83 protein-coding genes, 1 pseudogene and 1 riboswitch (2 of these 85 cut by a window edge) are annotated in these 115,343 nt (G+C 55.3%); of the genes and pseudogenes, 42 read left to right on the top strand and 42 right to left on the bottom strand.

Annotated features, from left to right (window positions below; all coding sequences use genetic code 11):
* The 5 genes from FGI04_RS03785 to trhP form a co-directional block, all read left to right on the top strand.
* Positions 1-160: the end of an MFS transporter gene (locus FGI04_RS03785; RefSeq protein WP_342700246.1), read on the top strand. The gene continues 1,244 nt to the left of window position 1, outside the view; the window shows 160 of its 1,404 coding nt (coding positions 1,245-1,404); the start codon falls outside the window, past its left edge; the stop codon is at positions 158-160.
* A gap of 8 nt (positions 161-168) precedes the next feature.
* Entirely contained in the window at positions 169-1,527 is a 1,359-nt protein-coding gene (baeS, locus tag FGI04_RS03780) for an envelope stress sensor histidine kinase BaeS (protein ID WP_342700428.1), read from the top strand.
* 13 nt (positions 1,528-1,540) lie between these two features.
* On the top strand, positions 1,541-2,272 hold the full coding sequence (gene baeR, locus FGI04_RS03775; RefSeq protein ID WP_038905196.1) for an envelope stress response regulator BaeR: 732 nt from the start codon (positions 1,541-1,543) through the stop codon (positions 2,270-2,272).
* Positions 2,273-2,398: 126 nt separating this feature from the next.
* Entirely contained in the window at positions 2,399-3,361 is a 963-nt protein-coding gene (locus tag FGI04_RS03770) for a glutathione S-transferase family protein (protein WP_407336291.1), read from the top strand.
* A 184-nt stretch (positions 3,362-3,545) separates the two neighbouring features.
* The gene (trhP, locus tag FGI04_RS03765) at positions 3,546-4,922 is read left to right on the top strand and encodes a prephenate-dependent tRNA uridine(34) hydroxylase TrhP (protein ID WP_016943321.1); all 1,377 of its coding nucleotides are present in this window, start codon (positions 3,546-3,548) and stop codon (positions 4,920-4,922) included.
* Positions 4,923-5,107: 185 nt separating this feature from the next.
* Here the strand turns inward: trhP and psiE are convergent, their stop codons facing one another.
* The 9 genes from psiE to FGI04_RS03720 form a co-directional block, all read right to left on the bottom strand.
* Positions 5,108-5,515: a phosphate-starvation-inducible protein PsiE gene (gene psiE, locus FGI04_RS03760; RefSeq protein WP_038905199.1), complete on the bottom strand. Its 408-nt coding sequence runs from the start codon at positions 5,513-5,515 to the stop codon at positions 5,108-5,110.
* A 197-nt stretch (positions 5,516-5,712) separates the two neighbouring features.
* Positions 5,713-6,516 (bottom strand): bifunctional hydroxymethylpyrimidine kinase/phosphomethylpyrimidine kinase, encoded by an 804-nt coding sequence (gene thiD, locus FGI04_RS03755; RefSeq protein WP_407336290.1) that lies wholly within the window; start codon positions 6,514-6,516, stop codon positions 5,713-5,715.
* The gene (thiM, locus tag FGI04_RS03750; RefSeq protein ID WP_342700243.1) at positions 6,513-7,307 is read right to left on the bottom strand and encodes a hydroxyethylthiazole kinase; all 795 of its coding nucleotides are present in this window, start codon (positions 7,305-7,307) and stop codon (positions 6,513-6,515) included. The genes thiD and thiM overlap by 4 nt, the downstream gene beginning before the upstream one ends.
* A gap of 34 nt (positions 7,308-7,341) precedes the next feature.
* Positions 7,342-7,441, bottom strand: a riboswitch (TPP riboswitch).
* Positions 7,442-7,543: 102 nt separating this feature from the next.
* Positions 7,544-8,725: a MalY/PatB family protein gene (locus tag FGI04_RS03745; protein ID WP_342700242.1), complete on the bottom strand. Its 1,182-nt coding sequence runs from the start codon at positions 8,723-8,725 to the stop codon at positions 7,544-7,546.
* A 49-nt stretch (positions 8,726-8,774) separates the two neighbouring features.
* Positions 8,775-10,028 carry an MFS transporter gene (locus FGI04_RS03740; protein ID WP_407337385.1) on the bottom strand — a complete coding sequence of 418 codons (1,254 nt, stop codon included), beginning with the start codon at positions 10,026-10,028 and terminating at the stop codon, positions 8,775-8,777.
* Positions 10,028-11,551, bottom strand: a complete 1,524-nt coding sequence (locus tag FGI04_RS03735; RefSeq protein WP_407273835.1) for a Gfo/Idh/MocA family oxidoreductase — start codon at positions 11,549-11,551, stop codon at positions 10,028-10,030. Before FGI04_RS03735 ends, FGI04_RS03740 begins: the two co-directional genes overlap by 1 nt.
* 16 nt (positions 11,552-11,567) lie before the next feature.
* Positions 11,568-13,274 (bottom strand): carbamoyltransferase C-terminal domain-containing protein, encoded by a 1,707-nt coding sequence (locus tag FGI04_RS03730; RefSeq protein WP_407336289.1) that lies wholly within the window; start codon positions 13,272-13,274, stop codon positions 11,568-11,570.
* Positions 13,275-13,288: 14 nt separating this feature from the next.
* Positions 13,289-14,110 carry a class I SAM-dependent methyltransferase gene (locus FGI04_RS03725; RefSeq protein ID WP_407273837.1) on the bottom strand — a complete coding sequence of 274 codons (822 nt, stop codon included), beginning with the start codon at positions 14,108-14,110 and terminating at the stop codon, positions 13,289-13,291.
* A 744-nt stretch (positions 14,111-14,854) separates the two neighbouring features.
* Complete coding sequence (locus FGI04_RS03720; RefSeq protein ID WP_342700238.1) at positions 14,855-15,751, bottom strand: LysR family transcriptional regulator; 897 nt, start codon at positions 15,749-15,751, stop codon at positions 14,855-14,857.
* Positions 15,752-15,837: 86 nt separating this feature from the next.
* On the opposite strand from FGI04_RS03720, the gene FGI04_RS03715 reads away from it, so the two are divergent.
* Positions 15,838-16,620, top strand: coding sequence for an NAD(P)H-dependent oxidoreductase (locus FGI04_RS03715; protein WP_342700237.1), 783 nt, complete (start codon positions 15,838-15,840; stop codon positions 16,618-16,620).
* On the opposite strand, the gene FGI04_RS03710 is transcribed toward FGI04_RS03715, so the two are convergent.
* Positions 16,602-17,498 (bottom strand): LysR substrate-binding domain-containing protein, encoded by an 897-nt coding sequence (locus FGI04_RS03710; protein WP_342700236.1) that lies wholly within the window; start codon positions 17,496-17,498, stop codon positions 16,602-16,604. The two genes, FGI04_RS03715 and FGI04_RS03710, sit on opposite strands and share 19 nt — an antisense overlap.
* A gap of 108 nt (positions 17,499-17,606) precedes the next feature.
* Here FGI04_RS03710 and FGI04_RS03705 point away from each other — a divergent pair, with 108 nt between their 5' ends.
* Genes FGI04_RS03705 through FGI04_RS03695 form a run of 3 tightly spaced genes read left to right on the top strand, consistent with a single transcriptional unit; the run spans position 17,607 to position 18,829 of the window.
* The gene (locus tag FGI04_RS03705; RefSeq protein WP_038905210.1) at positions 17,607-17,912 is read left to right on the top strand and encodes a carboxymuconolactone decarboxylase family protein; all 306 of its coding nucleotides are present in this window, start codon (positions 17,607-17,609) and stop codon (positions 17,910-17,912) included.
* A gap of 3 nt (positions 17,913-17,915) precedes the next feature.
* The gene (locus tag FGI04_RS03700; RefSeq protein ID WP_023640443.1) at positions 17,916-18,302 is read left to right on the top strand and encodes a tautomerase family protein; all 387 of its coding nucleotides are present in this window, start codon (positions 17,916-17,918) and stop codon (positions 18,300-18,302) included.
* Complete coding sequence (locus tag FGI04_RS03695) at positions 18,299-18,829, top strand: DUF4865 family protein (protein ID WP_407273838.1); 531 nt, start codon at positions 18,299-18,301, stop codon at positions 18,827-18,829. The genes FGI04_RS03700 and FGI04_RS03695 overlap by 4 nt, the downstream gene beginning before the upstream one ends.
* Before the next feature lie 59 nt (positions 18,830-18,888).
* Here the strand turns inward: FGI04_RS03695 and FGI04_RS03690 are convergent, their stop codons facing one another.
* Together FGI04_RS03690 and FGI04_RS03685 are read right to left on the bottom strand one after the other, a co-directional pair.
* Positions 18,889-19,281, bottom strand: a complete 393-nt coding sequence (locus tag FGI04_RS03690; RefSeq protein ID WP_342700234.1) for a VOC family protein — start codon at positions 19,279-19,281, stop codon at positions 18,889-18,891.
* 243 nt (positions 19,282-19,524) lie between these two features.
* Complete coding sequence (locus FGI04_RS03685) at positions 19,525-20,304, bottom strand: DUF3750 domain-containing protein (protein WP_342700233.1); 780 nt, start codon at positions 20,302-20,304, stop codon at positions 19,525-19,527.
* Between the two features lie 123 nt (positions 20,305-20,427).
* Between FGI04_RS03685 and FGI04_RS03680 the strand changes: the two genes are divergently transcribed.
* The 21 genes and pseudogenes from FGI04_RS03680 (at position 20,428) to FGI04_RS03580 (ending at position 71,871) form a co-directional block, all read left to right on the top strand.
* Positions 20,428-21,618, top strand: a complete 1,191-nt coding sequence (locus tag FGI04_RS03680) for an MFS transporter (protein WP_407273839.1) — start codon at positions 20,428-20,430, stop codon at positions 21,616-21,618.
* Positions 21,619-22,032: 414 nt separating this feature from the next.
* A complete protein-coding gene (locus FGI04_RS03675) occupies positions 22,033-23,157 on the top strand; it encodes an FIST N-terminal domain-containing protein (protein WP_407273840.1) in 1,125 nt (374 codons plus the stop codon).
* Positions 23,150-24,265 (top strand): sensor histidine kinase, encoded by a 1,116-nt coding sequence (locus FGI04_RS03670; protein WP_407336288.1) that lies wholly within the window; start codon positions 23,150-23,152, stop codon positions 24,263-24,265. The genes FGI04_RS03675 and FGI04_RS03670 overlap by 8 nt, the downstream gene beginning before the upstream one ends.
* The gene (locus tag FGI04_RS03665) at positions 24,256-25,353 is read left to right on the top strand and encodes an HDOD domain-containing protein (protein WP_342700229.1); all 1,098 of its coding nucleotides are present in this window, start codon (positions 24,256-24,258) and stop codon (positions 25,351-25,353) included. The genes FGI04_RS03670 and FGI04_RS03665 overlap by 10 nt, the downstream gene beginning before the upstream one ends.
* On the top strand, positions 25,346-26,485 hold the full coding sequence (locus FGI04_RS03660; protein ID WP_342700228.1) for a response regulator: 1,140 nt from the start codon (positions 25,346-25,348) through the stop codon (positions 26,483-26,485). Before FGI04_RS03665 ends, FGI04_RS03660 begins: the two co-directional genes overlap by 8 nt.
* 172 nt (positions 26,486-26,657) lie before the next feature.
* Positions 26,658-27,404, top strand: coding sequence for a MerR family transcriptional regulator (locus FGI04_RS03655; RefSeq protein ID WP_342700227.1), 747 nt, complete (start codon positions 26,658-26,660; stop codon positions 27,402-27,404).
* Positions 27,405-27,670: 266 nt separating this feature from the next.
* Positions 27,671-28,129, top strand: a complete 459-nt coding sequence (locus tag FGI04_RS03650; protein WP_342700226.1) for a nuclear transport factor 2 family protein — start codon at positions 27,671-27,673, stop codon at positions 28,127-28,129.
* Complete coding sequence (locus FGI04_RS03645; RefSeq protein ID WP_407336287.1) at positions 28,126-28,845, top strand: SDR family NAD(P)-dependent oxidoreductase; 720 nt, start codon at positions 28,126-28,128, stop codon at positions 28,843-28,845. Before FGI04_RS03650 ends, FGI04_RS03645 begins: the two co-directional genes overlap by 4 nt.
* On the top strand, positions 28,842-30,104 hold the full coding sequence (locus tag FGI04_RS03640) for an NAD(P)/FAD-dependent oxidoreductase (protein ID WP_407336286.1): 1,263 nt from the start codon (positions 28,842-28,844) through the stop codon (positions 30,102-30,104). The genes FGI04_RS03645 and FGI04_RS03640 overlap by 4 nt, the downstream gene beginning before the upstream one ends.
* Positions 30,097-30,855, top strand: a complete 759-nt coding sequence (locus FGI04_RS03635) for a DUF1365 domain-containing protein (protein WP_407336285.1) — start codon at positions 30,097-30,099, stop codon at positions 30,853-30,855. Before FGI04_RS03640 ends, FGI04_RS03635 begins: the two co-directional genes overlap by 8 nt.
* Complete coding sequence (locus FGI04_RS03630; RefSeq protein WP_407336284.1) at positions 30,852-32,078, top strand: SAM-dependent methyltransferase; 1,227 nt, start codon at positions 30,852-30,854, stop codon at positions 32,076-32,078. The genes FGI04_RS03635 and FGI04_RS03630 overlap by 4 nt, the downstream gene beginning before the upstream one ends.
* Positions 32,079-32,112: 34 nt before the next feature.
* Positions 32,113-32,646 (top strand): chalcone isomerase family protein, encoded by a 534-nt coding sequence (locus FGI04_RS03625; protein ID WP_342700221.1) that lies wholly within the window; start codon positions 32,113-32,115, stop codon positions 32,644-32,646.
* Positions 32,643-33,176 carry a DUF3833 domain-containing protein gene (locus tag FGI04_RS03620; RefSeq protein ID WP_342700220.1) on the top strand — a complete coding sequence of 178 codons (534 nt, stop codon included), beginning with the start codon at positions 32,643-32,645 and terminating at the stop codon, positions 33,174-33,176. Before FGI04_RS03625 ends, FGI04_RS03620 begins: the two co-directional genes overlap by 4 nt.
* Positions 33,177-33,244: 68 nt before the next feature.
* Positions 33,245-34,204, top strand: coding sequence for a YbgA family protein (locus FGI04_RS03615; protein ID WP_342700426.1), 960 nt, complete (start codon positions 33,245-33,247; stop codon positions 34,202-34,204).
* A 140-nt stretch (positions 34,205-34,344) separates the two neighbouring features.
* Positions 34,345-34,980 carry a carbonic anhydrase gene (locus tag FGI04_RS03610; protein ID WP_012885684.1) on the top strand — a complete coding sequence of 212 codons (636 nt, stop codon included), beginning with the start codon at positions 34,345-34,347 and terminating at the stop codon, positions 34,978-34,980.
* 502 nt (positions 34,981-35,482) lie between these two features.
* On the top strand, positions 35,483-37,357 hold the full coding sequence (locus FGI04_RS03605) for an autotransporter domain-containing protein (RefSeq protein WP_434964879.1): 1,875 nt from the start codon (positions 35,483-35,485) through the stop codon (positions 37,355-37,357).
* A 445-nt stretch (positions 37,358-37,802) separates the two neighbouring features.
* Complete coding sequence (locus FGI04_RS03600; RefSeq protein ID WP_407336283.1) at positions 37,803-38,177, top strand: hypothetical protein; 375 nt, start codon at positions 37,803-37,805, stop codon at positions 38,175-38,177.
* A 101-nt stretch (positions 38,178-38,278) separates the two neighbouring features.
* Positions 38,279-38,527 (top strand): annotated as a pseudogene (locus FGI04_RS03595) (hypothetical protein); the annotation flags it as partial.
* A 143-nt stretch (positions 38,528-38,670) separates the two neighbouring features.
* Positions 38,671-39,057, top strand: a complete 387-nt coding sequence (locus tag FGI04_RS03590) for an acyl-CoA thioesterase (RefSeq protein ID WP_407336282.1) — start codon at positions 38,671-38,673, stop codon at positions 39,055-39,057.
* A 463-nt stretch (positions 39,058-39,520) separates the two neighbouring features.
* A complete protein-coding gene (locus FGI04_RS03585; RefSeq protein WP_434964878.1) occupies positions 39,521-70,123 on the top strand; it encodes a non-ribosomal peptide synthase/polyketide synthase in 30,603 nt (10,200 codons plus the stop codon).
* Positions 70,124-70,206: 83 nt separating this feature from the next.
* Positions 70,207-71,871 carry a cyclic peptide export ABC transporter gene (locus tag FGI04_RS03580; RefSeq protein WP_407336279.1) on the top strand — a complete coding sequence of 555 codons (1,665 nt, stop codon included), beginning with the start codon at positions 70,207-70,209 and terminating at the stop codon, positions 71,869-71,871.
* Positions 71,872-72,129: 258 nt separating this feature from the next.
* On the opposite strand, the gene FGI04_RS03575 is transcribed toward FGI04_RS03580, so the two are convergent.
* Complete coding sequence (locus FGI04_RS03575) at positions 72,130-72,732, bottom strand: TetR/AcrR family transcriptional regulator (RefSeq protein WP_407336277.1); 603 nt, start codon at positions 72,730-72,732, stop codon at positions 72,130-72,132.
* A 333-nt stretch (positions 72,733-73,065) separates the two neighbouring features.
* Between FGI04_RS03575 and FGI04_RS03570 the strand changes: the two genes are divergently transcribed.
* Positions 73,066-73,944 carry an aldo/keto reductase family oxidoreductase gene (locus FGI04_RS03570; RefSeq protein WP_407336276.1) on the top strand — a complete coding sequence of 293 codons (879 nt, stop codon included), beginning with the start codon at positions 73,066-73,068 and terminating at the stop codon, positions 73,942-73,944.
* A 157-nt stretch (positions 73,945-74,101) separates the two neighbouring features.
* On the opposite strand, the gene guaA is transcribed toward FGI04_RS03570, so the two are convergent.
* Positions 74,102-75,679, bottom strand: a complete 1,578-nt coding sequence (guaA, locus tag FGI04_RS03565) for a glutamine-hydrolyzing GMP synthase (RefSeq protein ID WP_342700211.1) — start codon at positions 75,677-75,679, stop codon at positions 74,102-74,104.
* An 86-nt stretch (positions 75,680-75,765) separates the two neighbouring features.
* Entirely contained in the window at positions 75,766-77,229 is a 1,464-nt protein-coding gene (guaB, locus tag FGI04_RS03560; protein WP_019845942.1) for an IMP dehydrogenase, read from the bottom strand.
* A gap of 172 nt (positions 77,230-77,401) precedes the next feature.
* Here guaB and xseA point away from each other — a divergent pair, with 172 nt between their 5' ends.
* The 3 genes from xseA (at position 77,402) to FGI04_RS03545 (ending at position 80,275) form a co-directional block, all read left to right on the top strand.
* On the top strand, positions 77,402-78,790 hold the full coding sequence (gene xseA, locus FGI04_RS03555; RefSeq protein ID WP_407336275.1) for an exodeoxyribonuclease VII large subunit: 1,389 nt from the start codon (positions 77,402-77,404) through the stop codon (positions 78,788-78,790).
* 86 nt (positions 78,791-78,876) lie between these two features.
* Positions 78,877-79,926, top strand: coding sequence for a M4 family metallopeptidase (locus FGI04_RS03550; protein ID WP_342700209.1), 1,050 nt, complete (start codon positions 78,877-78,879; stop codon positions 79,924-79,926).
* On the top strand, positions 79,907-80,275 hold the full coding sequence (locus FGI04_RS03545) for a protealysin inhibitor emfourin (RefSeq protein WP_342700208.1): 369 nt from the start codon (positions 79,907-79,909) through the stop codon (positions 80,273-80,275). Before FGI04_RS03550 ends, FGI04_RS03545 begins: the two co-directional genes overlap by 20 nt.
* Positions 80,276-80,286: 11 nt before the next feature.
* Here the strand turns inward: FGI04_RS03545 and FGI04_RS03540 are convergent, their stop codons facing one another.
* The 10 genes from FGI04_RS03540 to ndk all read right to left on the bottom strand — a co-directional run bounded on the left by FGI04_RS03540 (position 80,287) and on the right by ndk (position 90,444).
* Positions 80,287-80,544 (bottom strand): zinc ribbon domain-containing protein, encoded by a 258-nt coding sequence (locus FGI04_RS03540; protein ID WP_407273877.1) that lies wholly within the window; start codon positions 80,542-80,544, stop codon positions 80,287-80,289.
* 82 nt (positions 80,545-80,626) lie between these two features.
* Positions 80,627-82,126: a ribosome biogenesis GTPase Der gene (gene der / locus FGI04_RS03535; RefSeq protein ID WP_407336274.1), complete on the bottom strand. Its 1,500-nt coding sequence runs from the start codon at positions 82,124-82,126 to the stop codon at positions 80,627-80,629.
* 141 nt (positions 82,127-82,267) lie between these two features.
* Positions 82,268-83,449 (bottom strand): outer membrane protein assembly factor BamB, encoded by a 1,182-nt coding sequence (gene bamB, locus FGI04_RS03530; RefSeq protein ID WP_407339977.1) that lies wholly within the window; start codon positions 83,447-83,449, stop codon positions 82,268-82,270.
* A gap of 10 nt (positions 83,450-83,459) precedes the next feature.
* A complete protein-coding gene (locus FGI04_RS03525; protein ID WP_407273880.1) occupies positions 83,460-84,080 on the bottom strand; it encodes a YfgM family protein in 621 nt (206 codons plus the stop codon).
* 13 nt (positions 84,081-84,093) lie between these two features.
* Positions 84,094-85,368 carry a histidine--tRNA ligase gene (gene hisS, locus FGI04_RS03520; RefSeq protein ID WP_407336272.1) on the bottom strand — a complete coding sequence of 425 codons (1,275 nt, stop codon included), beginning with the start codon at positions 85,366-85,368 and terminating at the stop codon, positions 84,094-84,096.
* A gap of 156 nt (positions 85,369-85,524) precedes the next feature.
* Complete coding sequence (ispG, locus tag FGI04_RS03515; RefSeq protein ID WP_407336271.1) at positions 85,525-86,646, bottom strand: flavodoxin-dependent (E)-4-hydroxy-3-methylbut-2-enyl-diphosphate synthase; 1,122 nt, start codon at positions 86,644-86,646, stop codon at positions 85,525-85,527.
* A 36-nt stretch (positions 86,647-86,682) separates the two neighbouring features.
* Complete coding sequence (gene rodZ / locus FGI04_RS03510; RefSeq protein ID WP_407336270.1) at positions 86,683-87,717, bottom strand: cytoskeleton protein RodZ; 1,035 nt, start codon at positions 87,715-87,717, stop codon at positions 86,683-86,685.
* A complete protein-coding gene (gene pilW / locus FGI04_RS03505) occupies positions 87,707-88,462 on the bottom strand; it encodes a type IV pilus biogenesis/stability protein PilW (RefSeq protein WP_407336269.1) in 756 nt (251 codons plus the stop codon). The genes rodZ and pilW overlap by 11 nt, the downstream gene beginning before the upstream one ends.
* A gap of 198 nt (positions 88,463-88,660) precedes the next feature.
* The gene (gene rlmN, locus FGI04_RS03500; protein ID WP_342700200.1) at positions 88,661-89,839 is read right to left on the bottom strand and encodes a dual-specificity RNA methyltransferase RlmN; all 1,179 of its coding nucleotides are present in this window, start codon (positions 89,837-89,839) and stop codon (positions 88,661-88,663) included.
* Between the two features lie 176 nt (positions 89,840-90,015).
* Positions 90,016-90,444 carry a nucleoside-diphosphate kinase gene (gene ndk / locus FGI04_RS03495; RefSeq protein WP_012885704.1) on the bottom strand — a complete coding sequence of 143 codons (429 nt, stop codon included), beginning with the start codon at positions 90,442-90,444 and terminating at the stop codon, positions 90,016-90,018.
* Positions 90,445-90,935: 491 nt separating this feature from the next.
* On the opposite strand from ndk, the gene sseA reads away from it, so the two are divergent.
* Complete coding sequence (gene sseA, locus FGI04_RS03490; protein ID WP_407336268.1) at positions 90,936-91,790, top strand: 3-mercaptopyruvate sulfurtransferase; 855 nt, start codon at positions 90,936-90,938, stop codon at positions 91,788-91,790.
* Positions 91,791-91,905: 115 nt separating this feature from the next.
* Here sseA and sseB read toward each other — a convergent pair whose 3' ends face one another.
* The 11 genes from sseB to trmJ all read right to left on the bottom strand — a co-directional run bounded on the left by sseB (position 91,906) and on the right by trmJ (position 100,745).
* Positions 91,906-92,700 (bottom strand): enhanced serine sensitivity protein SseB, encoded by a 795-nt coding sequence (sseB, locus tag FGI04_RS03485; protein WP_407336267.1) that lies wholly within the window; start codon positions 92,698-92,700, stop codon positions 91,906-91,908.
* A gap of 94 nt (positions 92,701-92,794) precedes the next feature.
* Positions 92,795-94,090, bottom strand: coding sequence for an aminopeptidase PepB (gene pepB, locus FGI04_RS03480; RefSeq protein WP_407336266.1), 1,296 nt, complete (start codon positions 94,088-94,090; stop codon positions 92,795-92,797).
* 100 nt (positions 94,091-94,190) lie between these two features.
* Positions 94,191-94,391: a Fe-S cluster assembly protein IscX gene (gene iscX, locus FGI04_RS03475; protein WP_012885708.1), complete on the bottom strand. Its 201-nt coding sequence runs from the start codon at positions 94,389-94,391 to the stop codon at positions 94,191-94,193.
* 11 nt (positions 94,392-94,402) lie between these two features.
* Complete coding sequence (gene fdx / locus FGI04_RS03470; RefSeq protein ID WP_012885709.1) at positions 94,403-94,738, bottom strand: ISC system 2Fe-2S type ferredoxin; 336 nt, start codon at positions 94,736-94,738, stop codon at positions 94,403-94,405.
* Between the two features lies 1 nt (position 94,739).
* The gene (gene hscA / locus FGI04_RS03465; RefSeq protein ID WP_342700195.1) at positions 94,740-96,590 is read right to left on the bottom strand and encodes a Fe-S protein assembly chaperone HscA; all 1,851 of its coding nucleotides are present in this window, start codon (positions 96,588-96,590) and stop codon (positions 94,740-94,742) included.
* A 74-nt stretch (positions 96,591-96,664) separates the two neighbouring features.
* The gene (gene hscB, locus FGI04_RS03460) at positions 96,665-97,183 is read right to left on the bottom strand and encodes a co-chaperone HscB (protein WP_342700194.1); all 519 of its coding nucleotides are present in this window, start codon (positions 97,181-97,183) and stop codon (positions 96,665-96,667) included.
* Between the two features lie 104 nt (positions 97,184-97,287).
* Entirely contained in the window at positions 97,288-97,611 is a 324-nt protein-coding gene (iscA, locus tag FGI04_RS03455; RefSeq protein WP_012885712.1) for an iron-sulfur cluster assembly protein IscA, read from the bottom strand.
* 25 nt (positions 97,612-97,636) lie between these two features.
* Entirely contained in the window at positions 97,637-98,023 is a 387-nt protein-coding gene (gene iscU, locus FGI04_RS03450; protein WP_342700193.1) for a Fe-S cluster assembly scaffold IscU, read from the bottom strand.
* A 24-nt stretch (positions 98,024-98,047) separates the two neighbouring features.
* Positions 98,048-99,262 carry a cysteine desulfurase gene (gene iscS, locus FGI04_RS03445; protein WP_226092678.1) on the bottom strand — a complete coding sequence of 405 codons (1,215 nt, stop codon included), beginning with the start codon at positions 99,260-99,262 and terminating at the stop codon, positions 98,048-98,050.
* Between the two features lie 58 nt (positions 99,263-99,320).
* Positions 99,321-99,815, bottom strand: coding sequence for a Fe-S cluster assembly transcriptional regulator IscR (gene iscR / locus FGI04_RS03440; protein WP_016941830.1), 495 nt, complete (start codon positions 99,813-99,815; stop codon positions 99,321-99,323).
* Positions 99,816-99,998: 183 nt separating this feature from the next.
* Entirely contained in the window at positions 99,999-100,745 is a 747-nt protein-coding gene (gene trmJ, locus FGI04_RS03435) for a tRNA (cytosine(32)/uridine(32)-2'-O)-methyltransferase TrmJ (RefSeq protein ID WP_407273884.1), read from the bottom strand.
* Positions 100,746-100,872: 127 nt separating this feature from the next.
* Here trmJ and suhB point away from each other — a divergent pair, with 127 nt between their 5' ends.
* The 4 genes from suhB (at position 100,873) to FGI04_RS03415 (ending at position 104,861) form a co-directional block, all read left to right on the top strand.
* Positions 100,873-101,676, top strand: coding sequence for an inositol-1-monophosphatase (gene suhB, locus FGI04_RS03430; RefSeq protein ID WP_029456396.1), 804 nt, complete (start codon positions 100,873-100,875; stop codon positions 101,674-101,676).
* A 186-nt stretch (positions 101,677-101,862) separates the two neighbouring features.
* On the top strand, positions 101,863-102,987 hold the full coding sequence (locus tag FGI04_RS03425) for an ABC transporter substrate-binding protein (RefSeq protein WP_342700191.1): 1,125 nt from the start codon (positions 101,863-101,865) through the stop codon (positions 102,985-102,987).
* A gap of 102 nt (positions 102,988-103,089) precedes the next feature.
* Complete coding sequence (locus FGI04_RS03420; RefSeq protein ID WP_407274778.1) at positions 103,090-104,073, top strand: FecCD family ABC transporter permease; 984 nt, start codon at positions 103,090-103,092, stop codon at positions 104,071-104,073.
* Positions 104,070-104,861, top strand: a complete 792-nt coding sequence (locus FGI04_RS03415; protein WP_407273885.1) for an ABC transporter ATP-binding protein — start codon at positions 104,070-104,072, stop codon at positions 104,859-104,861. Before FGI04_RS03420 ends, FGI04_RS03415 begins: the two co-directional genes overlap by 4 nt.
* A 272-nt stretch (positions 104,862-105,133) precedes the next feature.
* Here FGI04_RS03415 and FGI04_RS03410 read toward each other — a convergent pair whose 3' ends face one another.
* The 4 genes from FGI04_RS03410 to glyA all read right to left on the bottom strand — a co-directional run bounded on the left by FGI04_RS03410 (position 105,134) and on the right by glyA (position 109,404).
* Positions 105,134-106,171: a nickel/cobalt transporter gene (locus tag FGI04_RS03410; protein ID WP_342700190.1), complete on the bottom strand. Its 1,038-nt coding sequence runs from the start codon at positions 106,169-106,171 to the stop codon at positions 105,134-105,136.
* Positions 106,162-106,824 carry a DUF1007 family protein gene (locus FGI04_RS03405; protein WP_038905255.1) on the bottom strand — a complete coding sequence of 221 codons (663 nt, stop codon included), beginning with the start codon at positions 106,822-106,824 and terminating at the stop codon, positions 106,162-106,164. The genes FGI04_RS03410 and FGI04_RS03405 overlap by 10 nt, the downstream gene beginning before the upstream one ends.
* Positions 106,825-106,866: 42 nt before the next feature.
* The gene (locus tag FGI04_RS03400) at positions 106,867-108,015 is read right to left on the bottom strand and encodes a 3-phenylpropionate MFS transporter (protein WP_407336265.1); all 1,149 of its coding nucleotides are present in this window, start codon (positions 108,013-108,015) and stop codon (positions 106,867-106,869) included.
* Between the two features lie 135 nt (positions 108,016-108,150).
* The gene (glyA, locus tag FGI04_RS03395; RefSeq protein WP_012885725.1) at positions 108,151-109,404 is read right to left on the bottom strand and encodes a serine hydroxymethyltransferase; all 1,254 of its coding nucleotides are present in this window, start codon (positions 109,402-109,404) and stop codon (positions 108,151-108,153) included.
* Between the two features lie 330 nt (positions 109,405-109,734).
* On the opposite strand from glyA, the gene hmpA reads away from it, so the two are divergent.
* The 3 genes from hmpA (at position 109,735) to pelE2 (ending at position 114,270) form a co-directional block, all read left to right on the top strand.
* Positions 109,735-110,922 (top strand): NO-inducible flavohemoprotein, encoded by a 1,188-nt coding sequence (gene hmpA, locus FGI04_RS03390; protein ID WP_407336264.1) that lies wholly within the window; start codon positions 109,735-109,737, stop codon positions 110,920-110,922.
* Between the two features lie 494 nt (positions 110,923-111,416).
* The gene (gene pelA / locus FGI04_RS03385) at positions 111,417-112,598 is read left to right on the top strand and encodes a pectate lyase PelA (RefSeq protein ID WP_342700187.1); all 1,182 of its coding nucleotides are present in this window, start codon (positions 111,417-111,419) and stop codon (positions 112,596-112,598) included.
* Positions 112,599-113,052: 454 nt separating this feature from the next.
* Positions 113,053-114,270 (top strand): pectate lyase PelE2, encoded by a 1,218-nt coding sequence (gene pelE2 / locus FGI04_RS03380; RefSeq protein ID WP_342700186.1) that lies wholly within the window; start codon positions 113,053-113,055, stop codon positions 114,268-114,270.
* A gap of 339 nt (positions 114,271-114,609) precedes the next feature.
* On the opposite strand, the gene FGI04_RS03375 is transcribed toward pelE2, so the two are convergent.
* Entirely contained in the window at positions 114,610-115,230 is a 621-nt protein-coding gene (locus tag FGI04_RS03375) for a tail fiber assembly protein (RefSeq protein WP_407336263.1), read from the bottom strand.
* On the bottom strand, positions 115,230-115,343 hold the 3' portion of the coding sequence (locus tag FGI04_RS03370) for a phage tail protein (RefSeq protein ID WP_407336262.1). Its footprint extends 1,158 nt past the window's final position; the window shows 114 of its 1,272 coding nt (coding positions 1,159-1,272); its start codon lies beyond the right edge, outside the window; it ends in the stop codon at positions 115,230-115,232. The genes FGI04_RS03375 and FGI04_RS03370 overlap by 1 nt, the downstream gene beginning before the upstream one ends.

The following is a 115,343-nucleotide window of genomic DNA, read 5'->3' as shown; positions in this document are numbered from 1 at the left end:
TTTCGCCAATCAGCATCTGGTGAGTGGTACGCCGCAAACCCATACCGTCTTCCTTTATACCTATCTGTGCATGGTGGCGGTGATGGCATTCCCGGCGCTGATTTTCAACCGGGTGCCGCCCGATACCGTTCAGCAGGCGACGCTGACGCGTCCCTCATGAGGTGAATGATGAGATTCGGCATTACCGCCAGACTGTTTCTGGCCATTTTTTCCACCTGTATGCTGGTGCTGATCATCATGCACTTCGGTGTCCGACTCAGCTTTGAGAAAGGGTTTATCGACTACATCCGCCGTGGTAATGAACAACGGGTGGTACAGATTCGTGGCTGGCTGGAAGATCAGTACCAGCAGTACGGCAATTGGGATTTTCTGCACAACAATGAACGCGGTATTTTCCCGATGCTGCGCGCGATGGAGCAGAATAACGACGAGGCCATGCAGGCCTGGCGTACCCGATTTTGGGTCACGGATGAGAACCGTCGTCGCCTGATAGGCCCACCGATCCCGATGCCCGCGGGCAGCACCTGGCAGCCGTTAATGTCGAAAAAGCGTATCGTTGGCTGGCTGGTCGCCGCCCCGGTAGAAGGGCTGACCCGTAGTGCCGACATCAATTTCGATCGCCAGCAACAACGCACCAGTTGGCTGATCGTCGCGTTTACCACGCTGTTGGCAGCCGTGGTGACCTGGATGATGTCTCGCGGATTGCTGTCGCCAGTCAAACGGCTGGTCAATGGCATTCACCAACTGGCCGGCGGCGATTTCAGTACCCGGGTTACCGCCAGTGGGCGCGACGAGCTGGACAGGCTGGCGCAAGATTTTAACCAGTTGGCCTCGGCGCTGGAGAAAAACGAGCAGTCACGCCGGGCGTTTATGGCCGATATTTCCCATGAATTACGCACACCACTGGCGGTGTTGCGTGGTGAACTGGAAGCCTTACAGGATGGCGTTCGGCGGCCCGATACCGCGGCGTTTGGCTCATTGCAGGCCGAAGTTGCACTGCTGACCAAGCTGGTCGACGATCTTCACCAATTGTCGTTATCCGACCTGGGCGCGCTGGCTTACCGTAAATCGGCCATTAACGTCAGCATGCTGCTTCAGGTGTCGGTGGCAGCGTTCAGAGAGCGCTTTCAACACAAAGGTATTCAACTGACCACTCACTTTCATCCCGAAGCGGTGGTGTTTGGCGACCCGGACCGCCTGAACCAGTTGTTCAACAACCTGATGGAAAATAGCCTGCGTTACACGGACGATGGCGGGCAACTGGAAGTCGAAACCGAACTCCGTCCGCAGCGGCTGATTATTCACTGGCGCGACAGTGCCCCCGGTATCAGCGACGAACAACTGGCGTTGATCTTCGAGCGTTTCTACCGTGCGGAAAGTTCACGCAACCGTGCCAGCGGTGGCTCCGGGCTGGGGTTGGCCATTTGCGCCAATATCGTTGAGGCGCACGATGGACGCCTGTATGCTGAGCATTCAGCGCTCGGCGGCGTACAAATCACTGTCGAGCTTCCGTTGCACCTATCCTGATACAGGAACCGACATGACCGCATCCTCTTCTGCAACGGTGGGTGATGAAAACCTGCCAGTGCTGATCGTTGAAGATGAGCCCAAACTGGCCCAGTTACTGGTGGATTACCTGCAGGCATCAGGTTACCGCACCCACTGGCTGACACAGGGAGAAGACGTCGAACCCTGGGTGCGTGAACACCCCTGCCAGCTTATTCTGTTAGACCTGATGCTACCGGGCCGCGACGGCCTGACACTCTGCCGTGCCATTCGCGGTTTTTCCAATGTGCCGATCATTATGGTGACCGCGCGTACCGAAGAAATTGACCGGCTGCTGGGGCTGGAAATCGGTGCCGACGATTATATCTGTAAGCCCTACAGCCCGCGTGAAGTGGTCGCCCGGGTGAAAACCCTGTTGCGCCGCTGTCGCTGGCAACATGAACCGTTACCGAATGATGTCTTACCCGCATTGCTGATTGACCAGAATCGTTATCAGGCCAGTTACCTCGGGCGTCATCTGGAACTGACGCCCGCCGAATTCCGACTGCTGAAAACCCTCTCTGCCGAACCGGGACGTGTTTTTTCACGCGAACAGTTACTCGATCACCTGTACGACGATTACCGGGTGGTAACTGACCGTACCATCGACAGCCATATCAAGAATCTGCGCCGTAAGCTGGAAATGTTTGACCGGGAAACCTCGTTCATTCGCACGGTTTATGGCATTGGTTACCGCTGGGAAGCCGCCGCCAGTCAGGAAATATAGACGCCTTCGCCCACCGGCGGTACGCAGTCAAAGAAACTGTCTGACTCGGTTAAAAATTTGCAATTTTCTATTGGCTCGTGGCTGCTAGCATAATCACATACAAAAATGATGATAATGAGGGTAAGCATGTCGGGATTAGTCAATGGCAAGTGGGTCGATAGCGATGTAGCGGCCGAAGAAATCAAAGGTGGGGCTTTCCATCGCCAGGAAACCCGATTCCGTGCCACCGAGCTGGTACCGGAGGCGGGACGATATCAGTTATTTGTCTCGTATCTTTGCCCGTGGGCCTCCCGCACGACGATTTACCGTAACCTGAAAGATCTCGGCAATGTGATTACCTTGTCGGTTGCAGACCCTTGTATTGGCGAGCAGGGTTGGGAGTTTAGTACTCCGCAGGATGCTGGCGAACAGGTCGCGCCGGTGCGCTACCTGCACCAGCTTTACACCGCCAGTGACGCGCATTACACCGGGAAAGTCTCGGTTCCCGTACTGTGGGACCGCAAAGAAGGCCGTATCGTCAATAACGAGTCGTCGGAAATCATCCGCCTGCTTAACCATGACTTTAACGATTTGACCGGTAACCGTCTCGATTTTTACCCAACGGATCTGCGGGCGGAAATCGACCACTGGAACAGCCTGATTTACGACAACATCAATAACGGCGTGTATAAGACTGGCTTTGCTAAAACACAAGCACACTACGATCAGGCGGTAACGAGCCTGTTTGCAGCACTGGATACTGTGGAAGCGCACCTGGCGCATCACCGCTATCTGGTGGGCGACACCCTGACCGAAGCGGACTGGCGGCTGTTTGTGACGCTGGTGCGTTTTGATGCGGCTTACCACGGTGCCTTCAAGTGCAACATCCGTCGGCTGGAGGATTACCCGCACCTTTCAGGCTATCTGCGCGAGCTGTATCAATGGCCGGGCGTCAAAGACACCGTCAGGCTGGACGACATCAAAGCCGGTTACTACAGCATTCGCTGGCTCAACCCGACCGGTATTATTGCAAAAGGGCCGCACGTGGACTTCGAACGCCCGCACCAGCGTGAGTTGATTGGCCCCTCAGCCGGTATTCGCTCCCTCTAATCTTCATTCACGGCCAGGAAACGCTGGCCGTGAAGCATCATGCCCATCAGTAGAGCAACAGCTCAATAGACGCACTTTCTGTAAGCCGACTACTGATTTTTCCCGCCGTTGGCGTTAGAATCTGCCGCCTTTACTGTTCCCGCCCGGGAACAGCCTGACCTGTGATCAGACTTGAGAAACCACCATGTTTAAACCGGAATTACTCTCTCCGGCCGGTACGCTGAAAAATATGCGTTACGCCTTTGCTTATGGCGCTGATGCAATTTATGCCGGCCAGCCTCGCTACAGCCTGCGTGTGCGCAATAACGAATTCAACCACCAGACGCTGGCGCAAGCCATCAATGAAGCCCATGCGCTGGGTAAGAAGTTTTATGTGGTGGTTAACATTGCGCCACATAACGCCAAACTGAAAACCTTCTTGCGTGACCTGCAACCGGTGGTCGACATGAACCCGGATGCGTTGATCATGTCTGATCCAGGGTTGATCATGCTGGTACGGGAAAATTTCCCCCAGATGCCGATTCATCTGTCGGTACAGGCCAACGCGGTCAACTGGGCGACGGTGAAGTTCTGGCAGCAGATGGGGTTGAGCCGGGTGATTTTGTCACGCGAACTGTCGCTGGAAGAGATTGAGGAAATCCGCCACCAGGTGCCGGAGATGGAGCTGGAAGTGTTCGTTCACGGCGCACTCTGTATGGCCTATTCCGGCCGCTGCCTGCTGTCTGGCTACATCAATAAGCGCGACCCGAATCAGGGCACCTGTACCAATGCCTGCCGCTGGGAATACAACGTGCAGGAAGGTAAAGAAGACGCGGTGGGCAACATCGTACATATCCACGAGCCGATTGCGGTCACCCAGATAGACAGCGCTCAGCCGCAACCCACGCTAGGCATCGGTGCACCGACCGATAAAGTCTTCATGCTGGAAGAAAAACAGCGACCGGGCGAATACATGAGCGCGTTTGAAGACGAGCACGGCACCTACATCATGAACTCACGCGACCTGCGCGCCATTCAGCACGTAGAACGCCTGACCAACATGCAAGTCGCCTCGCTGAAAATCGAAGGCCGCACCAAGTCGTTCTATTACTGTGCCCGTACCGCACAGGTGTACCGCCGCGCTATCGACGATGCTGTCGCCGGTAAGCCGTTTGACCCAACGTTGCTGCAAACGCTGGAAGGCCTCGCGCACCGTGGTTACACCGAAGGCTTCCTGCGCCGCCACGTTCATGAGGATTACCAGAATTACGACTACGGTTACTCGGTATCTGACCAGCAGCAGTTTGTCGGGGAGTTCACCGGCGAGCGACGCGACGGTCTGGCGGAAGTGGCGGTCAAGAACAAATTCTCTCGTGGCGACAGCGTAGAGATGATGACGCCGGGCGGCAACGTCCAGTTCACTATTGATACCCTGCTCAATAAAAAAGGTCAGGCTGTCGAGGTGGCACCGGGTGACGGCCACACCGTGTATCTGCCAGTGCCGGACGATATCGACCTGGAATACGCGTTACTGCTGCGCAACCTGTCGGGGACAACCACCCGTAACCCGCATGCAAAATAGCAAAAAAGTGACACAATCGCGCCAATTGTGACATTTTTTAGAATCAGATCACATCAATGGCACTGGTGACTGGTTATTATTGCAGCGCTGAGAAAATACAAAACGAAAAATAAGCGTAGTAATGCTACTAGGAACCACCTCCTTGGCCAGCTCAATCTCCCTTGAGCTGGCTTTTTCTTTGCGCGCTATTCACGCTTGAGGCGTGGACTATTCACCAGATAGAGCGTAATCACCAAAATCAGGATCGCCCCGGCATAAGTGAAGGTATCCGCCGGATTTTTATGGTCGACAATAATCAGCCGTACAATCGCGGTGATACCAATGTAGATGAAATAGCGCAGCGGGAAGTGATAGCCGGAGAGAAAATACTTCACGATCAACGCCAGAAACTCAAAGTAGAGGAAATAAATCACCAGGCTTTCGATCAGCATATACGACGACTCTTTTTCATTGCTGACCAGCAGTACCGTCGCCAAATGCCAGGTTTCCTTAGCCAGGAAAACCACCAGAATCGCCGCCAGCACCAGCAGGCCGAAATTGAGTATCGTCTGTAATCCTCTGGCAATCATGATCGCACGCGCAGACCCCGCCATAAGCCTCTCCTCAACGCTAGATTCAGAGAAAATACGCCCCAAAAAAAACAGCCCCTGAAGACCTGGGGGACGTCAGTGTCGCCATCTGGCAATAACCTGACGGAGATCACAAAATTACCGGGTCATCAGCGAACTGTCTATGCAATATTTTTTACTACTTATCTGATTTTCTTATCGCTTTGATCAGGCAGCCATCGTCACCACCAGCGGTGAAAATGGTGCACCGGACCGATGCCGTGGCCGACTTCCAGCGAGTCGGCCTGTTCCAGTGCGCCTTGCAGGTAGGCCCGCGCAGCAGACAGAGTGTCGAACCAGTTATCATGACGCGGTCGTAACGCTGCCAGCGCCGCCGACAGCGTACAACCGGTGCCGTGCGTATGCCGGGTGTGCACGCGCGGCGTACTTAACCGAACGGGTTCGGCATGTGGCATGAACAACCAGTCCGGACTTTCCTGGTCACTCAGGTGCCCGCCTTTCATCAGCACCGCCTGACACCCCATCGCCAATAGCGCTTCGCCTTGCTGGCGCATCCCGTGTTCATCGTCGGCAGGCGCGCACTGTAGCAACGCCGCCGCTTCAGGCAGGTTAGGCGTGATCAACGATACCCGCGGCAACAGCAACTGACGCACCGCTTCCACCGCCTCCGCCGCCAGTAGCGGATCACCGCTTTTGGCCAGCATCACCGTATCCAGCACCACATAGGGCACCGGGTAACGTAACAGCCGGTCTGCCACCGTTTCCACAATATCCGTCTGTGCCAGCATGCCGATTTTCGCGCTGTCAATGCGGACATCGCTCAGCACAGAATCCAGTTGGGCTGCGACAAACGTCGGTTCAATGCGGTAAACCGACTGCACACCACGGGTATTTTGTGCCACCAGTGCAGTAATCACACTGGTGCCATACGCCCCCAGTGCCGAGAAGGTTTTCAGGTCAGCCTGAATACCGGCACCACCGCTCGGGTCAGTACCGGCGATCGTCAGCGCGTTGATACATTTCATACCAGCGCCTCCCGCTTCAGGGTATAGAGCGCATCCAGAAACGCGGGAATAAAACTCCCCGGCCCCCGAGCCTGCGCCGCCGCCAGTTGCCCGCAATGAGACATCACCGCACAGGCAGCGGCCACATGACCGAGGCGGTCACCTTCCAGCGCACAGAAACCCGCGACCACCGCCGACAGCGCACACCCGGTGCCAACCACCCGGGTCATCAGCGGGTCGCCGCCGGGTATCGCCAGCACCCGATCGCCGTCAGTCACGTAGTCCACCTCGCCGGTGACCACCACGCAGGTGGCCCAGCGCTGTGCCAGTGCTATAGCGCAAGGCAAGGCGGCCAGCACATCATTGCCGCTGTCCACGCCACGTCCTGCGGACTGTTCGCCCGCCAGCGCCATTACTTCGGAGGCATTACCGCGGATAGCCGTTGGCTTCATCGCCAGTAATTCAACGGCAAATTCAGTGCGAAAACGCAGGCCACCGACCGCGACCGGGTCCAGCACCCACGGTGTACCGACGTTGATGGCGCTGGTTACCGCGGCGCGCATCGCCTGCGCACGGTCAGCCTCAAGCGTCCCCAGATTAATCAGTAACCCATCGGCCAACGCACTAAACTGCGCCGCTTCACCGGCATCGACTACCATCGCGGGCGAAGCGCCTAACGCCAGCAACACATTGGCGGTAAACCCTTGCACCACCTCATTGGTGAGACAATGCACCAGCGGTGCGCGCAAACGGAAAGCATCGAGAGAATCCGCGACGGACGCGGCAGGGAAAAGTACAGGTCGAGCGTTCATAAACCTCCCAACCGGCGTGAAAGAAGGCGGTACCGGTGGGATACCGTGACTTCCCTACGCTGGCATTATCCAGTTCAGGTAATACGGGTATTTCTCAGCCCGCTTTTCATAAAGGGGCACCCCGAGTCAACGAACGCTATTATTGGGAGTATTGAGCAAAAAGGTCAATGGCAGGATGCCCGTCGGCAACATTGCCCCCTCTTCAACAGGTTGTTCTGGCTGTAACATGCCAGTCTTTACTGCGCCCTGAACGTATCGGTTATCCTTGCCAGCGCAGAACGCAACAGCTCACGCCGACAGGCAAAATTAATCCGGGCAAACCCAGCGTAGGCCGGGCCAAATTTCGCGCCATCATCCAGCCACACCCCAGCCTGTTTGAGCAACGTTGGCTGTAAATCCTCCGGTGCAATACCACTGCACCGAAAATCCAGCCAGCCAAGATAGAGCGCATCCGCATCAAACAGTCGAACGCTGACATCAGCAGTGAGACTCGCCTGCAACAACGTCCGGTTAGCGCGTAAATAATCCAGTAATGCGGCTAACCACGGCCCACCATGCCGGTAAGCCGCTTCACAGGCCGCCAGCCCTAACATATTCGGTATATGTAACGAGCAACGCGCATAACTGCGTTTAAGCCCGTCACGTATTGCCTTGTTGGGAATAAACAGATTTGACGTCTGCAATCCCGCCAGATTAAAGGTTTTACTCGGCGAAGTGCAGGTAATGCTGTTGTCGGCAAATTCATCGTTAATACTGGCAAATGGCTGATGCCGTGCCGCTGGATTAACAATCAAATCCTGGTGAATTTCATCAGCAATCACCATCACACCATGACGCTGGCAAATATCGCCCATTGCCAGTAATTCATCCCGACGCCAGACATGCCCGGTCGGATTATGCGGATTACAGAGAAAAAATAGCCGCGTCGTCGGCGTAATCGCCTGTTCAAATGCGTCAGGATCGAACGCATACCCTGATGCAATTTCAGTAAGCGGTGCCGTCACCACCTGGCGATCGTTCATTGTCACACTGTGATAAAACGGCCCATAAACCGGCGGTTGAATTAATACCCCATCCCCCGGCTGAGTGAATGTCTGCACAATCATGCTCAGGCTATTCACCACACCAGGGCTTTGCATAATCCAGTCTTCCTGGATTTTCCAGCCATGATGATCTGACTGCCATTGAATAATTGCATCAAATAGCGTGTCACTGGCGCGTGTGTAGCCAAAAACCCCTTTATTAATAGCATCATGCAATGCCTGCCGCACTTCATCAGGACATGTAAAATCCATGTCTGCAATCCACAACGGCAACGGTGCCAGTGAGGTGGAGTGCGGCAGATAGGGGGACGGATGCTCCCATTTCAATAAATGGGAATGCGAAAAATCGATAACCTCATCAAAACGGCAAGCCATGTAGTACGTCCCTATGCCATTTCTATAACGACGATAACGTCTGTAGCGATCAGTCAGAATTCGGTGAAGACTTTTCAAACACCGCAAGCTTGGGTTGATGCCGTCCGGCTCGGGTCAGCCGATAAACCTGTAATTGCACTAACAACGCGACAGCCAACAGAAAATAGGCGGCGATCATCGGCAACCAATCGTCACGCCAATGGTTCATGACAGCCCAGGCAACCAATGAAGAGAACGACATCTGTATCGCAGCCATGAGAGCGGAAGCCTGCCCGGCAAGCGACTTGAACGCAGACAAGGCTATCGACGCTCCGGTCGCAATCAGTACAGCAAACCCCAGGCTCCCCAGCGTAGCCGAAATCAGATAAGGCCAGACTGACACCGTCAATACCTGCATCGTCAGAATAAAACCGGCCATTGCCAGTAATATCAACACCGCACCGCCATACAAAATCGCCGTTTCTTTCACCCGGCCCAGCAACCGGGCGGTCAGCAGGCTACCCGTGGTGATGGCCAGGGCATTAACAGCAAAATAGTAGCCAAACTGATCTACCGGGATATGCAGCGTTTCTATCAATACTCGAGGCGAACTGGAAAAGAAAATCAGTTGGGTAGCGAAGCCAAAACTGGCGGCAAAACACCCCAACCGAAATTCAGGATGCCGGAACACGGTGATATACCCGGAAAACACGTTCAACGGTGCAGCCGGAGAATGCGCCCCCTCGGAGACGCTGGCGCATACTGCTGGCAGCGGCTTCCATAAGACCAACATTCCGCACAGTAAGGCGAAGAAACCTAACGCATAGAAACTGGAACGCCAGCCGTAATGCACAATCAGTATTCCCCCTATCACCGGTGCCAATACCGGTACCAGACTGATCACACCGTTAAGCAGGCTGAACACTTTCCCGATGGCTGCCCCTTGAAAGCGCAGCGGCACACTGGCCGATGCGGCAACGGCCATCGCTCCGGCCCCACACCCTTGCACCAATCGTAGTGCGATAACCTCTGAAATGGTGCTGGTCAGGTATACGCCCAGCGTACTTAGCGAGTAAACCACGCAACCGGCCAATAAGACACGCTGTGCACCCAAGCGGTCGACTAACGGACCAAAGAAAAGCTGACTGAGGCTCAAACACAGCACAAACCCGCTGATGATCCATTGTGTCATCCCCGGCATACTGCCTAGCTCATGGGACATCGACGGTACGCCGGGAAGGCAGATATCCAACCCTAACGGAGCCGCGACCACCAATGGAAACAGGCCCGCTACCCGCCCCATATGCTCTTTTCCAATCCTCATCACAGTATGAATGCCTCTGGCTGCAGAGCCGGTTCCCGGCTTTTCAGACAACGATTAATCAATGGATTAAGCCGGTGATAACGATGGCTGATAGACTGATAAATCGCCGATGTCAGCGCCGCTCCCACCTCATGTTTACTAAAATCAGATACCATATCGCCCGCGGCAATCTCGCCCCGCATGCCCGCAATAAATTCATAGAAGGCTTTGGCTTTAGATTTCCCTCTCAATCCTTTTCGTCCGCCTTCCATCGCAATAATGTCGTCAATATCGAACACTTCCACATGTTTCCCGCCAAGCATTTTATCATTGCGGAAAATATAGATTTCCAAATGCTCTTTCGTACCGATGCGATGTCTTTCTTCTGACGTCTCGTCAGGTAAAGCATCCGACTTATAGGAATGGAAATGGATCGACTGGAATGGCCCTTGCTGAAATATATGCGATTCATGGGAAACACGGCCATTACCTTTATACAGGTCTCTACCTGCTGCCGTTACCCAATTTCTCTGCGAGTAGCCATTATGACACAGGTTAATCGATACCGCTGTCAGCGTTCTATCACCGCATTTAAAACAGATATTACTGCTGCAATCCACTTCGCCAAATGTTCCTAGCAACAGCCCTAACTGGTTTTCATCATAATGGTTAGCTTCGTCGAAACGGCGTCGCCCAAACAGAGCACGATAGTCATCAAGCGCCAATTGGCTAAGCACATCATCTGGCCTAATCGCCATCGAAAAGACATCAATATTATCGAACTGTTTGCCTTCGCCAAAACCAGATTCGAGGACAAAAGGTACAATATCGAAATAGTGATAACCACTATGCGAGCATTTCCCGTATCCCTGATGGTAAGGGTGATAATGCTGTTCTACTATTTCTGTCGGCATACGCCACTGGCCGTCTGAGTGGAAGGTTTGCACATTAGTGACCGGGCAATGGGTTTGAGCAAAGCACTCGGCAATATATCGTTTAATCAGATTAAACGACGTCTGATAACGTCGTTGGGCCATAAGCGAAAACACCTGACGAGGATTATCACGCCGCTTTTTTTGATACAGCGTATTTAGCGCGTAATAATCTTCCGCAATCTGTATCGATTTCTCAATTGAGGTTGAAATACCTTCATAAGATGAAATCGGTTTATCCATTAAAATAGACAAACCTGATGCCAATGCCCAGCGAGCATAAGCCATATGGGCAAGCGGCTCGGTGGCGATAATCACACCATTGATTGCATACCTGTCCACCACATCATTGAGTTTCTTTATGACATCGGCGCTCAATTCAGCCTGACTATTATCACTATCATTAAAGTAAATAACTTCAGGCCGTAATTGTTTTCCTGCAAGATAAGCCTCTATCCCTGGCCTGGCCGAAATAAAATCCACTGCAGCACATAGATTTAATGTTGGGTCCTCACAGGATATTTCAAGCAAAGGGTAATAAATTCTCTTGGCATGAGGACCAAATCCGATCAGCAACAAATTGACAACTTTATTATTCGTCAACATCGTCATCGCTTACCTCCTTGCGTTAAAGGCTCTGTTTCTTTTCCAGCAAATAACTACCGATAAACAGAGCATCCATACCGATGGCGCTCCTGAAACACTCAATTGCATCATCCGGTGATTCAACAATAGGCATTCCCGCGAGATTAAAACTGGTATTGAGTACTACCGGTATGCCGGTCAGGCTCTCCAGTGTCTTAATCAACTGGTAGAATTTTTTATTCGACGCAACAGAAACGGTTTGTAATCTGGCTGTGCCATCGACATGAATACAGGCAGGCATATCCACTTTAGCCTGCGTTTTCACCGGAGCCACCTTCATCATATAAGGAACAGGCGATAGCATATCAAAATACTTATCAGCAGCCTCCTCCAATACCACGGGGGCATAAGGGCGGAACCATTCACGCAGTTTTATTTGGCTATTGAGGATTTCTTTTGTCCAGCTATTGGTTGGTGAAGCGAGAATACTACGGTTTCCAAGCGCACGAGGCCCGAACTCGCTGCGATCCTGGAACCAACCGATAATTTTCCCTTCGGCAATAAAGCGGGCGGCTAATTGCTCTGGCTGGCTGACACGCTGAATACTGAATTCATTCTCACAGGCACGTAAGCTGCCTGTAATGTCCTCTTCAGTATAAACCGGCCCCAGATAAGCAGAACTGTCAAACTTAGGCACCCGATGATCTTTTTTCCAGAAGTACTCCGCGGCGGCACCTAACGCCAACCCGGCATCTCCCGGAGACGGCGGCACATATACTGTAATTCCTAATTCTTCTTCCAATTTTCGATTCATCACCGAATTCATGGCCACGCCGCCCGCCACACACAACGCATCGATATGATGTTGCTCAAGCAGTGCTTTCGCTCGACGAATGATTGATTTTTGTAGTTGATCCTGAGCCCAGGCAGCCAAATGCATATCAAACGGACGAATCACGTCCCCTTTGCGGCGACGTTCTGGAATATCACGCCCTTGCTTTTTAAACCAACGCTTAAGATCCTTAGTGCAATCATCAGAATAAGGCTCATCTCTCAGAGCAGAGACTTCACCCTGCGGTGTTTCAATAAACGGCGAATAGTCTGCAAAAATCGTTGGATTACCGAAAGAGGCCAACCCCATGGTTTTGCCTGACTCACGATAACTATCAAAGCCCAAATAGCAGGTAATATCGCCATAAAACCGGCCATATCCCTGATCACAAGGCTGTGTATTATCCTGGGCGAGAAGTATCAGATCATTATTTTCGTACAGATAATAACTGACCTGCTCCGCCGCATTATTTTCCAGCACATCAGCGTCCACTCGTTCACCAATAATATTTCCGGTGTGATCGGCAACAACGACCAGGGCACGCTGAATATCAGTCTGGCTAACCGCACTTAACGCATGAGCTGAATGATGCGACGTCACAGCATGAATGCGCTCCACTCCGGGAAACAGGGAATCAATCTCTTGTTTAAGTTTGCCATCAAGCCCAGCCTTGCCATTCATTGGCTGTCCAAAACTCACCACCGAGACAGCGGAAATATCACTCAATGTCAGTTTATTACGCTGCAGTATTTCCCTCACCGCACAAGTGACATGACCATCGTATTTTTTTCTGGAAACCCGTTCTTCTGCGATTGCGGTTATCACTTTATCTCGGGTAGCCAGTACTACATTGCCATCGTAGGTTACGGTTCCGTCGGCCAGTATCGGGAGATTAACTGCTAAAATTAACTCTTGCATAACCATCCTTTTTTCTAAAATTTTCTTGCCCGTAGAAAAAACGTCAGTGGAATTGATGAAAAACCATTACTGAAACGCCACCAACCATCTTCATGCAGTGATAATTGTGAGAATGCTTTATAAAAGCTCTTATCAAATTCCTGAAAGGCTGTAATACACAACCCTTTGTTAGTCAGGCTGGTAATAATTTCAGACAGACTATGAAACCAGACATATTGCTCCTGATTTTCTATCTGATGATATTCATTGGCATACGAATATTTATAATTCGCTTTTACAGGTGCATCCGTTCGGGTAGCATTGAATAATGTACTACCATCAAATGGTGAATTATCCTGGAGGGGGTTACTGAACATTTTCGCAATCGGATGCTCATCAATCAACAATAACTCGCCACCAGGTTTTAGATGAGAAGCAATAGTACTCGCCCACAAATCCAGATGCTGGAGCCAGACCAAAACGCCGTAGGAGGTAAAGATAATATCGAACTCACCGAGCGCTAACGTGGATATATCATAGACACTGGCACAGTAAAATTGGGTATTAAGACCAAATTTATTCTTTATCGAATTAGCGGTATCAATAGCGTCAGAAGAGTAATCAATCGCACTGACCTCTGCACCCATTATCTCAAGAGCAAAGCTATCCAGCCCAATATGGCATTGTAAATGCAGTACTCTTTTACCTCGCAGGTCACCTAGTTCAGATAACTCAATATCTTTAAGTTGATATCGGCACGGGTCATAATTATTAACATCATAATCTGATTGGCCAGAATGAATGCGTGCCAGCTCATTCCAGAACTGGATATTTTTACTATCATAAAAACTTTTCAAATGAAATTCCTTTCATCCACCTCACATCAGTCGTATTGATACCGGCAAAATTTACCCCTAACACCGCAGATGCTCACTTTCCGTATCATACAACCCGTTATCATTCCCCTTTAAAAAAACAGCTACATTTCTCTTCTCAAGAAACCCTTGAGTAAAATAACGAAAAAACAGAATAGCAAAACACTACAAATTAAAGAATTTCAAAAAATAATAATTTACAGAATCACAGGTGTCAACAAGAGTTATTTACAGAAACAAGCTACTAATTACAACGATCACAATTATAATAGAGACTATATTAAAAATAAGACTCACTTAAAGGAAGTTTATTTAACCAATTCAATTACAACTAGCGAATTAAATTTACAATAGACCATCACTGTTCACCACCAATTAATCAGGCAGGGTGAGATCAATAATTAGAATATTCCTACGGCATTCCCCTCTATCCATCACTTATATCTAAACTAATTCCAGTTACAGGAAGTGAATTATTAGAATGATGACCTGTCAATGGCGGGAAAACCCTAAATAGTTTCACCTAATATCGCTACGCTTTAGCCAGCCCATGTTTATTGCCGGGAAATGGGCTGACTGACACCATAAATGATCTCCACCCAATACCAGCACCAGGCTAAATCAGAGATCCGAACAAAGGTAAGAGATCAACCCCCGTAAACTGCAAAGAGTGCGTGGAGCTAAAACCGCTCCACTTACATCACCACTTTGTACCTGAACAGGTATTCATAACGCCGCCTGGGCGATCAATCCCCTCAGCCATTGATGTGCCTGATCGCGATGCCAGCGTTCATGCCAGTACATCGCCATCTCAAATCCCGGAAGCTCGATGGGTGCTGTCGCAACCTGTAGACCGGTCTGACCGCGTAGCAACCGGGATGGCAGCATAGCTACAAGGTCGGTAGTGGTCAGTACGGACATCATGAACAGAAAATGCGGCACTGATAGCACCACTTTTCGTGTTAACCCTCTCTCCATCAGTGCGACATCGGTTGTACCGTGAAAACCACCGCCATCCGGCGACACTATCACATGCTCTAACTGACTGAACTGTTCCAGCGTTAATGGGTCACATAGATGCGGGTGCCCAACCCTGCCAGCCAATACATAGTGTTCACGAAAGAGCACACGCCTGCGCATCGCCGGGTGCGCCATGTCACTGGTATGCAACGCCAGGTCGATATCGCCTTGTTCCATTCGCTGCAACATGGCGGACGGCGGTGTCTCCAGAATCGCCAGCCGGGTATGCGGTGCGTCCTGACGCAGTTGGTTCATGACCGGCAGCAGAATCGTCGACTCACCATAATCGAACGCCGATATCCGCCAGGTATTTTCGGCAGTCTTCGGATTAAACGGCGCGGAAGGCGCAATAGCCTGCTCAAGAGACTCCAGCGCCAGCCGCAATGGCTCCCGTAATGCATCCGCTCTGGCGGTGGGTGTCATTCCTCTGGCACCGGGCAACAGTAACGGATCATCAAAAATAGCTCGCAATCGCGCCAGTTGTACGCTCACCGACGGTTGGGACAGGTTAAGTCGTCGCGCTGCACGGGTGACATTGTGTTCTTCCAACAGTGCATCCAGCGTCAGCAGCAGGTTCAGATCCAACCGTCTGATATTATTCATGGCTATACCCAATATAGTTAACATTCATTTTAACTATATCAGACCGCCTCCTATGCTGTGCTTGCGCCAATAAAGGAGACTCAATAATGAAAGTATTACTGGTTTATGCTCATCCGGAGCCCCGTTCACTCAACGGTTCACTGAAAAATGTCATCGTTAGCCATCTGGAAAACACCGGGCATCAGGTTCAGGTGTCCGACCTGTATGCCATGCGCTGGAAAACGACGCTGGACGCCGATGACAACACCGATCCCCACACTAATGCGCCTTTCCATCCATCGCTGGATTCGCAGCGCGCTTTCTCACAAGGAACACAGTCGCCGGATATCGCCGCCGAGCAGGATAAATTACGTTGGGCCGACACCGTCATCCTGCAATTTCCACTGTGGTGGTTCACCATGCCCGCGATTATGAAAGGCTGGATAGACCGGGTATACGCCTATGGTTTTGCCTACGGTGTCGGGGAACACTCGCAGACACATTGGGGAGATCGCTATGGCGAAGGGATGATGGCAGGCAAACGCGCCATGTTGCTGGTCACCACCGGAGGGTGGGAATCACACTATGGACCTCGCGGCATCAACGGGCCTATTGATGATGTGCTGTTTCCCATCCAGCACGGCATATTGTACTACCCCGGTTTTGAGGTGATGCCACCCTTTGTGGTCTACCACACCAGCCGTATGGATGAAGCCCGCTACCAACACACCTGCGATGCGTTGAAGCAGCGTCTCGACACCCTGTGGCATGACGCACCCATTCGTTTTCGGCGGCAAAACGCCGGGGACTACACCATCCCGGCGCTGACGCTAAAACCGGAGATTCAGCCGGATGGCAACGGCTTTGTGATTCATACGGATAATACCTGAGGCAACTGGTGCGATAGCTCTTCCTCGAGCAATTGTTTCAAACGCGCCGTGGCATCAGGCAGGCTGGCGGGTGCCTGCAACAGGGCAACGCCTATTTCGGGCAATGGCGGCAATCGGTTATGGGTCACCGCCGTGAGAGACGACGGCATGCCTATCGCAGAGCGTACCGTAACGCCCAGTCCCGCATTAACCGCCGCCCAGATGCCGCTAAGACTGCGGCTGACAAACACCACCCGCCAGGGGATACCGGCCTTATCCAGTGCGTCGGTTCCCCGTCGGCGCATCAGGCATGGCGCTTCAAACATCACCAGTGGCAGCGGCCGTCCAGTCTCCAGATAGTCGGCTATCTCAAACGATGGATGACGAATCCAGCGCATCGGCAGATGCGCCAGTGCGGCAATACCTGGCATACTCTCCTCATCAAGCCAGCTTAACGCCAAATCGAGCTGTTGCTGGCTTATCGCCTCACACAGCTCACGGTTGCGGGCAATACGGGCGCTGATCTGCACTCCCGGATAAGCGCGGGCGAAACGGCCGAGCACATCCGGCATCAGACTTTCACCAAAATCTTCCTGCATACCGAACCGCACTTCCCCTTCAACACGCGCTCCGCGCACGGCATGCATGGCCTCGTCATTGACCGCCAGAATGCGATGGGCGTAATTCAACAAAATCTCGCCGCTATCTGTGAGCTTCAGGTGACGCCCATCCTTACGCAGCAGGGTGGCATCACATTGCTGCTCCAGCTTTTTCAGATGCGCGCTGACCGCGGATGTTGAACGGCTAAGCTGCTGCGCGGCCAGCGCAAAGCTGCCTAACTCCACCCCGACGACAAAACTGCGCAGAGCATCCAGATCCAACGTGACGAGTCTTCTCATGTTTTTAATCCCGTTTTTCAGGACGATCAATGCCAAATATTTCGATTTTAAAAACCATAGCACAAAGACACAATCCCTTCATCGCCATGAACACCACAGGAGAATGCTATGTCACAACCACTTACCCGCGAAACACTGCAACATGTCGCCCCGAAACTGGCACAACTCAGCAACGATGTCTTGTTTGACGATATCTGGCAACGACCGAACCTTTCTGCACGCGACCGCAGCCTGATTACCGTTGCTGCACTGATAGCGTTGAACCGCCCGAACCAGTTGTCCTGGCACCTTGACTTCGCCAGCCGCAATGGCTTGCAACATGATGAACTGGTGGAAGCCATCACGCATCTGGCGTTTTATGCAGGCTGGCCTGCCGCTGTCTCGGCGCTGGAATGCCTGTCACAGGAGGGATAAAACATGCCGTTTACCCGCATTATCGTTCAGGCCGGGCGTCCTACGCATGAACTGCACCAGATTGCCGACCTGTTTCATCAGGCGTTGGTAGAAGAATTTGACGTTCCCGCCGATGACCGCTTCCAGGTTATCGAAGAACGACCCGCCGGGATGTTGCATTACGCATCGCATTACCAGGCGGGTACGCGCTCCGAACGTTATACGCTCTTTCACATTACGGCGGGCAAACCACGCAGCCGCGAGCAAAAACGCGGTTTTTACCGGCGATTACAGCAGTTGCTGCACACGCAACTCGCACTGCCACCCGATGATGTGATGGTCGTTATCCAGTTCACTACGCCGGACGACTGGAGTTTCAGCCGTGGCGTCATGTATCAACAGGAGGCATGATGATCGTCATGCAATACAGTTTTGTCCTGCCAGCGGACTACGATATGGAAACGATCGAACAACGCATTGCCAGGAATGGTGCCAGGCTGGACGGGTTTGCCGGATTACTGTTTAAAGCCTATCTGTACGCAAAACGTCACGATCCGGATATTCCTTCGGTTGCCAACCTGTACGCACCGCTTTATGTGTGGAAACACAGTCAGGGGATGGCGGCGTTTCTGCAAAGTCCCGGTTTTGCCGCCCTGACGCGAGACTTTGGCTGGCCGCATATCGATTGTTGGCTGGCGGGCAAAATACCGCAACCCAGCGAGGTGAAAGCGGGGGCTATCGCCCAGCGAGTCATCACACCGATTCCGCCTTATAGCCACCTGGCGGACTGGCTGAGTGGCGACACGCAAGCGATGATGACAGCATGGGATGTCAGCCACTGGCGTCAGTTGCAGATGGATTTTTTGCCGTTGCCCGCGGCTGCCACCACGGCGAATGACAGCACACAGCGCTACCGTATCGGTTACGTTGCCTGCTGAGGACATCGCTACATCAGCAAGGTACAGCCACCGGTGGGGTACAGCGCTGCTCCGCCGTTTCACACGGCATGGTGATAGACCGCTTCGATGTTGTAGCCATCCGGATCACGCACAAAAGCAGCATAATAATCAGGATGATATTGAGCACGCACGCCCGGCTGGCCATTATCCACCCCGCCCGCCGCTACCGCAGCGGCAAAAAAGGCATCGACCTCGGCTCGTGATTCGGCACTGAAAGCAAAATGCGTTGTCGGTGGTGATGACAGCTCACCTTGAAAAATCCAAAATTCACCACCCGGATCGGAAGACTCCCCGTATCCCATCAACACGCCGAAGCTCACGGCAAATTTCATGTCTTTGACCTGCTCATAACCGAGTGGCTTTAACGCCTGTTCATAAAACTGACGGCTACGCCGTAGATCAGACACCGGAATACTCAAATGATCCAGCATACTTCCTCCCTCTGGCGATTGAATTCTGTGGTTTTTCGCTCCCGTTCGCATCCGGCACGACACGGAAGTACCAACATAATCGCGTTAATAGCGAGAAAAGATGATCCAGATCTAGAAACAACCGCTTATTTATTCATTAAAAGTGATTTTTTATTGAATCATTACCGACATGACATCACCGCCACAGCCCCTTTCGCCGTTGCCAGAGAACAGTAACCTGCGCAGATGTGGCGGCGTCAGCGTTCACCGTTCATACGTTGTCGCTTTGTCGTACCCCAGGCGGCCGATAAACGGCAAGCGCAAGGCTGGCGGGTTGAAATCCACGCCCAGATTGGCACTTAATATATTGATTTCAATGCCCTCCTCCGCACCTACCGTCAGACCCAATATACCCAGTAACGATACCTGTACCCCCCTTCCCGACGGCGGTAATCCAACCGGGTGTGTCAACGCGCGGAAATCCTTACCGATGGCATTGGCTGGCAGATCCAGTTTCAGTTCGGGGACTTCGCGGCCGATATGCGCCATGAAGGTATTGCTATTCGGGCCGGGCCAGGCGTGATAAGTATGCGGCCAGGGGTAGCTGCTAATTGCCGCTTCTATTTTCGGGATCATCGCGGCGGCTCCCACCCCACGATGTTCAACCAGTAGCCGCGGCATTGAACCGAACCAAAACCCGTCAGGCACGGAATCGTTACGACGTACGACATCATCGCCACCCCAGCCGATCACTTCATAACGCTGGTAACGGGTTTCACCGGCTTTTTTAACGATGATCCAGGGGTGAACCGCCACCAGGCCGCGCCAGCCGTAAGTGGGTGCGGCATAGACCTGTACGATGGCAACACGGCTCAACGCCACAGGATCCGGCGCGATACCGGCAGAATCACGCCGTGCAGTCCAAACCCCTTGGCTGGAGAAACGCGCCTTCTCTTCGCTCCATGAAACTTGTGCCAGACTGCGCCCAAACGACAACACCACAATGGCGATAAAAACGAAACCCAATACTTTGAGATAATTCATCGATGCGGTTTTCTCCAGAAACAGGCGGGCAAGTGCACGGGCAAGAGTGCAATGATCATGGCAATAACGATCATTGCGGTAACATAGAGTGCCAGGCACCAATAACCAAGAGAAAAATCATTGATGAATACTGAGATAGCGTTATCCGTCAGCCAGCAAAATAGCAATATTCTCCGCCTTGCCACCGCTCAGGCGCTGGCGGGTGCCAACTCAGTTGTGTTTTATACGACGGGTGCGATTGTCGGCAATGCCATTGCCCCTGACAGCACGCTGGCTACACTGCCGATAACGGTGTTTGTTTTGGGGATGGCGGCGTGCATTTTGCCGTTCGGTGCGCTGGCTAAAAAGCAGGGTCGAAAAGCCGTGTTTATGGCAGGGACAGGAGCAGGCATCGCCACGGGGCTGACTGCCGCGTTGGCTGTCGTCATTGGCTCTTTTTTGCTGTTTTGTCTGGCTGCATTTATGGGCGGAGCCTATGCCGCGGTAGCGCTCTCGTTTCGTTTTGCAGCGACAGATGGCGTGGCGAAAGAGCGGCGCTCGCGTGCCCTTTCTCTGGTCATGGGCGGCGGTGTGCTGGCTGGTGTTATCGGCCCGATGCTGGTTACCAGCACAATGAATTTCTGGCCTCCTCATACCTTTGCCATCACCTTCATCGCACAGGCGCTGGTTGCTGCCGTATCCGCACTGGTGCTGCTTGGCGTCACCTCAGCCGAACCGGTAGCGCAAACCCAAGCCGGTGGCCGCCCTCTGCGTGAGATTGTTCGTCAGCCCGGTTTTTCCCGCACGGTATTTAGCGGTGCCGTTTCTTATATGGTAATGAATTTTCTGATGACGGCAGCGCCGCTTTCCATGCACATGCACGGCATTTCCCAACACGCTTCGAATCTGGGTATCCAATGGCATGTGATTGCCATGTACGCGCCAGGCTTTTTTACCGGCAAACTGATCCACCACTTCGGTGCCAGACGTATTGGCGCAGCGGGTTTATTTATCACCGGGTTGTCAGTCATGGCAGGGTTGGCCGGAACAGACGTCATGCATTACTGGCTTTCACTGATTTTACTGGGCATTGGCTGGAACTTTGGTTTTACCGGCGCGTCGGCGAAAATCATCGACTATCACCGCCCGGAGGAAAAAACGCAGGTGCAGTCGTTTAACGATTTCATCGTCTTTGGCGTCATGATCGTCGGGTCCTTCTCCTCCGGCGCATTACTGAATCTTTTTGGCTGGAATGCCGTACTGTGGGGGTCGCTGGTGCCGGTGATAGCGGCATTTCTGGCATCAGTGATGACAAGCAGAGCCAAAGCGGCCTGACCCAAACCGCTTTAGTCATCCCCAGAGATTCGTGCGTGGTACCTGCACGGCGTTGCTCAGATGCCAATCACATTCTGTTCAGAGATAATAATCATTTGTCATTTTCGATACCGTGAATAAACGCATTGGATTTGCCACAGCCGACAGTCCTTGCATTTACGAAATCCTTTCATCCACCTGTTCATAGGGCGTTTTCTTACTACCAGTACGCTCTGGGAGGCGACAGCATAGCAATGGCAGGCGTAGCCCTGCTCATTTTCATAAATAAGATAAAATTCTATATATTTGCTATTTGCACTACCACCGCCTACCCTCTCTAAAAAGGGATAAGGGACAGAAGGATACTGACAGAGGATAACCAAAGAAGGCAGGAACGCAGGCGAAGGTTTCTGCTTAATACAAGGAGAACTCGTCATGAATTTCCAACCCAAATATGCCAGTAGCGAATTGCCGAATCCGGTCGAGGCTGTCGCCGAGTTTGCCAGCCAGATTGGCCACGAAGGCATTGATACCGTGATTTTTTTCTGTTCTCCAGACTACGACCTGGACGTTTTGGGCCGGGAGCTGAAGAACACATTCTCCTGTCCCTGTATAGGCTGTACATCCTCTGGTCAGATTGGCACCAAAGGCTTCCAGCACTCCGGGCTGTTGGGTCTCGGATTGGGTGGAGGCTTTCGTACCCGTTTTTTCATGATTCACCCGTTGGTCAATTACACCCCGGTAATAGCCGATATTGCTGAAGCTATTCGCCTTGATACGGAAGCCAGGCCGAACCTACATCGCTTCGGCCTGCTGCTGGTAGACGGTCTTTCTATGGTTGAAGAGCGCCTGACGGCAAATCTCTACCAGCAGATCGGCAACGTTCCTATCATCGGTGGTTCCGCTGGCGATGACCTGCGTTTTGAAAGGACGCACGTCTATGATGGAAATGGACGATTCATTTCCGACGCAGCAATCTTCGCCGTTATCGAGACCCGCGCACCCGTCACCACCTTTAAGGTCCAGCACTTCGAACCCAGCGAGGTGGAACTCGTCATCACCGAGGCCGACCCGGAGAAGCGACTCATCCTTGAGATAAACGGCGAACCTGCCGCTCAGGTTTACGCGGAGGCCTTGGGACTCACGGTGAACGAATTGACACCAACTGTCTTTTCCCGCAACCCACTGGTGCTTTCTTTCGGCGATGAGCCCTACGTCCGCTCCATCCAGAAGTGGAACGAAGACCTCTCTCTCACGTGTTACTGCGCCATCGAAGAAGGGCTGATCATCGCCATCGGCAAAGCGGAGGACCCAGTCCAAACCTTCAAAGCGGCTTTTGACAAGGTCCACGAGACCATCCCTGATCCTGCGGTCATCATCGGTTGTGACTGTATCCTGCGTCGACTCCAGTTCGAACAGGAAGGGCTTGACCAGCAGATTGGCGACGTCATGATGCAAAACCGGGTAGTGGGTTTTTCCACTTACGGTGAGCAATACAACGGATTGCACGTGAACCAGACATTCACGGGCATCGCCATCGGAGGACAAGACGTTGACTGAAGAAACATTTTCCGAAACGTCCACCATGGGGCTGTCCGTCGACGAATACGAACGCAAGCTCGCCGCCCGGGACAAGACCATCGATGTCCTCAAGCGCCGTATCGCACAAGAGGTCCGGCACAGTCACGCAACACCGTTTGCTATCCTGGAGCAGAATGTGGGCCTGGAGAAGGTGGTCGCCCGCAAAACCCTGGAATTGGAGAACGAACGACAAGAGTTAGAAAAAACCCTGACCGAGTTGCGCTTCACCCAGGCCCAGTTGTTGCAGGCGCAAAAGATGGAGTCGATAGGCCAACTCGCCGCCGGCATCGCCCACGAAATCAACACGCCAACCCAATACGTCTGTGACAATGTGGGGTTCGTTAAGACTGCCACCATTTCCCTGCTCAGCTTGTTGGACTCCGCTCTGGCTCTGGCCGAGACGGCGCGAGAAAAAATGGCTGAAGACCCCACGGTGGTGGCATTCGACGCGGCCCTCAGGCGCACTAAAGTGGAGTTCCTGCGCCGCCAGATCCCAAGCGCTTTAGACGAATCACTGGAGGGACTGGGTCATATAGCCAAGATAGTAGCCGCCATGAAGGAGTTCTCCCATCCGTCTCATAACGAGAAGGAAATGGTAGACGTGCGCGAGATCATCAACACGACGGTAACCGTCGCCCGCAATGAATGGAAATACGTGGCGGAACTTGAGACACACTTCGAGGACGACTTGCCGCAACTGCCGTGTCTGCGCGACATGATTAGTCAGGCCATTCTCAATCTGGTAGTGAACGCTGCCCACGCCATCGCAGATACCATCCAGGAAGGCGTCAAAGAGAAAGGCCATATCATCGTATCAGCAGCACGAAATGGCGAGCATATGGAGATCCGAATTAAAGACGATGGCAGCGGTATTCCAGCCGGGATCCGCAGCCGCATCTTCGATCCCTTCTTCACGACCAAAGCCGTAGGCAAAGGCACAGGCCAGGGTCTCGCCATTGTCTATTCGACCGTGGTAGACAAACATGATGGGCAGATCCGCTGCGAGTCGCAAGAGGGTGTGGGCACAGCGTTCATCCTGCAACTGCCCCTTCACTGCCACAAAGAGGATTGCCCTGCATGCAAGTGATGTTCGTCGATGACGAAAGTCGGGTGCTCTCCGGTATTGAACGGGCCCTCATGATGCAAGACACCGACTGGGAATGTCGTTTCGCCAATAGTGGACAAGAAGCGCTTGCGATGCTGGAGGAAAAACCGGCTGACGTGGTGGTATCCGACATGCGCATGCCCTTCATGGATGGCGCAGAACTGCTCTCTCAGGTACGCAACCGCTGGCCAGGCACAATACGTATCATCCTGTCTGGCTACTCCGAACCTGAAGCCACCTTGCGCATGCTGGACGTGGCCCATCGCTTTGTTCCCAAACCCTGCGACAGCACGGTGCTATTGGCAATGGTAGGCAACGCCCTGGCCCTGCGCGACCGGTTTCAGGACCTGGCACTGGTCGAGATAGTGGGCCGCACCAGTCAACTACCTGCAGCGCCCAACGTGTTCACCGAAATATGCCGCCTCCTTACCAACCCTGACAGCGATACACGGCAGATAACCGAGCTTCTGGGCCGTGATCCGGCCTTGAGCGCCAAGATTATGCAGCTTGCTAACTCGGCCTATTTCTCCAGAGGCGGTCAAATTAATGATATCGGCAACGCCATTACCCACCTGGGCTTGGATCAGGTGAAGCTGCTCGTCCTGTCTTCTCAGGTCCCGGCAGATGCGAAGACGGCCCCTTATGTAGACCAGCTACAACAGCGCGCCTTGCTCGCCGCCACCCTGGCCGCCCGCATTTCCGGCCACCAGGGACCAGAAGCGACCGCCGCCTTACTCGCCAACATTGCGCTGCTGATCCCCGAACTGAGAAAGCCCGACTATCAAGACACCACAACTCGCGGCAATACCTGCGTACAGGCTGCGGTAAGCGCGTATCTGTTGGCGTTGTGGGGGTTACCCATGGATATCGTGGAGGCTGTGGCATGTCACCAGCAGCCATCCCGTTTCGCGAATAACGCCTTCGGCGTGGCTGGTACCGTGCATGTCGCGGTCGCTCTTGCCAATAACAGCGACCTCGATCTGGACTATCTAGAACAAACTGGCGTGCTAAACAACCTGCCCTTGTGGCAGAAGATGCTCGCCCACACGCAGGAAACTCTCAATGACTGAAACTGCCTTACCCCGGGTGCTGTGCGTAGACGATGAACCCAATGTCCTCGCCGCGATGGAACGCAACCTCTTTGGCGAATTCGATGTAGTAGTGGCTCACAGTGGTGAAGCCGGCCTGGACGCCGTTCGCTGGGGCAAGCGTTTTGCCGTGATCATGTCCGACATGCGTATGCCTGGCATGGACGGTGCCACTTTCCTGTCCAAAGCACGGGAAATCTCCCCCGACAGCGTGCGCATTCTTCTCACCGGGCAGGCTGATGTGGAATCCTCCATCGCGGCCATCAACAAAGGGGCTATCTTCCGCTACCTCTGCAAACCTTGCCCCAAGGAGGATCTGGTTTCAACGCTTAACGACGCCGTCAGCCAGTACCGCCTAATCTGCGCGGAAAAAGAATTATTGGAAACCACCCTTACCGCCTCGGTCAAAACGCTGACCGACGTACTCGCTATGGTTGCTCCATGGGCTTTCCAGCGGGCAGCCTTCGCCCAGTCTTGTGTCCGCCACGCGCTGCCCAAGCTAGAGTGGCCCGATGGCTGGATATACACCATTGCCGCCTCATTGAGCCAAATCGGCTGCGTTGGTATCCCCGCCGACATCGTCCAGGCCGATGCAGCTCAGCGCGAACTATCGGAGGACGAGAAAAAACTCCTTCTGGAACACCCGGATGTCGCCGGTCGTCTGGTAGAACACATTCCCCGCCTTGAGCTGGTAGCCGAGATTATCCGCCACCAGGCCAAGACGGCCCCGTCCACCGCACCCACAGAGGTTATCCGCGGCGCTCACCTCTTGCGTGCCGCTCTCGAGCTGGAACGCCACGCAGCCCGGGGACTGGGTCTGGAACACCCAGGGGAAATTCTGCGCGCGGTAAAGCCGCCGATCCCCGAGTACATCATCAAAACCCTGACTAATTTCCGCGCTAACGTGGCTGGCGTTCGCTCTGCACGCATTAGCGAATTGAAGCCCGGCTGGGTGGTGGATGAAGACATCCGGACCACCAACGACTTAATGGTGCTCACCAAAGGCCATGAACTTACTGACACCGCGATTTCCGCTCTTCAGCGTCTCCTCGCTGTCAACGCCGTCAAAGAGCCGATACGGGTACGTGGTGTTCCGGACACAGAGCCGTTGTGAGTCTGGGTATGTGTTCGTCTGTACAGCTTACCCTGAGAAAGCGCCGCTATGGCGCTTTCTGGTTTATGCGCCCAGTTACCCTTGGTTTACAAACTGCACGCCTACCCAGCTTCATTCAGCGCTAAAATATTCGTAATATATCAAACAAAATAGTTTTCAGCGGATGCCCTTTATGTCCTACTCCATCGGCGAATTTGCCAGACTTTGCGGTATTAACGCCACGACGCTCAGGGCATGGCAGAGTCGCTACGGTCTGCTCAAGCCGCTGCGCACCGAAGGTGGACATCGGTTATATAGCGATGCGGATGTCCAACAAGCGCTGAAAATCCTCGACTGGGTAAAAAAGGGGGTTCCGGTCAGCCAGGTCAAACCGTTGCTGGAACGCCCACAAGCGCAGCGAAGCAATAACTGGGCGACCTTGCAGGAAACCATGCTCCTGCGCCTTAAAGAAGGCCGCATCGAATCGCTGCGCCAGCTTATCTACGACACAGGCCGCGAATACCCCAGGCCGGAAATGGTCAATGAAGTGCTACGCCCGCTACGACGCCAGGTATCGGCCAATACCCCCGCTATGATGACGCTGCGCGAAATACTCGATGGCCTGATTATTTCCTACACGTCGTTTTGCCTCGAAGGTGACAGAAAAGCACCTGGCGACAATTACCTGATTGGCGGCTGGCAATTGACCGACCCGTGCGAAATCTGGCTGGAAGCGCTAAAACGTACCGGACAGGGTCACCGCATTCATGTCCTGCCGCTCTCTCCTGCCATGCCTGCGCCGGAAATTTTCCCGGACAGACAATGGTTGCTGGTCACTAGCGGGACGCTCACCGTGGCGCGAAAAAAGCAAATCGACAAGTGGCGTGAACACGTGGCGTCACTGGAGATTATTTTATTACAGGCCACCTCCGTCGCGTAAACGCTGTCTTACCTCTGCTGAAAATCCCTGCCGCATTCGTCTACCGCCAACGTTTCACGGTTAACGATTCACGTGGACAGGGTATCCCCCGACAAGCCATCTCTCATTACCTATCAAAATCATCGGTTCTGATGAAAATTTAATTCATTGATTTTCAATGACTATAAAAATTAATTTAGAAAAAACTTAGACAAGAATTTAAGTTTGTGTAAGTTTTATCTCTATACCACGTTGATTCAGGATTGCCCACGACAAGGGTAACGCGCATGAGCACACTACAACCTGTATTCGATGAGTTTGCTGACTTTTATGCCTCGCTGGCTACCCAACCTCTGGAGAGGCTGTCTGCGCTCTATCACCCGGATGCGGTACTGACCGACCCGTTTGGGCAGCATCAAGGGCTACCGGCCATCCAGCGCTATTTCTCGTACCTGCTGGAACATACCCGCTACTGTTATTTCATCGTTGACGCCCCGATCTTCGACACCCGCCGCTTCGCCGTGAGCTGGACGATGCACTGGTCACACCCGCGTATCGCAGGTGGAAACATGCTGTCTTTGGCAGGCTGCTCCCTCATCGAGGTACAACATCAACACAATCATCAACAACAAGCCCGTATCACATATCAGCGTGATTACTACGACGCCGGAGAAATGCTCTACGAACATCTTCCGGTACTGGGGTGGGCGCTTCGCCACGTGAAGAAGAAGGTTCGCCCATCATGACCACCGTACTTATTACCGGTGCCAGTTCAGGCATTGGCGAAGCGCTGGCGAAATCCTGGGCCGACGAGGGTCACGTTGTTATTGCCTGCGGCAGGGATATCGAGCGCCTGAACGCACTGCGTCAGTACAGTCCGCATATCACCGTTCGTCAATTTGATATGACAGATAGCCAGGCCTGCCATGCGGCACTGGCCGACTGCCGCATCAGTCTGGCCGTGCTCTGCGCCGGTACCTGTGAATATATCGACCACGGCGTTATCGACCCGGAACGGGTATCACGGGTTATGAATACCAATTTCATCGGCCCAATCAATTGCCTGTCAGCCTTGCAGGGGCAACTGGCCCCCGGTAGCCGTGTGGTGCTGGTCAGCTCTATGGCGCACTGGCTCCCCTTTCCGCGGGCAGAGGCATATGGCGCATCGAAAGCGGCGCTGAGCTGGTTTGCTGAAAGCCTGCGGTTGGACTGGGAGCCCAAAGGCATCGCCGTCACCGTCGTTTCACCAGGCTTTGTCGATACCCCGCTTACCCGTAAGAACGATTTTTCGATGCCCGGCCTCGTCACCGTTGAACAGGCAGTAACGGCGATACGACGCGGCATTACGGCAGGGAAATCACATATCGCCTTTCCAGCCGGGTTTGGCGCACTACTGCGTCTGCTGTCGTGGCTCCCCGGTATCGCTCAACGCGCACTGTTGCGCAGGATGATAAGACCATGAAAATCGCTATTATCGGCAGTGGCATCGCCGGGTTGACCTGCGCATGGCGGCTGGCCGGGCACCATGACGTCATCATGCTGGAGGCCGGCCCTACCCCCGGTGGTCACACCGCCACAGTGGATGTCACCACACCCTCTGGTACCTATGCCATCGATACCGGTTTCATCGTCTATAACGATCGTACCTACCCGCGCTTTATGGGGCTATTGAGCGAACTGGGTATCAGCGGACAGAAAACGGAGATGAGCTTTTCGGTGCATAACCCAGCGAGTGGGCTTGAGTATAACGGCCACTCACTGAGCTCACTGTTTGCGCAGCGCAGTAACCTGGTTAACCCCCGATTTTGGGAGCTGTTAAAAGACATCGTCCGGTTTAATCGTCTGGCGAAACAGGCGGTGACGCAACCGGTCGGCGACGACGAAACACTGCACACCTTCTTGTCACGCCACAAATTTAACGCCTTTTTCGCCCGCCACTATATTTTGCCGATGGGGGCGGCGATCTGGTCCTCTTCCTTGCAGGAGATGCGCCGTTTTCCACTCGCCCTGTTTTTGCGCTTTTTTGAAAACCACGGGCTGCTGGATATTACACAGCGCCCTCAGTGGTACGTGGTGCCCGGCGGCTCGCGGGAATACGTTCGCGCCCTGCTCAACCAGTTGGAAAACCGCTTCACGCTTTGCGTCAACTCGCCGGTGCAACGCGTCGTACGCCACGACCAGGGGGTGGATATCTGCCTGGCGGACAACACCATGACCGTCGATCAGGTGATTTTCGCCTGCCACTCCGGGCAGGCACTCGCCCTGCTTGATGAAGCCAGCCACGCAGAGACGGAGATTCTGGGGGATATCGGCTGGCAACGTAACGAGGTGGTACTGCACAGCGATAAACGCTGGCTACCGGTGCGGCCTGCAGCCTGGGCCAGTTGGAACTATCGCCTGCCTCACGACGATCAGGCCAGCGCCTGTGTCACCTATAACATGAATATTTTACAAGGGTTGCCGGAAGGCAGCCCCTTGTTCTGCGTCACCCTCAATCCTGACGCCCCGATTGATGAACGCGATGTCTGGCAGCGCTTTGTCTATGAGCACCCACGGTTTACGCCGAAAAGCTGGCGGGCGCAGTCACGACGCGCCGAAATCAACGGCCAGCGACGTAGCTGGTTTTGCGGGGCTTACTGGTACAACGGGTTCCACGAAGATGGGGTACGCAGCGCGCTGGATGTGGTTAAGGGCATCGCCGATGGGAGGAACGATGAATAGCTGTCTCTATCGCGGCGTGTTGCGCCACCGACGTTGGCAGCCGCGCGTACATCAGTTTTGTTATGACGTCTTTCTGGCGTATCTGGATCTCGACGACCTGGATAATCTGTCGTCGTTAGGCATCCGCCGTAATCAATTTGCCACCGTCGCCTTTTACGACAGCGACTACCCGCTGGGTACGCCGCTCAAAGAAAACGCCCTGAATCGGCTGGCGGCACTGACCGGTGAACACCCTGACGGCAAAGTGATGCTATTAACCCAGTTGCGCTATCTGGGCTTTCATTTTAACCCGGTGAACTTTTATTACTGCTTTGACGCCAGCGAAACCCTGCGCTGGATTCTGGCTGAAGTGCGCAACACGCCGTGGAATGAACGGCACTATTACGCGGTTAACGCGCAAGAGACCCGCCCCATCGCCAAAGCGTTTCACGTTTCTCCGTTCAACCCGATGGAGATGGTCTATCACTGGCGGTTCAACTGCCCCGGTAAAACGCTGCATATGCATATCGAAAATCATCAAGCCGTGGATGAAAACCAGCAGGATGAAAAACAGCGAGATGAAAAAGTATTCGATGCCACGCTGACGCTATCGCGTAAGCCATTAACCCCCCTGCACTTGCGCCAGATGCAAATTAGCATCCCCGTCATGACACTGAAGACCGTGGTGGCGATTTACTGGCAGGCGCTGTTGTTGTGGCTCAAACGTGTGCCGATTTATAACCACCCCACCAGCAGGAGTGAACGCTCATGACTGACCCCGTTTTTGCGCTTGAGTCCGATGTGCCGCGCACAGCAACGATTCGCTTTGCACGCTGGCTGTTGTTCCGCCTGTTGGCGGGTATACAGCAAGGTTCGCTGACCCTCCACGACGGCAACCAGAGCATCCATTTTGGCGATACCACCTCGCCCCTGCGTGCCGAGGTCAACATCCTTTCACCCGGTATTTACGCACGCCTGCTGACCGGCGGTAGCATCGCGGCGGCGGAGTCCTGGATGGAGGGTGAGTGGGAAACCGATCAGCTCACCGAACTACTGCAGATCATGGCTGCGAATGCCGGGGTGCTGAGTCGGCTGGAAAATGGCTTTCGTATTCTGGGCCAACCCTTTCAGCGACTATGGCACTGGACGCGTCGCAATCATCGCCAGCAGGCACGCGAGAACATCGCCGCCCATTACGATCTCGGCAATATGTTTTACCAGCAGTTTCTTGATGAGGGACTGCTCTATTCCAGCGCGTTATTCACCCCCGACACGCCGGACCTCGCCAGTGCGCAGCAAGCCAAAATGCGGCGTTTGTGCGAAGAGCTTACACTGACGCCGGACGATCACCTGCTTGAAATCGGCACCGGCTGGGGGGCGCTGGCGGAGTTCGCGGCACGTCATTACGGCTGCCGGGTCACGACCACCACGCTCTCTCAGGAGCAGTATCACTATGCGCTAGCTCGTATCGCCCAGGCAGGCCTGCAAGACCGGGTGACAGTGCTGTTGTGCGACTACCGCGATCTCACCGGTCAGTTCGACAAACTGGTGTCAGTCGAAATGATTGAAGCGGTCGGCAAAGCGTTTCTACCACAGTTTTTCAAGACGTGTCAGGCACGCCTGCGTCCAGGTGGGAAAATGGCGATTCAGGCCATCACCATTCAGGATCAGCGCTATCACGATTACAGCAAAAGCGTTGATTTCATTCAGCGCTACATTTTCCCCGGCGGCTTTTTACCCAGCGTCACCGCCATCAGTTCCCTGATGACGCGTCATACCGATTTTGTACTGCGTAACCTGTTCGATATGGGGCCGCACTACGCCCAAACGCTGGCACACTGGCGACAGCGCTTCCTGCTGGCCTGGCCGGAGATAGAACGGCTGGGGTTCGACACCCGGTTTCGTCGCATGTGGTTGTACTACTTCGGCTACTGCGAAGCTGGATTTAACGCGCGCACCATCAGCGTGGTGCAATTGACCGCCGAGCGGGTGTGACATGCAGGCGCTACGGATAAGCAGGGAGGCAACGATGAAACAGCGCGTGCCCTTGCTGGCCTTGTTGGTTGCCGCGCTGTATCTCACCTCAGCACAGGCCGCCGACTGGGCGCACTGGCGCAACGTTGGCGACGCGACGCTGCGCTTCGGGCCGTTTGCGGTATATCACTCGCAGTTGCGTACACCAGATGGACGCCACAGCGGACTGCAACAGGATCAGGCGCTGATTATTACCTATCAGCGGCGTATCGACAGTGAAACACTGGTCGATGCCACACGTGAACAGTGGCAGACGCTGGGAATTCTGGACAGAGAACCGCAGAGCGAAGCGTGGCTGCACATGCTGGCGCAGTTATGGCCCAGTGTAGATGAAGGGTCACAACTGGCTTTTGTGACCAGCAACCGGCAAGGGCAATTCTGGTATCGCCCCTCATCGTCGCAGAGCCAGTTTATGCCACTGGGCCCGGTTCAATCAGCCGCTTTTAGCGTGTGTTTTCTGTCTATCTGGCTGAGCCCACAGACCCACTATCCCGCATTACGCCAGCAATTACTTGGGGGTGAACGATGAAACGCTTTTTGCTCTTCGTATTGACGATGACGATGCTGCTCACGGGTTGTAGCACAGACATCACCGACTACCGCAGCCAACAGCCACGCTTCGATCTCTTCCACTATTTTCAGGGCCAGACGCAAGCCTGGGGGATGGTACAGGACCGTCACGGTAAACAACTACGCCGCTTTCACGTCGCCATTCGTGGCGATGTCGCGGGCGATACGCTGACACTCAACGAACACTTTGTCTATGACGACGGCGAACGCCAGCAACGCGTCTGGCATATCCGCCGGATGGGCGATGATAGGTATGAAGGCACTGCCGGAGACATTGAAGGGGTTGCCTACGGTCAGGCATCAGGCAATGCCTTTCACTGGCAGTACAGCATGAACGTCAAGGCAGACGGCGCAATCTGGCTGCTCAACTTTGATGACTGGATGTTCCAGCAAGACGACAGCCACCTGTTCAATAAAACAGAAATGACGAAATTCGGCCTCACCGCAGGCTACGTCACCCTGTTTTTCAGTAAAGGGGCAACGCCATGAACAATCACCCAGAAAACAATCACGCCATTAACAACCATGCCACTAACAACCATACCATAACAGGCAGCATCGACAGCAAACCCGTTCTGGGTATTAGCGGCTGTCTGACTGGCTCAGCGGTACGCTTTGACGGCGGGCATAAACGGCTGCGTTTCGTGATGGATGAACTGTCGCCGTGGATAGCGTTCAGGCCCGTCTGCCCGGAAATGTCTATCGGCCTGCCGGTTCCTCGTCCGGCGCTGCGCCTTATTCAGACTGCCAGCGGTGATATCCGCATGCGCATGAGCCATGACACCCAGCAAGACATGACAGAAAAAATGCACGACTTCACCGCCCGGTATTTGCCCACGCTCGGGAATCTTGCCGGGTTCATCGTCTGTGCCAAATCCCCCAGTTGCGGCATGGAACGGGTAAGACTCTACGATGAGCAAGGCCACCGTGGCCGTAAAGCAGGCGTCGGGTTATTCACCGCCGCCCTGATGAAAGCCTACCCCTGGCTTCCTGTCGAGGAAGATGGCCGCTTGCACGACCCGGTATTGCGCGAGAACTTCGTCGAGTGTTTGTTTGCGCTGCATGAGCTTAACCAACTGCGTGCCGGTGGATTAACCCGCCACAACCTGCTGGCATTCCACAGCCGCTACAAACTCCAGCTGCTGGCGCACCATCAGGCTGGCTACCGCGAGATAGGCCCTTTTGTCGCCCGCCTTCACGAATGGGACGACCTTGATGCGTTTTTCATTGCCTACCGTTACAAACTGATGGCGATCCTCAGGCAACCCGCTTCGCGTAAAAACCATACTAACGTGCTGATGCATATCCAGGGCTACTTCCGTAAACAGCTCAACAATCGCCAGCGCGCAGAGCTGCGCGAGGTGATTATCGGTTATCGGGCTGGACGCCTGCCCATTCTCGCGCCGATTACACTGCTGAAGCACTATCTGGCGGAACACCCCGACAGTTACCTGTTGACACAAAACTATTTCGACCCCTACCCGCAAGATTTGGGATTGCGTTTAGCGGTTGCATGATTATCAATTAAGAAGAAGGTCCCTGGTCGTTAATACATAGCGGCCAGGAAACGAGTCAGGTTGCACTATCGACAACACCTGCAATTTAGAACCTGACGAGTATATGATGTCGTGATCACTGCCAAAAAAGAGAACGTGCTATGCAACATATCATTGAGGGTTTCCTCAGCTTTCAAAAAGATATATTTCCTCAACGCAAGGAACTCTTCCGCAGTCTGGCATCCAGCCAGAATCCTAAAGCGCTGTTCATTTCCTGCTCCGACAGCCGTCTGGTACCAGAACTGGTCACCCAGCAGGAACCCGGACAGCTGTTCGTTATCCGTAATGCCGGCAACATCGTGCCTTCTTTCGGTCCGGAACCCGGTGGGGTTTCCGCTACGATTGAGTATGCGGTTGTCGCGCTGGGTGTTACCGATATCGTCATCTGTGGTCATTCCAACTGTGGAGCGATGAAAGCCATCGCCTCCTGCCAGTGCCTTGACCCAATGCCGGCCGTGGCACACTGGTTACGTTATTCGGACGCCGCGAAAGCGGTGGTGGAGAAAAAAACCTGGGATAATGAAACCGATAAAGTGAATGCGATGGTGGAAGAAAACGTTATCGCACAGTTGAATAACATCAAAACCCACCCTTCCGTCGCTGTCGGACTGCGTGACAACGCATTGCGCCTGCATGGATGGGTATACGACATTGAGAGCGGGGTCATTCGCGCGCTGGATAAAAATAGCAAGACGTTCGTTTCGCTGGCTGAAAACCCGCACGTTTATTTCGAATAACCCTTCTGGTAGTCAGTAAACTAGCCCTGCGGCCTACCGGCGCAGGGCATGAATCGCCCCGCTGTCCTCTTCCTCATATTCATCCATAAAAAAATACAAAATCAAAAACACCGAAATATAATCACCCATATCGAAAAAATCCGTTTTAAATAATCGCACCCGCCAACAAACCTTCCTTTACTACCAATTCAATTGTTTCATGAAACATATAAAAACGAGACAGATATATAAAACAACATCATAGGAAGAATAGCACAACGATAGGATATATCTCATATATCACCACTGACATACCACTGTCATTACGACATTCAATGATACCCACAACATTAAAAAAATACCCATAAAAAAAATAGAACAAATCCGTAGCACTTGTTATTGCATTTTATTTTATAAAAAAGTGAGCAGCATTATTTTTACTCATTATATCCACTAACACCACTATCTCCACTAACACGATAGTTATCAGCATTTCCATGCCAATACCAGGAGCATCACGTATATGTCACTGTATCGAAAAGTCTTCAATAAGGATTATGCAGCCAATGCCATCATGCCCGGTCACCCTTGGTCTGTCATTCGTCGCAGGATTATCCCCCTCCTGGCGCTACTCTTCGTTTATACCCTGGCTGTGGAAGCAGAACCGTTCAATAGTGTGGTGGTTTTTGGTGATAGCCTGAGTGACGCGGGGAACCTCTCTCAGGCGTTAGGGCTTGGTGTTTCCCGATTTACGACTAACCCCGGTGAAAATACAGCGATGTATGTTGCCGATGGTCTGGGCCTGTCTACGACCGACTCCACCTCGGGTGGAAATAACTATGCCTGGGGCGGCGCGGGTATTCTCAATAATTATTCGCTGGGTGTTCTTTTCTCACCGACTATTCAGTCTCAGGTTGACAGTTATCTGAAAAATAACCAGGCCAGCGCATCAACACTTTATCAAATGTGGGGCGGTTCCAATGATATCTATGCCATTTATGAATCAGCCCCTTCAACGGCCACGTCGGAAATTATCCCGGTCGCTAACGCTGAACTGTCACTGCTGAATAATCTGTATGAAGCCGGTGGGCGATATGTCGTGGTGTATAACCTTCCCAATCTTGGCGCGACCCCCGATGGTGTCAGTCACAACCTGCAAAATAAATATCGTGAAGTTGTTAATCAATATAACCAGACATTAAATGCCGGACTTGCCACATTAAGCCAGCGGGGGCTCAATATCATCCCAGTCAATACCTATGCCATTCTCGCTGAAATCATGGCCAACCCGTCAGCCTATGGCATTATCAACACCAGTAGTGGCGCGTGTAATACGCTCTCCTCCCTTATCTGTGAACCTGGCGATTACGCCAGTGGTACGGAAAATACCTATCTTTTTGCTGATACGGTCCATCCCACTACCGGGGGCTACAAGATGCTGGCCAGTATCGTACTCTCTGAAATTGCAGCACCCGGTAAAATTTCACTACTGAGTAAAGGTCCACTCGCCGCCACTGCGTCCCAGTACCGTTTATTGCACAATGAAATTCTGGCTGATACCGATGCCAGTGAAACGCGGGTATTGGTGAGTGGCGATGACAATCATGCCGGATCAAGCAATACCCCCCAGTCCAGCACAGGGAATAATCGCTTTATCTCTCTCGGCGGTGACGTGAAATGGAGCGAGAATCTTAACACTGGCGTAGTGGTAACCCAGTCTCACCAACGCACGAACGGTGATGACGCGGGCTACACACTGTATGACAGCAGCCTCGCACTTTACGGAGTTTATCATCAGGAGCACGCCTGGCTGAGTGCATTTGCCAACACCGGGCGTTCCAGCTTCGATAATGCTTATCGCACCCTTCATATTGGCCCGGCTAATCGTCAGGAGTCTGGCTCAGTAGACGGGTATCATGTTGGCGGTGGTATTGACGGTGGCTGGTGGTTCAATCTGGGCCCCGTCAAAACCGGCCCCTTTGCCCGTCTTGAGCGTCAGTTCGTTAAGGTCGACGGCTACAGTGAACGCGGTGATGACAGCTCCGCCATGTGGTTTTCATCACAACGTCGTCAATCTCTGGTTTCCAGCCTTGGCTGGCGAGTGCAGGCGTTATGGAACCTGTCTGGTTTAGGAATCAGCCCTTTTGTAGACGTGGCCTGGAATCACGATTATATGGCACATCCCCCGCAGATAACGGCCGGGCTGAACACCATGAACGGTGCTTTCACGATGCCAGGTGCGGCTTCAGAGAAAAACTGGGGCATGGCCAATGCCGGGGTCGCGGTCGATATCACCTCCCATTGGCATACCTGGTTGCAGTATTCCAGCCAGTTTGGCGGTAACACCCGAAAAGAGGACTACGGCGTCAGTGCCGGTCTGGCGTATGCGTTCAAATAAGGCTCCAGCCCGACGCGCTCCTCCTCACACAAAAGAGAGCGACATCACAAAAAACACGGTCGCAGCGCTCCACAATTCGCCTTTTTGCAGAACAAATGCAAAATCTGCGCAATTTTTTGCTCACTTTCCAGCATAAATCCCTGTTTGCGCAATGGATGCCGTTTTTTCGGGAAGTCTGCGCAACTTTTTGCTCAAGTTTGACTTAGGGAAAATGACGATATCATTTTTCCCTTTAAAAACCATTTTGGTGAAACTGGACGAGGTTACATGGCGTGTTTTGCTGAACACCAAAAAAGATTCAATGGAATGGGTATCAAAACCTATCCTAAACATTTGGCAACAGTTGAAGGGAAGGCTGCTGCCAAGGCTTTAGAACTCCGTTACATTACTACATATGAACGAATTTTTGGCCATATGCCACCTTATAACCCGGTGTATCATTAATATGAATTTCTCTATTGCTGTTGTCTCAAAAAATAGAGCTTATACAAAAGCATATAGGCGAGTAATGGTTGATATCCAGCCATTGATAGAAGCATTGGAAAATGCTGACATGAAGTGCCCTATCGGTGATTCAATATTAATTATGGCTAGTGATAAATGTGTTCTTAAACCTTACGAGTTAGTTGAAATACCGAATAAAGAAGCACTCTTTCAATATGCTGTAGGAATCAAAGAGTATATAAGTGATGACGAGCTGAAAAATGATTTATTTCTAATACTAAGGGGTGTCGTGAAAAAAGTTCCCTTTGCAATCCCTGATCATGAACAATATGAGAATATTTTTCGAGAGTGGGAGTCAAAATTTATTTTATTATAAAAAATAAAGCTGGAAACGATCCCAACAATCCTTCCGGCTTTTTATTTGCCGCCGCTTAGTGACGGTGATTTATCTCCTGTTACCCATGCCTAACCTGATGCGGGGCGGGCAAACCGGTGGACACCCTCGCCCGCTTCCACTACACCCGCACCGGCCTGCCGCAGGAGGCAGGCCGCCTCACCGAGTGGCAGTCTGGCAGACTGGTTCAGCACGATGACACCCATTACCAGTACGACAAGGCCGGACGGCTTATCCGTAAACAAGTGGTGCAGCCGGGCTACCGCCCGCAGGTGTGGCAGTACCGCTGGGACAGTCGCAACCAGCTGCGGGTGGTGGATACCCCGAACGGCACCCTGTGCTGGCAATGCACAGCACTGGCCCAATCACATCCCTGCTTTTATTATTCGATACACTTTCTCATTTCTTCGACAGCAGAAGTGATGTATATCAACGGGACTATCACCGTAACCATCAAATCAGGATGAGATAAGACATGTTTTCAAAATACTATGACGTTGAAGATAGCCATCTCGATTTTCAGGGCGTCGTCGATGGCCTCTATTACCCATTCTATATGGAATGGACACGCCACGCGTTCATGAAAGAATCGTTGGGTATTGATATTGAAGAGGAGTTTAAACAAGGGAAAGTCTACATGGTACTTGAGTATTCCCTGCGTTTTCGTAAAAGCCTGCAAAAAGGTGATCGGTTAGAGGTTACCTGCCAGTTAGAAAAAAATGAGAAGCGTAACCGCGTCAACTTCGTGCAACACATTAAGGTTGATGGCATCACGTATGCAGAAGCCACATTTGTCGCGACCTGCCTGAGTAACGGCCGCCCCTCCATGCCTGAAGCCGTAACCAATGCGCTAACGCTGTAATAGCGCCTGTTGCCTCCTTCACCAAAACGGGTGTATGAGGAGGCGATAGTCCATGCGCGACGATTTTCGAAATCACGGTCATGGTTAGAACAGGGTCACAAAAAATAAATTAACTACTAACGGCGAAGTAATAACCCACTAAATAATTAAAATAACCACATAACTTCTTACTTATTTTCTAATCCAAACCACTTGTTACAAAACATCTGAAAACAATTTTACTTCACTTGGAAACAGCTTGAGTTAATTAAATGAATTTAAATATTTCATATACAGATGAGCAATCAATCCTAATCATTCCGTCATATTTAATAAACCTACGTTGTATTTAATAATGGGATTGTTAGTATGCAACACGAGCGTTACCGCTTTTTGTTTTGATTGAAGTTCCTGCACCCTCATCAAAACAGGTAACTCTGGATTTTTCAAAAGGATGTGTCAGATTAAACAGGGACTAATTCATATGAGTAATAACAAAAAGCGTCGCCCATCAAACTCCCCCTCCTCGTTTCCATTATCAACCGCTCAGCAAGGCATCTGGCTGGCACAGGAAGTCAATCAGGATGCCCAACCTAGTGTATTCAAGGTTTCCAAATATACTGATATTGGTGGTCAGGTAGATGCCAATATATTGAAGGTGGCTATTGCTCAGGCAATTGAAGAGACCGAATCGTTCCGATCAGTCATTGATGTCTCGGGCCCCACACCGGTGCAGAGGGTGTTAGAAGCACCACGCTGGGCGTTTCCCACACTGGATTTCAGTACCGAACAGTACCCTGAGCAATGTGCCATCCAATGGATGCGGGAAAACCTGAACCAGCCTTTTGATATTGAGCAGGGGCCGCTTTTTTCATTTGCCCTGCTGCGCATCGCGCCTAAACGGTTTTTCTTTTATCAGTGCGCTCACCATGTGGTGATCGATGGTTACAGTGGAACCCTGATGACACGCCGTATTGCCGACATCTACTCAGCCCTGATGCAGGGACAGCCGGTGTCAGAGCACACCTTCGGCGGCATTCAGGATTTGATGACGCTGGAGCAGGATTACCACACATCCAGTCACTTTGAGCGTGACCGCCAATACTGGCTGACGTTGATGCAAAACGCCCCGGCGCCAGTCAGCCTGACCAATCAGCAGGCGCGTTGCGCTGATATTGTCAGACGAGTGCGGGCCATGAACCCTCAGGAAAGCCAGCGCGTTCGTGACCTCGCCCGCCAACACGATGCCAGCCTTGCGCAGTTATTGACCGCCCTAACCGCCATTTATCTGCACCGGATGACCGGCCAGAACGACCTGGTCATGGGGCTGCCGGTCACGGCGAGAATGACCCGTCAGCATCGAAGCCTGGCAGGCATGTCGTCCAATATCGTCCCGATGCGCTTAACCCTGTCAGCCGACCTGACCCTGAGCGAGTGCCTGCAACAGGTGAAAGGCCGCTTAAGCAGTGCGCTGCGCCACCAACGCTACCGGGGCGAACAGTTAAGAACCGACCTCGGCCTGGCGACAGAGAACCGGACATTTTATGCCACCGCGTTCAACTTCCTGCCGCTGTCAGGTGAGGTGACGTTCGACGGCCTGAACACCGCCGAGCACAATCTGGCCTTCGGCCCGGTGGACAACCTTTCCGTCACCGTCTCCGACCTCGGTGAGCATGGTCTTGAATTTTACCTGGACGCCAACGCGGCCTTGTACAGCAGCGCTGATCTGGACAGCCATCTCCAGCGTCTGCTCTGTTTTATCGCTGAGGCCGACCAGCATCAGGAGCAGCCTGTCGGCGAGCGAGAGCTGTTTGTTCCCGGCGAGCGAGCCCGCATTCTGGAACAGTGGAATGCTGCGCAGCTCGCCGGTCCTGTCAGCGACTATATCCACCTGCCGTTTGAAGCGCAGGCACGTCAACAGCCAGACGCGATAGCGTTGTCACTTAACGGTAAGACGCTCAGCTATGGTGAGCTGAACCGCCAGGCCAACCAACTGGCATGGTGGCTGCACCAACAGGGTGTGGGGCCGGACAGCCGGGTCGGTGTCGCGCTGGAGCGCAGTCATGAACTGGTTATCGCCCTGCTGGCAACCTTGAAAGCCGGGGGCGCTTACGTGCCTCTGGACCCGGATTATCCGGAGGAGCGGCTGTCCTACATGATCAATGACAGCCAGCCTGCGGTGCTGATCACCAGTCAGTCTGTCCGCGCCCGGGTCAGCCTCCTGTCTGCGCAGCCCAGCGCGATTCACCTGATCGAGCTGGATGGCGAAACCACACCGTGGCAGCAATGCCCGACAGGCAATATCAACCCGAGCGACATCGGCCTGAAGCCTCATCATCTGGCGTATGTTATCTACACCTCCGGCTCGACCGGTCAGCCCAAAGGCGTGATGAATGAGCACCGGGGCGTGGTCAACCGTCTGGCCTGGATGATTGAAGACTACGCCTTCAACGCACAAGACATCATTCTGCAAAAAACCCCCTTCAGTTTTGATGTCTCGGTGTGGGAGTTTTTCTGTCCGTTATGGGTCGGTGCAACCCTGCTGCTGGCTAAACCGGAGGGCCATAAAGACCCGTATTATCTGAGCACACTGATTGAACAGGCACGGGTGACCATCGCTCACTTTGTCCCGCCGATGTTGAGTCACTTTCTCAGTGTGCTGGAACCCGGTCAGTGCCCCAGTCTGCGAGCGATATTCTGTAGCGGGGAAGCCCTGCCTGCCGCCACCATCAGGCAGACGAGCAAGTATTTGCCCCACACGGAACTGCACAACCTCTATGGGCCGACGGAAGCCGCCGTGGACGTCACCGGCTGGGCTTGCGCCTATGACACCGACAGCGTGCTGGTCTCCATCGGTCGGCCCAAAGCCAATGTCCGCATGTATATTCTCGACCCGCAAGGGCGCCCGGTTCCTGTCGGGGTGGTGGGTGAACTCCATATTGGCGGGATACAGGTTGCGCGCGGCTACCTGAACCGGCCAGAACTGAGTGCCGAACGTTTCATTCCCGACCCGTTTTCATCTACACCCGGCGCACGCCTGTATAAGACAGGTGATCTGGGGCGCTGGCACGCCGATGGCACCATTGACTATCTTGGCCGTAACGACTTTCAGGTCAAGATCCGCGGTTTTCGCATCGAGCTGGGTGAAATTGAGTCCTGCGCACGCCACTGTGCCGGTGTCACGGACGTCATCGTCATGGCCCGAGCGGATCAACACAATCAGCCACGGCTGATTGCCTGGTTTACCGGTCATGCCGGGGTAACCGGGCTGCATGCACATCTTGCCGCTCAGTTACCGGTTCACATGTTGCCGGGCGCGTATATTCACCTTGAAACTCTGCCGCTGACGCCAAATGGTAAGGTCGATCGCAAGGCCCTGCCGGAACCCACCGAGCACGATGTGGTGCGCACCGAATACGAAGCCCCACAGGGTGAGCGCGAACAGCTTTTGGCTACCCTCTGGCAGGATCTGCTCGGTATCGACCACGTCGGTCGTCAGGATCATTTCTTCGCACTGGGCGGCCATTCCCTGCTGGCGATTACCTTGCTCGAACGTTTGCGCCGGGCCGGTTATACGCTCTCTGTCAGTCAGTTGTTCAAACAGCCAACACTGGCCGCTCTCGCCGCCACACTGACCCAAACCATCACGACCGACGCCGTACCGGCTACACTAATCCCCCTGCATGCTGAACAGATCACCCCGGCCATGCTACCGCTGGTGGAACTGACGCAGGCGCAGATCGATACCGTAGTGGCGACCGTGCCGGGCGGTGCCCGTAATGTGCAGGATATCTACCCGCTAGCACCGCTCCAGACCGGTATTCTGTTCCACCACCTGCTGCAACCGGTGGGGGATGCCTATATCACCCGCTCCATCCTGAGCTTTGAGACGCAAGCCGGGCTGGATCATTTCATTGCCGCCTTACAGGCGGTGATCCAGCGCCACGATATTCTGCGCACGGCGGTCGTCTGGGAAGGGCTGGATGACGCCGTGCAGGTGGTCTGGCGCGAGGCGCTGATGCCGGTGGAAACGCTGGTTATCCAGTCCGACGATGTCATCGGGGCGTTGCACCAAAAATTCGATCCGACGCGTTTATCCATGAACCTTGCTCAGGCACCGATGATCCAGGGGTATCAGGTCGCCGACCCGGCCAATAACCGCTGGCTGTTGTGCCTGCTGCACCACCATTTGTGTATGGACCACACCACGCTGGAACTGCTGCTGGAAGAGGTGCAGGCGCACCTTGAAGGCAAGGCCGACCAGTTACCCACTCCGCTGCCGTTCCGGCAGTTTGTCGCCCTCGCCCGTCAACAAACGGCTATACCGGCACAACAATCGGCGCAGCAGGACTATTTCCGGGCACAACTCGGGGATATTGACGCGCCCTGTGCGCCGTTTGGGCTGCTCGATATTCAGGGTGACGGTCAGGACGTCGGGCGCATTGAAGAATGTCATTTACTGCTTGAAAGCGAACTGGCGCAACGGCTGCGGGCGCAGTCACAACACCGTGGCGTCACCGTAGCCAGCCTGTTCCATCTGGCGTGGGGCCGCGTGGTGCAGGCCACCACCGGGCAGGATAACGTCGTGTTCGGCACCGTGCTGTTTGGCCGTATGGCCGGTGGTGAAGGCGCTGACCGGGTGCTGGGCATGTTCCTGAACACCCTGCCGTTACGCCTGTCGCTGGGTCAGGTGAGTGTCGAACAGGCACTGCGCCAGACGCACGACAGCCTGGCCGACCTGCTGAACGTCGAGCACGCCTCGCTGGCTGAAATTCAGCAATACAGTGGCGTTGATGCACAAAGCCCACTGTTCACCAGCCTGCTCAACTACCGTTACGACGGCGGCAGTCAGCAACTGGACACCACAGAACGGCCCGGCATCACGGGGATGCACATCCTGTTCAGTCAGGAGCGTACCCACTACCCGGTTAATATCTCGGTCAATGACCACCATGGTGTGGGCTTCAGTCTGGATGTTCAGGTCGACCAGCGTATTGGCGCAGCACGCGCCGGTCAGATGATGCTGGCGGCGCTGGCAGAACTGGCTAATGCATTAGAACAAACACCAGAGCAGCCCGTACCAGCGCTGAATATCCTGCCAGATGCGGAACGCCAGCAGGTGCTGTACGGTTTTAATAACACCGCGGCGGACTTCCCGGCGGATCAGTGCATCCATGAACGGTTTGAGCAGCAGGCCGCGCGCTCGCCGGATGCCATCGCCGTGGTCTTCGAAGGGCAGTCACTGAGCTATCGCGAACTGAATGAACAGGCCAACCAACTGGCGCACTGGCTGATTGAATTGGGTGTCAAACCGGATAATCGTGTGGCGATTGCACTGGAGCGCCGCCCTGAGCTTATCGTGGCACTGCTGGCGACCCTGAAAGCCGGTGGGGCCTATGTGCCGATTGACCCGGGTTATGCCTCACAACGATTGAGTGACATGCTGGCCGACAGTGCACCGGTAGCGCTGATTACCACCCGCACGGTACGCACTGCACTCATCACGCAGACCACCGCTGAGCTGGCGGTTGTCGAACTGGACAGTGACGCCCAGCCGTGGGCCACCTGCCCGACTGACAATATCGCACCGGCGACCCTCGGCCTGACACCGCGTCATCTGGCCTATGTCATCTACACCTCCGGCTCCACCGGGCGGCCCAAGGGTGTCATGATCGAACATCGCAGCCTGATGAACTACCTGTTCTGGAGCCTACAAACCTACCCGAACACCGCCGGTGACCGCATCCCGATGAACTCATCCATCGGTTTTGATGCCACCATTACCAGTGTATTTGTACCGATTCTGGTCGGTAAGACGCTGTATATCGTCGATAGTCAGGATGAAATCACATCGCTGTACCATGCGCTGGTGTCCGGCGAGCCGTTCAGCTTTATCAAGCTGACGCCCTCCTATCTGGATGCATTAAGCCGTCTGCTGATCAGTGATCCGAACGGTATCGACATCGCCACGCTGCCCGGTTTGCAGCAATTCATTCTCGGCGGGGAAGCCGTGCTGGAGCGCCATGTGAGTTTCTGGCGACAGCACCGGCCCGATGTGCGCATAGTGAACGAATACGGCCCGACCGAGACTGTGGTGGGGTGTTGTATGCATACACTGAGCGATCTGTGCAGCACCGGTGCGGTGCCGATCGGTCGTCCGATCGCCAATACCCGGATGTATATTCTGGATGAACACCGTCAGCCGGTGCCGGTTGGGGTAGTCGGTGAAATCTATATCGGTGGGATGGGGGTGGCACGCGGCTACCTGAACCGCCCCGACCTGACAGCGGAGCGTTTTCTGGATGACCCGTTTGTTCACGAGCCGGGGGCACGGATGTACCGCGCCGGAGACCTTGCACGCTGGAATGCTGACGGCACCCTTGACTACCTCGGCCGTAACGACTTTCAGGTCAAAATTCGCGGCTTTCGTATTGAACCTGGCGAAGTTGAATCGGCGTTGCAGTCATGCGACGGGATTAGTGATGCGGTGGTCATCGCCCAACGCACCGATACCGGCGATCACCGTCTGGTGGCCTATTACACACTCTCGGATACATCCATTTCAGATGCATCCGTTTCCATTGAGGCACTGAAACAGCAGCTCGCGCGCCGTCTGCCCGATTTTATGGTGCCGTCAGCCTACGTGCTGCTTGCCCAGATACCGCTGACCCGGCATGGCAAGGTGGACCGCAACGCCCTGCCCGCGCCGGATGACAGCGCTTTTGTCCGTACTCACTACGAGGCACCGCAAAACGCAACCGAACAGGCGATTGCCACGATATGGCAGAACCTGCTGGGGATTGAACGTATCGGGCGGCAGGATCACTTCTTCGAGCTCGGCGGCCACTCCCTGCTGGCGATTAAACTGATCGAACGCCTGCGCCGGGCGGGGTATACGCTCGCCGTCAGCGAGCTGTTCAGGCAGCCGACGCTGGCCGCACTGGCCGCCACACTGACAGCCAGCACCACCGCCGACAGCGTACCAGCCAATCTGCTCCCCCTGCAGTGTGAACAGATCACCCCGGCCATGCTGCCGCTGGTGGCATTAACGCAGGCGCAGATCGATGCCGTGCTGGCGACCGTACCGGGCGGTGCCCGTAATGTGCAGGATATCTACCCGCTGGCACCACTCCAGACCGGCATTCTGTTCCACCATCTGCTGCAACCGGTAGGGGATGCCTATATCACGCGCTCCATCCTCAGCTTTGAGGAAAAGGACGGGCTGGATCATTTTATTGCCGCCTTGCAGGCAGTCATCCAGCGTCACGACATTCTGCGCACAGCGGTCGTCTGGGAGGGGCTGGACGAGGCCGTTCAGGTGGTCTGGCGCGAAGCGCTGATGCCGGTGGAAACGCTGGTTATCCAATCCGACGATGTCGCCGATGCCCTGCAACAGCGTTTTACCCCGGCGCAGTTGCAGATGAATATCGCTCAGGCACCGATGATCCAGAGTTATCAGGTCGCCGACCCGGTGAATAACCGCTGGCTGCTGTGCCTGCTGCACCACCACCTGTGCATGGACCACACCACACTGGAGCTATTGCTCGAAGAGGTTCAGGCACACCTTGAAGGCAAGGCCGACCAGTTACCGGCCCCGCTGCCGTTCCGGCAGTTTGTCGCCCTCGCCCGTCAGCAGACGGATGCGCAGGCACAGCAGGACTATTTCCGGGCACAGCTCGGGGATATTGACGAACCCTGCGCCCCGTTCGGGCTGCACGATGTTCAGGGCAGCGGGCAGCACATCGACGAACACCATCTGCCACTGTCAGACGCCCTGGGGCAACGGCTGCGGACGCAGTCACAACGGCACGGTGTCACCGTAGCCAGCCTGTTCCATCTCGCCTGGGGTCGCGTGGTGCAGGCCACCACCGGGCAGGACAACGTCGTGTTCGGCACGGTGCTGTTTGGCCGTATGGCCGGAGGTGAAGGCGCAGACCGGGTGCTGGGCATGTTCCTGAACACCCTGCCGTTGCGCCTGTCGCTGGCGCAGGTGAGTGTCGAACAGGCGCTGCGCCAGACACACGATAGCCTGGCCGGGTTGCTGCGTTTTGAACACGCCTCGCTGGCTGAAATTCAGCAATGCAGCGGCGTTGATGCCCAAAGTCCACTGTTCACCAGCCTGCTCAATTACCGCTACGATGGCGGCAGTCAGCAACTGGATGCCACGCAGCGCTCTGGCATCGACGGTATGCACATTCTGTTCAGTCAGGAACGCTCCAATTACCCGGTCGACCTTTCGGTCAATGACCACGGCGGCAAACACTTTAGCCTTGATGTTCAGGTCGACCCGCGCATCGGTGCCGAACGGGTTGGTCAGATGCTCCTGACGACGTTGAACGCGCTGATCGACGCGCTGGAACAAACCCCGACGCAGGCAATCAACACGCTGCCCGTGCTGCCGGAAGCGGAACGACAGCGGGTGCTGTACGATTTCAATGCAACCCATACCGCATTCCCGTCAGGTCTGTGTGTGCATGAGTTGTTTGAGCAGCAAGTCGAACAGCAACCGGATGCCACGGCGGTGGTCTTCAACGAGCAGTCATTGAGTTACGGTGAACTGAACCGTCGAGCGAATCAACTGGCGCATCGGTTGGTTGAACTGGGTGTCCGGCCGGATAATCGCGTAGCGATTGCCCTGGAGCGCAGCCCTGAACTGATCGTGGCACTGCTGGCAACGTTAAAAGCGGGCGGAGCCTACGTGCCGCTGGATATCACCTACCCGCCAGAGCGTTTAGGTTACATGCTGGCCGACAGTGAACCGGTGGCGCTGATCACGACATCCACCCTGCGCGCACAGCTGACCTGCCTGTCTGCGGACACGGCGACACCACACGCCGTGATTGAACTGGAGCAGGCGTCGCCGCGTCAGATTGTCTACCCAACCGATAATATTCCCCCGGCGCGACTGGGTCTGACACCAGCGCATCTGGCCTATGTGATTTATACCTCCGGCTCGACCGGAAAACCGAAAGGTGTGATGATCGAGCATCGTCATGTCGCGCATCTGGCGATGTCTCAGGCGCAGTATTGTGCGCTGACCCGACACGACCGCGTGGTTCAGTTTGCCAATATCGGCTTTGACTATTCCGTGGCCGATATTTTCGGTTCGCTATGCTGCGGTGCCACGCTGGTGCTGCGCACCGATGACTGGATAGGCAGCATGGAGGCCTTCTGGCAGTACTGCCGTGCGTACCGCATCACCTACGCGGATATCCCCACCCAGTTCTGGAAACAACTGTGTCACGCCGGATTAGCGCTGCCTGAAACATTACGAATTGTCTGCACCGGAGGTGAAGCCGCGCCAGAAGCAGCGGTACAGAGCTGGTTTGAGAACTACCCTGAAGGCCCGGCGCTGCTCAACTTCTACGGCCCGACGGAAGCAACGGTGAATACGACCGCCCTGCGCTTTCAACCGCAGGATACGGCGGAGATCTCCATCGGTCGGCCGCTGGCCAATATGGCAATCTACATTCTTGACGCAGCCGGACAACCGGTACCGGTCGGTGTCGAAGGGGAACTCTATATCGGCGGCGTACAAGTGGCGCGAGGCTACCTGAACAAGCCAGAATTGAGTGCCGAACGTTTCCTGGTCGACCCGTTCTCAACCGAGCCGAACGCGCGCATGTACCGCACCGGTGATCTGGGCCGCTGGTATGCCGATGGCCGCATCGATTATCTGGGCCGTAACGATGATCAGGTCAAGATCCGCGGTTTCCGGGTCGAGCTCGGTGAAATCGAAACCTGCCTGCGGGCGGACTCTGATGTGAGCGACACCGTCGTCATGATCCGCCGCGGCGCTCAGGGTGAACAGCGTCTGATCGCCTGGTATGTTGGCAACGCTACCGCTGAAACACTGCGTGCGCATGTGACGGCGCACCTGCCTGCGTATATGGTGCCGTCGGCCTATGTGCAGCTCAGCGCACTGCCGCTGACGCCGAACGGCAAGGTCGATCGCAAAGCCTTACCCGACCCAGATGACAACGCCTTTGCCCGCACCAACTACGAGGCACCGCAAACTGCAACCGAACAGGCGATTGCCACGATATGGCAGAACCTGCTGGGGATTGAACGTATCGGTCGGCAGGATCACTTCTTCGAACTCGGCGGCCATTCCCTGCTGGCGATTAAACTGGCTGAACGCCTGCGCCGGGTGGGGTATACACTCTCGGTCAGTGAACTGTTCAGACAGCCAACACTGGCCGCACTGGCGACTACGTTGACCGCCACCACCACGACCGACGCCATACCGGACAATCTGATCCCCCTGCAGTGTGAACAGATCACCCCGGCCATGCTGCCGCTGGTTGCATTAACGCAGGCGCAGATCGATGCCGTGGTGGCGACCGTGCCGGGCGGTGCACGTAATGTGCAGGACATTTACCCGCTGGCGCCGCTACAGACCGGTATTCTGTTCCACCATCTGCTGACCCCCGTCGGCGATGCCTATATCTCTCCACTGATGTTGAGTTTCAGCGATAAAAACCGACTGACCGAATTCCTCAGCGCCTTGCAAGCGGTGATCCAGCGTCACGACATTCTGCGCACGGCGATCGTCTGGGAAGGCCTGGATGAAGCCGTGCAGGTGGTCTGGCGCGAGGCCGTGATGCCGGTAGAAACGCTGGTTATCGAGTCTGACGATGTCATCGGCGCGCTACACCAAAAATTCGATCCAACCCGGTTATCCATGAACATTGCTCAGGCACCGATGATTCAAGCCTGGCAGGCTGCCGACCCGGCCAATAACCGCTGGCTGCTGTGCCTGCTGCACCACCACCTGTGCATGGACCACACCACGCTGGAACTGCTGCTCGAAGAGGTGCAGGCACACCTGCAGGGCCGCGCCGACCAGTTACCGGCCCCGCTGCCGTTCCGGCAGTTTGTCGCCCTCGCCCGTCAGCAGACGGATGCGCAGGCACAGCAGGACTATTTCCAGGCACAGCTCGGGGATATTGACGAACCCTGTGCCCCGTTCGGGCGGCTCGATGTTCAGGGCAGCGGGCAGCACATCGACGAACACCATCTGCCACTGTCAGACGCCCTGGGGCAACGGCTGCGGACACTGTCACAACAGCGCGGCATCAGCGTCACCAGCCTGTTCCATCTGGCCTGGGGCCGTGTGGTGCAGGCCACCACCGGGCAGGATAACGTCGTGTTCGGCACCGTGCTGTTTGGCCGTATGGCCGGTGGTGAGGGCGCTGACCGGGTGCTGGGCATGTTCCTGAACACCCTGCCGTTACGCCTGTCGCTGGCGCAGGTGAGTGTCGAACAGGCGCTGCGCCAGACGCACGACAGCCTGGCCGGACTGCTGCGTTTTGAGCATGCCTCGCTGGCCGACGTCCAGCAATGCAGCGGCATTGACGCACACAGCCCGCTATTTACCAGCCTGCTCAACTACCGCTATAACGGCGGCAGCGAACAGACGGAGGTACAGACAGAACTGGATGGCATCGGCGTGCTGTTCAGTCAAGAGCGCACCAACTACCCGGTCAACGTATCGGTGAACGATCAGGGTGCGGCGGGCTTCAGCCTCGATATTCAGGTTGCAGAGGGTATCGGTGCGGCACGTGTCGGCGAAATGATGCGCCTCACCCTGACGGCACTGGCTGACGCACTGGCACAGGCACCGACGCAACCGGTACATGCCCTGACGGTACTGCCGGACGCCGAACGCCAGCAGGTGCTGCACGGCTTTAATGACACGGCGGCAGACTTCCCGGCGGACATCTGCATCCATCAACTGTTTGAGCAGCAGGCCGCCCGGCAGCCAGATGCCGTCGCCGTGGTCTTCGAAAACGCATCGCTGAGCTATGGCGAGCTGAACCGCCGTGCCAACCGGCTGGCGCACTGGCTGACTGAACAGGGTGTCAGGCCGGATGACCGGGTGGCGATGGCGCTGGCGCGTGGTGTCGACCTGGTGGTGGCACTGCTGGCGACGCTGAAAGCCGGTGGGGCCTATGTCCCGCTCGACCCGGCCTATCCGCCGGAGCGCCTGCAGTACATGCTGGCTGACAGCGCACCGGTGGTGCTGATTACCACCACCGAGCTGAACGCCCGAATGGCAGCCGACTGCCCGGTGATTGCGCTGGATACCCCGGCCCAGCCGTGGTCAGCCTACCCAACCGACAATATCGCCCCGGCGTCGGTGGGCCTGACGCCGCATCATCTGTCCTATATCATCTATACCTCCGGCTCCACCGGGCTGCCGAAAGGGGTACAGGTCGAGCACGGCAGCGTGGTCAACCTGTGGGCCGGGCTGGAACAGGCAGTGTATGGTTCCGCCGACCTGCAACGCGTCAGCCTCAATGCCTCACCGTCCTTTGATGCCTCGGTGCAGCAGCTGGTGCAGCTGGCCTCGGGCCGCACGCTGGTGATTGTACCCGACGCGATACGCCAGAACGGTGAACAGTTGCGCGAGTGGATGACGCAGCAGGCGCTGGATGTCTTAGACTGCACACCGTCACAGCTGGCGCTGCTGATGGCCGCCGGGCCGTTACCACCATCACTGCGCACGGTCCTGCTCGGCGGCGAAGCCATCGGTGCCGCGCAGTGGCAGGCGCTGGCCTCGCTGGAAGGCATCACATTCCATAACGTCTACGGCCCGACCGAATGTACCGTGGACAGTACCCATACGCGCATCACCGGGCAAACCGCCCGGCCACATATCGGCCGACCGATGGCCAACCGGCGGGTTTACCTGCTGGATGCGAACCGCCAGCCGGTGCCGCTGGGTGTTGCCGGTGAAATCTATATCGGTGGCGTCGGTGTGGCGCGTGGTTACCTGAACCGCCCCGACCTTACCGCCGAACGCTTCCTGACCGATCCGTTCTCAACAGTGCCGAATGCGCGAATGTACAAGACAGGCGATGTGGGCCGCTGGCATGCCGACGGCACCATCGACTATCTGGGTCGTAATGACGATCAGGTCAAGATCCGTGGCTTTCGTATTGAACCCGGTGAAATCGCCGCCGTGCTGACTACCTGCGCCGGCGTCACCGATGCCGTGGTGACGGTCAGTCCCGATCAGCAACTGCTGGCCTACTACATTAGCGATAACACTATTAGCAATAACACTGAAATTAGCGATGACAGTGAAGCCACGACGGAGGCACTAAAAGCGCAACTGGCACAACGCCTGCCGGGTTATATGGTGCCATCAGCCTACGTGCGGCTGGCACAGATCCCGCTGACACAAAACGGCAAGGTGGACCGCAAGGCCCTGCCCGCCCCGGACGACAGCGCCTTTGTCCGTACCACCTACCAAGCCCCGCAGGGCGAGGCCGAACAGGTGCTGGCCGCCATCTGGCAGCGCCTGCTCGGCATTGAGCGCGTCGGGCGTCAGGACCATTTCTTCGAGCTCGGCGGCCATTCCCTGCTGGCGGTGCGGCTGGTCTCCCATATCCGCTCCACACTTAACCGTGAACTGCCGCTGGCACAGCTGTTTGCCCACCCGACGCTGCAGGCACTGGCCGCGGTACTACACGAAGCGGCCCCGCAGACCCTGTCGGCCATCACACCGCTGCCCGATGAGGTCACCCCGCCGCTGTCACTGGCTCAGCAGCGCCTCTGGTTCCTGACCCAGCTTGACCCGGCTGCCAGCGCCGCCTATGTGATTCAGGGCGCGGTGCAGTTGCACGGTGCGCTGAACGTCTCGGCACTGACCCGGGCGCTGGACCGCATCATGGCCCGTCATGCCCCCCTGCGCACCCGCTTTGAGCCGGTAGAGGGCGACGCGGTTCAGGTCATCGAGCCCACCGGTCTGCGCCCGTTCCCGCTGGCGATAATCACCGTGGCACCCGGCGATGACCTGCCGGTCTTCACCCCGGTGTTTGACCTGCGTACCGGCCCGCTGGTGCAGGGGCAGATGCTCCGTGTCGATACGCAGACCCACCTGCTGCGGCTGGCACTGCACCACCTCATTGCCGATGGCTGGTCGATTGGCCTGTTTATCAGCGAACTCAGCACCCTGTACGCCGCCTTTAACGCCGGTCAGCCCGACCCGCTGCCAGCCCTGCACATCCGTTACGGCGATTACGCCGCCTGGCAGCGCCAGCACCTGCAGGGCGAGGTCCTGCAGCGTCAGCAACAGTACTGGGTCGACCACCTTCGCGGCGCGCCGGACTGCCTGACGCTGCCCGCCGACCACCCGCGCCCGCCAACACAGCGTTACGACGGTGCCACTGTCGCGTTTACGCTGGAGCGCGAGCTGGCCGACGCCCTGTACGCGCTGGGCCGCCGTCACGGCACCACGCTGTTCATGACCCTGCTGGCAGGCTGGGCCGCCCTGCTGGGCCGCCTCGCCGGGCAGGACGATGTCGTTATCGGCACCCCGGTTGCCGGGCGTACCCGCACCGAGCTGGAGGGGCTGATTGGCATGTTCGTCAATACCCAGCCGCTGCGCATCGATTTGTCCGGGCCAGTCGATACCGCCACCCTGCTGGCCCGGGTCCGGGAAACCGTGATTGCCGCACAGGCCCATCAGGACCTGCCGTTCGAGCAGATTGTCGAAGCCGTCGCCCCTGCCCGCAGTCTGGCCTACAGCCCGCTCTTCCAGGTGGTGTTCGGTGTCCAGAACACCCCGCCTGCCACGCTGGCGCTGGACGGGCTGACGCTGACGCCGCTGACACCGGACCACGACACCGCCCAGTTTGACCTGAGTCTCGACATCACCGAGAGCGACAGCGGCCTGAGCGGCCAGCTGAACTACGCCACCGCACTGTTTGAAGCCCACACCATCCGGCGCTTCCTGACCTACTGGCAGACCCTGCTGCGCGCCATGGTGGCTGACCGCCATCAGCCAGTGGCGCAGATAGCGCTGTTGCCGGACGCCGAACGTCAGCAGGTGCTGCACGGCTTTAATGACACGGCGGCAGACTTCCCGGCAGATATCTGTATCCATCAGCTGTTTGAACAGCAGGCCGCACATTCACCGGATGCCGTCGCCGTGGTCTTTGATGGCGAATCGCTGAGCTATGGCGAACTGAACCGCCGGGCGAATCAGCTGGCACACTGGCTGACTGAACAGGGTGTCAGGCCGGATGACCGGGTGGCGATTGCGCTGGCGCGCGGTGTCGAGCTGGTGGTGGCGTTGCTGGCGACGCTGAAAGCCGGTGGGGCCTATGTCCCGCTCGACCCGGCCTACTCGACAGCGCGCCTGCAGTACATGCTGGCCGACAGCGCACCGACAGTGTTAATCACCACCACCGCGCTCCGCTCAACCATCTCGACTGACGTCACGGTGATTGCGCTGGATACGCCGGTACAACCGTGGGCCACCTGCCCGGCCAACAACATCAGCCCGGCGGTGGTGGGCCTGACGCCGCATCATCTGGCCTATATCATCTATACCTCCGGCTCCACCGGGCTGCCGAAAGGGGTACAGGTCGAACACGGCAGCGTGGTCAACCTGTGGACCGGGCTGGAACAGGCGGTTTACCATGACGCCGACCTGCAACGTATCAGCCTCAACGCCTCACCGTCCTTTGATGCCTCGGTGCAGCAGCTGGTGCAACTGGCCTCGGGCCGCACGCTGGTGATTGTACCCGACGCGATACGCCAGAACGGTGAACTGCTGCGCGAGTGGATGACACAGCAGGCGCTGGAGGTCTTTGACTGCACACCGTCACAACTGGCGCTGCTGATGGCCGCCGGGCCGTTACCGGCCTCATTGCGCACGGTCCTGCTCGGCGGCGAAGCCATCGGTACCGCCCAGTGGCAGGCACTGGCCTCGCTGGAAGGTATCACATGCCATAACGTCTACGGCCCGACCGAATGTACCGTGGACAGCACCCATACGCGCATCACCGGGCAAACAACCCGGCCACATATCGGCCGACCGATGGCCAACCGTCGGGTTTACCTGCTGGATGCGAACCGCCAGCCGGTGCCGCTGGGTGTTGCCGGTGAAATCTATATCGGTGGCGTCGGTGTGGCGCGTGGTTACCTGAACCGCCCCGAGCTCACTGCCGAGCGCTTCCTGGCCGATCCGTTCTCGACCGCGCCGAATGCGCGGATGTATCGCACCGGCGATCTGGGCCGCTGGCATGCCGACGGCACTATCGACTATCTGGGCCGTAATGACGAGCAGGTCAAGATCCGTGGCTTCCGTATTGAACCCGGTGAGGTTGAGTCGGCAGTGCAGGGCTGCACCGGTGTACGCGAGGCGGTGGTGGTGGCACAGCGCACCGCAACCGGCGATCAGCGACTGGTGGCCTATTACACCCTGTCGGATGAAGTACTCACCGTTGAGGCGCTGAAAGCACAGCTGGCGCAGCGCCTGCCTGCGCCCATGGTGCCCTCGGCCTACGTACAACTGGCGCAGATCCCGCTGACGCAAAACGGCAAGGTGGACCGCAAGGCGCTGCCCGCCCCGGATGACAGCGCCTTTGTCCGCACCCGCTACGAGGCCCCGCAGGGCGAAACCGAACAGCGACTCGCGCAACTCTGGCAAGACCTGCTGGGGATTGAGCGCGTCGGTCGGCAGGATCACTTCTTCGAACTCGGTGGTCATTCGCTGCTGGTGGTACGCCTGATTGCCGCACTGCAGAGTCAGGGGTTGAATATCCCAGTGCGGGCGGTATTTGAGCACACCAGTCTGGCGGAGCTTGCCACGACGATTGAACGTTTTGAACAGGCAACGGTGCCGGAAAACCGGATCACCGCCGACAGTCGGCGTATTACACCCGCTATGCTGCCGCTACTTGAACTGACGCAGGAGAACATTGACGGGATTGTGTCCAGCGTTCCCGGTGGCGTCCGCCAGATTCAGGATATCTACCCGCTGACCCCGTTACAGGAAGGGGTGCTGTATCACTACCTGCTGGCAGAGTCGCATGATCCTTACCTGAACAGTTCACTGCTGGCATTTGCAACACAACAACGACTGGAGGCGTTTATCGCCTCGCTAAACCGCGTGATTGCCCGTCACGATATTCTGCGCACGGCTGTGCGCTGGGAAGGCTTGCCGCAACCGGTACAGGTGGTGTTACGGCGTGCCGAACTGACGGCAACGCCGGTGCACCTGAATCCGGCAGCGGGCGACGCTGCCGATCAACTGCTCGGCATGAAACCGGGGCGTCTGGATCTGCGTCAGGCACCGCTGTTCAACCTGCTGATGGCAAACGATGAAGCCAATGACCGCTGGCTGTTGTGCCTGCAACATCATCACCTGTGTCTGGATCACACCACGCTGGATATTCTGCTTAACGAAATACACGCGGACGAACGCGGTGAACTGGAGCAACTGCCCGCCTCGACGCCTTTCCGTAATCACGTCGCACAGGTGCGCGCCAGAGCCGCCACCACTGACGATAAAGCGTTTTTCCATCAGCAACTGGCGGACGTGGAAGCTCCCACCCTCCCCGGCGGCCTGACCGAACTGGTCGATATGGATGAAGCTATCCTGCCGCTGCCGGACACACTGGCCGGGCGCATTCGTCGGCAGGCACAACACGAGGGCATCAGTGCCGCCAGTCTGTTCCATCTGGCCTGGGGGCAGGTTATCGGTGCGCTGTCCGGTCGTGATGATGTGGTCTTCGGCACCGTTCTGCTGGGTCGGCTGCAAGACGGTAGTGAGCAGGCGCTGGGACTGTTCATTAACACTCTGCCGCTACGACTGACGCTGGCCGATGTCACCGTCCGGGCCGCACTGGAGCAGACGCACCGACGCCTGACCGACTTGCTGGCCCATGAACATGCCTCGCTGGCCCTGGCGCAGCAATGCAGTGGCGTTGCCGCATCGCAACCCCTGTTCAGCGCATTGCTGAACTATCGCCATGATGTCACGCAGGCAAACGACAACATCGTCGATGACCCGTGGCACGGCATCACACTCCTGAAGGCGGAAGAACGCACCAATTATCCGCTTACGCTATCCGTGGATGATGCGCTTAACGCCGGTTTCTCACTCAAGGTTCAGGCCGATCGCCGCCTGGGCGGTGAACGGATCGGACAGATGATGCAGCACGAGCTGGCGCAACTGATCGATGCGCTGGAGCGGTCACCTGAACAGCCATTGCACCGGTTGTCCGTTCTGCCGGACGCTGAACGGCATCAGGTGCTAACGGGATTTAATCGCACTCAAACGGCTTACCCGACCGGGATCTGTGTTCATGAACGTATCGAGCAGCAGGCGGCACAGCATCCGGAACGGATTGCGCTGGTCTTTGCAGACCAGTCGCTAAGCTATGGCGAACTGAACCGTCGCGCCAACCAACTGGCGCACCATCTGCGTGAGCTGGGCATCGGTGCCGATGATCGGGTGGCTATCTGTACTGAACGCCACCCGGAGATGATCGTCTGCGTGCTGGCCACACTGAAAGCCGGGGCCGCTTGCGTGCCGCTGGACCCAGAATACCCCTCCGCACGTCTGGCGTTTATGCTCAAAGACAGCGCCCCCGGCGTTATTCTGGTCGATCAGCACGGACAGGCGGTGTTAGACAACCTGACCGGTACAGCAACAGTGCTGCATCTGACACGGGATGCCGAACACTGGGCAACACACCCCAGCGATAACCCGTCCCGCAAAGAAATCGGCCTGACACCGGATAATCTGGCCTATGTCATCTACACCTCCGGCTCCACCGGCCAGCCCAAGGGGGTGGCTATGCCGCATGCGCCGCTGGTCAATCTGCTGCACTGGCAGGCCAGAGAGCAGGCAGCCATGACCACACTGCAATTTGCCTCCTTCGGTTTTGATGTCGCCTTTCAGGAAATCCTCAGCGCCCTGACCGGCGGCGGCAAACTGGTGATGATCGCCAGTGAAGATCGCTTACAAATGGACCGGCTGCTGAACGTTATCGGGAAGCATGCCATCGAGCGCGTCTTTTTGCCGGTCGCCGCGTTGCAGACACTGGCCGTGACCTGCGCACAAACGCAGCAGGGATTGCCGGTAAAAGAAATCATCACCGCTGGCGAACGGCTGCTGATAAGCAATGAAATCCGCGCCCTGTGCCAACGCTCCGGCCCTATCCGCCTGCACAACCAATACGGCCCGGCAGAAACCCACGTGGTGACGGAGTATCAATGTTCCGGCAACGCCGCTGACTGGCCGCGCCTGCCGCCGATTGGCTACCCGATAGACAATAGCCGCCTCTATATTCTGGATGCGCATCAGCAGCCGGTACCGTTGGGTATTGCCGGTGAAATCTATATCGGTGGCGTCGGTGTGGCACGCGGTTACCTGAACCGCCCCGACCTGACCGCCGAACGCTTCCTCGACGATCCGTTTGTAACCGAACCGAATGCACGGATGTATCGCACCGGTGATCTGGGTCGCTGGCTGGCCGACGGTGGCATTGAGTATCTGGGTCGTAATGATTTTCAGGTCAAAATCCGCGGTTTCCGTATTGAACCCGGTGAGGTTGAATCGGTACTGCAGGACTGCACCGGTGTACGCGAGGCGGTGGTGGTGGCACAGCGCACCGCAACGGGTGATCACCGACTGGTGGCCTATTACACCCTGTCGAATGAAGCACTCACCGTTGAGGCACTGAAACAGGAACTGGCGCAACGTCTGCCGGGTTATATGGTGCCATCAGCCTACGTGCGGCTGGACCGGATCCCACTGACACCCAACGGCAAGGTGGACCGCAAGGCCCTGCCTGCCCCGGATGACAGCGCCTTTGTCCGCACCACCTACGAAGCCCCGCAGGGCGAGACCGAACAGGCGCTGGCCGCCATCTGGCAGCGCCTGCTCGGCATTGAGCGCGTCGGGCGGCAGGACCACTTCTTCGAGCTCGGCGGCCATTCCCTGCTGGCGGTGCGGCTGGTCTCCCATATCCGCTCCACACTTAACCGTGAACTGCCGCTGGCACAGCTGTTTGCCCACCCGACACTGCAGGCACTGGCTGCGGTACTGCACGAAGCGGCCCCGCAGACCCTGTCGGCCATCACACCGCTGCCCGATGAGCTCACCCCGCCGCTGTCACTGGCCCAGCAGCGCCTCTGGTTCCTGACCCAGCTCGACCCGGCCGCCAGCGCCGCCTATGTGATTCAGGGCGCGGTGCAGTTGCAGGGTGCGCTGAACGTCTCCGCACTGACCCGGGCGCTGGACCGCATCATGGCCCGTCATGCCCCCCTGCGCACCCGCTTTGAGCCGGTAGAGGGCGACGCGGTTCAGGTCATCGAGCCCACCGGTCTGCGCCCGTTCCCGCTGGCGATAATCACCGTGGCACCCGGCGATGACCTGCCGGTCTTCACCCCGGTGTTTGACCTGCGTACCGGCCCGCTGGTGCAGGGGCAGATGCTCCGTGTCGATACGCAGACCCACCTGCTGCGACTGGCACTGCACCACCTCATTGCCGATGGCTGGTCGATTGGCCTGTTTATCAGCGAACTCAGCACCCTGTACGCCGCCTTTAACGCCGGTCAGCCCGACCCGCTGCCAGCCCTGCACATCCGTTACGGCGATTACGCCGCCTGGCAGCGCCAGCACCTGCAGGGCGAGGTCCTGCAGCGTCAGCAACAGTACTGGGTCGACCACCTTCGCGGCGCGCCGGACTGCCTGACGCTGCCCGCCGACCACCCGCGCCCGCCAACACAGCGTTACGACGGTGCCACTGTCGCGTTTACGCTGGAGCGCGAGCTGGCCGACGCCCTGTACGCGCTGGGCCGTCGTCACGGCACCACGCTGTTCATGACCCTGCTGGCAGGCTGGGCCGCCCTGCTGGGCCGCCTCGCCGGGCAGGACGATGTCGTTATCGGCACCCCGGTTGCCGGGCGTACCCGCACCGAGCTGGAGGGGCTGATTGGCATGTTCGTCAATACCCAGCCGCTGCGCATCGATTTGTCCGGGCCAGTCGATACCGCCACCCTGCTGGCCCGGGTCCGGGAAACCGTGATTGCCGCACAGGCCCATCAGGACCTGCCGTTCGAGCAGATTGTCGAAGCCGTCGCCCCTGCCCGCAGTCTGGCCTACAGCCCGCTCTTCCAGGTGGTGTTCGGTGTCCAGAACACCCCGCCTGCCACGCTGGCGCTGGACGGGCTGACGCTGACGCCGCTGACACCGGACCACGACACCGCCCAGTTTGACCTGAGTCTCGACATCACCGAGAGCGACAGCGGCCTGAGCGGCCAGCTGAACTACGCCACCGCACTGTTTGAAGCCCACACCATCCGGCGCTTCCTGACCTACTGGCAGACCCTGCTGCGCGCCATGGTGGCTGACCGCCATCAGCCAGTGGCGCAGATAGCGCTGTTGCCGGACGCCGAACGTCAGCAGGTGCTGCACGGCTTTAATGACACGGCGGCAGACTTCCCGGCAGATATCTGTATCCATCAGCTGTTTGAACAGCAGGCCGCACATTCACCGGATGCCGTCGCCGTGGTCTTTGATGGCGAATCGCTGAGCTATGGCGAACTGAACCGCCGGGCGAATCAGCTGGCACACTGGCTGACTGAACAGGGTGTCAGGCCGGATGACCGGGTGGCGATTGCGCTGGCGCGCGGTGTCGAGCTGGTGGTGGCGTTGCTGGCGACGCTGAAAGCCGGTGGGGCCTATGTCCCGCTCGACCCGGCCTACCCGACAGCGCGCCTGCAGTACATGCTGGCCGACAGCGCACCGACAGTGTTAATCACCACCACCGCGCTCCGCTCAACCATCTCGACTGACGTCACGGTGATTGCGCTGGATACGCCGGTACAACCGTGGGCCACCTGCCCGGCCAACAACATCAGCCCGGCGGTGGTGGGCCTGACGCCGCATCATCTGGCCTATATCATCTATACCTCCGGCTCCACCGGGCTGCCGAAAGGGGTACAGGTCGAACACGGCAGCGTGGTCAACCTGTGGACCGGGCTGGAACAGGCGGTTTACCATGACGCCGACCTGCAACGTATCAGCCTCAACGCCTCACCGTCCTTTGATGCCTCGGTGCAGCAGCTGGTGCAACTGGCCTCGGGCCGCACGCTGGTGATTGTACCCGACGCGATACGCCAGAACGGTGAACTGCTGCGCGAGTGGATGACACAGCAGGCGCTGGAGGTCTTTGACTGCACACCGTCACAACTGGCGCTGCTGATGGCCGCCGGGCCGTTACCGGCCTCATTGCGTACGGTCCTGCTTGGCGGTGAAGCCATCGGTGCCGCCCAGTGGCAGCTGCTGGCCTCGCTGGAAGGCATCACATGCCATAACGTCTACGGCCCGACCGAATGTACCGTGGACAGCACCCATACACGCATCACCGGACAAACCGCACGGCCGCATATCGGACGCCCGATGGCCAACCGTCGGGTTTACCTGCTGGATGCGAATCACCAGCCGGTGCCGCTGGGTGTTGCCGGTGAAATCTATATCGGTGGCATCGGTGTGGCGCGTGGTTACCTGAACCGCCCCGAGCTCACTGCCGAGCGCTTCCTGGCCGATCCGTTCTCGACTGCACCGAATGCGCGGATGTATCGCACCGGCGATCTGGGCCGCTGGCATGCCGACGGCACCCTTGATTACCTCGGTCGTAATGACGAGCAGGTCAAGATCCGTGGCTTCCGTATTGAACCCGGTGAGGTTGAGTCGGCAGTGCAGGGCTGCACCGGTGTACGCGAGGCGGTGGTGGTGGCACAGCGCACCGCAACCGGCGATCAGCGACTGGTGGCCTATTACACCCTGTCGGATGAAGCACTCACCGTTGAGGCGCTGAAAGCACAGCTGGCGCAGCGCCTGCCCGCGCCTATGGTGCCGTCAGCCTACGTGCAACTGGCGCAGATCCCGCTGACGCAAAACGGCAAGGTGGACCGCAAGGCGCTGCCGGCACCGGATGACAGCGCCTTTGTCCGCACCCGCTACGAGGCCCCGCAGGGCGAGACCGAACAGATGCTCGCACAACTCTGGCAGGACCTGCTGGGCATTGAACGCGTCGGGCGGCAGGATCACTTCTTCGAGCTCGGTGGTCATTCACTGATGGCGATTAAACTGATCGAACGCTTACGACAGGCGGGGTATACGCTCGCCGTCAGCGACCTGTTCAGACAGCCAACACTGGCCGCACTGGCCGCTACGCTGACGGGCAGCGACACCACCATGACAGTACCGACCAACCTGATCCATGCCGACAGCACCCACATCACCCCGGCCATGCTGCCGCTGATTACCCTGACGCAGGCACAGATCGATACCGTGGTGGCGACCGTGCCGGGCGGTGTGCGCAATGTGCAGGATATCTACCCGCTGGCACCGTTACAGAACGGCATTCTGTTCCACCATCTGTTGCAGCCGGTGGGGGATGCGTATATCACCCACTCCATCCTGAGCTTTGCCGAAAAAGACGAGTTGGATCATTTCATTGCCGCCTTGCAGGCGGTGATCCAGCGTCACGATATTCTGCGCACGGCGATCGTCTGGGAAGGGCTGGACGAGGCCGTGCAGGTAGTCTGGCGCGAAGCCCTAATGCCGGTGGAAACGCTGGTTATTCAGTCCGACGATGTCGCCGATGCCCTGCAACAGCGCTTTACCCCGGCGCAGTTGCAGATGAACATCACTCAGGCACCGATGATCCAGGGGTATCAGGCTGCCGACCCGGTGAATAACCGCTGGCTGCTGTGCCTGCTGCATCACCACCTGTGCATGGACCACACCACACTGGAGCTACTGCTCGAAGAGGTGCAGGCACACCTGCAGGGCCGCGCCGACCAGTTACCGGCCCCGCTGCCGTTCCGGCAGTTTGTCGCCCTCGCCCGTCAGCAGACGGATGCGCAGGCACAGCAGGACTATTTCCGGGCACAGCTCGGGGATATTGACGAGCCCTGTGCCCCGTTCGGGCTGCTCGATGTTCAGGGCAGCGGTCAGCACATGGATGAACACCATCTGCCGCTGTCAGATACACTGGGACAACGGCTGCGGACACTGTCACAACAGCGTGGCATCAGCGTCACCAGCCTGTTCCATCTGGCCTGGGGCCGTGTGGTGCAGGCCACTACCGGGCAGGACAATGTCGTTTTCGGCACGGTGCTGTTTGGCCGTATGGCCGGTGGTGAAGGTGCTGACCGGGTGCTGGGCATGTTCCTGAACACCCTGCCGTTACGCCTGTCGCTGGGTCAGGTGAGTGTCGAACAGGCACTGCGCCAGACGCACGACAGCCTGGCCGGACTGCTGGCCCATGAGCACGCCTCATTGGCTGAAATTCAACAATATAGCGGTGTCGGTACCCAGAGTCCGCTGTTCACCAGCCTGCTCAACTACCGCTATAACGGCGGCAATGAACAGACGGAGGTACAGACAGAGCTGGATGGCGTCGACGTCCTGTTCAGTCAGGAGCGCACCAACTACCCGGTCAACGTATCGGTGAACGATCAGGGTACGGCGGGCTTCAGTCTCGATATTCAGGTCGCCGCGGGTATCGGTGCAGCACGTGTCGGTGAGATGATGCGCCTCACCCTGACGGCGCTGGCCGACGCACTGGCACAGTCCCCAGCGCAACCGGTGCATCGCCTGACGGTACTGCCGGACGCCGAACGCCAGCAGGTACTGCTCGGCTTTAATGACACGGCGGCAGACTTCCCGGCAGATATCTGTATCCATCAGTTGTTCGAACAGCAGGCCGCCCGGCAGCCGGACGCCGTCGCTGTGGTCTTTGACGGCGAATCACTGCGCTATGGCGAGCTGAACCACCGTGCCAATCAGCTGGCGTACTGGCTGATTGAACAGGGTGTCAGGCCGGATGACCGGGTGGCGATTGCACTGGAGCGCAGCATCGACCTGGTGGTGGCACTGCTGGCGACGCTGAAAGCCGGTGGGGCTTATGTCCCGCTCGACCCGGCCTACCCAACGGAGCGCCTGCAGTACATGCTGGCCGACAGCGCACCGGTGGTGCTGATCACCACCACCGTGCTGAACGCCCGAATGACGGCCGACTGCCCGGTGATTGCGCTGGATACCCCGGAACAACCGTGGGCCACCTGCCCGGCTGACAATATCAACCCGGCAGCGGTGGGCCTGACGCCCCGCCATCTGGCCTATGTGATTTACACCTCCGGCTCCACCGGGCAACCCAAAGGGGTGCTGGTCGAGCACCGGGGCCTGTGTAATCTGTCACAGGCACAAATCCGCCTGTTTAACGCAGGGGCAGGCAGCCGTGTACTCCAGTTCAGCTCCCTCAGTTTCGATGCCAGTCTGTTCGATATCGTGATGGCATTGTGCTCTGGGGCAGCGCTGTACCTGCCTCGGGGCCGACTGCTGGGTGAGACTCTGACACAGTTTATGCAGCAACAGCGTATCAGCCATGCCACACTGCCACCGGCGGCACTCTCCAGCCTCAACCCGGCACAGGCGCTGCCAGATCTGGCCGTGCTGGTGACCGCCGGGGACGCCATCAGCCGTGAAGCGATTGCGCCCTGGTGTGCTGGCCGGGCAGTCTACAACGCCTATGGCCCGACCGAAGCCACCATCTGGGCCAGCACCTTTGCCCTGCATCAACCTTATGCCGGTCAGCCACCGATCGGCTACCCGGTTGAAAACACCAAAATCTATCTGCTGGACGGTCACGGTCAGTTGGTACCCGTCGGTGTCACCGGTGAGATTTATATCGGCGGCGTCGGCGTCGCGCGCGGCTATCTGAACCGCCCCGATCTGACGACTGAGCGTTTTCTGGATGATCCGTTTGCTCACGAGCCGGGTACACGGATGTACCGCACCGGCGATCTGGGCCGCTGGCAGACTGACGGGACACTGGAATACCTGGGCCGTAACGACAGTCAGGTCAAGATCCGCGGTTTTCGTATTGAGCCGGGTGAAATCGAGTCCTGCGCACTCGGATGCACTGACGTCACCGAAGCGGTGGTGTTAGCGCGAGCGGATCATAACGGCCAACCACGGCTGATCGTCTGGTATGTCGGTGACACTGAGACGCAAACACTGCGCCGCCATCTCGCTGAGCGGCTGCCTGCCCATATGGTACCGGCGGCCTGTGTACAGATGCTCGCACTGCCGCTGACGCCGAACGGTAAAGTCGATCGCAACGCCTTACCGGCCCCGGATGACAGCGCCTTTGTCCACACCGACTACGAGGCACCGCAAACCGCAACCGAACAGACGATTGCCACGATATGGCAGGACCTGCTGGGCATTGAGCACGTCGGGCGGCAGGATCACTTCTTCGAACTCGGTGGTCATTCGCTGCTGGCGATTAAGCTTATCGAACGCCTGCGCCGGGCGGGGTATACGCTCGCCGTCAGCGAGTTGTTCAGGCAACCGACGCTGGCTGCACTGGCGACCACGCTGACGGGCAGTGAAACAACCGCGAACGTTCCGGCCAACCGGATTCACCCGGATTGCGAGCAGATCACCCCGGAGATGCTGCCTTTGGTGGCTCTGACGCAGACGCAGATCGATGCCGTGGTGGCCACCGTACCGGGGGGAGCCCGTAATGTGCAGGATATTTACCCGCTGGCACCACTCCAGACCGGCATTCTGTTCCACCATCTGCTGCAGCCGGTGGGCGATGCCTATATCACCCGCTCCATCCTGAGCTTTAAGGAAAAGGACGGGCTGGATCATTTCATTGCCGCCTTGCAGGCCGTCATTCAGCGTCACGACATTCTGCGTACCGGCATCGTCTGGGAAGGGCTGGACGAGGCCGTGCAGGTAGTCTGGCGCGAAGCCCTAATGCCGGTGGAAACGCTGGTTATCCAGTCCGACGATGTCGCCGACGCCCTGCAACAGCGCTTTACCCCGGCGCAGTTGCAGATGAATGTCGCGCAGGCACCGATGATCCAGGCCTGGCAAGCCGCCGACCCGGCCAATGACCACTGGCTGCTGTGCCTGCTGCACCACCATTTGTGCATGGACCACACCACGCTGGAGCTGCTGCTCGAAGAGGTGCAGGCGCACCTGCTGGGCCGCGCCGACCAGCTACCCGCCCCGCTGCCGTTCCGGCAGTTTGTCGCCCTCGCCCGTCAGCAGACGGCTATACCTGCACAACAATCGGCACAGCAGGACTATTTCCGGGCACAACTCGGGGATATTGACGAACCCTGCGCCCCGTTCGGGCTGCTGGATAGCCAGGGTAATGGCCAACACATCGACGAACATCATCTGGTACTGTCAGACACTCTGGGGCAACGGCTGCGAACACTGTCACAACAGCGCGGCATCAGCGTCACCAGCCTGTTCCATCTCGCCTGGGGCCGTGTGGTGCAGGCCACTACCGGGCAGGATAACGTCGTGTTCGGCACGGTGCTGTTTGGGCGTATGGCCGGTGGTGACGGCGCTGACCGGGTACTGGGCATGTTCCTGAACACCCTGCCGTTGCGCCTGTCGCTGGCGCAGGTCAGTGTAGAACAGGCACTGCGCCAGACGCACGACAGTCTGGCCGGGTTGCTGCGTTTTGAACACGCCGCGCTGGCCGACGTCCAGCAATGCAGCGGCGTCAGTGCCCAGAGCCCGCTGTTCACCAGCCTGCTCAACTACCGCTATAACGGCGGCAGCGAGCAGACGGCGGTACAAACAGAGCTGGATGGCATCGACGTGCTGTTCAGTCAGGAGCGCACCAACTACCCGGTCAACGTATCGGTGAACGATCAGGGTGCGGCGGGCTTCAGCCTCGATATTCAGGTCGCCACGGGTATCGGTGCGGCGCGTGTCGGCGAAATGATGCAGGTCACCCTGACGGCGCTGGCCGACGCACTGGCGCAGGCACCAACGCAACCGGTGCATGCCCTGACGGTGCTGCCGGACGCCGAACGTCAGCAGGTACTGTACGGCTTCAATGACATTGAGACCCACTTCCCGGCGGATATCTGCATTCATCAATGGTTTGAGCAACAGGCCGCCCGGCAGCCGGATACGGTTGCCGTGGTCTTTGACGGCGAATCACTGCGCTATAGCGAACTAAACCACCGTGCCAATCAGCTGGCGCACTGGCTGATTGAACAGGGTGTCAGGCCGGATCAGCGTGTGGCGATAGCGCTGGAGCGCAGCATCGAGCTGGTGGTGGCGCTGCTGGCAACGCTAAAAGCCGGTGGGGCCTATGTCCCGCTCGACCCGAGCTATCCGGAAGAACGGTTGCACTATATTCTGCGTGACAGTGAGCCGGTCGCGTTGATCACCACCACCACGCTGCGTGCCAGCGTGCCGACTGACAGCCCGGTGATTGAGCTGGATGATCCAGCGCAGCCGTGGGCTACCTGCTCTGCTGATAATATCAACCCGGCGGTAGTGGACCTGACGCCCCGTCATCTGGCCTATGTCATCTACACCTCCGGCTCCACCGGGCTGCCGAAAGGCGTGCTGGTGGAACATCACCATGTCGTGCGGCTGTTGCGTGCTTCGCAACCGCTGTTCCAGTTCGGTGCCGGGGATGTCTGGACACTGTTCCACTCCTACGCCTTTGACTTTTCCGTCTGGGAAATCTGGGGGGCGCTGCTCAATGGGGGTCGTCTGGTGGTGGTGCCGTATCTGGTCAGCCGTTCGCCGCAGGCCTTCTATCAGTTGCTTTGTGAGCAAGAAGTCACGGTTCTCAACCAGACGCCGAGCGCGTTCCGGCAGTTGATGGCGGCGCAGGCCGACAACGCCAGGCACCACGCATTGCGCTATGTGATTTTTGGCGGCGAAGCGCTGAATCCATCGAGTCTGGCACCGTGGTATGCACGAGCAACCAATCACCGCACACAGCTCATCAATATGTATGGCATTACCGAAACCACGGTACACGTCACCTGGCAGCCGTTGCAGCCAGCGGATGTTGCGTCCACAGCCAGCCCGATCGGACGTCGTCTGCCGGATTTACGCACCTACCTGCTGGATGCGCAGCAACAGCCGGTGCCCATCGGGGTGATCGGCGAGCTGTATGTCGCCGGGGCCGGTGTCGCGCGCGGTTACCTGAACCGACCAGAACTGACCGCAGAACGGTTCCTCGACGATCCGTTCACGGCAGAAACCGGTGCACGAATGTACCGCTCTGGCGATCTGGCTCGCTGGAATGCCGACGGCACCCTCGACTATCTGGGCCGTAACGATCACCAGGTCAAAATACGCGGTTTCCGTATTGAGCTCGGTGAGATCGAAGCAGCGGTACGTAGTCACGCGCAGGTCACGGATGCTGTGGTGCTGGCACGCCCCGGTCAGGATGGTGAGCCGCGTCTGGTGGCCTGGTATGTCGGCGACGCTGACGTGCAGGCACTACGTGATCACATCGCCGGGCAGTTGCCTGCTTACATGACCCCGGCGGTCTATGTGTCTGTTGACGCCCTGCCGCTGACGGCCAATGGCAAGATTGACCAAAAAGCCCTGCCGGAACCGGATGACAGCGCCTTTATCCACCAGACCTTTGAAGCCCCACGTAGTGCCATGGAGCAGATGCTGGCAGAGCTGTGGCAAACGCTGCTGGGGGTTGAGCGTGTTGGTCGTCAGGATCACTTCTTTGAACTCGGTGGCCATTCATTACTGGCGGTGAAACTGGTGAGTGAAATACACAGGCGTGGACTCACGCTTTCCCTGTCCACCCTGTTTGAATCCCCTCGCCTGTTTGAACTGGCAGCCGCGCTCGACACAGCAGAAACGCAGCGCAAGGCCTGGGTAGCGTTGCGTTCATCCGGATCGCAACGCCCTTTGTTCATAGTGCCAGAGGCAACCGGCGAACTGCTTTATGGCCCGCAACTGGTGGCAGCGATTGATGCGGATATTCCGGTGTACGGTCTGCTGGGGCCGGATCGCCATTTGCCGAGCTTCACAACGTTGCAGGGGGCGGCTGCCCGTTATGTCGGCATTATCCGCGAAGTACAACCGCAGGGGCCTTATCGCCTGCTGGGCTGGTCGCTGGGCGGCACGCTGGCGTATGAAATTGCCGCACAGTTGATCGGACTGAACCAGTCGATTGAATTCCTGGGGCTGCTGGATACCTGGGCTTTACCGCCGGTCGAATCGGTATCGCATACGGCAGAGACGCTGGAGCAGATGAGTCAGGCGCTGATTCAGGATGTCCTGACGCTGCGGGGTGAGCCGCTGCCAACCGCGGCGCTGGCAACCTGTCGGCAATGGCAGGATTACCATGCACTGGCCTGCCAACGGGGCGTCATCCCCTCTGACTGGACGCCGACGTATTTCTGCCGCTGGCTGCAACACCGTCAGGATCTGTTGAATGCCGAGTACCGGCCACAGCCACTGCCAGTTCAGGTTGACCTGCTGGCTGCACATGACAGTCTGGCACGGGCAGAGCCGTACCTGCACTGGGACCACATCTTACCGCCGTCCTCGATCCGGGTGACCCCGGTGCCCGGTGATCACATGAGCCTGTTTACCGAAGCCCATGTCGGTACGGTCGGTCAGCAGATATCCCAGGCGATTCAAGCCCGCAGGCTGCCAGAACCGACAACCGTGCCACAGACTCAGACGCCGGTGATAACGTTACAGGCAGGCCGACAGGCCGGGCCCGTGCTGGTCTGCATTCCCGGTGCCGGTGATAACGTCATGAGTTTTATGGCGCTGACTGCCGTCATGCCGGATGACTGGCAGGTATGGGGCCTGCAACCGCAGGGTTTGCTGGAAGGCACCACACCCCACAGTTCAGTCGAGGCTGCCGCCCAGTATTATTTGGAGGCGCTGAAGGCGCAGCCGCTCAACGGGCCACTCCATCTGCTGGGTCATTCGTTCGGCGGCTGGAGTGCACTGGAGCTGGCGCGACGGCTGGAGCAGGAGGGCACGCCGGTGGCATCGCTGACGCTGGTGGACTCCAGAGCGCCTCAGGCAGCGAAAGAGTACCCGGACCTGCAGGTATGCATGCGGCTGATTGCACTGTTTGAAATGCAAGGTACCGCACTGGCACTGACGGAGCCTGAGCTGGCGACATTGACGCAACCGCTGCGGCTGATGTGTCTGCATCAGCGCCTGGTCGAGTGCGGTGTGATGTCGGCCAGTAGCCGGGTACAGGATCTGACGGCCATCTTCCGGGTTTTTGCCGCCAACCTGCGCACCGGATACCAGCCGACGTCGCTGCCGGAGGTCACGCCGTCACTGATCCTGGCCGAGGACGCAGACGTCGACCGGATGACCGGCTGGCAGACTCTGATCCCGGCAATACAGCTTCAGCGCGGCTCCGGTAACCATGTCCAGTTGCTGAAAATGCCACACGTGACGTTTATTGCCGACTGGGTACAGCGGAAATAAGCCATCGTACTGTCGTTAATCCCCCGCCGGTTATCACAACCGGCGGTTTTTATACTGAATAACAAGGAAAACAGGAAAAACGGATGTTCAAATTTATCGTTGTCCGTTTCAAATGGCAGGTTCTGCTGGCCACGGTGCTGAGTGCTATCAGCGCGCTGTCCGGTATTGGCATGCTAAAGATCATTACCCTGCAGATCGGTGCCATGACCAGTCAGTCCGCTGCCAGCGTCACACCTTTTGTCTGGTTTTTACTGGCGGTCTCGGCGGTATTGTTGTTCGGCCTGATGTCCCGCTATCTGCTGGCCAGGCTGGGGGCCCGCGTCGTTTATGAATTCAGGGACTCACTCACCCGCCGTCTGCTGTCAACGCCTTATGCCATCATTGAACGTATCGGCGGGCACCGCATTCTGGCCGCACTGAAAACCGACGCGGCCAAGCTGTCGGAAGGCCTGCTGATCCTGCCGGAGTTCATCTACAGCCTGATCACGGTGGTGCTGTGTCTGAGTTATATGAGTTATCTCTCCGGGCGTCTGTTTCTGGTTTCAACGGCGCTTATCATCCTGCTCGGACTGATCGCCAGCGTCTTCCTTCGTTATGGGCTACGCCATTTCAAGCACCTGCGCCACTATGAAGATACCCTATTTCAGGGCATGCAGATGATGGTCGACGGCAGCCAGGAGCTGAGCATTAATGCCAGACGGCGTCACTTCATTTATGAACGGGTTCTGAAAACCAATTACCGCGATATCCGCCATCTTAGTGTCCGGGTATCGTTAATCTTTACGATGCTGAACAGTATTGGCTCGACGTTGATTTTTTTTCTGGTCGGTCTGGTGGTATTCGGCTCCAGCCTGTATTTCAAAGACATCCCGACCGACTCAGTCGTCGGCTTCGCGCTGGTGATCCTGTATATGATCGACCCGGTGGAAAACGTCGTCAGTTCATTATCCCGTTTCAGCGAATTTACCGTCTCCTACCGTAACGTCGAAGGGCTGCCTCTGGCCCGGGACGAGGCCGACATGGCCCCATCAAGCCACCATTCGCTCACAGAACGGCTGGCATGGCAGACGCTTAACGTCCGCCAGCTCACCTTTCACTATCAGGCAGATGCAGACGATCAGTACCACTTTGGTATCGGCCCGATCGATGCACAGTTCCGGCGCGGAGAAGCAGTTTTTCTGACCGGCGGCAACGGCAGCGGTAAATCGACGTTTGCAAAACTGCTGGTCGGCTTGTACCAGCCGGATCAGGGCCAGATCAGTCTGGATGATGATATCGTGTCTGACACCATCCCGCTGGCCGAATACCAGCAGGCGTTTTCCACGATTTTTGCGGATTTCTTCCTGTTCGATCACGTTCTGGATGAATGGGGTAACCCCGGTGATGACGCCATGATCCAACGCCATCTGACTGATCTGGAACTGAACAATAAAGTGACCGTCTCCCACGGTCGGCTGTCCTCGACAAACCTCTCCTCCGGGCAGAAAAAACGCCTGGCGCTGATCATGTCCTACTGTGAAAACACACCAATCTGTGTCTTTGACGAATGGGCGGCGGATCAGGACCCCAGATTCCGTCGGCTGTTTTACACCGAGATCATTCCCCGCCTGAAAGCGCAGAATAAACTGGTGATTGTGATCACCCATGATGACCGTTACTTCCATCTGGCCGATCAGTTGCTCCGGTTTGATGACGGTCAACTGGTCACGGGTACCTCGTCATCTGCGGGTAATCCATCCACGCATTGAGGTGATGAATAATCGTGGTGCTGAAGGATGGCGGCCTAAATAACAAAACGGCCAGCCGCGTCTACTGGCTGGCCGTTGCTATCGATACTCACTCACCACATCCCATTTAATGAAGCATCAAACCGTTGTGACGAATTTTTGGCAGTTGGCGATAGTTTTTGAGAACCTGGGATCATTCCCACCCATCATGTTTTAAGAAGATAAAAATATTAAAATTCAGTATATTAAAAATCATATGGTTTCTAATTACCATACTATCTAGCAAACACCGACTTCAGTTTTCAGGCAATTGAAGTTCGCCTCGAGATACTCTCTAAGGGGCCTCTGACATCCTTCGGCAACCCACGCATCGATAGCAAGACGCATAGACCCGAGACTAACCATTGCAGCCAGATGTAGGCCACTCCGTCTCGCAGCATCCGGCCAAAGCTCGCACAATGCTCGGTAGGCGGCGTGCTCCATTCGCAGAAACTTGGCCTGATTACCCAATTGAAGCTGTTCAGTGGACTGGACGATCCTACCGATCAACACCGCGACATCCGGATGCATATTTGCTGCCAGAGCAATCAGAGCCGCCTGGGTCGTAGCGATTGGGGATGCCTCTACACCACGTTTCACTATTTCGGCATAGAGCTCGTCCGGCAGCGCCTTTTGCCAAGCCAGGATGATTTCTTCTTTAGAACGGAAATAATGAAAGAAGGTACGACGAGCAATGCCCGACGCTTCTGCAATTGCATCGAGTGTAGTGGCCTCGTAGCCATGCTCTGCGAACAGTCTCAGGCCTACGTCGGTGATGCGACGGTACATCTCGCGGCGTTTCTTTTCTCGAACGCCATCTCTGTGTTTCAACTCGGGTTCCATGGTGAAGCTTCTCTGCATATTTCGGGGTCTTGCAAAAATGCACTCAGTGCAATATATTTATATGCACTCGGTGCACAATCTATCATCAAAGCCTGCCTGGACCCAAGCTGGAAGTCATTTTATGCGAGCCAGGAACATTCATAGCGTCGAAGCAGCATCTCGCAGAAAGTGCCTTCCTGCATCTCACGCAGGCCAGAGCAGAGTACACGTGCGCGAACTGGCAACCTCTCTCCACACGCTCGCTGCGAGGCATCAACAATTGTTCAGTCATCAACCCTGCAAGATCATCGTTTTTTTCAATTAGAACCTACCAACCATATTCAGGAGAACCTCATGAAAACGTCTTACCTCGGAGGCACGTTCACCCCGGCTGGCACTTCGTTATGTCTGAAGCGTATGGGCTATGGAACTATGCAATTGCCCGGCCCTCATGTGTGGGGGCCACCGCGTGATAAGGAAGCGGCTCTTGAAGTGTTGCGCAATGTAATAGCAATAGGCGCCAATCACATCGACACGGCCGAATTCTACGGCCCCGGTATATCTAACCAACTGATCCGCGAAGCGTTGTCGCCATATCCTGATGACCTGACGATCATAACCAAGGTCGGTTTCGTACGCGGTCAAGATGCGTCTTGGGTACCCGATCATACATCGGATGGACTCAAGCGCGCCGTGTATGAAAACCTCGCCAGTCTCTGCCTCGAAACTCTTGATGTCGTCAACCTAAGGCTCGGCGACCCTAATAGCCCGGATGATCGGTCGGTCTTAGAGCCGCTCCAAACGCTCATCGAGTTGCAGCATCAGGGTGTGATCCGTCATATTGGCCTGAGCAATGTTACTCCAACACAGTTTGCAGAAGCCAAATCGGTAGCGAAGATTGTTTGTGTCCAGAATCAGTACAATTTGGTCAAGCGAGACGACGACGATTTCATCGACTCTCTGGCAGCGGAAGGGGTGGCCTATGTTCCATTTTTCCCACTAGGTGGCTTTTCTCCCCTGCAATCGGCACTTCTTTCACAAGTGGCTGACGAGGTCGGAGCAACGCCGATGCAGGTTGCGCTAGCATGGCTTCTGCAGCGCTCTCCAAATATTCTCGTGATCGCGGGAACATCTTCTCCAGCGCATCTTAGAGAGAATTTCGCCGCCTCAGATCTCGTGCTGTCAGACGAACAGGTCGCGAAACTCAATAGCATTTCAGGGCAGGTCGATTAGTGAAGCTTTAGGCGGCTCAGTCTGATGCTAGTTCATCTGCTCTAGCCGCCATGAAGGTAGGCTTGATCAAACTCCCCCCTGAAAGCCAAAAGCCCGCAATTACGCGGGCTCCAGGGCATTTTTTGCTAGATCGTGCCAGTCTATGCCAGACGCAGGATCATTCCCACTCAATCGTTGCTGGCGGCTTACCAGAAACGTCGTATACCACGCGGGAGATACCGTCGACTTCGTTGATAATACGGTTGGAAACGCGGCCGAGGAATTCATACGGCAGGTGCGCCCAGTGCGCGGTCATGAAGTCGATAGTTTCGACTGCACGCAGCGAAACAACCCAGTCGTATTTGCGACCGTCACCCATGACACCAACGGAGCGTACCGGCAGGAACACCGTGAACGCCTGGCTGACTTTGTCGTATAGTTCCGCTTTGTGCAGTTCTTCGATGAAGATAGCATCGGCGCGACGTAGCAGGTCGCAATATTCTTTCTTCACTTCACCCAGCACACGCACGCCAAGACCCGGCCCCGGGAACGGATGACGGTACAGCATGTTATACGGCAGGCCCAGTTCCAGACCAATCTTGCGCACTTCGTCTTTGAACAACTCTTTGAGCGGCTCAACCAGACCCAGCGCCATATCATCCGGCAAACCGCCCACGTTGTGATGCGATTTAATCACATGCGCCTTACCGGTAGCAGAAGCCGCGGATTCGATCACATCCGGGTAGATAGTGCCTTGCGCCAGCCATTTCACATCGGTCAGCTTTCCGGCTTCTTCATCGAACACGTCAACGAAGACACGGCCGATGGTTTTACGCTTGGCTTCCGGGTCATCAATACCCGCCAGAGCTGATAAGAAACGCTCTTCCGCCGGAACATGCACGATGTTCAAGCCGAACTGGTCGCCAAACATTTCCATCACCTGCTCGGCTTCGTTCAAACGCAACAGACCGTTGTCCACAAACACACAGGTCAGGCGATCACCAATCGCACGATGCAGCAACAACGCCGTCACCGACGAGTCAACCCCACCGGACAGACCAAGAATAACCTTATCCTTACCAACCTGCTGACGGATACGCTCAACGGCGTCGTCGATGATTTTGGCCGGTGTCCACAGCGCTTCACACTGGCAAATATCACGGACAAACCGCTCCAGCATGCGCTGGCCTTGACGGGTGTGGGTCACTTCCGGGTGGAACTGCACGCCATAGAAACGTTTTTCTTCGTTCGCCATGATGGCATACGGGCAGGTATCGGTGCTGGCAACGGTGACGAAATCCGCCGGAATAGCGGTCACTTTATCGCCGTGGCTCATCCATACGTCTAACAATGGTGCACCACTGGCGCTGACGGCATCCTGAATGTCGCGGACCAACGCACTGTTGGATTTGACTTCAACCTGAGCATAACCAAACTCACGCTCGCTGGAGCCTTCCACTTTGCCGCCCAACTGCATCGCCATGGTCTGCATGCCATAACAGACGCCCAGTACCGGTACACCGGCCTGGAAAACATACTCCGGCGCACGCGGGCTATTAAACTCGGTGGTACTTTCCGGGCCGCCGGAAAGGATGATGCCATTCGGGTTGAACTCGCGAATTTGCGCTTCGGTGACATCCCATGCCCACAGTTCGCAGTATACGCCCAGTTCACGTACGCGACGTGCTACCAGTTGCGTGTATTGCGAGCCGAAATCCAGAATAAGAATGCGATGTTGATGAATGTTTTCTGTCATGAGAGGCGTATTCCACTAGGGAGCGAAAGAAAAATTGAACCCGGTAAGTTTACCGGGTTCGTAACAGTAAATCAGCCGGTAAGCGCTTAGCCCATGCGATAGTTCGGCGACTCTTTGGTAATGGTCACATCGTGGACATGGCTTTCCTGAATACCGGCACCGCTGATACGCACGAATTCAGCTTTGGTACGCAGCGCATCAATGGTCGCGCAACCGGTCAGACCCATGCAGGAGCGCAAACCGCCCATCTGCTGATGCACGATCTCTTTCAGGCGGCCTTTATAAGCCACACGACCTTCGATACCTTCCGGTACCAGCTTGTCAGCCGCATTGTCAGACTGGAAGTAACGGTCGGACGAGCCTTTAGACATCGCACCCAGCGAGCCCATGCCACGGTAAGATTTGAACGCACGGCCCTGATACAGTTCGATTTCACCCGGCGATTCTTCCGTGCCTGCCAGCATGGAGCCGACCATCACGCAGGCGGCACCCGCGGCGATCGCTTTGGCGATATCACCGGAGAAACGGATACCACCGTCGGCAATCACCGGAATCCCGGTACCTTCCAGTGCGTCGACTGCATCCGCAATCGCCGTAATCTGCGGTACGCCCACACCGGTTACGATACGGGTAGTACAAATAGAACCAGGGCCAATCCCGACTTTCACGGCACTGACACCGGCTTCGGCCAGCGCACGCGCACCGGCACCCGTCGCGACATTACCACCGATGATCTGCAAATCCGGGTATTTGGCACGGGTTTCACGAATACGCTGCAGCACCCCTTCAGAATGACCGTGTGAGGAGTCAATCAGCAAGACGTCCACGCCGGCGGCAACCAACGCGTCAATACGCTCTTCGTTACCCGCACCAGCACCGACTGCCGCACCAACACGCAGACGGCCGTGCTCATCTTTACACGCGTTCGGTTTACGTTCCGCTTTCTGGAAATCTTTTACTGTGATCATCCCAACCAGACGGAACTGCGCATCCACCACCAGCGCTTTTTCGATACGGCGCTCGTGCATTTTTTGCAGCACGACGTCGCGCGCTTCGCCTTCTTTGACCGTCACCAGACGTTCTTTCGGGGTCATTACCGCGCTGACCGGGCGGTCCAGATCGGTAACGAAGCGAACGTCACGACCCGTGATGATGCCGACCAGCTCATTACCGGTCGTGACCACCGGATAACCGGCAAAACCGTTACGTTCGGTGAGCGCTTTGACTTCACGCAGTGTCGTTTCTGGCGTTACCGTCTGCGGGTCAACCACCACACCGCTTTCATGGCGTTTTACGCGGCTCACTTCTTCCGCCTGACGCTCAATGGACATGTTCTTATGGATGAAACCAATGCCGCCTTCTTGTGCCAGCGCAATTGCCAGACCAGATTCGGTCACGGTGTCCATGGCGGCAGACAGCATAGGAATGTTCAAACGAATACGTTGAGTCAGTTGTGTGCTCAGATCAGCCGTGTTGGGCAGAACGGTGGAATGGGCAGGAACGAGGAGAACATCATCGAAGGTCAGTGCTTCTTTAGCGATTCGTAGCATGGCAATATCTCACCGGGATTGAGGATGGGAATTAGATAAAATATTGCCGCGGCATTATACAGGCCGAAATCGATTGCCTCCAGCATTTTTTTATAAAAACGCTTGCGAACGGCCCATTGACCGGTAGTATTGGTGGATTAACTCTCTGTTTTATTATTTGATCCGGGTCACAATGTCTTCATTGCCGTCATCCGCCATATTTACCGTCAGCCGCCTTAATCAGACAGTAAAACAGTTGCTGGAAGGTGAGATGGGCCAGGTTTGGCTCTCCGGAGAAATTTCCAATTTTTCCCAACCCTCCTCAGGACATTGGTATTTCACGCTCAAAGATGAGCGCGCTCAGGTGCGATGCGCCATGTTTCGCACCAGCAACCGTCGGGTGACCTTTCGGCCGCAAAACGGACAACAGGTGCTGATTCGCGCCACCATCACACTATATGAACCGCGTGGCGACTACCAGTTGCTGGCGGAAAGCATGCACCCGGCTGGCGATGGGTTACTGCAACAACAGTTCGAACAGCTGAAACAGCGTTTGTCGGCTGAAGGGCTATTTGACCAACACTACAAACAACCACTTCCCAAACCCGCCCGTCAGGTTGGCGTGATTACGTCTGCTAGCGGTGCGGCGCTGCATGACATTTTGCACATTCTACAGCGCCGTGACCCGTCGCTACCGGTCGTTATCTATCCGACAGCGGTACAAGGTGTGGATGCACCGGGTCAGATAGTGCGGGCTATCGAGCTGGCTAACCTGCGCGAAGAGTGTGATGTGCTGATTGTCGGTCGCGGCGGCGGCTCACTGGAAGACCTGTGGAGTTTCAACGACGAACGGGTGGCGCGGGCCATCTTCGCCAGCCGAATTCCGGTTGTCAGTGCGGTCGGCCACGAAACCGATGTGACTATTGCTGACTTCGTGGCGGACCTGCGTGCGCCGACGCCGTCGGCAGCCGCGGAACTGGTTAGCCGTAACCAGTTGGAGCTGCTGCGGCAAATTCGCGCCCAGCGCCAACGGCTGGAAATGGCGATGGATTATTATCTGGCACAGCGCCAGCAGCAGTTTGTCCGATTACAACATCGGTTACATCAACAGCATCCGCAACTCCGTCTGGCCCGCCAGCAAACCCAACTGATTCGGCTACGCCAACGTCTGGATGACGCGATCCAATTGCAACTGCGCCAACAAACGCGCCGTCAGGAGCGTCTCGCCCAGCGTTTGCAGCAACACCAGCCACAGTCACGATTGCATCGCGCACAACAACAGATACAACAGCTACGCTACCGTCTGCACCATGCGTTGGAAAAGCAACTTAGCCAGTATAAACAACAATTTGGCGAAGTCTGTTCCCATCTCGAAGCCGTCAGCCCGCTGGCGACGCTGGCCCGTGGCTACAGTGTCACCACCACTTCGGATGGCAAGGTCATGAAGCAAACGGTTCAGGTCACCAAAGGCGATAAACTGAAAACCCGGTTACAGGATGGCTGGGTCGAGAGTCAGGTAACTGAAATAAAAAAAGAATCTACTAAACCGCGTGCAAAACGTCAGCCGAAAAATATTCAGTGATTAGGCTATACTTATCGTGTCGTAATTGTGGTAGATCAGTGTTGAACATATGTTGCACCATACTGTCAGGCATAAGGAGATGAAGTATGCAATCCGCCCGTAGCATCATTCCGCCCTACATTCTGCATCGCATCATTAATAATGGATCAGATGAAGAGCGTCGTTGTGCGCAACACACTCTGATGCACGTGCAATCTCTGATGGTGGCTCCGGTCGTCTACCCTGATGAGCACGAGGAGCGCCCCGCTGGTCAGGTACAGCGCGACATCTATGATGCCGAGCACCAGCAGGCATTACCGGGCAAGCGGATTCGGGCAGAAGGTCAACCAGGAAACGGGGATGTTGCTGCTGATGAAGCCTACAATTATCTGGGTATCACCTACGACTTTTTCTGGAAAATCTTTGGTCGCAACTCACTGGATAATAAAGGGTTACCACTGACTGGCAGTGTTCACTACGGCAAGGACTACCAAAATGCCTTCTGGAATGGACAACAGATGGTATTTGGTGACGGCGACGGTAAGATTTTCAATCGTTTCACCATCGCACTGGATGTCATCGCCCATGAGCTGTCGCACGGCGTGGTAGAAAGCGAATGCAATCTACTGTACTTTCGCCAGTCCGGTGCACTCAACGAATCACTCGCCGACGTATTTGGTTCGATGGTCAAACAATACTACCGCAACCAGAAAGTACAGCAGGCAGATTGGATTATTGGTGAAGGGCTACTGGCTGAAGGTATTGACGGTAAAGGGCTACGCTCGCTGTCCCGCCCCGGCACCGCCTATGACGATTTGCTGCTGGGTACCGACCCACAACCCGCCCATATGCGTGACTTCGTCAACACCCGTGAAGATAACGGCGGTGTGCATCTGAATTCGGGGATCCCCAGCCGTGCCTTCTACCTCACCGCAATGGCGCTGGGGGGCTATTCCTGGGAAAAAGCCGGCCAAATCTGGTACGACACCGTGTGCGACAAAGATCTACCGCAGAACGCCGATTTCTCCATCTTTGCCAGATTTACCGTAGAGCACGCGAAGCGTCGCTTCAATGAAGCGGTTGCTGATGCCGTGCTGCGAGCCTGGCACCAGGTTGGGATTGATACGGGAATCATCAATGAGCACGAACAGGAATAACCTGCCGGATTTAACGGACGATGTGATTATTGAGCTGGCACGCGAAGGCGGTTTTGCCTGGATCCCGAAACTGGCTGGCCCGCGTCGCTTTGCGTTGGCAGAAGTACCCGCAACACAAAAAGAAAGAATCCGTGCCGTGCTGCATGACGCCCTGCCTGCAGCACAGGAACCAGGTCAACCTGGTTCCCCTGGCCGTGGTGATCAGTTCTACTACCGAATCCATATTCACTACTGCAATACGCAGGATAGCCGCCAGGCTGACTGGGTATTGCTGATCCCCGAACAGCATGCCTCGTCCGAACTGGAAGCCCTGTGGCGTGATGGGCTGGATGACGAGCCAGCCGTCTGACTGCTACAGCACTACAGCGGCTGGTAACGTACCACCACACGGGAACGCGAAATCAAGCCGTGGCCGTTGGCACATAGATAGTTTTCTGCACCACAGGCACGTAGCACCTGCAATGGCTGTTCACATTCCGGGCATAGCGTCAGACGAAGAAAATCACGCTGGCACGCCTCACAATAATACTGGTCGTTACTGCTATGTTGAGCGTCATACTGCCGATCGCTGGCGCGCCATACCATCGGTTGCTGACATTCGGGACAATAAGCGTCCATCGTCTCCCTCCCGTTCCCCGTATGAAAAACGGGGCAGAATTGCTTCTGCCCCGGTTGATTAACACTGCACTGCTATCACGGCTTATTTGCCTTTTTTGATATGCTGCATCAGGCGTTTACGTTTACGCAACTGATTTGGCGTCAACGTGTTGCGTTTGTTGGCAAACGGGTTTTCCCCTTCCTTGAACTGAATACGGATAGGGGTTCCCATCACATCCAGTGAGCGCCGGTAGTAATTCATCAAATAGCGCTTGTAGGAATCCGGCAAATCTTTGACCTGATTACCGTGGATCACCACGATCGGCGGGTTGTAACCCCCGGCATGCGCATATTTCAGCTTCACGCGGCGGCCACGGACTAATGGCGGCTGATGATCGTCTACCGCCATCTGCATGATACGGGTTAGCATTGCCGTCCCTACCCGTCGGGTGGAGCACTCATAGGCTTCATTGACGGATTCGAACAGGTTACCCACGCCACTACCGTGCAGTGCTGAAATAAAGTGGATACGAGCAAAATCGATAAACCCAAGGCGCAGATCGAGGGTTTCTTTTACCTGATCCTTAATCTCTTGTGTCAACCCATCCCACTTATTCACCACGATAACCAGTGAACGGCCAGAGTTGAGGATAAAGCCCAACAGCGACAAGTCCTGATCGGAAATGCCTTCACGGGCATCGATCACCAGCAACACGACGTTAGCGTCTTCAATTGCCTGCAATGTCTTGATCACCGAGAATTTTTCTACAGTATCGGTAATTTTGCCGCGTTTGCGCACCCCGGCAGTATCAATCAACACATAGTCGCGACCATCACGCTCCATCGGGATATAGATACTGTCACGCGTGGTACCAGGCATGTCGTACACTACCACCCGATCTTCCCCGAGAATACGGTTGGTCAGTGTTGACTTGCCAACATTCGGACGCCCCACGATCGCCAGTTTAATCGGCAGTCCTTCGAAATTTGGCACCTCGCCATCGACATCATCACCCTCAATGCCATCATCATCGCCTTCACCAAGCTGTTCCGCCCAGTAAGCCGCATTGGCTTCTTCTTCGGTTAATTCACGTGCTTCCTGAAGCGGCTCGGTGGCAAACGGCAACAGCACTTTTTCCAGCAACGAGGTCACGCCACGGCCATGGGATGCAGCAATCGGGTAGACGTCACCCAGACCAAGCGAATAGAAATCGGCAATGCCGGTATCGATATCAATACCGTCAACTTTGTTGGCAACCAGAAACGTGTCTTTTTCACGCGAGCGCAAGTGTTGAGCGATGGCGTGATCCGCAGGCATCAGGCCGTCGCGGGCGTCCACCAGAAACAGCACAATATCCGCTTCTTCTATCGCTAGCAGCGACTGCTCGGCCATGCGCGTTTCCACACCATCTTCAGTACCGTCAATACCACCGGTATCAATGATGATGAACTCATTCCCTTCCACCTCGGCACGACCATACTTGCGGTCACGCGTCAGCCCAGGGAAATCCGCCACCAATGCGTCACGGGTACGCGTCAAGCGATTAAACAGCGTGGATTTCCCCACATTCGGGCGCCCGACCAGCGCGACGACAGGTATCATTGTTACAACCTCTATTGCTTATAGTTCAATTCGTTACAGCAGAAAACGCTGCTGAAGATAAAAGACGAAACGGCCCCTGATAGCATCAGGAGCCGTTACAGGGACGATGGTGTCGCCATCAGTCCCGAACATGCGCAGCGGTTAACGGGTAAAAGCGTAAACCTCGCCACCTTTGGCTTGCACCAGCAGTTTGTCGCTGGCTACTACCGGTTTACTCAATAAACCAGAGCCGTCGACTTTCTGCTGAACCACAAAACGACCATCGGTGGTATTCACCCAGTGCATATAGCCTTCAGCATCACCAACAACCAGATAACCGTTATACAACGCGGGTGCGGTTACATTGCGATGCAACAGATCGCTCTGCCGCCAGAGCACCACACCACCGTTGGTATTCAGCGCGATGATGCGATCATCCTGATCCACCAGATAAATGCGATCGCCATCAACAATAAAATCGTTTACCGACCCAATTTCACGCTTCCAGGTAATCTGCCCGGAACGCAGATCCAGTGCCGTCAGGTTGCCATTATATCCCAGTGCATACACGACGTTACCCACTACAACTGGAGTGGTATCAACATCATTCAAACGAGCGATTTCAGTCGCGCCGCCAGGTTGAGAGATGCGCTGCTGCCAGATCAACTGACCCTGATTAATCATGACTGCGCTTACGCGGCCATTGTCGCCACCGACAATAGCTGCACCAAACGCGGTTGTCGGCGCAGATTCACCACGCAGCGACAGCGACGGCATATCCAGGTTTACCGTCCATTTGATGGTGCCGTCAGATTCGCTAAGCGCCTGCAGCATGCCGTTGCTAGTATGAATAATCACCACACCATCACTGATCACCGGGCTGGATAATACTTCACCCGCTACTTTAGTCTGCCACTGCAACGAGCCGTCATCAGCATTCAGAGCAAAAAGCTGCGCCCGCTCGCTACCGACATAAACATGGTTGCCCGATACGGAAACGCCGCCTGACAGCAATGCCGGACGATTGCTGGACAGCAGACCGGTTTTCTCCGCCAGATCGACGCGCCATTTCTCTTCACCGCTATTAAGGTCTAACGCTTTTACCGTACCGTGACGATCAGCGGCATAGACACGGCTGTCCTGCCAGGTCGGATGCAGATTGGAGTAGAACTCCCCCGTACCGTCCCCAACGGAGCGACTCCAGACTTTGGTGGGGGTAAACTGGTTGGTCACCTGCGGCAGAGGAGACATTTTGACAACGTCCTCCTCGTGATCAAACAGCGAACAGCCGCTCAGCAGGGTAACAGAGACCAGTCCGACCAAAAGTGTTTTACGCAGTTGCATGAAGTCCCTCTTAGCTGGGCAGATTATTCAGTTTGATACGCAACAGGGATTGCAGACCCTGAGAAGGTTTTGCCGCCATACCTTTACTGTAAGCATCTCGAGCGCCCTGATTGTCGCCTTTGCTCGCCAGCACATCACCGCGAACGTCAGCGACCATCGCCGCCCAACCTTCCAGCTTGATAGTATCCAGCGTCTTCAGCGCCTCATCCGGCTTCTTCTGCTGCAATAATACGCGAGCCAGACGCAGGTTAATCATCGCCTGTAGATCGCCATCTTTGGTTTGGCTCAACGCCAGGCGGAGCTGCTGCTCAGCCTTGGCGATATCACTTTTTTCAACAAACTGGTGCGCCAGCGCCAGTGCCGTCAGCGCGCCATAATTGCCGTGATCACCGGCAGCAAATTTTTCAGCGCCAGCAACGCCTTCTACCGTACCAGCAGACAGCGATTCGGTGACTTGCTGATAGGCAGCAGAAGCCGCCATCGCGCTACTTTCCTGATGATTTTGCCAAAAGCGCCAACCGACCAGGGCACCGACACCCAGCACCACGCCGATAGCCAGCGCCTTGCCGTTTTCAGCAAAGAAGCGGCGAATTACCTCAACCTGTTCGTTCTCAGTGGTATAAACTTCCACGCTGCCTTTCTCCTTAATTCAGTAACGCCGCCAGGCGCGCCGCTACATCCGCTTGAGACAGAGTTTCCTGCTCGCCGTTGGTCAGGTTTTTCAGCACGACCTGCCCGGCCGCCACTTCGGTTTCACCCAGCACCAACGCAACCCGAGCCCCACTCTTATCAGCACGGGCAAACTGTTTTTTGAAGTTACCGCCACCGTAGTTGGTCATCAGTTTCAGTTGCGGTAACGCGTCACGCACGTTTTCCGCCAGGCGAATCGCCGCATGTTGCGTACCCGCACCCGATGAAATCAGATAGACATCAACGGCAGGTGGTGCGGCAAACGCCGGATTGACCTCTTGCACCAACAACACCAGACGCTCCAGCCCCATGCCAAAGCCTACCGCCGGGGTACTGGAACCACCAAGCTGCTCAACCATGCCGTCATAACGGCCACCGCCACACACCGTTCCCTGCGATCCCAGACTGGTGGTCACCCATTCGAAAACGGTACGGTTGTAATAGTCCAGCCCACGAACCAGCCGCGGATTAACCTTATATGGGATACCTGACTGCGTTAAAAGTTCACACAATTCATCGAAATGCGCACGAGAATCATCATCCAGATAGTCGGTCAGTACCGGTGCGTTATCCAGTAACGCCTGCACCTGTGCATTCTTGGAATCCAGTACCCGCAACGGATTGGTATACATACGACGCAGGCAGTCTTCATCCAGCAGATCTTTATGCTGTTCCAGAAACGCGATCAGCGCATCACGGTAACGCGCACGGGCATCCAAAGAACCAATGGAGTTCAGTTCCAGACTAACATGCTGATCGATCCCCAATACACGCCACCAGCGGGCGGTCATCAGAATCATTTCCGCATCCACGTCCGGCCCTTTCAGACCAAACACTTCGCAACCCAGTTGATGGAACTGACGATAGCGTCCTTTCTGCGGACGCTCATGACGGAACATCGGGCCGGTATACCACAACCGCTGCTCCTGATTGTACAGAATACCGTGTTCAATCCCGGCGCGAACGCACCCCGCAGTCCCCTCGGGACGCAATGTCAGGCTGTCGCCGTTGCGGTCTTCAAACGTGTACATTTCCTTTTCAACGACATCGGTCACTTCGCCGATCGCACGTTTGAACAACGAAGTCTGCTCGACGAGCGGGGTACGAATTTCGCTATAGCCGTACCCGCGGAGTACCTGTTTCAGGCTATCTTCAATACGCTGCCACAGTGCCGTTTCGGCTGGCAGGTAGTCGTTCATGCCACGGATGGCTTGAATATTCTTTGCCACGTCAGTTCTCTATGCGTTTTCAGAAAGTAATGCGCTGTTAAAAAATAGACCCGATTATAGAAGCAACGACGCAATGTCTTCAATGTCGCTGCCGCCATCATCGGGTGCTTCAGTTCAGGAATTCGTACCGGATCGCATCCAGACTTGCCGGATGGATCACTTATCCACCATATTGACAGCGATACGCTGTTTTTCATCCAGCATAGACGCCTTGGCGCGGATCCTGGCTTCCAGTTGATCGATCATATCGTCGTTGTCAAAGCGCTCTTTCTGGCGTACGCCATCTTCGTAAAAACCGCTCTTCTTATTGCCACCGGTCACACCCAGCGTCGAGACCAGCGCTTCACCTGGGCCGTTGACCACGCAACCGATAATGGAAACATCCATCGGCGTAATGATATCTTCCAGTCGCTGCTCCAGCGCGTTCACGGTGCTGATAACATCGAACTCCTGACGTGAGCAGGTCGGGCAGGCAATAAAATTAATGCCACGTGAACGGATACGCAGTGACTTGAGGATATCAAAACCGACTTTGACCTCTTCCACCGGATCCGCCGCCAACGACACCCGCAGGGTGTCACCGATGCCTTCAGAAAGCAGCAAGCCAAGGCCAATCGCTGACTTCACCGCTCCGCTACGCGCGCCACCCGCTTCTGTGATGCCTAAATGCAGCGGTTGATCAATACGGGACGCCAGCAAGCGATAGGACTGCACCGCCAGAAAGACATCCGACGCCTTCACGCTGACCTTGAACGAATGGAAATTAAGGCGATCGAGGATATCCACGTGGCGCATAGCGGATTCCAGCAACGCTTCCGGCGTCGGCTCGCCATACTTTTCCTGCAAGTCCTTTTCCAGGGAACCGGCGTTGACACCGATACGAATCGGAATATTTTTGTCACGCGCACAATCTACCACCGAACGAATGCGCTCTTCGCTACCGATGTTGCCAGGATTAATACGCAGACAATCAACTCCGTATTCCGCTACTTTGAGCGCAATACGGTAGTCAAAATGGATATCCGCCACCAGCGGTACATCCACTTGTTGTTTAATCAGACGAAATGCTTCTGCGGCATCCATCGTCGGCACCGACACACGCACGATATCCACACCAACCCGCTCGAGCGACTTAATCTGCCTGACTGTCGCGTCAACATCGGTAGTACGGGTATTGGTCATCGACTGCACTGCAATCGGTGCACCGTCACCGACAGGCACCTTGCCGACATAAATCCGGGTTGATTTGCGGCGGTTGATGGGTGCGGGATTATGCATCACTTCTTCTCCACAATTGCCAGTGCGACGGCACGATTACTCTGCCGTCAGCGTAATACGAGCCACCTGATGGCTTTTGACAAACCGGCTCAAATCAACCTGTTTGCCCTGAAACTCGACTTGTACCGCACCCGGCGCGCCGATTTTCAACCGGTACGGCGCCTGGCCGGTCAGGTTCAACACATTGCCATTACGTTGTACGCCGCTGAACAGTTTTTTACCGGCAGCATCCACCACTTCCAACCAGCAATCCGCGGTAAAACGCATCACGATAGCGCCTGGTGCTTCCGGCGTTGTCGCCGCGCTGGCCGGTGCGGTAGCGGTCTGGTTTAACAAAGGCTGATCAGACGATGCAGGAGCCTGAGACGCGCTCCCTGCCACTGCAGGCGTATTATTCGCTGTCGGTGCAACCGGCGTCGACACAGCCGGTTGAGACGGTGTTGCGGCCGGTGAGTTCAGCGCAATAGGCTGCCCATTATTCGTCGTCGCATTATTCGTCGTCGCATTATTCACCGCTGTATTATTCACCGCCGTATTGTCATCGGTATCAACCGGCTCCGGATCAGTGTTTACATCGCTTGCCTGCCCGCCGTTATGGTTCTGGGAAGCAGTAGCGTGATCCACCATCGAATTGATTTCCTGCTGTTGCGCCTGATGATTCTGCCACCACCAGGCGACGGTCAGGCCCAACACGCCAATCAAAATCAGCCAGGTGAACAACATCAACCAGCCATCACGCTTTTTGCGGCTTTTACCTAATGCCAGACTCTGCATCGGTGCCACATTGGAAACGCGGCTTGGCATAACCTGCTTTTCCAGCATCGGCAATAATTCATCTTCGGGGAGGTGAACCAGTCGGGCATAGGAGCGGATGTAACCGCGAAGAAAAGTAGGAGCAAGACCAGCAGGCGTATTGTTATCTTCTATTTCACGAACGGTCGATAGTTTCAGGCATAACCGTTCAGCAACAACCTGTTGCGTCAATCCCAGTTGCTCGCGCGCCTCACGCAAACGTTCGCCAGGAGTCATTATTGTTGCTGCAGTATTATCTTGAGTGGCTTCAGTATTCATTAGCTAAGAACTGCTGGTACTGTTTGGATTGTGGAAAACTTCGCGCCAGCAATCCGCCATAACGTTCTACTTCGTCATGATGATTCGCCAGCGCGGCGAAACGAATCTGTAGCCACACACTTTCGGCGCTTGCCGCAAGCTGTGACTGATAAATATTCAGGAGCAATCGCGCCTGATCATGGCGCCCGGCGTTGAAACGATTTTCCGCCTCCGCCAGAAGCCGATTGCCTTTCGCAGGATCGTATCTCAGTGCACGACTGAGCCACTGGCCTGCCTCATCTGACTGCCCGGCTTTGAGAAAGCAATATCCCGCGTTCTCAAGCGCATCGGCAACCTGATGGTAATCAGGGAGTTGCGCGGCAGCGGCAAATTGCTGTTGCGCCGCTACATACTGCCCTAAACCACAGAGAAACGCACCGTAATTATTCATCACGCCGCCGTTAGCGGGCGCCTGTCGCAACAGACGTCGATAGCGTTTTTCAGCCGCCGGGTTTTCGCCAATACGCTGTTCGTACAGCGCCATACCTAACTGGGTGCGGTAATCATCCGGTGCGAGTTGCTCTGCTTTTTGCAGATTATCACGCGCCGCATCAAGATTATTCCGAGCCAAATATTCCAGCCCGAGTTGCAACCGCGTTTGTGCCGCCGCAGGGTTAGCCTGCTTCGACGGCGCGTGTAAACACCCAGCCAGTAATACACTACCTGCGACCAACGCCACACGTTTTCCCGGCAACGTCCGTTTCATCCCTGATGCTCCTTGCAGCCATCCTGGCTCGTCACCTCTGTGACATGTTAACGCAATCGATGACCTACCACAGCCTGTCATCAACCAGCAACGGCATAAAGCTGCCGCCGGGCCTTCAATGACCCCACCGTATGATAAGCCCCGAAAACGTATTTATCACCTGCTTTCCTCAGAAAGCAGGTTGATTTGACATCATTTTCAGACGGTTTTTACCGCAATCGTGTCGCGTTGCATCTTTTTCTTCAACGTGCGCTTGGTGCGATCCACCACTTCTCCCGCTAACTGACCGCACGCCGCATCGATATCATCACCGCGAGTTTTACGCACGATAGTCGTAAAACCGTACTCCATCAATACCTTGGAAAAGCGGTCAACCCGGCTGTTGGAACTGCGGCCATAAGGCGCGCCAGGGAACGGGTTCCAGGGGATCAGGTTTATCTTGCACGGCGTGTCTTTCAGGCATTCCGCCAACTGATGCGCATGCTCGGTGCCGTCGTTTATGTGATCCAGCATCACGTATTCCACCGTCACACGCCCCTGGTTCGCGTTGGATTTGTCCAGATAGCGTCGTACCGCCGCCAGGAAAGTCTCGATATCATACTTTTTATTAATCGGCATGATTTCGTTACGAATTTCATCCGTTGGCGCATGCAGGGAAATCGCCAGCGCCACGTCAATCATATCGCCCAGTTTATCCAGTGCAGGGACAACCCCGGATGTTGACAACGTCACCCGACGTTTAGATAAACCGAAACCAAAATCATCCAGCATGATTTCCATCGCCGGTACAACATTGGTCAAATTCAGCAACGGTTCACCCATCCCCATCATCACCACGTTGGTGATAGGACGCTGCCCTGTCACTTTAGCGGCACCGATAATTTTCGCCGCACGCCACACCTGCCCGATAATTTCAGATACGCGCAGGTTGCGGTTAAACCCCTGCTGCGCGGTAGAGCAGAATTTGCACTCCAGCGCACACCCCACCTGTGAGGAAACACACAGGGTGGCACGGTCATCCTCTGGGATGTACACCGTTTCCACACGCTGGCCGTCAACCAGAATCGCCCACTTGATGGTGCCGTCAGAAGAGCGTTGCTCGTCCACGACCTCCGGTGCCCGAATTTCCGCGATCGCCTGCAGCTTACCGCGCAGTACCTTATTGATGTCGGTCATCTGGTTAAAATCATCACAGCAGTAATGATAGATCCATTTCATGACCTGATCGGCACGGAACGGTTTCTCACCTAGCTCCGCAAAAAAGGCGCGCATTTGCTGGCGATTGAAATCCAACAGGTTGATTTTTTCATTGCTGCTGGCGGCAACGGCGATAGCGTCGGATACAGCAACGGCGGAAGATACGGTTTGCTCAGACATAAATTGACTCATGGCCTCGTTGTTACACGTTATGGCGCGAAAGGGAAACGGATAAAGAAACGCCCTGGTTAAGCGCGTGCTCACCCAGGGCGCGGCATTGTACAAATTTTATAACACCCGCGCTACCTCAGCCTGATTATTTCACCGGGAAGCGCGTGTCTGGCCGACGATAGCGGTTAGCTACGCGGGAAAATTTCGTCAGCGCTGAAGAAATAAGCGATTTCACGCTCGGCAGATTCCACAGAATCTGAACCATGTACCGCATTCGCGGTGAAGCTGTCAGCATAGTCAGCACGCAGGGTACCTGCCAGCGCGTTAGCCGGGTTGGTAGCGCCCATGATATCGCGGTTACGCTGTACAGCGTTTTCCGCCTGCAACACCTGCACCATGATAGGGCCAGAGGTCATAAAATCCACCAGACCGTCAAAGAACGGTTTGCCTTTATGCTCAGCATAGAAACCTTCTGCCTGTTCGCGGCTCAGGTGCAGCATTTTAGAGGCAATAATAGTGAAACCCGCGCTTTCGAAACGGGCATAAATCGCGCCGATCGCGTTTTTGGCAACTGCGTTTGGTTTGATAATAGAGAAGGTACGTTCTACCGTCATAGTGGCCTCATCCAATAACATGTCATAACAGCTGGTCATACCCTAAATAATTCGGGTTGCAGGAAGGCGGCGACGCAGTGAATCCCTGGGAGCTTACATAAGTAAGTGACCGGGGTGAGCGACAAATCGGCACTCGCCGATTTGAACGCTGCTTGCTGCGGCCCGTATAGGGCGAGGCCCATTGATGGGCCGAGTAAGAAAGCCAACGCATCTGCAACATGAAGTATGACGGGTATAGATAAAGTTATAATACCAGCCCGTGTAAAGTGGCGCCGATTATAGAGGCACAGCCATGACTTTCCCATCAGGAAAATAACATTTTCGTAAAAAAAATTTATCCTCTTTGTCGGTACGCTACCTGCACGGCGATAACAAATCTGGCCCAGGCCTGCCGCTATAGCAGACACCTTGCTCAGAGCTGAAATATTACTGACAATGCCATCACTTGACACATGCAGGATCGGTCGAATCGATCCATACGGGGAGGTTTTATGTCTACATCTGCCGCTGGGCTGTTTGTTAGCGCGTCCTGGCTGAATACGCATCGCCACGATGCCGATATCGTCTTGATTGACGCTCGCATGCTGCCGCCAGGCAACGATACACGCGATGTCGCCGCCGAATACCGTGCAGAACATGTGCCGGGCGCGGTGTTTTTCGATATTGAGTCCCTTTCAGACCACCACACCCCGCTGCCGCACATGATGCCAGACACCACGACCTTTGCTGACGCACTGGGCAAATTGGGGCTGAGCGAGCAACAGCATCTGGTGATTTACGATGAAGGCAACCTGTTTTCCGCACCACGGGCCTGGTGGATGCTGCGACTGGCCGGCGCTCAACGCATTTCTATCCTCAGTGGCGGTCTGGCTGGCTGGAAACAGCAGGGCTTCGCGCTGGAACAAGGAAACGTGTCGCCCGTTGCCAACGTATTCCACGCCCAAACGCCAGCCGCAGGCACCATTCGCTCGCTTGATGACGTGCTAAACTTTTGCCGCACCGGTGATGAACAAATTGTTGATGCTCGCCCTGCGCCGCGCTTTCTCGGTGAAGTGGATGAACCCCGGCCGGGGTTACGCCGTGGACATATTCCTGGCAGTTTCAACGTTCCCTGGAACCAGTTGGTTGACAATGGCGCGCTAAAACCAGCGGATGAACTGGCGGCCATCTTTCATCAGGCTGGTATTGATATCCAGCGTCCGATTGTCGCCAGTTGCGGCTCCGGTGTGACAGCATCCGTCGTGCTACTGGCATTGTTTGTACTCAATGCACCGCACATTTCGCTCTATGACGGTTCCTGGAGTGAATGGGGCGCACGTGATGACGTGCCGGTCGTTACCGGCTAGCGATGATGCCCCTCTAAACAAATGTTCGATGCATAAAAACGGCACCGGCTGATAGGGCCTGTGCCGTTTTTATGTGCTCTGCATTTACTGCGAATCCGCCATCACGGCGTTCCCGCTAGGCCTGCACGTTATTTTTGAATTCGCGCAGGAAGCTGCCCCATTTGCGCTCGTAAAATGGCGTAGTGTGACGAATCAGGAAATGACTGATACCGGGTTCTTCATTATTCACCAGACAAATATCAATCGGACGATCATCAGGCTGCGTATCCGTTGCCACCGAACCAGTAGCCTGAATCAACTCCTCCACCTCATCGCCATAGATATCCAGACCAATCAGCAAATGTGGTTGTTCTTCATCGGGTTCCTGAATCTGCGCCAGAAACGCCCGCTTGACGTTACGGTGCTTGCTGAACAATTGAGTCAGCGATTCAATCATCTGTGTTGGCATCTCTGCCGGAATACCGATTTTCAGTTCGGTATCGCCATCCAGAACATGCTGTTGCACCAGACCATTACCCTCAGCGGATAACAGGTGCTCAATCTCCTGCGGCAGAAACTCTTTGCCATACGGTAACTTCGGGTTCAGAAACAGCGTGGCACCACGGGTGATATCGAACAGCGTTCTGGCAGGTAACGCCAAAAATGCCTGTTCATCGGTCACCGCCAGTTGTAACGCTTCCAGCGAAGAAAAAAACGGGATAGCGGAACCACCATCGGGTTTCTCCCAATGCTGCAACTGTAGCCCGCTGTCTGCCGAGACAACGTCACCGGATATTTCGTTTTCTTCGCTGTGACCGAGCACATACACCGTGGCTTCCAGCAATTCGCTGAAAAACTCAGGACGGTGCGCCGGTTCCGATGCGGCCAGCTTTAACACCTCTTCCAGCCGATTGTGGGGTGAAAACTCCATAACTCTCCTCGATGCTTAACATGAGTAGTAAGCACAGTAACGACAACAGGGAACATCGGTTCCCTGTTGTCGTCTTCACGTTGCCTGAACCAGGTTAACCCGCTTTATGCAGCAGGAAATCAGCCAGCGTACGCACGCCTAAACCGGTTGCACCAGCAGACCATTGATCCACCGCCGACTTACGATAGGTGGCAGAACAGTCGATATGCAACCAGCCCTGCTGGTAGTTTTTCACAAAGTGAGACAGGAACGCTGCCGCTGTGCTGGCACCGGCAGTATGGGCTGCACCCGCCACATTATTCAGTTCAGCGAAGTTAGACGGTAAATGCTGGCGATGGAACTCTTCCAGCGGCAAACGCCAGAACGGCTCGTCTTCACGACGGGCGCTATCCATCAGCGAATCAATCATCGCATCGTCGAAGCTAAACAGCGCGTGGTAGTCATTCCCCAACGCCGTTTTAGCCGCGCCGGTCAGGGTCGCACAATCCACAATCCACTGCGGATTCTGCTCAGACGCGTCAATCAGCCCATCGGCCAGAACCAGACGCCCTTCCGCATCGGTATTCATGACTTCGACGGTTTTACCATTACGATAACGAATGATGTCACCCAGACGGAACGCGCTGCCGCTGACCATGTTATCTGCACAGCACAGATACAGTTTCACACGCTGTTGCAAACCACGAGCCGCCGCCAGTGCCAGTGCGCCGGTTACCAACGCCGCCCCCCCCATATCCGACTTCATGGAGTCCATGAAACTGCTGCCTTTCAGGCTGTAACCACCGCTATCAAAGGTGATACCTTTACCAACCAGACAGGCCAACACCGGTGCGTCTGCGTTGCCAGTCGGGTTGTAATCCAACGCCAGCAGTACCGGCGAACGTTCTGAACCGCGACCAACGGTATGCAGGCCAGCATAGTTCTGCTCGCGCAGATCCTCACCTTTGGTAATGCGATAAGAGATAGCGTCGCCCGCCACGCTACACAGCAGATCGATAGCACGGGTAGCCAGTTGCTCCGGCCCCAAATCTTCCGCAGGCAGGTTGATGGTATCACGCACCCAGTCAACGATTTTCAGACGGCGCTCCAGCTCCTGCTGCTGCGCTTCAGGTAAAGTGGCCCACTCCACCGTACGTTTGCCTTTCGGCCCACGGTACCCCTGCCAGAACGCCCAACTGCTTTCCAGATCCCAGCCATCACCAGCCAGTTTGACGTGTTTGATGCCTTGCCCATCGATTTTACGGGCAGCGCGCTGAATGATGGTCTGTGGCTTATTGCCGGACAGATGAATGGTAAATCCCTGCTCATTGGCGGTTAACGAGGCTTTCTCACCCCAGCGTGAGTCTGCTGGCTGATGGGAAAGGGTAATCAGCATCGCTTCAGTTGTCATACATCTACTCCAAATTGGGCCTTGTTCTTGTCAGCCCACTATCGCCATGATGAAAAAAGAGAAAACGGGCCATCTCAAGGTGGCCCGTTGACTAATTTAGTTATTCGGCTTCATCCAGCCACACGAGCAGGATAGCTTCCAGAATTTTTTCGTTTGACGCATCAGGTTCGTCGTCAAACTCATCCAGTTCACAAATCCAGCGGTGTAGATCGGTAAAACGCACGGTTTTTGGGTCGGTATCTGGATACAAGTCGTACAGCGCTTCGCCGATTTCGCGGCTATCGGTCCATTTTAATCCCATGAGTTACCCCATCAATGTTCGCGTGCATGGTTAATGGTATAACGCGGAATTTCTACCACCAGATCTTCATCGGTGACACGCGCCTGGCACCCCAGGCGACTTTCCGGTTCCAGTCCCCAGGCCTTGTCCAGCATGTCGTCTTCGTCTTCGGTACTTTCCGGCAACGAATCAAACCCTTCGCGAACAATGCAATGACAGGTGGTACAAGCGCAGGATTTCTCGCAGGCATGCTCTATCTCAATACCGTTACGCAATGCCACGTCCAGAATGGTTTCACCACTGTTCGCTTCTAAAACCGCCCCTTCCGGACACAAATCCTGATGCGGCAGAAAAACAATCTTGGGCATGTTATACCTCGTCCACGGAATGCCCCGCCAGCGCACGGCGAATAGATTCATCCATCCGGCGGGCAGCGAATTCCTGGGTTTGTTGATCTAATTTTTTAATCGCGGCCTCAATCGCTGAGGCATCGGTTTCCTGTGCAACTTGTTGCAAATGCAAACTGGCAGCGTCTATCGCCGCTCGCTCTTGCGGGGAGAGCAACGCGGCATCGGCCGCCAACGCGCTGTTGAGGCTTTCGAGCACGCGCGTGGCTTCCACCCGCTGTTCCGCCAGCCTGCGCGCGCTAATATCACTCTGCACGTTCTGCATGGAGTCGGTAATCATGGTGGCGATTTCATCATCGCTCAGGCCATAAGACGGCTTGACCTGAATCGAGGCTTCCACCCCGGTGGATTTCTCCATCGCAGTAACGCTCAGCAACCCGTCGGCATCCACCTGGAACGTGACCCGGATATGTGCACCACCAGCAGGCATAGCCGGAATGCCACGCAGCGTGAAACGGCCAAGCGAACGACAATCCTGTACCAGCTCGCGTTCACCCTGCAACACGTGAATCATCATCGCGGTCTGGCCATCCTTGAAGGTGGTGAACTCCTGCGCGCGCGCCACCGGAATCGTGGTATTACGCGGAATCACTTTCTCGACCAGTCCCCCCATGGTTTCCAGTCCCAGTGACAACGGGATCACATCCAGCAACAGCATTTCACTGTCTGGTTTGTTACCGACCAGGATGTCCGCCTGGATAGCCGCGCCAATAGCCACCACCTTATCCGGGTCGATAGAGGTCAACGGCGTGCGACCAAAGAATTCGCCGACCTGCTCACGCACCAACGGGACGCGGGTGGAACCACCAACCATGACGACTTCTTTCACGTCATCCACATCAACACCCGCATCTTTGAGCGAGCGACGACAAGACAACAGCGTGCGTTTCACCAGCGGTGCAATCAACGCATTGAACTGTTCACGGGTAATCTCACCTTGCCAGCCCGCGACCGATACCGGCACAGAGTGCGACTCACTCAGGGCGATCTTAGTCTGTACAGCGGTATTGAGCAGCGTCTGTTGCAATTGATGATCATCACGCACGACGATCCCGGCCTGTTCTCGGATCCACTCAACCAGCAGATGGTCAAAATCATCCCCACCCAAAGCCGAGTCACCGCCGGTCGCCAGCACTTCGAATACCCCACGGCTAAGACGCAGGATAGAGATATCAAAGGTACCACCGCCCAGATCATATACGGCAATCACGCCTTCCTGACCGGAATCCAGACCATAGGCTATCGCCGCCGCCGTCGGTTCATTGAGCAGGCGCAGCACATGCAGACCCGCCAGACGGGCGGCGTCTTTGGTGCCCTGACGCTGGGCGTCATCAAAATAAGCAGGCACAGTAATCACCACGCCGTCAGGTAACCCATTGAGGGCCTCTTCAGCACGGCGGGTCAGCGCAGACAGAATGTCGGCCGAGATCTGAATTGGATTGCGTGGACCACCAGCGGTTTGCAACACCGGCAAACCATTCTCGCTGGCGGTAAACTGATAAGGCAGATGAGGATAACGCTGCTGGATGTCAGAAAGTGACCGTCCCATTAAGCGCTTGACGGAACTGACGGTGTTAACCGGGTCAATGGCCGCCTGCTGACGAGCCTCCCAACCAACAGTGTGCCCGTCAGCGTCATAATGCACAACGGACGGTAACAGGTGACGCCCGTTATGGTCAGGCAACGTCTGTGCCTCACCACTTCGGACCGTGGCAACCAGAGAGTGGGTAGTTCCCAGATCAATGCCAACAGCCAAACGGTGCTGATGCGGCGCTGCACTCAGTCCTGGCTCGCTGATTTGTAATAAGGCCATATTGAGCTTCCATCAATTGGCGGGCGGGCAACGATGACATCAGGCCATGATTGCCCTACCGGATTGAATGTGACTTATCGTTCCAGCAATTGTTCTTCGAGTTGTTCGACCTGCTGCTGGAGTCGATCAAAAAAGCGTAGTTTACGCACGGTATCCGCTGCATCCGACCAGGATTCAGCATCCAGCTCGCTCACCATTTGCTCGCTACGCTGGCGGATCATCCCTTGCAGACGCTGTGCAAATGCTGCCAGTGCACTTTCCGCATCCGGTCGGCGTTCAATCTCATCGAGCTCTTCGCGCAACTCCATCTGCTCCATCAGGAATGCAGTATCATGGAGCGTATGCTGTTCGCTGCTCAAATCGAAGCCGTGCAAAGATAGCATATACTCGGCGCGTTTCAGTGGGTGCTTTAGCGCCTGATAGGCATTATTGATGGTGGCTGCCTGTTGTAACGCCATCATACGGTCGCGTTCCGGGCTGGCGGCAAAGCGGTCAGGATGAAACTGGCGCTGCAGTTCCTGAAACCGGGAAGCAAGCAGGCTGCCATCCACCTTATAGCGAATCGGCAGCCCGAATAAAGCAAAGTAATCCATAGTGTGCTCTGAGTTCGCAGACAATTCATGCACGCCCGCCGTGCTATATACAGAAGCACACCACACGGCAGGGGCCAGTCAACAGACCGGCCAGCGGTCAAACATTAAACATTAAAGCTTTCGCCGCAACCGCACTCGCTGGAAACGTTAGGGTTATTGAACTTGAAACCTTCGTTCAGCCCTTCCTTGACGAAATCCAACTCGGTGCCGTCAAGGTAGACCAGGCTTTTACCGTCAATAATGACCTTCACGCCCTTGTCTTCGAACACCACATCGTCGGTGTTCAGTTCATCAACAAATTCCAGCACATACGCCATACCGGAGCAACCGGAAGTTCTCACCCCCAGACGTAAACCGATACCTTTGCCGCGGTTAGCCATAAAAGCATTAACACGTTGTGCAGCACTGTCGCTCAGGGAAATCGACATAGCAAACCTCTAATTCATCTGCCTGTTATTTGTCGCTACGTTTGCTCTTGTAATCGGCGATGGCGGCTTTGATAGCGTCTTCAGCCAGAATAGAGCAGTGAATTTTCACCGGCGGCAATTCCAGTTCTTCGGCGATTTGGGTGTTCCTGATCGATTCGGCTTCCGTCAGACTTTTGCCTTTCACCCACTCGGTGACCAGCGAGCTGGAAGCGATAGCGGAACCGCAACCGTAGGTTTTAAAGCGGGCATCTTCGATAATCCCCTGCTCGTTGACCTTGATTTGCAGTTTCATCACGTCACCACAGGCCGGTGCGCCCACCATACCGCTGCCGATACTCGGATCAGACGAATCGAACGAGCCGACATTGCGCGGATTTTCATAGTGATCAATTACTTTTTCGCTGTAAGCCATAATATACGTCCTGATTCCTGCGAATTAATGGTGCGCCCATTCGATGCTGTTGATATCCACGCCTTGCTTGAACATGTCCCACAATGGAGACAGATCACGCAGACGGCCGATGGATTTACGAACCAGATCGATGGTGTAGTCAATTTCTTCTTCAGTCGTGAAGCGACCCAGAGAGAAGCGGATGGAGCTGTGCGCCAGTTCATCGTTCATCCCCAGTGCACGCAGCACATAAGAAGGCTCCAGGCTGGCAGAGGTACAAGCCGAACCGGAAGACACCGCCAGATCCTTCAGCGCCATGATCAGCGACTCACCTTCTACATAGTTGAAGCTGACGTTCAGTATATTCGGTGCGCCCTGCTCCAAATCGCCGTTCAGGTACACTTCTTCGATATCGTTGATGCCGTTCCACAGACGATCGCGCAGAGTACGCAGGCGAATAGCCTCCTCGGCCATTTCTTCTTTAGCGATGCGATAGGCTTCACCCATGCCGACAATCTGATGGACCGGCAGGGTACCAGAACGCATACCGCGTTCGTGGCCGCCGCCATGCATCTGCGCTTCGATACGCACACGCGGCTTACGACGCACATACAGCGCGCCAATCCCTTTCGGACCGTAAATCTTGTGACCGGAGAAAGACATCAGGTCAACTTTCAGTTGGCTGAGATCAATCGGCAGTTTGCCTACGCTTTGGGTCGCGTCGACATGGAAAATAATGCCGCGACTGCGACACATTTCGCCGATGGTCGCGATGTCCTGCACCACGCCGATTTCGTTATTCACATGCATGATGGACACCACGATAGTGTCATCACGCATAGCCGCTTCCAGCTCTTTCAAATCAATGATGCCGTTGCGCTGCGGTGCCAGGTAAGTCACTTCAAACCCTTCGCGCTCAAGCTGACGGCAGGTATCCAGCACAGCTTTGTGTTCTGTCTTGCTGGTAATGATGTGCTTGCCTTTTTTCTGATAGAAATTCGCCGCACCTTTGATAGCCAGATTGTCGGATTCGGTAGCGCCAGAAGTGAAAACGATCTCACGCGGGTCCGCACCAACCAGTTCAGCCACCTGATTACGGGCGATATCTACCGCCTCTTCCGCCTGCCAACCAAAACGGTGAGAGCGTGAGGCTGGGTTGCCGAACGTACCGTCCAGCGTCAGAAACTGCATCATTTTTTCGGCTACGCGCGGGTCGACCGGTGTGGTAGCGGAATAATCCAGATAAATGGGTAACTTCATTGCTCTTAAACTCCGTACATCACTTCAAAACGTTCAAGGCGTTTCGTTCTTTTTTCTTTCAGGCACGCAAGTTGACGTTGATGGTTTCTTGTATGCGTCCGTTGGCGGTACGACGCACGTCAGCATCCTGACGATCCGCGACGTCCAGAATCTCTTTGTTATTGACCAATTCATCCAGGGTGATGTTATTGAGAAACTCGCTGATGCGGTCACTCAAATCACGCCACAGCGTGTGGGTCAGACAGCGATCACCGCCCTGACACCCTTCTTTCCCCTGGCAGCGGGTGGCATCCACAGATTCATCCACCGCCGAGATAACCGAGCCGACAGCGATTTCGGCAGAGTCTTTGCCCAACAGATAACCACCACCTGGACCACGCACGCTGGCAACCAGCCCATGCTTACGCAGGCGAGAGAACAGCTGTTCCAGATAAGAAAGCGAAATACCCTGACGCTCGGAGATATCCGCCAGCGGAACCGGGCCTTCCTTTGAATGCAGCGCCACATCAAGCATGGCGGTAACGGCGTAGCGGCCTTTAGATGTCAGTCTCATGTTAGTGGTATCCGTAAGATAAACATGTATTATTAAGACAAGTATTATGAGTCAAGTATACATAGCACAGTCATAAGTCTGACATTCCCGAGTGTTTCAGTCAACTATTTAACCAAGTAAATAACTCAACTATTACCCCGGCACAGCACGTATTACCAATAACCGCTCTCAAGCCGCTCTTATTCAATGATTATTCTGCGACGGATCCGATGGCGTCGTTTTAGTGATGGCGCTCAGAATGCCGCGCAGAATGTTGAGCTCCTGCGTTTCAGGACGGGCACGGGTAAACAACCGACGCAGCTTGTTCATCACCTGTCCCTGATGGGACTGACGAATGAAACCGGTATGCAGGAGCGTCTCTTCCAGATGCTGATAAAAGCGCTCCAGATCATCTACCAGCGGATAGGGGCTCTCTTCGTGTGCCACTTCGCCCTGTTGCTGGCGGTCCAGCCAGGCGACGCGCACCTCATAAGACAGGATCTGTACAGCCATCGCCAGATTGAGAGAGCTGTATTCAGGATTAGCGGGGATCGCCACATGATAGTGGCATTTTTGCAGTTCCTCATTCGTCAGCCCCACGCGTTCGCGACCGAACACGATAGCCACCGGTGCGTGCTGCACTTCCTGAATACTGCGCACACCGCATTCGCGCGGCTCCAGCATCGGCCAGGGTAACGTGCGGGAACGGGCGCTGGTACCCACCACCAGACCACATCCTTCCAGCGCCTGATCGAGAGTATCAACAATAGTAGCGTTGCCAATGACATCACTGGCGCCAGCAGACAAGGAGATTGCCTGCGAATCGGGTTTGACCAGCGGATTAACCAGCCAAAGATTAGTCAGGCCCATGGTTTTCATCGCCCTGGCCGTTGACCCCATATTGCCGGTATGCGACGTCTCCACCAGCACAATGCGTATATTCTCTAACATGCGGACTCTGTCATACGAAACGGAAAACCGGCGTATGTTAACACAAACTTCTCTGTTTTCTCTTTCTCCTGCTATCTGCTATACTTCGCGCCGTTTTCTGTTCTTTAACATTCTTGTGGACGATACCATGCATCCGATGCTTAACATCGCCGTGCGCGCAGCGCGCAAAGGCGGCAACTTGATTGCAAAAAACTATGAAACGCCTGACGCCGTTGAGGCCAGCCAGAAAGGCACTAACGATTTTGTCACTAACGTTGATCGCGATGCAGAGCGCCTGATTATCGAGGTAATCCGTAAAGCCTACCCGCAGCACACCATCATTGGTGAAGAGTGCGGTGAAATGGTGGGTGAAGATCAGGACGTGCAATGGGTTATCGATCCCCTGGATGGCACGACCAACTTCATCAAACGTCTCCCCCATTTTGCTGTTTCCATCGCTGTTCGCGTCAAAGGCCGCACCGAAGTCGCGGTTGTCTACGACCCCATGCGTAATGAACTGTTTACCGCCACCCGCGGTCAGGGCGCACAGTTAAACGGCTATCGCCTGCGTGGCGGTAACGCCCGCGATCTGGACGGCACTATTCTTGCCACCGGATTCCCGTTCAAACACAAGCAGCACAGCGCCAGCTACCTGCGTGTACTGGAAGCATTGTTCAGCCAGTGCGCCGACTTCCGCCGCACCGGTTCCGCTGCGCTCGACCTGGCCTATGTGGCAGCAGGCCGCGTAGATGGCTTTTTTGAGATCGGCCTGAAACCCTGGGATTTCGCTGGCGGTGAACTGTTGGTGCGTGAAGCTGGCGGCATCGTGACCGATTTCGTCGGCGGTCATAACTACCTCGCTTCCGGTAACATTGTTGCGGGTAACCCGCGCGTAGTGAAATCCTTGCTGTCCACCATCCGCGACCAGTTAAGCGACGCACTCAAGCGCTAAACCCTTCCTTGTGGGCATGTCACCAGCCATGCCCACGCTATGATATTTCTCTGTTATTTTTCTTTACAACTCACCCCTATTGAGTGAGAGTTTAACCTTATATGATAATAATTATTAAACTCATTCATTTCTCATTCACTTGACTCAAGATTGGCCTACATACAGCGGTTAATGACAGGATAAGTTATGTTAAAGAAATCATGGCGTTCTCTTTTTTTGGTTACCACACTGACCACCTCTTTCGCCAGCTTAGCCACCCAGTATCCCCTCACCGTGACCGATATCGACGGACAGCACGTCACCATCAACCAGGAACCGCAGCGCGTTGTATTGCAGGACGGGCGCGACATCATGTCGATGGCGTTATTAGATCGCGATAACCCGTTCCGCCGACTGGTTGCCTGGAATAATTTGCCCAAGAAACAAGACACCGCCACCTGGGATCTGTTGAAGGGAAAATGGCCACAGTCTGAGGGTATCCTCGACATGGGGTTCAGCGACAAAGGTGACGTGGAACTGGAAAGTATTCTGGCTAAAAAACCAGACCTGATGATCGCCCAACTGCGCGCCAAACCGGCGCTGATGGAAAATGGCGTCATCAGCAAACTGAACGCGCTGCACATTCCGCTGGTGTTTGTAGACTATGAAATCAACCCGGCTCAAAACACCGCTCCCAGCGTTGACTTGCTTGGCAAGGTGTTAAACCGCGAAGAAAACGCCAAGGCCTATACTGATTTCTACCGCCAGCACTTTAACGATATTCAGAAAGTGACCGCCGGTATCACCCCCAAACCCACCGTATTTATCGAACCTATCGCTGGCAACTCTGACGCCTGCTGCTTCACTCACGCCCACAATGGCTGGGGTGGTCTGTTAGAAGCTATTGGCGCGAAGAACATCGGCTCTGGCTTGCTGCCGGGGGCATCGGGTTTTGTCTCACTGGAAAAAGTGATCAGTGAAAAACCGGATACTTACATCATGACCGGTTCCAAACGTGGTAACGGTACCAGCAAAATTTTGCCATTTGGCTATGGTGCCAGCGACAGCGATATCCAGGAAAAAGCCAAAGCACTGCTGAGCCGTACCGGTATTGACCAGGTCCCTGCCATTAAAGCAGGTCAGATCTATGGGATTTACCACCATTTCTATAACCATCCGTACAACATCGTTGGTATGGAATATCTGGCCAAAGCGGTGTACCCGAAGCAGTTCAGCAATCTGAACCCGGACGAGACCTATCACTACATCGTTCGCCATTTCACCACTTTGCCTGACGACAATTTTGTGTTTGCCCGTAAACTGGCTAATTAACCCATGAGTGTAACCACCGAATCCTCCATCAGCCGTGTCAGCACGGCTGAAAACAGCGCGATAACCCATTACAAAGCCGTCATCCGTCATCGACTGGTGATAATGGCGGTGATGGCCGTCGCGATTGTGGCCTCCCTGCTGTTGGACTTTATGCTCGGCCCTTCCGGCCTGCCGCTGGATGTGCTGTGGCAGACGCTGACCGACCCGGCTAACGCCGATGCCGGTAGCCGGGTCATCGTCTGGGACATCCGTCTGCCCTACGCCTTAATGGCGGTGGTGGTCGGTTTGGCGCTGGGGTTGGCCGGTGCAGAAATGCAAACCATTTTGAATAACCCGCTTGCCAGCCCATTCACGCTGGGGGTTTCTTCGGCGGCGGCGTTTGGCGCGGCGCTGGCAATCGTACTGGGAATTGGTATTCCCGGCGTTCCAGCGCAATGGTTCATTTCGGCTAACGCCTTCCTGTTCGCACTACTGGCGGCCCTGTTGTTGGATGGTATTACCCGCTGGACGAAGGTGGCGACCTCTGGCGTGGTGTTATTCGGTATAGCACTGGTATTCACGTTTAACGCGCTGGTCTCCGTTTTGCAGTTCGTCGCCAACGAAGATACGCTGCAAGGACTGGTGTTTTGGACGATGGGTAGCCTGGCCCGTTCATCCTGGGAGAAACTCGGTATTCTGCTGGCCGTTCTGGCTGTGGTGATGCCGCTGTCCATGATGAGTTCATGGAAGTTGACCGCACTGCGTTTAGGTGAAGATCGCGCCATCAGCTTTGGTATCAACGTACGCCGTTTGCGTTTGACGACATTGCTGCGCATCAGTTTCCTGTCAGCTCTATCGGTCGCGTTCGTCGGGCCGATTGGTTTTATCGGCCTGGTCGCCCCACACATCGCCCGTATGATTTTCGGCGAAGATCACCGTTTTTATCTACCGGCCAGTGCCCTGACGGGCGCGTTGGTGTTGTCGCTGGCGTCTGTCGCGTCCAAAAATCTGCTGCCCGGCGTCATTATCCCGGTTGGGATTGTCACCTCATTGGTAGGGGTTCCTTTCTTCCTGAGTATTATTCTGCGTAACCGGGGGAACGTATGAGTCACAATGGGTTGTCGATTTCACGTTTTTCTGCGGGTTACTCCAAACGAAACATCATTAACGACCTGTCGGTGCCGCTCTTGCCACGCGGTAAGATCACGGTATTGCTGGGGCCAAATGGTAGCGGTAAATCGACACTGCTGCGCGCGTTGGCCGGTTTAGGGCAGGCGCAAGGCGACCTGTTGCTGGATGACGTCAACCTGATGCAGTTGCCTTTCGCCAAACGAGCGGAAAAAGTGGTGTATCTGCCGCAATCATTGCCCGCGGGCGTACACCTCCATGTACTGGAATCGATTATCGTCGCTCAGCGTGCATCCGGTGGACTGCACCACAGCAGTAACGAAGATGAAGTGCTGGCGCTTCTCAGACAACTGGGTATTTCGCATCTGGCAATGAGCTATCTGGATCAGCTCTCTGGTGGTCAGAAACAGCTGGTCGGGCTGGCACAGTCGCTGATCCGCCAGCCTTCACTGCTATTGCTTGATGAACCACTCAGCGCATTGGATCTCAACTACCAGTATCACGTCATGGACCTGGTCCGCCAGGAAACCCGTAAGCGTAATATTGTGACGGTAGTGGTCGTGCACGACATTAATATCGCACTGCGTCATGGCGACCATGTGTTGATGCTTAAAGATGGCAAACTGATCGCAGACGGCGAACCCGCTAACGTGATCAGTGAAGACAGTCTGGCTCAGGTGTATGGTGTACGTGGCCGCATTGAGCGCTGCTCACGCGGTATTCCACAAGTGATGATCGACGGGCTGGTCACTGAACCACGGCTGTGAAATTCCTGCAGCGACCCCACGAATAAGCACTGAAAAGATGCCCCGAATCGGTACCGGTTCGGGGCATCTCTTATTTAGCAGTCAACCGTCACCCGGTAAGAACGGCGGCAGTCAGGAAGTTGATAGGCTGGATAGCACGGTGTTACTGCCAACCCCTGCTTTACAAAATAGCAAAGGGTCTTAACGCACAGAATTTTAGGAAACTTAGCGTTAGATAACTGCAATTTAGGAAACCGTGGGTCAGATGACAATGCGAGGGGAGATAACGATACCTACCCCATCAATGGTCGTATTCCGCCCATAACATCGGGTTGGCTGGTGAGATAAAGCACAATACCGGCAAAGGTCAGCATCATACCACCAGCTAGCGATAAGGCTGACCAGAGAAAGGGTTGCCAGCGAGAAGGTGTCCCATCACGGCTTAAACGCTCCAGTTGACGACGGCAGAACAATACCGCCACGCCTAACAGCGAAACCGTCAGCGCTGTTCCCAACGCCATGGTCAACGCAGAGATCACCCCCCAGACAAACACATCCAGCACTTTGGCGAATAACAACACCAGGATCGCACCAGAACACGGGCGCATTCCCATCGCCAACACGACCATCAGGCGGGTTCGCCAACCATCACTGTGGTTTAACCTGTCTGCCGACGGCACATGCTGATGGCCACACCCGCAATGCGCGTCATGCTGATGGCGTGTGGCAGGCGGTGTCAGCCGACTACCCGACACTGGCGCGCTCAGCGGCGTTAGTGCGTGAATTCGTGGTTTAGACCGGGGGAACAACACCGCCAGCAGGCGTCGAAACGCACGCAGACACAGCCATCCCCCAAGCCCTGTCACTAACACAAAGCTGAGTTTCTCCATCCAGAAGCTGCTGAGATGCAAAGTCCGGCTGGAAAGCTGCAACACCGCCAGCACGACGGTCACCAAAACAATCGCGACTAGCCCCTGTAACAACGCAGCCGCCAGGGTCAGTTGCAGGCTGCTTTTCAGTCGGGACGGGTGTGTCGCCAGATAAGTGGCGATCACTACTTTGCCATGACCGGGACCAATAGCATGCAGCACACCGTAGACAAGGCTAAACATCACCAGCGTCCAGCCAGCCTGTTGAGGTCTGGCATGCACCTGTTCCATCAAATCCGACATCTGTTGATGTAAAGACCGCTGCCATTCAACACTTTGCAACAAGAGCGATGGCCACCAGACCCACGCCTGCCATACGGCAACCCCCATTAGCAGCACAAACAACGCCAGCGGCCACCAGTGCAGGTAATTAGGGGAAACTCGCGAGCGATCTACTGACATTGCAATGTAACCTGTTGAGCAAACTGTTTTCCCAGGTCCATGTCCTGAGAGGGTTGCGCGTTTTTATCCAGCGACAACGCATAGGACTGAAGCGAGGCATCGGGTTTAGGTGTCATCAGCGTGGTTTTACAGCGTGCGGCCAGCGCCGCACTAATCTGAATCGCTTTATCGTCTTTATACGACATATCCACGAAGTAGGAAGGATCATAGGTGGAAATCAGTAGCGGTGCGCCGGCCAGCGGTTGCGGGTGAGCCAGCGGCAACACGAACTCCAGTACCGCCTTATTACCCGCACGGGAGAGGTGATATTCCGTTGGCAGCGGCAGGTATTTCACAGGCTTTCCGTTTCGATAAACGTCGGTGAAGTAATGCTGCCCCAGCACATTCGCCATCACGCCTGCCGCCAGTTTTTTCCACACGTCGGAATCTTTCGCCGCGTTACCGGCATCATAGAGCAAATCGGCGGAAGTAATAGGATCCATCGTCCAGTTCATACGCAATCCGGTTATCAGGTCGTCTTTCCCTTCCACCGTCGTTTTCATATCGATAAAACTGTGTGGATGGGCCAATGCAGGGCCGGATAACGCTAGCAGTGTCAATAACAGGCAGCTTACCCAACGGAATGAAAAGCCTAAATTGTTATAATGTAACATTATTTATCCTGACTGTTTCGCCTGACACTGACGCCCATTCACTTAGCGAGAGCGAGTACTCACCTGCGGACGCAACATGAACGCAGGTAACACCAGCACTGCCATTATCCAAAAGGTTCCACCTTGCAAATGCTCAAACAGGAACCCTGATACTACTGTCATCACCGCAACCGCGCCCCCCGTGCCCAGCGCGGAATACGCCGCCTGTAAGCGCAGTACGTCAGCATCGTGACGGGAAGAGATAAACCGCATCGCGGCCAGATGGCAAACCGTAAAGGTGCCGCAATGCAAAATCTGCATCACAATTAACCACGGTAGCGACACCGTCGCGCCCATCAGGCTCCAGCGTACCACGCTGCACAATGCAGACAATATCAGCAGCCCGGACGCACTCCAATGCCCAAACAGGCGCTGACTCAATGCAAAAACCACGATTTCCGCGACCACACCCAGCGACCACAGATAACCGATAACTGCCGCCGAATACCCCGCCTGCTGCCAGTAAATCACACTAAAGCCGTAGTAAGCGGCATGCGCCCCCTGCAACAAAGACACACACAATAAGAAACGCCAGACCGCAGGCTCGCGCAGCAAAACACGCCATGGCGTAGCGGCAGTGTGTGTCTGGTGACGTTTTAACGAGGCTGGCATCACATGCGGTCGTAACATCATCCCCACCAGCATTGAGAGCAATCCCACCGCCAGGGTGACTAAAATCGCCTGATGCCCCCAGACGGCAACCAGTTGCCCGGTTACAGCAGAACCTATCACAAACGCGATGGAGCCCCAGACGCGCACCCGGCCATAATCGAGCGGAATCTGTTTTTGCCAGGTCGCGGCCAGCGCGTCCGTAAGTGGAATCAATGGCGCAAAAAACAGGTTAAACCCTGCCATGACCATCAGGAGCCATAGCCAGGCGCTGCCCAACCAGAACCCGATGAATGTCAGCACCGATAGCAATGCCAACAATCTCAATACGCTAATCAACCGGGCAGGGTCTTTCACCAGCGGGGTAATGAACAGACTGCCAATAAATCGGGCCACCAGCCCGGCACCCAGCAGGATGCCGATCGCCTCAGCCGATAGCCCTTCGCCGTTGAGCCAGCCGCCCCAAAAAGGCAAAAAAATGCCATAGCTGAAGAAATAGGTGAAATAGCTGAGTGCCAGCCAATATGTGGATTGTAAAACCATGTTGTCTCCCCTCTACGGTCGGTTACTCTGTCAGAGAGCCGGAACAGACGCAACGGGAAGCAGAAAAACAAACGCCAGCCCTAAGGCTGGCGTTGGCAACCTACCCGACAAAGCCGGGCAGATCAGGCAGGGCTATCAGGCGTAAACCGGGAAACGGCCGCAGATGTCCAGCACTTTCTGTTTGACGCGCTCAATAACAGCTTCGTCATTGATATTGTCCAGCACATCGCAAATCCAACCGGCCAGTTCACGGACTTCCGCTTCTTTGAAGCCACGACGGGTTGCCGCCGGTGTACCGATACGGATACCGGAAGTCACGAACGGGCTCTTCGGATCGTTCGGTACGCTGTTTTTGTTGACGGTGATATTGGCACGACCCAGTGCAGCATCCGCCTCTTTACCGGTAAGATTCTTGCTGACCAGATCCAGCAGGAACAGGTGGTTGTCAGTACCACCAGACACCACGTTGAAGCCGCGAGACAGGAACACTTCCACCATCGCTTTGGCGTTTTTCGCGACCTGCTGCTGGTAGGTCTTGAACTCTGGCTCCATCGCTTCTTTCAGCGCTACCGCTTTACCCGCGATAACATGCATCAGCGGGCCACCCTGTCCGCCTGGGAACACGGCAGAGTTCAGTTTCTTGTACAGGTCTTCGTCGCCGCCTTTCGCCAGGATCAGGCCGCCACGCGGGCCCGCCAGGGTTTTGTGCGTCGTGGTCGTCACGATGTGCGCATGCGGAACCGGGTTCGGGTAAACACCCGCAGCAACCAGACCCGCGACGTGAGCCATGTCAACGAACAGATAAGCGCCGATGCTGTCAGCGATTTCGCGCATTTTCGCCCAGTCCACGATACCGGAATAGGCGGAGAAACCACCTACGATCATCTTCGGCTTGTGTGTGCGTGCCAGCTCTGCCATTTCGTCATAGTTGATCTTGCCGCTGTCATCAATGCCGTAAGGCACGACGTTATACAGCTTACCCGACAGGTTAACCGGGGAGCCGTGAGTCAGGTGGCCACCGTGCGCCAGATTCATACCCAGAATGGTATCGCCCGGTTGCAGTAATGCGGTGTAGACAGCAAAGTTAGCCTGAGAACCTGAGTGCGGCTGAACGTTGGCATAATCAGCGCCGAACAGTTCTTTCGCGCGATCGATAGCCAGTTGTTCAACCACGTCGACGTATTCGCAACCGCCGTAGTAGCGTTTGCCCGGATACCCTTCGGCGTATTTGTTAGTCAGCTGAGACCCCTGGGCCTGCATGACGCGTGGACTGGTATAGTTTTCTGACGCAATCAGTTCAATGTGCTCTTCCTGACGCACCACTTCTTGCTGCATTGCTTGCCATAGCTCGGCATCGTAATCGGCAATGTTCATTTCACGCTTTAACATCCGCATCTCCTGACTCAGCTAACTTGCTTCTTTATTAAAATCACCCCAGGGGGCCGTGGGTGCATAGTGTAAACCGTTTTGGACTGGGGATGATAGAGCTTGACAGAGGTTTTTACGCAAACGATTAGCTACAGGCTACACAAGGCTTCCCATCCTGCCGGGATTTATCGTTCTGGCTGACTTTTTCTCATCCGTCACCTGTGTTTTTTTCATGCACACCATCGTCGCTCTTACATTTGCCCCCCTTGCACCGAGGTATTTACAGGCGGAGCCCTTTCCAATAACATGCATTTAAAATACAACTTAACAACAATAACGAAGGGGTTCACCATGCTGGATCAACAAACCATCGCCACCATTAAATCCACGATACCGTTACTGGCCGAAACCGGCCCGGCGTTAACCGCGCACTTTTACCAACGGATGTTTCAGCACAATCCGGAATTGAAAGATATCTTCAATATGAGCAATCAGCGTAACGGCGATCAGCGCGAAGCGTTATTCAATGCGATTTGCGCTTATGCGACACACATTGAAAACCTGCCAGCGCTGCTGCCTGCTGTCGAGCGAATCGCCCAGAAACATGCCAGTTTTACCATCCGCCCGGAGCAATATCAGATAGTAGGTACTCACCTGCTGGCCACACTTGAAGAAATGCTGAAGCCGGGTCAGGCGGTATTGGATGCCTGGGGCAAAGCCTACAACGTACTGGCAGACGTCTTTATCCAGCGGGAAAGTGACATTTATCAGCACAGCGCCGAACAACACGGGGGATGGTATGGTACGCGGCCGTTTCGTATCGTATCAAAACAGCCTCAAAGCAGCCTGATTACCAGCTTCACGCTGGAACCGACGGATGTCGGCCCTGTCGCTGCGTACCGTCCGGGCCAGTATCTGGCGGTCTATATCCGTGATAAGCGCCTTGAGCATCAGGAAATTCGTCAGTACTCACTAACCACTGAACCCAACGGACGCTACTACCGTATCGCGGTCAAACGTGAAGCTATGGGCAGTGTATCGGGTTACCTGCATGAGATAGCCCGTGAAGGTGACATCATTGAACTGGCAGCACCGCACGGCGATTTCTTTCTGGATGTTGCACCATCAACACCGGTGGCGCTGATTTCCGCAGGGGTCGGCCAGACGCCGATGCTCAGCATGTTGCATAGCCTGAAACAGCAACACCATCAGGGTGACATCTTCTGGCTGCATGCGGCAGAAAACCCAGAAGTGCACGCCTTCGCGGATGAAGTCGCCAGCCTTGGTACGGCATTGCCACAATTGCAATCCTATATCTGGTATCGGGAACCCCCACCACAAGCGACACCACGCTCTGCAATTTTCCACGGCTTAATGGCGTTGCAGGACCTTCCCGCACCACTGCCGGTGGCAGACCTACAGTGCTATTTATGCGGTCCGGTCGCTTTTATGCAATTTGCCGCCCGGCAATTGCTGGAAGCGGGAATGACCGAATCACACATTTATTACGAATGTTTTGGTCCACACAAAGTGATATAGCTCACACCGATGATGTTTTTATATCAATTGTGTCAGCGGGCCGGTCATCCGGCCTGTTTTATTTTCTAAAAGAAAATACTGGAAGCGTGTTTCCAAATAAACTCATCACTGCTTTTAAAGAACGTTTTTATCTCCCAGCACGTTACACAGAAAAAATAAAAAGGCGTAATAAAAATAATGTGAGTTATCATTTTTAGCCTTATTACTTAATAAAAATAAAGCCATATCAATCTATTCCAATCAGAGATAAAAAACACAATGTTACAATTAAAACACTGTTTCATTGTTTATTTCAATTGAAATAAAAATAAATATATCGTATTCATTGGCAGCCATTCATCGACATCAGAAACATATATTCATTATTGTTAATGCAATAAAGTTAATAAATAGTGAAATTCATGGCGTGATGTCTTTGCGGGCAATAAATAAAAAGTGCCTTTCGATATATATGGAAATTTTTAATACTCAAACAAGCGTCAACTAAGGAAAATATGATGAACATATCATCAGGACGTTCTTTTACCCGCTCTTCAACCTATCTGCTGGCTACCCTGATAGCCGGCGTGATGACCTCTGGCGTGTCCGCCGCTGAGCTGATTAACAATAAAGCGCTGGAATCGGCCCCTTCTGTCGGCTGGGCGTCGCAAAACGGCACGACCACTGGCGGGGCAGCTGCAAGCAGCGACAATATCTACATCGTCACGAATATCAGCGAATTCACCAATGCATTGAGCGCTGGCACAGTTGCGAAGATTATCCAGATAAAAGGGACGATTGATATCAGCGGCGGTACACCTTACAAAGACTTTGCCGATCAAAAAGCCCGCAGCCAGATTATGATTCCCGCCAATACCACCGTTATCGGGATTGGTAGCGACGCAAAATTCCTCAACGGTTCGCTGATTATTGACGGCACCGACGGTACCAACAACGTCATCATTCGTAACGTCTATATTCAGACGCCGATTGATGTCGAGCCGCACTACGAAGCAGGTGATGGCTGGAATGCCGAGTGGGACGGCATGAATATCACCAATGGTGCGCACCACGTGTGGATTGATCACGTCACCATCACTGACGGCAGCTTCACGGATGACATGTACACCACCAAAGATGGCGAAACCTATGTGCAACATGACGGCGCACTGGATATCAAACGTGGCTCCGACTACGTGACCATCTCCAACAGCCTTATCGATCAGCACGACAAAACCATGCTGATCGGTCATAGCGACACTAACTCCGCTCAGGACAAAGGTAAGCTACACGTCACCCTGTTTAATAACGTGTTCAACCGTGTCACCGAACGCGCTCCCCGCGTACGTTACGGCAGCATCCACAGTTTCAATAACGTTTTCAAAGGAGACGTAAAAGATCCGGTTTACCGCTACTTGTACAGCTTTGGTATCGGTACCAGCGGCAGCGTGTTATCGGAAGGCAACAGCTTCACTATTGCGAATCTGAGCGCCAGCAAAGCCTGCAAGATTGTGAAGAAATTCAACGGCTCCATTTTTTCCGATAACGGTTCCACACTAAACGGCAGCGCGGTTGATCTATCCGGTTGTGGTTTCAGCGCCTATACCAGTGCAATTCCTTACGTTTATACCGTTCAGCCAATGACTGCCGCACTGGCACAATCCATTACGGATAAAGCCGGCTCAGGCAAACTGTAATTTCTCTTTTCGTGTTTTCAACGGATTCATGTTTTCAACGGACTCGTGTTCTCAACGGCTGCATCAGCAGCCGTTTTTACACCGCTTTTGCTTTTCATCGCTTATCCTGTCCTTCCACGCCGGTTAGACCAGCGTTGTATCCCCCACTCACCAATACGCAATTTATTTTAATCATACCTACGCTAAACAGCGAAAATCACCCAATCAACTCATTGATATTATTCGAAATATAAAAATCACGCACGTAACACAAGGTTACAAAATCAGTCAATAGATTATTTTTTGTTAATAACAGCGATTACCATCATCGTGAAACAGTTCACAAAACAAGCACTGAAAACACACGAATAGTCGCCAAACCAAAAGATGAAATGCTATTCCGTTTTCTGACACACCGTTATCCATCGATACCCTGGAACATTCACTGCGTGAACAAGGAATAAGGAAAATCGTGATGAACAACTTATCTATGTCTTCTGTTTCGAGACAGAAAATAGCCGGACGTTCTGCCCTCAGCACCACGAAAAACGCGTTAGCCGCCGTCATCGCCACTGCACTGATGGTATCCACCGCGTCTGCCGCCAGCCTGCAAACCAGCAAAGCGACAGAAACCGCCTCTACCGGCTGGGCAACACAAAGCGGCGGTACAACCGGCGGCGCTAAAGCGTCATCGTCTAAAATCTATGCCGTGAAAAGTATCAGCGAATTTAAAGCTGCGTTGAATGGAAGCGATTCGTCACCCAAGATTATTCAGGTAACTGGCGCTATCGATATCAGTGGCGGCAAAGCCTATACCAGCTTTGACGACCAGAAAGCCCGCAGCCAGATCAGCATTCCGTCCAATACCACCATTATCGGTATCGGCAACAAAGGTAAATTCACCAACGGTTCGCTGGTTATCAAGGGCGTGAGCAACGTCATCCTGCGTAATCTGTATATCGAAACCCCGGTGGACGTCGCGCCACATTATGAAACCGGTGATGGCTGGAACGCTGAGTGGGATGCCGCCGTGATCGATAACTCGGATCACGTTTGGGTTGACCATGTCACCATCAGCGATGGCAGTTTTACCGATGACAAATACACCACTAAAAATGGTGAAAAATATGTCCAGCATGACGGGGCGCTGGATATCAAGAAAGGCTCTGACTACGTTACCGTTTCCAACAGTCGTTTCGAACTGCATGACAAAACCATTCTGATCGGCCACAGCGACAGCAACGGCTCACAGGATTCCGGCAAACTGCGCGTCACCTTCCACAACAACGTGTTTGACCGCGTCGGTGAACGAACGCCTCGGGTACGTTTCGGCAGCGTGCATGCTTACAACAATGTCTACATCGGCGACGTTAACCACAAAGCCTACCGTTATCAGTACAGCTTCGGCATCGGCACCGGTGGTAGCCTGCTGTCTGAATCCAACGCCTTTACCATTGATAATCTCAAAAAGATCAGTGGTCGCGATAAAGAATGCAGCGTGGTCAAAGCCTTTAACGGCAAGATCTTCTCCGATAAAGGCTCAATCATCAACGGTGCTTCGTACAATCTAAACGGTTGCGGTTTTGGTTTCAGCGCTTATACCGCTAAAATCCCCTACAAATACTCAGCCCAGAGCATTACGACCAGCCTGGCAAACAGCATCAGCAGCAACGCGGGTTACGGCAAACTGTAATTCCCCGCTCACTCACGGAGGCCACCACTCATCAGTGGCCTCTCAGTTTCTGCCCCACTTCCTTATCTACCACCACCTGCCTCAGCAAGAATATCGCCCCTTCTCACTCCAACATTTTTCAGTTCTGCAACAACGGTGTTTTGCACAAGCCTGTCCGATTTTCATCACCAGCGCAGAGGGCTCTGCCTGACATAAGCCCCTCATATCAATAAAATTATATTTAATATAAATCGAATCAATTGTTAACCACCACCTTTGCCTGATGCGCGGCGCGATAAATCAGGCATCAGATGCGCGATAAATCTTGCCGCGTTCATTTTCAAATATTGAAATAAAATTTCAGTTAGTTGGGATGTCAGGCCATGTTATTTCAGCATCTGAAACATCAACACGGCTTAGCATGACCAGATACGTTTGCCACGCTTTCAGTGCAGCCTCTTCGTCAGTTGTTGCAATGCCGAGGTTTGCCGCATATGTCAGCTCAGCGATTCTGCTGTTTGCCACAGACTTACGTTTATCCAGCTCTTGATGCACAGCCTTCTGTGCTGCTGCTTTTTGAGCGTCGATGTCAGTAACCCATTGTGTACCATCCCACACATCAAACGCAGTAGCCGGTGCCAGAGCAGTAACATCGTCCGGCAGCGCACCGATATTCTGCACCATCTGTGCGCTGCCGTCCGCAGTGCGGTAGACAGTCTGTCCACGATAATCCGGCACATGTTCCCAGCTCGTCCCGTCAACACTACGCCGTAGCGCCTGCCCTTCTGACGGCAACGTAGGGGAGTCTGCATAACTGTCTGCGGGTAGACCCGTACCAGTCATCAGATATTCATAGCTCGCACCCGTGTATTCATTGTTTAGTGGGTCAACATGATACACAGTCATCCAACCAGCAGTTGTGGCTAGCCCATTCTTGCCCAGTTGGGCACCTTGCACGGCAACGGAATATTTTTCGCTCATTATGCGGCTCTCACGATGTAATTAAAGGCGGCGTTGCGGGGGCGCATCGTTATCCAATTAACACCTCCCGAATACACCAAATTACTGGCTGTACCGGAAACGCCGTTGTCCTT

The organism is Dickeya ananatis (assembly GCF_019464615.1).
GTDB classification, from domain to species: Bacteria; Pseudomonadota; Gammaproteobacteria; order Enterobacterales; family Enterobacteriaceae; genus Dickeya; species Dickeya oryzae.
This window is presented reverse-complemented; position numbering and strand designations above follow the sequence as displayed.

Coding starts and splice junctions, on each gene's coding strand:
- FGI04_RS03675 (WP_407273840.1), top strand. CDS start 22,033: ATGAATTTCCAACCCAAATATGCCAGTAGCGAATTGCCGAATCCGGTC.
- FGI04_RS03375 (WP_407336263.1), bottom strand. CDS start 115,230: ATGAGCGAAAAATATTCCGTTGCCGTGCAAGGTGCCCAACTGGGCAAG.
- thiM (WP_342700243.1), bottom strand. CDS start 7,307: ATGAACGCTCGACCTGTACTTTTCCCTGCCGCGTCCGTCGCGGATTCT.
- FGI04_RS03425 (WP_342700191.1), top strand. CDS start 101,863: ATGTTAAAGAAATCATGGCGTTCTCTTTTTTTGGTTACCACACTGACC.
- hmpA (WP_407336264.1), top strand. CDS start 109,735: ATGCTGGATCAACAAACCATCGCCACCATTAAATCCACGATACCGTTA.
- FGI04_RS03710 (WP_342700236.1), bottom strand. CDS start 17,498: ATGAGAAGACTCGTCACGTTGGATCTGGATGCTCTGCGCAGTTTTGTC.
- guaB (WP_019845942.1), bottom strand. CDS start 77,229: ATGCTACGAATCGCTAAAGAAGCACTGACCTTCGATGATGTTCTCCTC.
- pelA (WP_342700187.1), top strand. CDS start 111,417: ATGATGAACATATCATCAGGACGTTCTTTTACCCGCTCTTCAACCTAT.
- iscU (WP_342700193.1), bottom strand. CDS start 98,023: ATGGCTTACAGCGAAAAAGTAATTGATCACTATGAAAATCCGCGCAAT.
- FGI04_RS03740 (WP_407337385.1), bottom strand. CDS start 10,028: ATGAGGATTGGAAAAGAGCATATGGGGCGGGTAGCGGGCCTGTTTCCA.
- xseA (WP_407336275.1), top strand. CDS start 77,402: ATGTCTTCATTGCCGTCATCCGCCATATTTACCGTCAGCCGCCTTAAT.
- der (WP_407336274.1), bottom strand. CDS start 82,126: ATGATACCTGTCGTCGCGCTGGTCGGGCGCCCGAATGTGGGGAAATCC.
- FGI04_RS03575 (WP_407336277.1), bottom strand. CDS start 72,732: ATGGAACCCGAGTTGAAACACAGAGATGGCGTTCGAGAAAAGAAACGC.
- fdx (WP_012885709.1), bottom strand. CDS start 94,738: ATGCCCAAGATTGTTTTTCTGCCGCATCAGGATTTGTGTCCGGAAGGG.
- bamB (WP_407339977.1), bottom strand. CDS start 83,449: ATGCAACTGCGTAAAACACTTTTGGTCGGACTGGTCTCTGTTACCCTG.
- FGI04_RS03645 (WP_407336287.1), top strand. CDS start 28,126: ATGACCACCGTACTTATTACCGGTGCCAGTTCAGGCATTGGCGAAGCG.
- FGI04_RS03400 (WP_407336265.1), bottom strand. CDS start 108,015: ATGGTTTTACAATCCACATATTGGCTGGCACTCAGCTATTTCACCTAT.
- FGI04_RS03745 (WP_342700242.1), bottom strand. CDS start 8,725: ATGGCTTGCCGTTTTGATGAGGTTATCGATTTTTCGCATTCCCATTTA.
- FGI04_RS03720 (WP_342700238.1), bottom strand. CDS start 15,751: ATGAATAATATCAGACGGTTGGATCTGAACCTGCTGCTGACGCTGGAT.
- FGI04_RS03730 (WP_407336289.1), bottom strand. CDS start 13,274: ATGCAAGAGTTAATTTTAGCAGTTAATCTCCCGATACTGGCCGACGGA.
- FGI04_RS03600 (WP_407336283.1), top strand. CDS start 37,803: ATGAATTTCTCTATTGCTGTTGTCTCAAAAAATAGAGCTTATACAAAA.
- hscB (WP_342700194.1), bottom strand. CDS start 97,183: ATGGATTACTTTGCTTTATTCGGGCTGCCGATTCGCTATAAGGTGGAT.
- FGI04_RS03420 (WP_407274778.1), top strand. CDS start 103,090: ATGGCGGTGATGGCCGTCGCGATTGTGGCCTCCCTGCTGTTGGACTTT.
- FGI04_RS03570 (WP_407336276.1), top strand. CDS start 73,066: ATGAAAACGTCTTACCTCGGAGGCACGTTCACCCCGGCTGGCACTTCG.
- FGI04_RS03715 (WP_342700237.1), top strand. CDS start 15,838: ATGAAAGTATTACTGGTTTATGCTCATCCGGAGCCCCGTTCACTCAAC.
- FGI04_RS03705 (WP_038905210.1), top strand. CDS start 17,607: ATGTCACAACCACTTACCCGCGAAACACTGCAACATGTCGCCCCGAAA.
- FGI04_RS03690 (WP_342700234.1), bottom strand. CDS start 19,281: ATGCTGGATCATTTGAGTATTCCGGTGTCTGATCTACGGCGTAGCCGT.
- FGI04_RS03650 (WP_342700226.1), top strand. CDS start 27,671: ATGAGCACACTACAACCTGTATTCGATGAGTTTGCTGACTTTTATGCC.
- FGI04_RS03545 (WP_342700208.1), top strand. CDS start 79,907: ATGAGCACGAACAGGAATAACCTGCCGGATTTAACGGACGATGTGATT.
- FGI04_RS03700 (WP_023640443.1), top strand. CDS start 17,916: ATGCCGTTTACCCGCATTATCGTTCAGGCCGGGCGTCCTACGCATGAA.
- FGI04_RS03540 (WP_407273877.1), bottom strand. CDS start 80,544: ATGGACGCTTATTGTCCCGAATGTCAGCAACCGATGGTATGGCGCGCC.
- hscA (WP_342700195.1), bottom strand. CDS start 96,590: ATGGCCTTATTACAAATCAGCGAGCCAGGACTGAGTGCAGCGCCGCAT.
- guaA (WP_342700211.1), bottom strand. CDS start 75,679: ATGACAGAAAACATTCATCAACATCGCATTCTTATTCTGGATTTCGGC.
- FGI04_RS03580 (WP_407336279.1), top strand. CDS start 70,207: ATGTTCAAATTTATCGTTGTCCGTTTCAAATGGCAGGTTCTGCTGGCC.
- trmJ (WP_407273884.1), bottom strand. CDS start 100,745: ATGTTAGAGAATATACGCATTGTGCTGGTGGAGACGTCGCATACCGGC.
- FGI04_RS03735 (WP_407273835.1), bottom strand. CDS start 11,551: ATGACGATGTTGACGAATAATAAAGTTGTCAATTTGTTGCTGATCGGA.
- iscX (WP_012885708.1), bottom strand. CDS start 94,391: ATGGGATTAAAATGGACCGATAGCCGCGAAATCGGCGAAGCGCTGTAC.
- FGI04_RS03635 (WP_407336285.1), top strand. CDS start 30,097: ATGAATAGCTGTCTCTATCGCGGCGTGTTGCGCCACCGACGTTGGCAG.
- FGI04_RS03655 (WP_342700227.1), top strand. CDS start 26,658: ATGTCCTACTCCATCGGCGAATTTGCCAGACTTTGCGGTATTAACGCC.
- sseB (WP_407336267.1), bottom strand. CDS start 92,700: ATGGAGTTTTCACCCCACAATCGGCTGGAAGAGGTGTTAAAGCTGGCC.
- FGI04_RS03405 (WP_038905255.1), bottom strand. CDS start 106,824: ATGTTACATTATAACAATTTAGGCTTTTCATTCCGTTGGGTAAGCTGC.
- ndk (WP_012885704.1), bottom strand. CDS start 90,444: ATGACGGTAGAACGTACCTTCTCTATTATCAAACCAAACGCAGTTGCC.
- FGI04_RS03685 (WP_342700233.1), bottom strand. CDS start 20,304: ATGAATTATCTCAAAGTATTGGGTTTCGTTTTTATCGCCATTGTGGTG.
- iscS (WP_226092678.1), bottom strand. CDS start 99,262: ATGAAGTTACCCATTTATCTGGATTATTCCGCTACCACACCGGTCGAC.
- rlmN (WP_342700200.1), bottom strand. CDS start 89,839: ATGTCTGAGCAAACCGTATCTTCCGCCGTTGCTGTATCCGACGCTATC.
- suhB (WP_029456396.1), top strand. CDS start 100,873: ATGCATCCGATGCTTAACATCGCCGTGCGCGCAGCGCGCAAAGGCGGC.
- FGI04_RS03680 (WP_407273839.1), top strand. CDS start 20,428: ATGAATACTGAGATAGCGTTATCCGTCAGCCAGCAAAATAGCAATATT.
- pepB (WP_407336266.1), bottom strand. CDS start 94,090: ATGACAACTGAAGCGATGCTGATTACCCTTTCCCATCAGCCAGCAGAC.
- baeR (WP_038905196.1), top strand. CDS start 1,541: ATGACCGCATCCTCTTCTGCAACGGTGGGTGATGAAAACCTGCCAGTG.
- trhP (WP_016943321.1), top strand. CDS start 3,546: ATGTTTAAACCGGAATTACTCTCTCCGGCCGGTACGCTGAAAAATATG.
- glyA (WP_012885725.1), bottom strand. CDS start 109,404: ATGTTAAAGCGTGAAATGAACATTGCCGATTACGATGCCGAGCTATGG.
- FGI04_RS03590 (WP_407336282.1), top strand. CDS start 38,671: ATGTTTTCAAAATACTATGACGTTGAAGATAGCCATCTCGATTTTCAG.
- thiD (WP_407336290.1), bottom strand. CDS start 6,516: ATGAAATGTATCAACGCGCTGACGATCGCCGGTACTGACCCGAGCGGT.
- FGI04_RS03665 (WP_342700229.1), top strand. CDS start 24,256: ATGCAAGTGATGTTCGTCGATGACGAAAGTCGGGTGCTCTCCGGTATT.
- FGI04_RS03415 (WP_407273885.1), top strand. CDS start 104,070: ATGAGTCACAATGGGTTGTCGATTTCACGTTTTTCTGCGGGTTACTCC.
- baeS (WP_342700428.1), top strand. CDS start 169: ATGAGATTCGGCATTACCGCCAGACTGTTTCTGGCCATTTTTTCCACC.
- FGI04_RS03585 (WP_434964878.1), top strand. CDS start 39,521: ATGAGTAATAACAAAAAGCGTCGCCCATCAAACTCCCCCTCCTCGTTT.
- FGI04_RS03770 (WP_407336291.1), top strand. CDS start 2,399: ATGTCGGGATTAGTCAATGGCAAGTGGGTCGATAGCGATGTAGCGGCC.
- FGI04_RS03410 (WP_342700190.1), bottom strand. CDS start 106,171: ATGTCAGTAGATCGCTCGCGAGTTTCCCCTAATTACCTGCACTGGTGG.
- rodZ (WP_407336270.1), bottom strand. CDS start 87,717: ATGAATACTGAAGCCACTCAAGATAATACTGCAGCAACAATAATGACT.
- FGI04_RS03695 (WP_407273838.1), top strand. CDS start 18,299: ATGATGATCGTCATGCAATACAGTTTTGTCCTGCCAGCGGACTACGAT.
- FGI04_RS03660 (WP_342700228.1), top strand. CDS start 25,346: ATGACTGAAACTGCCTTACCCCGGGTGCTGTGCGTAGACGATGAACCC.
- iscA (WP_012885712.1), bottom strand. CDS start 97,611: ATGTCGATTTCCCTGAGCGACAGTGCTGCACAACGTGTTAATGCTTTT.
- FGI04_RS03610 (WP_012885684.1), top strand. CDS start 34,345: ATGCAACATATCATTGAGGGTTTCCTCAGCTTTCAAAAAGATATATTT.
- FGI04_RS03550 (WP_342700209.1), top strand. CDS start 78,877: ATGCAATCCGCCCGTAGCATCATTCCGCCCTACATTCTGCATCGCATC.
- pilW (WP_407336269.1), bottom strand. CDS start 88,462: ATGAAACGGACGTTGCCGGGAAAACGTGTGGCGTTGGTCGCAGGTAGT.
- FGI04_RS03640 (WP_407336286.1), top strand. CDS start 28,842: ATGAAAATCGCTATTATCGGCAGTGGCATCGCCGGGTTGACCTGCGCA.
- iscR (WP_016941830.1), bottom strand. CDS start 99,815: ATGAGACTGACATCTAAAGGCCGCTACGCCGTTACCGCCATGCTTGAT.
- FGI04_RS03625 (WP_342700221.1), top strand. CDS start 32,113: ATGAAACAGCGCGTGCCCTTGCTGGCCTTGTTGGTTGCCGCGCTGTAT.
- psiE (WP_038905199.1), bottom strand. CDS start 5,515: ATGGCGGGGTCTGCGCGTGCGATCATGATTGCCAGAGGATTACAGACG.
- ispG (WP_407336271.1), bottom strand. CDS start 86,646: ATGCATAATCCCGCACCCATCAACCGCCGCAAATCAACCCGGATTTAT.
- FGI04_RS03620 (WP_342700220.1), top strand. CDS start 32,643: ATGAAACGCTTTTTGCTCTTCGTATTGACGATGACGATGCTGCTCACG.
- FGI04_RS03605 (WP_434964879.1), top strand. CDS start 35,483: ATGTCACTGTATCGAAAAGTCTTCAATAAGGATTATGCAGCCAATGCC.
- pelE2 (WP_342700186.1), top strand. CDS start 113,053: ATGAACAACTTATCTATGTCTTCTGTTTCGAGACAGAAAATAGCCGGA.
- FGI04_RS03630 (WP_407336284.1), top strand. CDS start 30,852: ATGACTGACCCCGTTTTTGCGCTTGAGTCCGATGTGCCGCGCACAGCA.
- sseA (WP_407336268.1), top strand. CDS start 90,936: ATGTCTACATCTGCCGCTGGGCTGTTTGTTAGCGCGTCCTGGCTGAAT.